Origin of the sequence: Dyella marensis, from assembly GCF_900112865.1 — a bacterium.
Taxonomy (GTDB): Bacteria; Pseudomonadota; Gammaproteobacteria; order Xanthomonadales; family Rhodanobacteraceae; genus Dyella_D; species Dyella_D marensis_A.
This window is the reverse complement of the sequence record NZ_FONH01000007.1, coordinates 1-115343: the sequence shown is the minus strand read 5'-3', so window position 1 is coordinate 115343 and position 115343 is coordinate 1. Positions and strand designations below refer to the sequence as shown.

Annotated in this window: 83 protein-coding genes and 7 tRNA genes (1 of these 90 running past the window's edge); 41 read left to right on the top strand and 49 right to left on the bottom strand. The window is 67.8% G+C overall.

The window, feature by feature from the left end:
• Positions 1-270, top strand: the 3' end of a protein-coding gene (ppsA, locus tag BM172_RS12175) for a phosphoenolpyruvate synthase (RefSeq protein ID WP_026633253.1). Its footprint begins 2118 nt before the window's first position; the window shows 270 of its 2388 coding nt (coding positions 2119-2388); its start codon lies beyond the left edge, outside the window; its stop codon occupies positions 268-270.
• Positions 271-406: 136 nt separating this feature from the next.
• Positions 407-1081, top strand: a complete 675-nt coding sequence (gene lepB, locus BM172_RS12170) for a signal peptidase I (RefSeq protein ID WP_051548286.1) — start codon at positions 407-409, stop codon at positions 1079-1081.
• Positions 1082-1371: 290 nt separating this feature from the next.
• On the opposite strand, the gene BM172_RS12165 is transcribed toward lepB, so the two are convergent.
• Positions 1372-1461: transfer RNA gene (locus BM172_RS12165), tRNA-Ser, on the bottom strand.
• A 112-nt stretch (positions 1462-1573) separates the two neighbouring features.
• Between BM172_RS12165 and BM172_RS12160 the strand changes: the two genes are divergently transcribed.
• Entirely contained in the window at positions 1574-2275 is a 702-nt protein-coding gene (locus tag BM172_RS12160) for a PP2C family protein-serine/threonine phosphatase (protein ID WP_026633255.1), read from the top strand.
• Positions 2276-2305: 30 nt separating this feature from the next.
• On the opposite strand, the gene dnaQ is transcribed toward BM172_RS12160, so the two are convergent.
• The 3 genes from dnaQ to BM172_RS12145 are packed head-to-tail and all read right to left on the bottom strand — an operon-like array spanning position 2306 to position 4201.
• Complete coding sequence (gene dnaQ, locus BM172_RS12155) at positions 2306-3046, bottom strand: DNA polymerase III subunit epsilon (protein ID WP_026633256.1); 741 nt, start codon at positions 3044-3046, stop codon at positions 2306-2308.
• A complete protein-coding gene (gene rnhA, locus BM172_RS12150; protein WP_026633257.1) occupies positions 3043-3486 on the bottom strand; it encodes a ribonuclease HI in 444 nt (147 codons plus the stop codon). Before rnhA ends, dnaQ begins: the two co-directional genes overlap by 4 nt.
• Positions 3487-3508: 22 nt before the next feature.
• Positions 3509-4201 carry a class I SAM-dependent methyltransferase gene (locus BM172_RS12145; RefSeq protein WP_026633258.1) on the bottom strand — a complete coding sequence of 231 codons (693 nt, stop codon included), beginning with the start codon at positions 4199-4201 and terminating at the stop codon, positions 3509-3511.
• A gap of 211 nt (positions 4202-4412) precedes the next feature.
• Between BM172_RS12145 and gloB the strand changes: the two genes are divergently transcribed.
• The 3 genes from gloB (at position 4413) to BM172_RS12130 (ending at position 7295) form a co-directional block, all read left to right on the top strand.
• Positions 4413-5177 carry a hydroxyacylglutathione hydrolase gene (gene gloB / locus BM172_RS12140; RefSeq protein WP_026633259.1) on the top strand — a complete coding sequence of 255 codons (765 nt, stop codon included), beginning with the start codon at positions 4413-4415 and terminating at the stop codon, positions 5175-5177.
• On the top strand, positions 5174-6421 hold the full coding sequence (locus tag BM172_RS12135; RefSeq protein ID WP_331279760.1) for a LysM peptidoglycan-binding domain-containing protein: 1248 nt from the start codon (positions 5174-5176) through the stop codon (positions 6419-6421). Before gloB ends, BM172_RS12135 begins: the two co-directional genes overlap by 4 nt.
• 91 nt (positions 6422-6512) lie before the next feature.
• Positions 6513-7295 carry an enoyl-ACP reductase FabI gene (locus BM172_RS12130; RefSeq protein WP_026633261.1) on the top strand — a complete coding sequence of 261 codons (783 nt, stop codon included), beginning with the start codon at positions 6513-6515 and terminating at the stop codon, positions 7293-7295.
• A gap of 263 nt (positions 7296-7558) precedes the next feature.
• Here the strand turns inward: BM172_RS12130 and BM172_RS12125 are convergent, their stop codons facing one another.
• The 10 genes from BM172_RS12125 to BM172_RS12080 all read right to left on the bottom strand — a co-directional run bounded on the left by BM172_RS12125 (position 7559) and on the right by BM172_RS12080 (position 18950).
• The gene (locus tag BM172_RS12125; protein WP_026633262.1) at positions 7559-9463 is read right to left on the bottom strand and encodes a SurA N-terminal domain-containing protein; all 1905 of its coding nucleotides are present in this window, start codon (positions 9461-9463) and stop codon (positions 7559-7561) included.
• Between the two features lie 89 nt (positions 9464-9552).
• A tRNA-Asp gene (locus tag BM172_RS12120) sits at positions 9553-9629 on the bottom strand.
• 9 nt (positions 9630-9638) lie between these two features.
• Positions 9639-9713, bottom strand: a tRNA-Val gene (locus BM172_RS12115).
• A 20-nt stretch (positions 9714-9733) separates the two neighbouring features.
• Positions 9734-10006 (bottom strand): HU family DNA-binding protein, encoded by a 273-nt coding sequence (locus tag BM172_RS12110; RefSeq protein ID WP_019465590.1) that lies wholly within the window; start codon positions 10004-10006, stop codon positions 9734-9736.
• A 342-nt stretch (positions 10007-10348) separates the two neighbouring features.
• Positions 10349-12856, bottom strand: coding sequence for an endopeptidase La (gene lon / locus BM172_RS12105; protein WP_026633263.1), 2508 nt, complete (start codon positions 12854-12856; stop codon positions 10349-10351).
• Positions 12857-13059: 203 nt separating this feature from the next.
• The gene (gene clpX / locus BM172_RS12100) at positions 13060-14355 is read right to left on the bottom strand and encodes an ATP-dependent Clp protease ATP-binding subunit ClpX (protein WP_026633264.1); all 1296 of its coding nucleotides are present in this window, start codon (positions 14353-14355) and stop codon (positions 13060-13062) included.
• 104 nt (positions 14356-14459) lie between these two features.
• Positions 14460-15089, bottom strand: a complete 630-nt coding sequence (clpP, locus tag BM172_RS12095; protein WP_026633265.1) for an ATP-dependent Clp endopeptidase proteolytic subunit ClpP — start codon at positions 15087-15089, stop codon at positions 14460-14462.
• Positions 15090-15283: 194 nt separating this feature from the next.
• Positions 15284-16576 carry a trigger factor gene (gene tig, locus BM172_RS12090; RefSeq protein ID WP_026633266.1) on the bottom strand — a complete coding sequence of 431 codons (1293 nt, stop codon included), beginning with the start codon at positions 16574-16576 and terminating at the stop codon, positions 15284-15286.
• A gap of 86 nt (positions 16577-16662) precedes the next feature.
• Positions 16663-16747: transfer RNA gene (locus BM172_RS12085), tRNA-Leu, on the bottom strand.
• Positions 16748-16997: 250 nt separating this feature from the next.
• Positions 16998-18950 (bottom strand): formylglycine-generating enzyme family protein, encoded by a 1953-nt coding sequence (locus tag BM172_RS12080; RefSeq protein ID WP_026633267.1) that lies wholly within the window; start codon positions 18948-18950, stop codon positions 16998-17000.
• Positions 18951-19058: 108 nt separating this feature from the next.
• Between BM172_RS12080 and rnd the strand changes: the two genes are divergently transcribed.
• Positions 19059-20174, top strand: coding sequence for a ribonuclease D (gene rnd / locus BM172_RS12075; RefSeq protein WP_026633268.1), 1116 nt, complete (start codon positions 19059-19061; stop codon positions 20172-20174).
• 63 nt (positions 20175-20237) lie between these two features.
• Positions 20238-20313 (top strand) — tRNA-Ala (locus BM172_RS12070).
• Positions 20314-20510: 197 nt separating this feature from the next.
• Here the strand turns inward: BM172_RS12070 and BM172_RS12065 are convergent.
• Positions 20511-21440 carry a LysR family transcriptional regulator gene (locus BM172_RS12065; RefSeq protein ID WP_051548297.1) on the bottom strand — a complete coding sequence of 310 codons (930 nt, stop codon included), beginning with the start codon at positions 21438-21440 and terminating at the stop codon, positions 20511-20513.
• 129 nt (positions 21441-21569) lie between these two features.
• Here BM172_RS12065 and BM172_RS12060 point away from each other — a divergent pair, with 129 nt between their 5' ends.
• Positions 21570-23015, top strand: a complete 1446-nt coding sequence (locus BM172_RS12060; RefSeq protein WP_026633269.1) for an MFS transporter — start codon at positions 21570-21572, stop codon at positions 23013-23015.
• A gap of 204 nt (positions 23016-23219) precedes the next feature.
• Here the strand turns inward: BM172_RS12060 and BM172_RS12055 are convergent, their stop codons facing one another.
• The 4 genes from BM172_RS12055 to BM172_RS22685 all read right to left on the bottom strand — a co-directional run bounded on the left by BM172_RS12055 (position 23220) and on the right by BM172_RS22685 (position 30979).
• A complete protein-coding gene (locus BM172_RS12055; RefSeq protein WP_051548287.1) occupies positions 23220-23813 on the bottom strand; it encodes a DUF899 family protein in 594 nt (197 codons plus the stop codon).
• Between the two features lie 18 nt (positions 23814-23831).
• Positions 23832-24419 (bottom strand): DUF899 domain-containing protein, encoded by a 588-nt coding sequence (locus tag BM172_RS12050; protein ID WP_428844765.1) that lies wholly within the window; start codon positions 24417-24419, stop codon positions 23832-23834.
• A gap of 182 nt (positions 24420-24601) precedes the next feature.
• A complete protein-coding gene (locus BM172_RS12045) occupies positions 24602-25045 on the bottom strand; it encodes an ArsR/SmtB family transcription factor (protein ID WP_177218815.1) in 444 nt (147 codons plus the stop codon).
• A gap of 135 nt (positions 25046-25180) precedes the next feature.
• The gene (locus BM172_RS22685) at positions 25181-30979 is read right to left on the bottom strand and encodes an autotransporter-associated beta strand repeat-containing protein (protein ID WP_051548288.1); all 5799 of its coding nucleotides are present in this window, start codon (positions 30977-30979) and stop codon (positions 25181-25183) included.
• Between the two features lie 510 nt (positions 30980-31489).
• Here BM172_RS22685 and BM172_RS12035 point away from each other — a divergent pair.
• From BM172_RS12035 to BM172_RS12010, 6 genes are all read left to right on the top strand, one after another.
• The gene (locus BM172_RS12035; protein WP_197022820.1) at positions 31490-31963 is read left to right on the top strand and encodes a RidA family protein; all 474 of its coding nucleotides are present in this window, start codon (positions 31490-31492) and stop codon (positions 31961-31963) included.
• A gap of 255 nt (positions 31964-32218) precedes the next feature.
• Complete coding sequence (locus BM172_RS12030) at positions 32219-34447, top strand: TonB-dependent siderophore receptor (RefSeq protein ID WP_231504092.1); 2229 nt, start codon at positions 32219-32221, stop codon at positions 34445-34447.
• Positions 34448-34450: 3 nt separating this feature from the next.
• Complete coding sequence (locus BM172_RS12025; RefSeq protein WP_026633272.1) at positions 34451-34711, top strand: hypothetical protein; 261 nt, start codon at positions 34451-34453, stop codon at positions 34709-34711.
• A complete protein-coding gene (locus BM172_RS12020) occupies positions 34708-34968 on the top strand; it encodes a hypothetical protein (RefSeq protein WP_026633273.1) in 261 nt (86 codons plus the stop codon). The genes BM172_RS12025 and BM172_RS12020 overlap by 4 nt, the downstream gene beginning before the upstream one ends.
• A 7-nt stretch (positions 34969-34975) precedes the next feature.
• The gene (locus tag BM172_RS12015) at positions 34976-36574 is read left to right on the top strand and encodes a PepSY-associated TM helix domain-containing protein (protein WP_051548289.1); all 1599 of its coding nucleotides are present in this window, start codon (positions 34976-34978) and stop codon (positions 36572-36574) included.
• Between the two features lie 193 nt (positions 36575-36767).
• Entirely contained in the window at positions 36768-38183 is a 1416-nt protein-coding gene (locus BM172_RS12010; RefSeq protein ID WP_026633274.1) for a cytochrome b6, read from the top strand.
• 88 nt (positions 38184-38271) lie between these two features.
• On the opposite strand, the gene BM172_RS12005 is transcribed toward BM172_RS12010, so the two are convergent.
• Complete coding sequence (locus BM172_RS12005; protein WP_026633275.1) at positions 38272-40722, bottom strand: membrane-bound PQQ-dependent dehydrogenase, glucose/quinate/shikimate family; 2451 nt, start codon at positions 40720-40722, stop codon at positions 38272-38274.
• Between the two features lie 229 nt (positions 40723-40951).
• Between BM172_RS12005 and BM172_RS12000 the strand changes: the two genes are divergently transcribed.
• Positions 40952-41028 (top strand) — tRNA-Arg (locus BM172_RS12000).
• Between the two features lie 105 nt (positions 41029-41133).
• Here the strand turns inward: BM172_RS12000 and BM172_RS22180 are convergent.
• Positions 41134-41457: a hypothetical protein gene (locus BM172_RS22180; protein ID WP_143096513.1), complete on the bottom strand. Its 324-nt coding sequence runs from the start codon at positions 41455-41457 to the stop codon at positions 41134-41136.
• 259 nt (positions 41458-41716) lie between these two features.
• On the opposite strand from BM172_RS22180, the gene BM172_RS11990 reads away from it, so the two are divergent.
• The 6 genes from BM172_RS11990 (at position 41717) to BM172_RS11965 (ending at position 47251) form a co-directional block, all read left to right on the top strand.
• The gene (locus BM172_RS11990; protein ID WP_143096512.1) at positions 41717-42112 is read left to right on the top strand and encodes a hypothetical protein; all 396 of its coding nucleotides are present in this window, start codon (positions 41717-41719) and stop codon (positions 42110-42112) included.
• A gap of 197 nt (positions 42113-42309) precedes the next feature.
• Positions 42310-43845 carry an L-piperidine-6-carboxylate dehydrogenase gene (amaB, locus tag BM172_RS11985; protein WP_026633278.1) on the top strand — a complete coding sequence of 512 codons (1536 nt, stop codon included), beginning with the start codon at positions 42310-42312 and terminating at the stop codon, positions 43843-43845.
• A 73-nt stretch (positions 43846-43918) separates the two neighbouring features.
• Positions 43919-44686, top strand: a complete 768-nt coding sequence (locus BM172_RS11980) for a class I SAM-dependent methyltransferase (protein ID WP_026633279.1) — start codon at positions 43919-43921, stop codon at positions 44684-44686.
• A gap of 2 nt (positions 44687-44688) precedes the next feature.
• Positions 44689-45726 carry a quinone-dependent dihydroorotate dehydrogenase gene (locus BM172_RS11975; protein ID WP_026633280.1) on the top strand — a complete coding sequence of 346 codons (1038 nt, stop codon included), beginning with the start codon at positions 44689-44691 and terminating at the stop codon, positions 45724-45726.
• 31 nt (positions 45727-45757) lie between these two features.
• Positions 45758-46786 carry a UDP-N-acetylmuramate dehydrogenase gene (gene murB, locus BM172_RS11970; RefSeq protein ID WP_026633281.1) on the top strand — a complete coding sequence of 343 codons (1029 nt, stop codon included), beginning with the start codon at positions 45758-45760 and terminating at the stop codon, positions 46784-46786.
• Between the two features lie 3 nt (positions 46787-46789).
• Positions 46790-47251 carry a hypothetical protein gene (locus BM172_RS11965; protein ID WP_026633282.1) on the top strand — a complete coding sequence of 154 codons (462 nt, stop codon included), beginning with the start codon at positions 46790-46792 and terminating at the stop codon, positions 47249-47251.
• Positions 47252-47303: 52 nt separating this feature from the next.
• Here the strand turns inward: BM172_RS11965 and BM172_RS11960 are convergent, their stop codons facing one another.
• Complete coding sequence (locus BM172_RS11960) at positions 47304-48062, bottom strand: Bax inhibitor-1/YccA family protein (protein WP_026633283.1); 759 nt, start codon at positions 48060-48062, stop codon at positions 47304-47306.
• Positions 48063-48160: 98 nt separating this feature from the next.
• Positions 48161-49417, bottom strand: coding sequence for an MFS transporter (locus BM172_RS11955; protein WP_026633284.1), 1257 nt, complete (start codon positions 49415-49417; stop codon positions 48161-48163).
• A gap of 130 nt (positions 49418-49547) precedes the next feature.
• On the opposite strand from BM172_RS11955, the gene BM172_RS11950 reads away from it, so the two are divergent.
• Complete coding sequence (locus tag BM172_RS11950) at positions 49548-50348, top strand: AraC family transcriptional regulator (protein ID WP_026633285.1); 801 nt, start codon at positions 49548-49550, stop codon at positions 50346-50348.
• Between the two features lie 132 nt (positions 50349-50480).
• On the opposite strand, the gene BM172_RS11945 is transcribed toward BM172_RS11950, so the two are convergent.
• Complete coding sequence (locus tag BM172_RS11945; RefSeq protein ID WP_026633286.1) at positions 50481-51440, bottom strand: NAD-dependent epimerase/dehydratase family protein; 960 nt, start codon at positions 51438-51440, stop codon at positions 50481-50483.
• Between the two features lie 90 nt (positions 51441-51530).
• Here BM172_RS11945 and BM172_RS11940 point away from each other — a divergent pair, with 90 nt between their 5' ends.
• From BM172_RS11940 to BM172_RS11930, 4 genes are all read left to right on the top strand, one after another.
• Positions 51531-52424, top strand: a complete 894-nt coding sequence (locus BM172_RS11940; RefSeq protein WP_026633287.1) for a LysR family transcriptional regulator — start codon at positions 51531-51533, stop codon at positions 52422-52424.
• A 150-nt stretch (positions 52425-52574) separates the two neighbouring features.
• Complete coding sequence (gene ppk1, locus BM172_RS11935) at positions 52575-54740, top strand: polyphosphate kinase 1 (RefSeq protein WP_026633288.1); 2166 nt, start codon at positions 52575-52577, stop codon at positions 54738-54740.
• Positions 54741-54861: 121 nt separating this feature from the next.
• Positions 54862-55035: a hypothetical protein gene (locus BM172_RS22535; RefSeq protein ID WP_155964679.1), complete on the top strand. Its 174-nt coding sequence runs from the start codon at positions 54862-54864 to the stop codon at positions 55033-55035.
• Positions 55036-55164: 129 nt separating this feature from the next.
• Entirely contained in the window at positions 55165-56733 is a 1569-nt protein-coding gene (locus BM172_RS11930) for a hypothetical protein (protein ID WP_026633289.1), read from the top strand.
• Positions 56734-56947: 214 nt separating this feature from the next.
• Here the strand turns inward: BM172_RS11930 and BM172_RS11925 are convergent, their stop codons facing one another.
• Positions 56948-57496, bottom strand: coding sequence for an NADPH-dependent FMN reductase (locus BM172_RS11925; RefSeq protein ID WP_026633290.1), 549 nt, complete (start codon positions 57494-57496; stop codon positions 56948-56950).
• Between the two features lie 282 nt (positions 57497-57778).
• Here BM172_RS11925 and BM172_RS11920 point away from each other — a divergent pair, with 282 nt between their 5' ends.
• Positions 57779-59458 carry a sensor domain-containing diguanylate cyclase gene (locus tag BM172_RS11920; RefSeq protein WP_231504093.1) on the top strand — a complete coding sequence of 560 codons (1680 nt, stop codon included), beginning with the start codon at positions 57779-57781 and terminating at the stop codon, positions 59456-59458.
• 9 nt (positions 59459-59467) lie between these two features.
• On the opposite strand, the gene BM172_RS11915 is transcribed toward BM172_RS11920, so the two are convergent.
• From BM172_RS11915 to BM172_RS11895, 5 genes are all read right to left on the bottom strand, one after another.
• A complete protein-coding gene (locus BM172_RS11915; RefSeq protein WP_051548291.1) occupies positions 59468-60022 on the bottom strand; it encodes an Ivy family c-type lysozyme inhibitor in 555 nt (184 codons plus the stop codon).
• A 222-nt stretch (positions 60023-60244) separates the two neighbouring features.
• Entirely contained in the window at positions 60245-62512 is a 2268-nt protein-coding gene (locus BM172_RS11910; protein WP_026633291.1) for a thiamine pyrophosphate-dependent enzyme, read from the bottom strand.
• Positions 62513-62558: 46 nt separating this feature from the next.
• Positions 62559-63035 (bottom strand): nucleotidyltransferase family protein, encoded by a 477-nt coding sequence (locus BM172_RS11905; RefSeq protein WP_035322191.1) that lies wholly within the window; start codon positions 63033-63035, stop codon positions 62559-62561.
• A gap of 8 nt (positions 63036-63043) precedes the next feature.
• Positions 63044-63604, bottom strand: a complete 561-nt coding sequence (locus BM172_RS11900; RefSeq protein ID WP_051548292.1) for a GNAT family N-acetyltransferase — start codon at positions 63602-63604, stop codon at positions 63044-63046.
• 5 nt (positions 63605-63609) lie between these two features.
• The gene (locus BM172_RS11895; RefSeq protein WP_026633294.1) at positions 63610-64779 is read right to left on the bottom strand and encodes an acyl-CoA dehydrogenase family protein; all 1170 of its coding nucleotides are present in this window, start codon (positions 64777-64779) and stop codon (positions 63610-63612) included.
• Positions 64780-64950: 171 nt separating this feature from the next.
• Here BM172_RS11895 and BM172_RS11890 point away from each other — a divergent pair, with 171 nt between their 5' ends.
• Positions 64951-65826 (top strand): DMT family transporter, encoded by an 876-nt coding sequence (locus BM172_RS11890; protein ID WP_026633295.1) that lies wholly within the window; start codon positions 64951-64953, stop codon positions 65824-65826.
• Between the two features lie 3 nt (positions 65827-65829).
• On the opposite strand, the gene BM172_RS11885 is transcribed toward BM172_RS11890, so the two are convergent.
• Together BM172_RS11885 and BM172_RS11880 are read right to left on the bottom strand one after the other, a co-directional pair.
• Entirely contained in the window at positions 65830-66759 is a 930-nt protein-coding gene (locus BM172_RS11885) for a 5'-nucleotidase (RefSeq protein WP_026633296.1), read from the bottom strand.
• A 48-nt stretch (positions 66760-66807) separates the two neighbouring features.
• Entirely contained in the window at positions 66808-67569 is a 762-nt protein-coding gene (locus BM172_RS11880; RefSeq protein ID WP_026633297.1) for an NAD kinase, read from the bottom strand.
• A gap of 281 nt (positions 67570-67850) precedes the next feature.
• Here BM172_RS11880 and BM172_RS11875 point away from each other — a divergent pair, with 281 nt between their 5' ends.
• A complete protein-coding gene (locus BM172_RS11875) occupies positions 67851-69530 on the top strand; it encodes an ESPR-type extended signal peptide-containing protein (RefSeq protein ID WP_081804983.1) in 1680 nt (559 codons plus the stop codon).
• A gap of 281 nt (positions 69531-69811) precedes the next feature.
• Here the strand turns inward: BM172_RS11875 and BM172_RS11870 are convergent, their stop codons facing one another.
• Complete coding sequence (locus tag BM172_RS11870) at positions 69812-74746, bottom strand: NAD-glutamate dehydrogenase (RefSeq protein ID WP_026633298.1); 4935 nt, start codon at positions 74744-74746, stop codon at positions 69812-69814.
• Positions 74747-75447: 701 nt separating this feature from the next.
• Between BM172_RS11870 and BM172_RS11865 the strand changes: the two genes are divergently transcribed.
• Complete coding sequence (locus BM172_RS11865; RefSeq protein ID WP_026633299.1) at positions 75448-76659, top strand: efflux RND transporter periplasmic adaptor subunit; 1212 nt, start codon at positions 75448-75450, stop codon at positions 76657-76659.
• A gap of 15 nt (positions 76660-76674) precedes the next feature.
• Positions 76675-79872 carry an efflux RND transporter permease subunit gene (locus BM172_RS11860; RefSeq protein ID WP_026633300.1) on the top strand — a complete coding sequence of 1066 codons (3198 nt, stop codon included), beginning with the start codon at positions 76675-76677 and terminating at the stop codon, positions 79870-79872.
• A gap of 177 nt (positions 79873-80049) precedes the next feature.
• Here the strand turns inward: BM172_RS11860 and BM172_RS11855 are convergent, their stop codons facing one another.
• A complete protein-coding gene (locus tag BM172_RS11855; protein ID WP_026633301.1) occupies positions 80050-81210 on the bottom strand; it encodes an acyl-CoA dehydrogenase family protein in 1161 nt (386 codons plus the stop codon).
• Positions 81211-81411: 201 nt separating this feature from the next.
• Here BM172_RS11855 and BM172_RS11850 point away from each other — a divergent pair, with 201 nt between their 5' ends.
• The 3 genes from BM172_RS11850 to metH are packed head-to-tail and all read left to right on the top strand — an operon-like array spanning position 81412 to position 86126.
• The gene (locus BM172_RS11850) at positions 81412-82338 is read left to right on the top strand and encodes an ArsR/SmtB family transcription factor (protein ID WP_026633302.1); all 927 of its coding nucleotides are present in this window, start codon (positions 81412-81414) and stop codon (positions 82336-82338) included.
• 10 nt (positions 82339-82348) lie between these two features.
• Complete coding sequence (locus BM172_RS11845; protein ID WP_026633303.1) at positions 82349-83434, top strand: homocysteine S-methyltransferase family protein; 1086 nt, start codon at positions 82349-82351, stop codon at positions 83432-83434.
• Positions 83435-83438: 4 nt separating this feature from the next.
• Positions 83439-86126, top strand: a complete 2688-nt coding sequence (gene metH, locus BM172_RS11840) for a methionine synthase (RefSeq protein ID WP_026633304.1) — start codon at positions 83439-83441, stop codon at positions 86124-86126.
• A 199-nt stretch (positions 86127-86325) separates the two neighbouring features.
• On the opposite strand, the gene BM172_RS11835 is transcribed toward metH, so the two are convergent.
• The 7 genes from BM172_RS11835 to cyoA form a co-directional block, all read right to left on the bottom strand.
• On the bottom strand, positions 86326-86655 hold the full coding sequence (locus tag BM172_RS11835) for a lipid-A-disaccharide synthase N-terminal domain-containing protein (protein WP_026633305.1): 330 nt from the start codon (positions 86653-86655) through the stop codon (positions 86326-86328).
• Positions 86656-86781: 126 nt separating this feature from the next.
• Positions 86782-86856 (bottom strand) — tRNA-Val (locus BM172_RS11830).
• Positions 86857-86932: 76 nt separating this feature from the next.
• Positions 86933-87706 (bottom strand): SURF1 family protein, encoded by a 774-nt coding sequence (locus tag BM172_RS11825; RefSeq protein ID WP_026633306.1) that lies wholly within the window; start codon positions 87704-87706, stop codon positions 86933-86935.
• Between the two features lie 19 nt (positions 87707-87725).
• On the bottom strand, positions 87726-88139 hold the full coding sequence (gene cyoD / locus BM172_RS11820; RefSeq protein WP_026633307.1) for a cytochrome o ubiquinol oxidase subunit IV: 414 nt from the start codon (positions 88137-88139) through the stop codon (positions 87726-87728).
• Positions 88136-88771, bottom strand: coding sequence for a cytochrome o ubiquinol oxidase subunit III (gene cyoC / locus BM172_RS11815; protein ID WP_026633308.1), 636 nt, complete (start codon positions 88769-88771; stop codon positions 88136-88138). Before cyoC ends, cyoD begins: the two co-directional genes overlap by 4 nt.
• A complete protein-coding gene (gene cyoB / locus BM172_RS11810) occupies positions 88764-90767 on the bottom strand; it encodes a cytochrome o ubiquinol oxidase subunit I (RefSeq protein ID WP_026633309.1) in 2004 nt (667 codons plus the stop codon). Before cyoB ends, cyoC begins: the two co-directional genes overlap by 8 nt.
• 51 nt (positions 90768-90818) lie before the next feature.
• A complete protein-coding gene (cyoA, locus tag BM172_RS11805; RefSeq protein ID WP_051548294.1) occupies positions 90819-91775 on the bottom strand; it encodes a ubiquinol oxidase subunit II in 957 nt (318 codons plus the stop codon).
• A 153-nt stretch (positions 91776-91928) separates the two neighbouring features.
• On the opposite strand from cyoA, the gene BM172_RS11800 reads away from it, so the two are divergent.
• Entirely contained in the window at positions 91929-93266 is a 1338-nt protein-coding gene (locus BM172_RS11800; protein ID WP_197022821.1) for an MFS transporter, read from the top strand.
• Between the two features lie 66 nt (positions 93267-93332).
• On the opposite strand, the gene BM172_RS11795 is transcribed toward BM172_RS11800, so the two are convergent.
• The 3 genes from BM172_RS11795 to BM172_RS11785 all read right to left on the bottom strand — a co-directional run bounded on the left by BM172_RS11795 (position 93333) and on the right by BM172_RS11785 (position 96304).
• On the bottom strand, positions 93333-93884 hold the full coding sequence (locus tag BM172_RS11795; RefSeq protein ID WP_177218814.1) for a GNAT family N-acetyltransferase: 552 nt from the start codon (positions 93882-93884) through the stop codon (positions 93333-93335).
• Between the two features lie 245 nt (positions 93885-94129).
• Positions 94130-95722 (bottom strand): SulP family inorganic anion transporter, encoded by a 1593-nt coding sequence (locus BM172_RS11790; protein WP_026633312.1) that lies wholly within the window; start codon positions 95720-95722, stop codon positions 94130-94132.
• 129 nt (positions 95723-95851) lie between these two features.
• A complete protein-coding gene (locus BM172_RS11785; RefSeq protein ID WP_026633313.1) occupies positions 95852-96304 on the bottom strand; it encodes a DUF3574 domain-containing protein in 453 nt (150 codons plus the stop codon).
• Positions 96305-96509: 205 nt separating this feature from the next.
• On the opposite strand from BM172_RS11785, the gene BM172_RS11780 reads away from it, so the two are divergent.
• The 5 genes from BM172_RS11780 to recD all read left to right on the top strand — a co-directional run bounded on the left by BM172_RS11780 (position 96510) and on the right by recD (position 111225).
• Positions 96510-98987, top strand: a complete 2478-nt coding sequence (locus BM172_RS11780) for a TonB-dependent receptor plug domain-containing protein (protein WP_026633314.1) — start codon at positions 96510-96512, stop codon at positions 98985-98987.
• A gap of 352 nt (positions 98988-99339) precedes the next feature.
• Positions 99340-101793, top strand: coding sequence for a TonB-dependent receptor plug domain-containing protein (locus tag BM172_RS11775; RefSeq protein WP_026633315.1), 2454 nt, complete (start codon positions 99340-99342; stop codon positions 101791-101793).
• A gap of 339 nt (positions 101794-102132) precedes the next feature.
• Positions 102133-105621, top strand: a complete 3489-nt coding sequence (recC, locus tag BM172_RS11770) for an exodeoxyribonuclease V subunit gamma (RefSeq protein ID WP_026633316.1) — start codon at positions 102133-102135, stop codon at positions 105619-105621.
• Positions 105618-109289, top strand: coding sequence for an exodeoxyribonuclease V subunit beta (gene recB, locus BM172_RS11765; protein ID WP_026633317.1), 3672 nt, complete (start codon positions 105618-105620; stop codon positions 109287-109289). The genes recC and recB overlap by 4 nt, the downstream gene beginning before the upstream one ends.
• Positions 109279-111225 (top strand): exodeoxyribonuclease V subunit alpha, encoded by a 1947-nt coding sequence (gene recD, locus BM172_RS11760; RefSeq protein WP_026633318.1) that lies wholly within the window; start codon positions 109279-109281, stop codon positions 111223-111225. The genes recB and recD overlap by 11 nt, the downstream gene beginning before the upstream one ends.
• Before the next feature lie 707 nt (positions 111226-111932).
• On the opposite strand, the gene BM172_RS11755 is transcribed toward recD, so the two are convergent.
• The 5 genes from BM172_RS11755 to BM172_RS22530 all read right to left on the bottom strand — a co-directional run bounded on the left by BM172_RS11755 (position 111933) and on the right by BM172_RS22530 (position 115135).
• Entirely contained in the window at positions 111933-112352 is a 420-nt protein-coding gene (locus BM172_RS11755; RefSeq protein ID WP_143096516.1) for a type IV pilin protein, read from the bottom strand.
• 4 nt (positions 112353-112356) lie between these two features.
• Entirely contained in the window at positions 112357-112938 is a 582-nt protein-coding gene (locus tag BM172_RS11750) for a PilX N-terminal domain-containing pilus assembly protein (RefSeq protein ID WP_177218813.1), read from the bottom strand.
• A gap of 57 nt (positions 112939-112995) precedes the next feature.
• Complete coding sequence (locus BM172_RS11745) at positions 112996-114243, bottom strand: PilW family protein (protein WP_081804985.1); 1248 nt, start codon at positions 114241-114243, stop codon at positions 112996-112998.
• Positions 114240-114746, bottom strand: coding sequence for a type IV pilus modification protein PilV (pilV, locus tag BM172_RS11740; protein ID WP_051548296.1), 507 nt, complete (start codon positions 114744-114746; stop codon positions 114240-114242). The genes BM172_RS11745 and pilV overlap by 4 nt, the downstream gene beginning before the upstream one ends.
• Before the next feature lie 113 nt (positions 114747-114859).
• Positions 114860-115135: a hypothetical protein gene (locus tag BM172_RS22530; protein WP_026633320.1), complete on the bottom strand. Its 276-nt coding sequence runs from the start codon at positions 115133-115135 to the stop codon at positions 114860-114862.
• Between the last annotated feature and the right edge of the window lie 208 nt (positions 115136-115343).

The window sequence follows — 115343 nt, the reverse complement described above, 5'->3', positions numbered from 1 at the left end:
CTCACCCAGCTGACCCTGGGCCTGGACCGCGATTCGAGCATCGTCGCCAGCCTGTTCGACGAACGCGACCCGGCGGTGAAGAAGCTGCTGGCGATGGCGATCAAGACCGCGCGCGACAAGGGCAAGTACGTCGGCATCTGCGGCCAGGGCCCGTCGGATCACCCGGACCTGGCCGAATGGCTGATGGACCAGGGCATCGAGTCGGTGTCGCTGAATCCGGACACGGTGGTCGACACCTGGCTGCGCCTGGCCAAGAAAAAGGCCGGCTGAAGCTTTTGCGGCAGGACCTTGAAAGGGGCGGTGGCGATCACCGCCCCTTTTTTTGCCTGGCGCCCGGCCGGAACTTCACCGGCATCCGCCGGTCTTCCCGCATGGGCCGCTGAGGCCTCATGCCAGGGGAACGATCATGCGCCGGTTCAAGGAATTCCTGCTCAGGAATCGCGGCTTCTTCGCCTTCATGTTCTGCATGCTGGTGTTCCGCAGCGCGGTGGCCGATTGGAACGTGGTGCCGACCGGCTCGATGCAGCCGACCATCCGCATCGGCGATCGCATCGTGGTGGACAAGGCGGCGTATGACATCCGGCTGCCGTTTACGCATGTGTCGTTGCTGCATCGCGCGGATCCTGCGCGTGGCGACATCGTGGTGCTGGAGTCGGAGAAGGCGGGCGAGCGGCTGGTGAAGCGGGTGGTCGGTGTGCCGGGGGATGTGGTCGCGTTGCGCGGCAATCGGCTTTACGTCAATGGGCGGTTTGCGGATTACCGGGCGATGCATGTCGATGGGATTGCTGACGATGCGTGGGATCCTGCCGTCTATGTCAGCGAGAAGGTCGACGGGCGCAGTCATGCGGTGCGGTGGTCGGAATACAACGCCAGTGCGGATCGCAACTTCGGACCGGTGACGGTGCCGCCTGGTCGGTATTTGATGATGGGCGACAATCGGGATAACAGTCGGGATTCGCGGTATTACGGGTTTTTTCCGCGTGATGAGATCACGGGGCGGGCGATAAGGGTGGCGATTTCGTTGGATCCGGATCGGCACTATTTGCCGCGGAGTGGGCGGTATTGGACCAGGTTGGAATAAGCAATTCGCTGCTGCGTGGCCAGATACGCAAGGGGTTCTGAAAAGAGCGTTTGTCTGCTGGCTTCGGTGTAAGGCGCGCTTCGCCATGGCGGGTGGGATTGTTCGGCCCATCCATGGGCCTCCCCCCTCCGCGCTTGCGCGCTCCGGGGCCAGCCTGCGGCTGTCCAAATTCGCTCCCGGCGAATTTGTCGAACCGGTTACTCGGCGCTGTGCGCCGAGTAACCGGTTCTCTCTGCCCACCCTCTCCGCCAGATACGCAAAAGGCCCCCGGTGGGGGCCTTTTGCGTATCTGGCGGAGAGGGTGGGATTCGAACCCACGGTACGCTTACACGTACGCCTGATTTCGAGTCAGGTACATTCGACCACTCTGCCACCTCTCCAAAGGGGTCACACGGTGGTCCGCGCGAGCCGGCGATTGTACGCGAGGCGGTTCATCGTGACAACCATCGGGGCATGGGGCATGCTCCGCGCAGACCTTTCTCCCGGATGCCCATGATCGAGTTCGGACACGGCACCCACGTCGGCCTGCGGCGTGCGCGCAACGAGGACACCTATTACGCCGATGCCGGGCTGGGCCTGTTCCTGGTCGCCGACGGCATGGGCGGTCATCAGCATGGCGAGGTGGCCTCGGCCCTGGTGCGCGATGCGGTGGCGGATCTGGTGACTCGCGGGCACAGCCTGGTCGAGGCGATCAAGGGAGCGGACGAGCGCCTGATGGCGCAGGCGCGCGGCTACGGCGACGCGCTGCCGATGGGCACCACCATCGCCGCGCTGCGGCTGGGGCCGGGCAGCTACGAAGTGGCGTGGGTCGGCGACAGCCGCATCTATCTGTGGAAGGACGGCCTCAAGCAGATCAGCCACGACCATTCGCTGGTGCAGGAGCTGGTTGCGGCCGGCACGCTGGATCCGGCCCAGGCCGCGCACCATCCGCACCGCAACGTGATCACCCAGGCGCTGGGCATCACCGCGGTGGATCAGCTGCGCATCGGCCTGGCGCGCGGCCGGCTCGAACCGGGCATGGCCTTCCTGCTGTGCAGCGACGGACTGACCGAGGAAGTGAGCGATGCGGCGATCGCCGGCATCGTCGAGCGCCGCGACCTGGCCACGCAGGAATGCGTCGACCACCTGCTGCTCGCCGCGCTCGAGGGCGGCGGCAGCGACAATATCAGCGTGATTCTCGCGCGGACCCGCTGAGGCTCGCCGCGGGGCTTTGCACAGCGCAGCTCAGCCAGCCGCCGCCACTTCACCCGCCGGCGCTTCTTCCTTGCGCCAGATGCTTACGCCGCCGGCACTCTTGTCCAACGCATCCAGCCGCTTTTCATGCGCCGCCAGCTCGTCGGTGCTGGCATGCAGCACCTTCGGCCGCCGGCTCAGCACCGCCGGCATGACCACCTGCGCGGAACCCTTCTGTTCCGGTGCGCTCTCGAACGCCAGGTCGAGCGCGACCTGGCCCGAGGTCATGTACAGATAGACCTCGGCCAGCAGCTGCGAGTCGATCAGGCCGCCGTGCAGGTCGCGCGCGGAGTTGTCCACGCCCAGACGCTTGCACAGCGCGTCGAGGCTGTTGCGCTGGCCGGGGAAACGCTCGCGCGCCATCACCAGGGTATCGATCACCGTGCAGCGGTCGGCGATGCGGCCATAGTTGCCGTCCAGGCGCGCCAGTTCGGCATCGAGGAAGCCGATGTCGAAGGTCGCGTTATGGATGATCAGCTCGGCGCCGTCGATGAAGGCGAGGAACTCGTGCACCACGTCGGCGAAGCGCGGCTTGTCGAGCAGGAATTCGTCCTCGATGCCGGTGACCTGCTTGGCGCCTTCGTCGATCAGGCGATCCGGATTCAGATAGGTCTGGTAATGCCGGCCGGTCGGGCGCCGCTCGATCATCTCGATGCAGGCGATTTCGATCAGGCGGTGGCCCTGGCGGACTTCCAGGCCGGTGGTTTCGGTATCGAGGACGATCTGCCTCATCGGGTGCTCCTGTACTGCTCGGCCTGTTCGCGCGCGGCCACGTCGACGCGCTCGTTCTCCACATGGCCATTATGGCCACGCACCCACTGCCAGCGCAGCTGATGCGTCGCCGTGGCGGCGGACAGGCGCTGCCACAGGTCCTGGTTCTTCACCGGCTTCTTGTCGGCGGTCTTCCAGCCGTTGGCGCGCCACTTCGGCACCCATTCCTCGATGCCTTGCATCACATAGCGCGAGTCGGTGGTCAGCGTGACCTTGCACGGGCGCGTGAGTGCTTCCAGCGCAGCGATCGCCGCCATCAGCTCCATGCGATTGTTGGTGGTATCCGGCTCACCGCCTGAGATCAGGCGTTCCGTCCCCTTGGCGCGCAACAGGGCGGCCCAGCCGCCCGGCCCCGGATTGCCGAGGCATGCGCCGTCGGTAAAAGCTTCCACTTCGGTCATCGTTACCTGCGTCGTTCGAGAGTCATGCATCGGCCGAGGTACCGCGCCTCGCCCCGGGTGCCAGTTTCACATTGACCGGCGCGGGCACCAGCGCCGGCTTGAGCTTGGGCAGCACCGCCACGCGGCGGTTCTTGCGCGCGATCAGCAGGTAGGCGCCGCCCAGCGGATGCGCGCCGCGGGCCTTCGCCCCGGCATTCGGCCAGACGTGCCCCACCCGCTCGACCCGCTCGATGTCCAGCTCCCCTGCCCGCACCCAGCGCTCCAGCGTGAGCGGCGAGGTCAGCGCCGGCATGAAGCTGTGGCGGCGCTGCCAGTAGACCCAGGGCAGCCACGCGCTGAGCGGATGCAGGCCGGTGACGGCCAGCACGCCGCCCGGCGCCAGCACGCGGCAGGCTTCCTGCAGCAGCGCCTGCGGCACCGGCGCCACTTCCACCGCGTGGCGCAGCAGGACCAGGCCGAAGGCGTCGTCGGCAAACGGCAGCGGCTCGTCCGCGCGGGCCCTCACGTCGCCCTGGTAGCGGCTGCCGAGCAGGCGCATGCGCGTCCAGAAGCCCAGCAGGGGCAGCACCGGCGGGTGATCGTGCGACAGCGCCGACAGCAGCAGCGCGTGCGAGCCCGCGCAGCGCTGCAGCAGCGGCGCCATCGCGGCCGCTTCCTCGGCCAGCAGGTGGCGGAGGTGCGCACTGGCGTAGATGTCAGGATCGCGCTGCGGCATGGGGTTGGGATCGGGGGCCAACGGTCAGGCGGAGAGTGTAAACGCTGCCCCTGCTCACATGGGTGCCGCCGACTGCGCCACAAGACTGAACAGGGCCGGCCCGATTAACGACCTGCTAACGAGCAGCCTTCCGGCCCGTTTTATAGTCCCGCACTTCGCGCAAGCCCGGATGCCTGCGCCAGTCGATACGAAACCGCAGTGGAGTCACCCCTTGCACGTCGTACCGGTACCGGCGCTCGCCGACAATTACATCTGGCTGCTGTACGACGATGCCGGCGACGCGATCGTGGTCGACCCTGGCGAAGCCGCACCGATCGAAGCCGCGCTGGACCGGCGCGGACTGCGGCTGCGCGCGATCCTGCTCACGCATCACCATAACGACCATATCGGCGGCGTCGCCGACTTGCTCGCGCACGGGCCGGTGCCGGTGTACGCGCCGCGCGACGAGCGCATCGGGCATGTCACGCAGGCGGTCGCCGACGGCGACGAGGTGACCATCGCGCAGCCCTCGGCGCGGTTCCGCGTGCTGGAGATTCCCGGCCACACCCGCAGCCACATCGCCTATGTCGGCGCCGGCATGCTGCTGTGCGGCGACACGCTGTTCAGCATGGGCTGCGGCCGCCTGTTCGAAGGCACGCCGCAGCAGATGCTCGCCTCGCTCGACCGCCTGGCCGACCTGCCCGGCGAACTGAAAGTCTGCTGCGCCCACGAATACACCGCCGCCAACGGACGCTTCGCGCAGACGGTGGAACCGGCCAATGCCGCGCTGGCGCAGCGCGTCGAACAGGTGCGCGCACTGCGCGAACAGGCGCAGCCGACGCTGCCGGTGGCGCTCGCCACCGAGCGGGCGACCAATCCCTTCCTGCGTGTCGACAACCACGACGTGGCGCAATGGTGCACGCGCCACGGTGCCGCTGCCGACCGCGTTTCCCGCTTCGCCGCCCTGCGCGCCGCCAAGGATGAGTTCCGCGCATGAAACCTCACGCCTCATTACGCCTGCTTTCCGCCACGCTTGCGCTATGCCTCGCCGCCTGCGCCGGGACACCGCCCCCGCAGAACGGCACGGCCGCTGTGCCGCGCGTGGTCAAGCCCTCCTCGCCCAAGCCGGCGGTCGGCAATGTCGCCAGCCATGTGGACGCGCCGGCGATGCCGCAGCCCAGCGGCGACGTATGGGCGCAGTTGCGCGGCAGTTTCCAGATGGCCGATTGCGATGCCGACCCGGCGATCATGGATTGGGCCAGGCGCTATACGCAGAATCCTTCGGCATTCGAAGCGCAGATGCGCGACGTGATGCCGCGGCTGATGTACGTGCAGCAGATCGCCGCCAAGCACGACGTGGCGGGCGAATTCGCCCTGCTGCCGTGGGTGGAGAGCCATTACCGACCCGTGCCGGGGGTGAAAGGCAATCCCGCCGGCATGTGGCAGATCATGCCGGTGACGGCGAACGCGCTGGGCATGCGCGTGGACAAGAACTTCGACGGGCGCCTGGACATGCCGGCCGCGACCGACGCGATCATGGCCCTGCTCAAGCGCTATCACGACGATCTCGGCGATTGGCGCATGGCGGACTACGCCTTCAATGCCGGCGAATTCGCCGTGCGCGGCATGATCGGCCGCTACGGCACGCCGGCCCAGGAGCCGGCGATCCCGAAGATGCCGGTCAAGCGCGTGACGCGCGAACACCTGGCCAAGCTGCTGGCGATCTCCTGCGTGGTGCGCGAGCCGCAGCGCTTCAAGGTCGAGCTGCCGCAGATCGCGCCGGAACAACAGCTGGTGTCGGTCGACGTCGACCGCTCGATGCCGATCGCACAGGCCGCCAACCACGCCGGCATGTCGGTGGACGAGCTCAAGAGCCTCAATGCCGGTTTCCGCAACGGCTATGTCGACAAGCGCGCGGCCTCGTACCTGGTGATGCCCAGCGGCCGCGTCGAGCAGTTCCGCAATTCGCTGCTGCAGAACGGCGGCAACGTCGCCGACGCCGATACGAACGACAACCGCCTGGTGGCATCGGCCAAAGGTCCGTCGGCCGCGGGTCCGTCGGCCGCGCCGGACGACGCCGCCGGCGCGAGTTCGCGCACGCATACGGTCAAGGCCGGCGAGACGCTGTGGAACATCGCGCGCCACTATTCGCTGGACGTCAACCAGATCAAGCGCTGGAACGGCCTGCAGGGCTCCCATCTGCGCCTGGGCCAGGTGCTGAAGCTCAGCGCGCAGGGCTGAGGCGCGGCGCGCTGCCGCCACCGCGCTGCCTCCACCAAGCTAGACTCGCCGCGACGCGCCGCCGTGCGCGTCGCCGCATCGGGGAAGACGCATGGGATTCCTGCATGGCAAGCGCGCACTGATCGTCGGCATCGCCAGCCAGCGCTCGATCGCCTGGGGCATCGCTAATGCGATGTACCGCGAAGGCGCGCAGCTGGCCTTCACCTATCAGAACGAGCGGCTGAAGGATCGCGTCGACGAGGCCGCCAATGCGTTCGGCTCCAACCTCGCCCTGCCCTGCGACGTGGCCGACGATGCGCAGATCCGGCAGTTGTTCGATCGGCTGGGCGAGCATTGGGACGGCCTCGACATCCTGGTGCACTCGGTCGGCTATGCACCACGCGAAGCGCTGCAGGGCGAGTTCCTCGACCAGTTGACGCGCGAGAACTTCGCCATCGCGCATGACATCTCCAGCTACAGCCTCGCCGCGCTCGCCAAGGCCGCGCGCCCACTGATGGGCGGCCGCGGCGGCGCCATCCTCACCCTCAGCTATCTGGGCGCGGAGCGCGCGCTGGCCAACTACAACGTGATGGGGCTGGCCAAGGCCAGCCTGCAAGCGAACGTGCGCTATCTCGCCTACAACCTGGGGCCGGAAGGCACGCGCGTGAACGCCATCTCGGCGGGGCCGATCAAGACGCTGGCCGCCTCCGGCATCGCCAATTTCCGCAGCATGCTCGATCACGTGGAAGAACACGCGCCGCTGCGCCGCAGCGTGACGATCGACGAGGTGGGCAATGTCGCGGCCTTCCTGTGCTCGGACTTCGCCTCCGGCATCACGGGCGAGATCACCTATGTCGATGCCGGGTACAACATCCTCGGCATGACCGGGGCCTGACGGCCCGGTGTGCCGGGGCGACCGGACTGACCTCAGCCTTGCAAGGAACCGTCATTCCGGCGCAGGCCGGAATCCAGTGACGTCATGGTCCGGTTGTCGCGATATCGTCCCGGGTTTCGTCCTGCGATGAGGCCATAGCGTGGCGCTATCGTCACTGGATTCCGGCCTGCGCCGGAATGACGGCCAATGAGTGCGATGGCTTGAACGGCGACAAAAAAAAGGCGGCCATGCGGCCGCCTTTCTCGAAGTCCATACCATGCTGATTACATGCGGTCCGCGGCGATCTTGATCTCGGTCTTCGCCTTCAGCGCGTCGATGAATTCGCGCATGGCCGAGTCGCCATACACGCGCGCCATCTGCTGGCGCAACATGTCGCGCTGCTGGGCCGGCAGCTTGGAGAGATCGGCGTCCTGCACCTTGTCCAGCGCCAGCAGGTCGAAGGAACCGTCCTGCTGCGGCACGCTGGCGTATTGCGGCTTGCCCTGCGCCGGATGCGGCAGCTTGAAGGCGGCGTCGAGCAGGTCCGGCGAGACGTCGGCGAGGCCGCGGGTCGCTTCGCTGGCGGTCTTCACCGGGGCGCCGACCGAGGCGGCCACGGCGGCCATGTCCTCGCCCTTCTGCAGGCGGGCCAGCAGCTCGTCGGCCTTGGCCTTGGCGGCGGCGGCGACGCGCTCGTCGAGAATCTTCTGGCGCACGGTGTCGCGCACCTCGGCCAGCGGCTTGGCCGCGGCGGAGACGTGCTTGTCGACGTGGATCACCACCGCGTGGTCGTTGCCCAGGTCGATCAGGCCGGAGTTGTTGCCCTGCGCCAGCACGTCGTCGGCGAATGCGGCCTGCGCCACCTTCGGGTTGGCGGCGATGCCCGCGCCGCCCTGGCGCGAGAACATCTCGGACGTCTTGATCGGCAGGCCCAGCGCCTGCGCGGCCGGCTCCAGCGAGCCCGGGTTCTGGTAGGCGCTGTCGGTGAGCTTGCCGGCGATCTCGTTGTACTTGCGATCGCGGTCGCCGGTCATGGCTTCCTTGACCAGCTGGTCGCGCACTTCGGCGAACGGCTTGGCCTGGCCGCTGCGCACGTCGCGCAGGAACAGCACGTGGTAGCCCTCGTCGGACAGCACCGGCTTGGAAATCTGGCCCTTCTGCAGCGCGAACAGCGCCTCGTCGAAGGCCGGATTGGCCACGCCCTTCTCCAGCCAGCCCAGGTCGCCGCCCGTGCGCTTGGAGCCCAGGTCGTCCGAGGACTGCTCGGCCAGCTTGGCGAAGTTGTCCTCCTTGGCTTGGCCGGCGAGCTGCTCGGCCTTGGCCAGCGCGGCCTTCTGCTGGTCCGGCGTGGCGTTCTTCGGCACGTTGACCAGGATGTGCGAGACCAGGCGCTGCTCCGGCATCACGAAGCGCTGCTTGCCTTCCTCATAACGCTTCTTCAGGTCGTCCTCGCTGGGCTGGACGTCCAGCTTCAGGTCGTCGGCACTGACTTCGACGTACTTCACCGAGACCTGCTCGGGATTCATGAAATCGGCCTGGTGCGACTTGTAGTACGCGTCGATCTGCGCGTCGTCGACCTTGCTGTCGGTCAGCGCCGGACGCGGCAGCGCGAAATAGCGCAGGTCGCGGCGCTGCATGCTCAGGTTGAGGTAGCGGTCGATGTCGGCGTCGGTGATCAGCGTCGACGCATTGAAGGCGTCGGGCAGCTGCGAGACGTTCAGTTCGTTGCGCACTTCGGCCTCGAACTGGCCGGGCGTCTTGCCCATGCCGGCGAGGAAGGCGCGGTACAGGCCGGCGTCGAACTTGCCGTTCTGCTGCAGGCCCGGCAGGTTGACGATGGTGTCGCGCAGCTGCTGGTCGGAGATGCGCATGCCCATCTTCTCGGCGGCATCCACCAGCAGCTGCTGGTCGACCATCGCGTTGAGCACGCGCAGCTTGTTCTCGGGGCGCTCGAACGCGGCGCCGTCGAACTGCTCGCCCTGCTGCTGGACCATCTGCTGGCGCAGGCTGTTCATGCGCTGCTGGAAGTCCTGCTGGGAGATCTCATGCTTCCCGACCTTCGCCACGAAGGTATCGTTGCGCGACACGATGTAAGACTCGATGCCGAAGAACGAGATGGCGAAGACACAGATGCCGAGGATGATGATCGACGGCCAACCGTGCATCTTGGTACGTAGTGCCTGCAACATGAGAATCTTCCCGTCAGGGTTGATCAATGCGCCCGACCCGGCGCGGTCCATAAAAAGCAAGGGCGCCACGCGGGCGCCCTTGCAAACTGTGGCGGAGCGGACGGGACTCGAACCCGCGACCTCCGGCGTGACAGGCCAGCATTCTAACCGACTGAACTACCGCTCCGCAGTTTTCTGGTGGGTGCTGTAGGGATCGAACCTACGACCATCGCCTTGTAAGGGCGGTGCTCTACCGCTGAGCTAAGCACCCGAAACCAAGCGGCGAGCCGCTTAGTTTAGGGCATCCTTGAGGGTCTTGCCAGCCTTGAAAGCCGGAACCTTCGAGGCCTTGATCTTGATCGTCTCGTTGGTGCGCGGGTTGCGACCGGTACGGGCGGCGCGCTTGCGCACGGTGAAGGTGCCAAAGCCCACGACCGACACGTCGTCACCCTTCTTCAGCGCCTTCTGCACGGTCTCGAAGAAAGCCTCGAGCGCGCGGCCGGCGTCGGCCTTGGTGAGTTCGGCCTTCTCGGCAATGGCATTGATCAGATCGGTTTTATTCATTGAGACACTCCCTTAAACGTTGTGCGGCCCGCGTGGTCAGTCTGGGACGAGACGACGCCGACTTGGATGAATTGGCGACTGGTGGGCGCCGCCCCGCGACCCCGCATCGAAGCGCTCCGACGTCGAGCGTGGATTGCGGTGCCGCTCTTTATACCAGTGCCCCCTAGGGTCCGCAATACAAGCAATACCAAGGCTTTCAGGGATTTTTAGATACCGCGGCAGCACTTGCCGGACACGCCGGGAAGCGTTAGCGAAGCCGCATCGAATGCCGCATTAGCGCAACAAAAAAGTGGCATGCCAGAGGCATGCCACTCGATGTCGAAGCGACGCCGCGCGCTTCGCTCAGTGCGGGCGGGCCGGCGTCTCCGCGGAGTCCTCGTTCCCGTCCACCTTGGTCTCGACCTTGGTGGCGGCGGCCTCTTCGCTCGCCTGCCGCGGCTGCAACGGACGCTCCAGCGCGATGTCGAGCACCTCGTCAATCCAGCGCACGGCGTGGATCTCCAGCTGGCCGGTGATGTTCGCCGGGATGTCGGCGAGATCCTTCTTGTTTTCTTCCGGAATGATCACCGTGGTAATGCCGCCGCGATGCGCCGCCAGCAACTTCTCCTTCAAGCCGCCGATCGGCAGCACGCGTCCGCGCAGGGTGATCTCGCCGGTCATCGCCACTTCGGAGCGCACCGGCACCTTGGTCAGCGCCGACACCAGCGCCGTGCACATGGCGATGCCCGCGCTCGGACCGTCCTTCGGCGTGGCGCCTTCCGGCACGTGGATGTGGATGTCGAGGTTCTGGTGGAACTCCGGATCGATGCCGAAGCGGTCGGCGCGCGCACGCACCACCGACAGCGCCGCCTGGATCGATTCCTTCATCACGTCGCCCAGCTGGCCGGTATGCACCAGCCGGCCCTTGCCCGGCACGATGGAGGCTTCGATGCTGAGCAGGTCGCCGCCCACCTGGGTCCAGGCCAGGCCGGTAACCAGACCGACTTCGTTCTGCAGTTCCTTGCGGCCGAAATCGAAGCGGCGCACGCCCAGGTAATGCTCGAGGTTGTCCGAAGTGACCTTGATGCCCGACAGCTTCTTGACCTTGCCAGCCTTCGCGGTCTCGACCTTCGCCTTGCTCTTGGCCGCCTTCTTCGCCTCGCCCAGAGTCAGCTCCTTCACCACCTTGCGGCAGATCTTGGACACCTCGCGCTCGAGGTTGCGCACACCGGATTCGCGCGTGTAGTAGCGCACGATGTCGCGGATGGCTTCGCCGTCGACGCTCAGCTCGCCTTCCTTCAGGCCGTTCGCCTTCAGCTGCTTGGGCAGCAGGTATTTCTGCGCGATCCCCAGCTTCTCATCCTCGGTGTAGCCGGGAATGCGGATGACTTCCATGCGGTCCAGCAGCGGGCCGGGGATGTTGAGCGAGTTGGCGGTGGCGATCCACATCACCTCGGACAGGTCGAGGTCGACCTCCAGGTAATGATCGTTGAAGGTGTGGTTCTGCTCCGGATCGAGCACTTCCAGCAGCGCCGAGGACGGATCGCCGCGGAAGTCCATCGACATCTTGTCGATCTCGTCCAGCACGAACAGCGGATTCTTGGTGCCGACCTTGTTCAAGTTCTGCACGATGCGGCCCGGCATCGAGCCGATGTAGGTGCGGCGATGGCCGCGGATCTCGGCCTCGTCGCGCACGCCGCCCAGGCTCATGCGGACGAACTTGCGGTTGGTCGCCTTGGCGATCGACTGGCCGAGCGAGGTCTTGCCTACGCCGGGCGGACCGACCAGGCACAGGATCGGGCCCTTCATGGTGTTCACGCGCTGCTGCACGGCGAGGTATTCGAGGATGCGCTCCTTGACCTTCTCCAGGCCGAAGTGGTCGGCATCGAGCACGTCCTGCGCCAGCTGCAGGTCCTTGCGCACCTTGCTGCGCTTCTTCCACGGCACGCCGACCAGCCAGTCCAGGTAATTGCGCACCACCGTGGCCTCGGCCGACATCGGCGACATCTGGCGCAGCTTGCTGAATTCCTGGCGCGCCTTGGCCAGCACCGGCTTGGGCATGCCGGCGTTGTCGATCTTCTTCTGCAGTTCCTCGACTTCGTTCGGGCCTTCCTCGCTCTCGCCGAGCTCCTTCTGGATGGCCTTCATCTGTTCGTTGAGGTAGTACTCGCGCTGGCTCTTCTCCATCTGCGACTTCACGCGGCCGCGGATGCGCTTTTCCACCTGCTGCAGGTCCATCTCGCCGTCGACCAGGCCGATCAGCAGCTCCAGGCGCTGGCCGACGTCGGCGGTTTCCAGCACCTTCTGCTTGTCGGCCATGCGCACGGACAGGTGCGCGGCGATGGAATCGGCGAGCCGCGACGGGTCGTCGATGCCGGACAGCGTGGCCAGCACTTCGGGCGGCAGCTTGCGGCTCTGCTTCACCAGTTGCTCGAACAGCGACACCAGCGTGCGCGAGACCACGTCGAGCTCGCGCTCCTTGGCGCTGTACTGCGGCTCGATGATGCGCGAGGTGGCCATCAGCATGCCGCCATCTTCCTCGTACTTCTCGACGGACACGCGCGCCTGCCCCTCCACCAGCACCTTCACGGTGCCATCGGGCAGCTTCAGCAGCTGCAGCACGCCGGCGAGCGTGCCGATCTGGTGCAGGTCGGCGACGGCCGGGTCGTCGATATCGGGACTCTTCTGCGCCACCAGCAGGATCTGGCGCTCGCCTTCCATGGCGCGCTCGAGCGCGCGCATCGACTTGTCGCGGCCGACGAACAGCGGGATGACCATGTGGGGATAGACCACCACGTCGCGCAGCGGCAGGACCGGAAGCGCGTCCAGCGCGGCACCGGTGGCGACGGGAAGGGGGGCATTTTTTGCCATGTCGGATGGTTCCCTCGGGGGACTGAAACGAGTACGCCCCGACACTGCGCCGGAGGCATCTGATCGTCAAGTGGAGGCCGGCGCCGCCCCATACAAGTGCGCGCACGGCAAGGAAAACGAAAACGGCCTCGAGCTGAAGCCGACGATAAAAAAAGGCCCCGGGGCTGCCGGGGCCTTTCGTTCGACCGGGATGGACAGACTGTTCAGGCGGCGTCGCCGCTCTCGCCCGCCACGCGCTGCTGCTGCAGGTTGCCGCGATAGATCAGGTAGGGCTCGGCCTGGCCGTCGATGACGGCGTCGTCCACGACCACCTTGCTCACGTGCTCCAGCGAGGGCAGCTCGTACATGGTGTCCAGCAGCACCTGCTCCAGGATGGTGCGCAGACCGCGCGCGCCGGTCTTGCGCTTGAGCGCCTTGCGGGCGATCGCCTGCAGGGCCTCCGGACGGAATTCCAGCTCCACGCCTTCCATCTCGAACAGCTTCTTGAACTGCTTGGTGACGGCGTTGCGCGGCTCGGTGAGGATCTTGACCAGGGCGGGTTCGTCCAGCTCGTCCAGGGTCGCCACCACCGGCAGGCGGCCGACGAATTCCGGGATCAGGCCGAAACGGACCAGGTCCGCCGGCTCCACGTCGGCCAGCACCTTGCCGAGGTTCTCGGTGCGCTCCTTGCTGCGCACTTCGGCGGAGAAGCCGATGCCGGTGGTCTCGGAACGCTGCTGGATCACCTTCTCCAGGCCGGCGAACGCGCCGCCGCAGATGAAGAGGATGTTCTTGGTGTCCACCTGCAGGAATTCCTGCTGCGGATGCTTGCGGCCGCCCTGCGGCGGCACCGAGGCCAGGGTGCCCTCGATCAGCTTCAGCAGCGCCTGCTGCACGCCTTCGCCCGACACGTCACGGGTGATCGACGGGTTCTCGCTCTTGCGCGAGATCTTGTCGATCTCGTCGATGTAGACGATGCCCGACTGCGCCTTGTCGACGTCGTAGTCGCACTTCTGCAGGAGCTTCTGGATGATGTTCTCGACGTCCTCGCCCACGTAGCCGGCTTCGGTCAGCGTGGTGGCGTCGGCGATGGTGAACGGCACATTGAGCAGGCGCGCCAGCGTCTCGGCGAGCAGCGTCTTGCCGGAGCCGGTGGGGCCGATCAGCAGGATGTTGGACTTGCCCAGCTCGACGTCGTCGCTCTTCTGGCGCGACTCCATGCGCTTGTAGTGGTTGTACACCGCCACGGCGAGCGCTTTCTTCGCACGGGTCTGGCCGACCACGTACTGGTCGAGCGTCTCCATGATCTCGCGCGGCTTGGGCAGCTGGCTGCGCCCGGAGGCGGCCTTCTCTTCCAGCTCTTCGCGGATGATGTCGTTGCAGAGCTCCACGCACTCGTCGCAGATGAACACGGAGGGACCCGCGATCAGCTTGCGCACTTCGTGCTGGCTCTTGCCGCAGAAGGAGCAGTAGAGAATCTTGCCGCTGTCGTTGGAACGGCCCTGCCGCTCGTCAGTCATGCTGTAACCCTGCTGTAAATCGGTTGCGACGCGAGAATAGCACAGGGTTCCGCGTCCGATTCCAGACGCAGAACCCGGCCCTCACGCACTGTAACGGCCGTGGATCAGGCCGACTTGACCGTTTCGCCGGCGCGGCGGTCCAGCACCTGGTCGATCAGGCCGTATTCGCGGGCGGCCTCGGCGCTCATGAAGCGGTCGCGCTCCATGTCGCGCTCGATCTTGTCCAGCGGCTGGCCGGTGTGCTGCACATAAATATCGTTAAGACGGCGACGCAGGTACAGGATTTCCTGGGCCTGGATCTCGATGTCCGTCGCCTGGCCGCGGGCGCCGCCCGACGGCTGGTGGATCATCACGCGCGAATTGGGCAGCGAATAGCGCTTGCCTTTGGCGCCGGCCATCAGCAGCAGCGAGGCGGCGCTGCAGGCCTGGCCCACGCACATGGTGCTGACGTCGGGCTTGATGAACTGCATGGTGTCGTAGATCGCCAGGCCGGCGGTGACCGCACCGCCCGGGCTGTTGATATACAGATGAATGTCCTTGTCCGGGTTCTCGGACTCCAGGAACAGCATCTGCGCGACCAGCAGGTTGGCGACCTGGTCGTTCACTTCGCCGACGAGAAAGATCACGCGCTCTTTCAGCAGGCGCGAATAGATGTCGTACGAACGTTCGCCGCGAGCCGTCTGCTCGACGACGATGGGGACCAGGTTGAGGTTCTGGATCGGATCCATGGCCATGCTTGTCGCTCTCCGGGTTGATACGCCTAAGTCTTGCAGGTAAATCGTGCTGGAAACCGCGCAAAACCGCCATCCGGGCGGAATCACGCTTCCTGGACACGTCTTCATCGCCACCCGCCGCGCGGCCGGGCCCTCAGGGCCGGCCGCGACGATTCCTTATCTAAGAATCGGGCGGGTAACTCGCGATACCTGCCTCAGGCGCTGACCGGGCGCATCACCTCGTCGAAGCTCAGGTTCTCGTCGGTGGTCTTGGCGTTGTCCGCCACCCACACCGCGACCTGGTCTTCCATCACGCGGTTCTGCAGCCCCGACATCAATTGGGGGTCGGAGTTGTACAGTTCAATGACCTTTTCAGGCTCTTCGTAGGTCGAGGCGATCGCCGCCAGCTGCTCGGCCAGGCGGGTGCGGTCCAGCTTCAGCTCCTGCTTGCGGGCGATCTCGCTCATCAGCAGGCCGGCGATCACGCGCTTGCGGGCCATCGGGGTAGCGGCCTCGACCAGCTGCGGCGGCGGCTGCTGGCCGCGCGGCACGCTGCCGGCGGCGAGGTTATGGGCCTCGGACTGCACCATGATCTTCGGCACGTCGAGACCGTCGTTGGCATCGGCCAGCTTCTCGGCGACCTGGGACTTCAGGCGGGCCATCAGGGTGGCCTTCAGCTCGCGCTCGAGGTTGTTGCGCACTTCCTTGCGGAACTGCTCGAGGTCGCCGTCGACGATGCCGAACAGCTTGGCGAACTCGGCGTCCACGGTCGGCAGCCTGGGCTCCTGCACCTTCACGATCTTGAACGCGACCTTGGCGGTCTTGCCGGCCAGGCTCTCGTTGCGGAAATCGGCCGGGAAGTCCACGTCCGTCTCGAACTCGTCGCCGGCCGAGCGGCCGGTCAGGGCCTCGTCCAACGCCTTGAACAGGGTGCCCGAGCCGATCACGCTGCCGGCGCGCTCCAGGCCCTCGGCCGGGAAGCGGTAGTCGCCGGCCACGGCGCTGTATTCGAACATCACGAAATCGCCCTCGGCCGAGGCACGGGCGACGTCGTCGAAGCTGCGGCGCTGGGCGCGCAGGGTCTCGATCATCTTCTCGATGTCGGCGTCGGTCACTTCGGCCACCGGGCGCTTGATCTCCAGCGCGGCGACGTCGACGTCCGGGAACTCCGGCATGATCTCGAAGGTGGCGGTGTAGGTGATCTCGCCGTTTTCCGGCTGGCCGGTGGTGTCCACCGACGGGTTGGCGACCGGACGCAGGTTCTCCTGGTTCACGGCCTCGCGCAGGGTGGAACCGATCAGGTCGGACAGCACCTCGCCGCGCACCTGCGCGCCGAAACGCTGCTGGATCACCGTGGTCGGCACCTTGCCCGGACGGAAGCCCTTCAGGCGCACCGTGCGGCCCATCTCGGCGATGCGCGCGCTGACCTGCGATTCGAAGCGCTCCGCGGGGAACTTCACCGTGAGCTTGCGCTCGAGCTTGCCAACGTTTTCAACCGAAACCTGCATGACGTCTCCTGAATACCCGAAAGTGCGCGCCGACCGCGCCCGGCGGTCGTGCCGCCCGCAAAGAAACCCACCAATTCGATAAGGGATGGTGCGAAAGGAGGGACTCGAACCCTCACGGGGTTAACCGCTGGAACCTAAATCCAGTGCGTCTACCAATTCCGCCACTTTCGCATCGGACCGACCGGAGAGACGCCCGTAAGCTGCGGATAGCATGAGGAATTCACGCAGGCGCGCGGCCTGCCCCGTCCCCCATCCGTACCCGGGCCCCTCGCCCTAAGTCGATGATTCCCTTACACGAAAGCGGGCCATTTTACGGTTGCGCGCGGCGGCAAGACAAGCCGATGGCGACCTGTCCGCGCTTCCATATAAAGATGCCGCCCGCTCAAGGGCTTGCGCGCCACCCTGGAGCGCGCGCCCGTTCTCAGAGCTCGCGCAGGACCCGGAAACCGACGCGGCCGCTGCGCACGCTGCCGTCCGCGCCCTGCCGGTAGGCCGAGCGCACCTGGTCGGGCGAGCTGCCCCAGGAGCCGCCGCGCACCACCCGGGTCGAGCAGCCGGGATTGACCCAGGCGCTGCCGTCGGCCGGCGCCCGCACGTAGCTGTCGTGCCAGCAGTCCAGCACCCACTCGGAGACATTGCCGTCGATGTCGAACAGGCCGTACGGATTGGCCTCGAAGCTCATCACCGGCGCCGGGCCCCAGTAGCCGTCGCGGTACTTCTCGAACGCGTTGCTCCAGCGCCGCCCGCTCTGCGAGCGGTCGCCCGAACCGGTGAGGTTCTCCACCTTGCGCGTCGGCGCGCCATTGCCCCACCAGTATCTGGTGGTGGTGCCGCCGCGCAGCGCGTATTCGAATTCCGCCTCGCTCGGCAGCCGGTAGCGCTTGCCGGTGCGCTGGCCGAGCCAGTCGACGTAGGCCTTGGCATCGTTCCAGGAGATGTTCACCACCGGCAGGCGCTCGTCGGTGGCGGCGCGACCGGCGTAGTCGCTCTGCCAGGTGGCGTCCGGATCGTCGCGCAGCGCGCCGCCGCGTTCGTCGTAGACGCTGGCGCCGCCGAGCTTGACCGAGTCCGGCTGGTAGCCGCTGGCGCGCACGAATTCGCGGAACTGGCCGATGGTGATCTCCGCGCGCGACAGCGCGAAGCCCTTGCCGATGGTTACCTGGTGCTGCGGCGTCTCCGCCCCGGCGCGGCCCTCCTCGCTGTCCGGCGCGCCCATATCGAAGCTGCCGGTGGGGACAACCACCATCGACGGCGTCTGGCCCGGCAGGTCGACGTAGCGGTCGGTGAAGACCTGGCCCGGCTTGTAGCTGGCGTACAGGCGCGCATTGGTCATCCGCTCCTGGATATCGCCGAGGCCGGGGAGATCCGGCGCCAGGTCCTTGGCCTGTTCGGCCAATTGCTGGGCCAGGGCCTGGTCGCCGCCATCCAGCGCCGAGCGCGCCTGCGCCAGCAGGTTGGCGGCGCGCTGGTGGCGGATGCCGTCGACGCGGCCCTGCACGTCCTGCAGCGCGGGCGAACCGGGCAGGATGGTGGCCGCTTCGGTCAACGCATCGCCCGCGCCCTTGAAATCGTTGCTCGCCACCGCGGCGAGCGCGCGATCCAGCACCGCGCGCTGCACTTGCGCGATGCCCTGCGCCGCCACCGCGTTTTCCGGATCCTGCTGCTGTACCTGGCGGTACAGGTCCAAGGCGTTGTCGCCCTTGGGCGCATCGACCTTGCCCTGCTGCAGCAGGGTCGCCGCCTGGGCCAGCATCGGGCGCACCTGCGCCAGGGTCTTGAGCCGGGCCTCGGCCTGCGCCACGTCGTCCTTGCTGTCGGGCACGGACTTCAGCGCTTCGAGCAGATCCTTGGCCGAGTCCTCGTCGCCGACCAGGATGTCCTGGCCGATCTCCGCCACCAGGCGCGCGCGCACTTCGTACAGGCCCTGCGCGGCGCGGCGGCTGTCCGGCTTCATCTTCAGCGCCTCGGCGAACAGCGCCGCGGCGCCGTCCTTGTTGCCGGCCAGCCGGCCGTTACGGAGCGCCTTGGTAGCCTTGTCCAGCAGCGCTTCGACTTCGGGCGTGTCGGCGCTCTTCTGCTCGGGCAGGTTCTCGTTCTTCTTGCTCATGCGGGCCACGATCACGTCGGTCGGCGCCAGCGTCAGCGGCGGGCCGGCGTCGAGTTCGGCCTGCACATTGCTGGCGGCCGGCGCGCGGCCGGCGCCGAGCGGCGCGGCGGCCGGACCGAGATTCATCGCGCGCTGCGTCTGCACCCGCTCCGGATCCACATGGAAGACGCGCGGAAAGAAGTGATAGACCAGCGCCATCCCGAGCACGACCACGCCAAGCGCTCCGCCCAGGGCGCGTTGGCGTCGTACGGTTTCCTTGCTCGGCATGGTGGGCGTCCTTGGGGCGGCCTGCTAAGGTGCGCCGCTAACCATAGGCACAAACCCCTGACAGGACAATGAGCGATGCATGTCCGTCAGGCTGCGAAGGAAGCATCGATGCAACTTCCCGTCACTCCGGCGGCAGACTGGATCACCAGCCGCGCTGCGCTCGAGCAATGGCTCGCCGCACTGCCCGCCGATGCCGCGCTCGATCTCGACACCGAGTTCATGCGCCGCAATACCTTCTATCCGCAGCTGGCGCTGCTGCAGCTGGGCTGGGACAAGCGCTACGCGCTGGTCGATCCGCTCGCCTTCGAGATCGGCGACGCGCTGCGTCCGCTGCTCGGCAACGGCCAGTCGCTCACCGTCATGCACAGCGGCAGCGAAGATCTGGAAGCACTCGCCCCCTTGCTGCCCGGTGGCCCGGCGCGGTTGTTCGATACGCAGATCGCGGCGGCTTTCGTCGGCATGGGCCTGGGCATCAGCTATCGCGCGCTGGTCGCCGAACTGGTCGGCGCCGAACTCGACAAGGGCGAGACCCGCTCCGACTGGATGCAGCGCCCGCTCACCGATTCGCAGCGCGCCTACGCCACCCTCGACGTGGTCTATCTCGAACCGGTGCACGAACAGCTGGCCGCGCGTCTGGAACAGCGCGGCCGCACCGCCTGGCATGCCGAGGACTGCGAGCGCCTGAAGCGCCGCGCCTGCGTGCGCGAAGGCGATCCGCAACCGCAGGAAAACTTCCGCGGCGCCGCCGAATGGCATCCCGCGCAGCAGGCGCGCCTGCGCCGCATCCTGCTGTGGCGCGATGTCACCGCGCGCCAGCAGGACCGCCCGCGCCCCTGGCTGCTGGAAGACGCCCAGGCGATGAACCTGGCCCAGCTGCCGCCGCAGACCGCGGGCGAACTCGACGAGCGCACCCGCGGCCAGCGCGCGCTGCGCAGCCCGCAGCGCGCCGAGCTGTTCGCCCTGCTGCAGCAACCGGTCACCGAACCAGACATCGCCGCCACCGCGCCCATCCCCGGCACGCCCCAGGGCGAGGCCAAGAAGGCGCTCGCGGCGATGAAGGACGCGGTCGACCGCACCGCCCAGGAAATGGACCTGCCGCCCGGCCTGCTGTGCCCGCGCAAGGTGCTGGAAACCTATGTGGTCACCCGCGACTGGCCGGAATTCCTCGAAGGCTGGCGCCGCGAACACCTGCACGACCGCCTCACCGGCCTGCTGCCCGGCTGATGCGGGATCGGGCAAGGGGGCTTGGCGGTCCCCGGCGCCGCTGCTAATATTCGCGGCTCGCGTGGGGCGGTAGCTCAGCTGGGAGAGCGCTGCGTTCGCAATGCAGAGGTCGGGAGTTCGATCCTCCTCCGCTCCACCAATTCATTCCAGACGAAAAGCCCCGAAACCTGTTTCGGGGCTTTTTTTTGCGCCGACGGACGCTGCGCCCCACCGCGCGAGCAATCCAGCGTAGGCGCATTCAATCGCGGAGCGGAAACGGCAAGCCATGCGCTAGCAGCACGCGGCTTTACTCAACCAGGAATTCCCGCGGCCGATCGCCCCCCTACCATCGCGTCATTACGCAGTGCGCCCGCCCTGCTTCGCCGCCTTGCCATTCTTCCGCCCGCAAATCTCCCGAACACATTCCCGCAGCCACTGATGCACCGGATCGGCCTGCAACCGCGGATGCCACAGCATCGAGATGGTGAAAGCCGGCGTCGCCACCGGCAGCGTAAAGCTGTGCATGCCGTCGCGCAGGTTGCCGGTGTGGCGCTCGGGCACGCTGGCGATCAGGTCGGATTGCCGCGCCAGCGACAGCGCGGTGGCGAAGCCGCCGACGATGGTGACCACCTGGCGTGACAAATGGTGCGCAGCCAGAGCCTCGTCGATGGCGCCCTTTTCGCGCCCGCGCCGCGACACGCTGATATGGCGGCTGCCGGCATAGCGGGCCGCGGTAATCCTGCTCCGGCTGAGCGGATGCCCGCGGCGCACCACGCCGATATAGCGGTCGCGGAACAGCGCCTGCACGCGCATCTCGGGGCCGGCATGTTCGTCGACCACGCCGGTTTCCAGGTCGATGATGCCGTCGCGCAGCGGCGCGCTGTCCTTGTCCACTTTCTGCATGAAGCGCAGGCGGATGCCCGGGGCCTCAGCGGCGACGCGCGCGATGAGGGCGGGACCGAAGTTCTCGACGAAGCCCTCGCTGGTGCGCAGCGTGAACGTGCGCACTAGTTGCTCGAGCCGCGGCCGCACGGCGGGACGCAGCACTGCTTCCGCCCCGTGCACCAGCCCGGCGACCTGATCGCGCAGCTCCAGCGCGCGCGGCGTCGGCACCAGGCCGCGGCCGGCGCGAACCAGCAGCGGATCGCCGGTGGCCTCGCGCAGGCGGGCGAGCGCGCGGCTCATCGCCGAAGGGCTGAGCCGCAGCCGCCGTGCGGCACGCGCGACGCTGCCTTCGGCCAGCAGCACGTTGAGGGTGACCAGCAGGTTGAGATCGGGCATGGACATGCACGCCACCATGGCACCGGCGATACATGGCGTCAAACGCACGGATAAAGTGCAAATGCTGCGCCTTCCGCCATGCCATCGCAGGCACTACTTTTCCGGCCATCCAAGACGTGCGGAGTCGCCGGTTCCATGTCCAAGCCACTCGTCGCTGCCAACGGCGAATCCACCACAGAAGCCGAAGCGCATCTTCCGGCCACCCGCTGGGCGCTCGCTGGCCTGGCACTGTCGATGCTGCTGCCCTCGCTGGATACCAGCATCGCCAACACCAGCCTGCCGATCCTGGCCAAGGCGTTCGGCGCCTCGTTCCAGCAGGTGCAATGGGTGGTGCTGGCCTATCTGTTGGCCATCACCACCCTGATCGTCGGCGCCGGCCGGCTGGGCGATCTGATGGGGCGCCGCCGCTTGCTGCTGGTGGGCATCTCCTGCTTCACCTTTGCGTCGGCGCTGTGCGGCCTGAGCGGTAACCTTTGGGTCCTGATCGTGGCGCGCGCAGAGCAAGGGCTGGGCGCGGCGATCATGCTGGCGCTCACCATCGCCGGCGTCAGCGAGGCGGTACCGCAAACACGGATCGGACGCGCGATGGGCCTGCTCGGCACGATGTCGGCGATCGGCACGGCACTGGGGCCTGCGGCCGGCGGGATATTGGCGGCGACGTTCGGCTGGCCGGCGATCTTCCTGGTCAACGTGCCGCTCGGGATCGTGGCGTTCCTGCTGGTGCTGCGCCATATGCCGAAGGAGCGGCCGGATGCGAAGCCCTTGCATGGGGGATTCGATCCCCTCGGCACCGTGCTGCTGGCGCTGACTCTCGCCGCGTATGCGCTGGCCATGACGCTCGGGCGCGGGGAGTTCGGCGCGCTGAACATCGCGTTGCTGCTCGGCGCCGTCATCGGTGCCGGGCTGTTCGTTCATGCGGAGAAGCGCGCGGCATCGCCACTGATCCGCCTGGCCATGCTGCGCGATGTCAATCTGAGCGCCGGCCTGGCGATGAGCGCGCTGGTGTCCGCGGTGATGATGACGACGCTGGTGGTCGGCCCGTTCTACCTGTCGCGCACGCTTGGCCTCGCGCCGGCATGGGTCGGCGTGGTGCTGTCCTCGGGTCCGTGCGTCACTGTGCTGAGCAGCGTGCCGGCCGGCCGCCTGGTGGATCGTTTCGGCGCGTGGCGAACGACAGTGCTCGGCTTGTCCGGCATCGCCATCGGCACCTCGGTGTTGTCGGCGCTGACCCTCGCGCCATCGTCGTTCGGCGTGGCCGGCTATGTCGGCCCTATCGTCGTCACCACCCTGGGCTATGCGCTGTTCCAGGCCTCCAACAACACCGCGATGATGACCGGCGTGGCGTCGGACCGGCGCGGCGTGGTGTCGGGCATGCTCAGTCTGTCGCGCAACCTGGGCCTGGTGACAGGGGCGTCGGCGATGGCGGGGTTGTTTGCGTGGGCGGTGGGAATGAGCAATGCGGCGAATGCCGATCCCACGGCAGTAGCGTTCGGCGTGCGCGTGACGTTCGGCGTGGCAGCGGCGTCGATGGTGTTGGCGATCGCCATCGCGCGCCGGCGCAGCCGGCGTAGGTTGGGGTGAGCGTCAGCGAACCCAACGGTGCGCAACCTGCCACGCCTGTTGGGGTTCGCTGTCGCTCACCCCAACCTACGCGGTTTCAGGCCGCGCCGGCGACGCTTCGCTACCGAACGCCAGGCCACGGTAGCCACGCCACCTGCCGAACTCACGCCGCCCGCGATCAACCAGGCGGTACCGATGCATAGAGGACACATGGTGAGCCTCCTCTCAGCCGCCCGAACAACAGGACGGCACCGCGGCCGTCACCCCGGGCCACGCGCCAACGCCACCCGGCAGCATGTCGAAGAAATGCCACAGCACGCAGAAGTCGTCGCCGGGACTGAAACCCGTATCCGACACGCGCAGGATGGTGTCGCCGTCGCGGCGGAATACCGACAGCCCCGGCATCCAGCCGCCCTTGTCGGAGACATAGCCCATGTCCCTGGCGAAACTGCTGCCTTGATGGCTGACCATCGGGAACTTCCAGCCGCGCATGTCCGCCATGCGCTTCTGCACCGATGGCCGATCCGGGCTGGACACGGCGAAGCCCGCGCGCGTCACCACATGCTGGTGGATGCCGTTGTAGCCATCCGCCCATAGCGTGCAGTACGAACAGGCCACGCCCATGTTGTGCACGACGATCAGGTCCTCGTGCTCGCCGAACAGATCGGACAGGTGCAGCTTGCCCTCGGTGTCGGTGAACTCGTAATCCTGTACCGGCTGCGGTTCGACACCGGCCAGCGTCTCGCGCATCTGCTCGCGGATCGCCGCGATCTGGCGGCGGTAGTCGGCAAGCTTGCCGTTGACGTCGGTGTATCTCATGGCGATGCCTCCCTTCGCTCAGCTGCCGTAGGCGATGCGGTGCTTTACCCAGGCCATCGGGTACGACAGGCTTTCCTCGTTGCGGCCGAGCGGCGAGGCATCCAGATACTGATAAGCGGCGTTGAACATATCGATGCCGCGCGAGTAGGCGGAATAGGTGTGGTAGACCTTGCCGTCGTCGTCCTTGAAGAACGCACTGACGCCGGGATAGTCGGTGCCGCTGACCTTGATGGTGCCGTAGTTGTAATAGGCTCCGTCGCGCTCCAGCACGTCAGGCGAGAACGACACCTGGTAGTCGTAGTTGAAATCGTCCAACGACGACACCCAAGGGAAATCCCAGCCGAACTCACGCGCCTGCTTCTGCAGCTTGGCCAGCGGCGCGCGCGAGATCGCCGCGAAGGCGACGCCGTGCTGGGCCAGGTGCGGCACGATGCCGTTGAAGTTGTCGGCCCAGAACGCGCAGCTCTTGCAGCTGATCTCCCACTCCGGCGCATACATCAAGTGATAGACCATCAACTGGTTGTTCTCACCGAACAGCTCGGCCAGCGTGGCCCTGCCCTGGTCGGTATCGAAGGCGTAGTGCTTTTCCACGCGTTCCCACGGCAGCTCCTGGCGCTGCCGGCTGAGTTCGTCGCGCAGGTGGGTGAATTCCTTCTCCTTTGGCGAGAAAGCGCTTGCGCGCCTGCAGCCATTCTTCGTGACTGACGATGCGATGCTGAGCCATGACCGTTACCTCGGGATAAGGGGGAGTTGCGGCTTGCACTACCGGCGCGCCATCGCGGCGCGGCTTATTTCCTGCCTGGCCGGCGCTTCTTCGCTGCTTTGCGCGCAGGCTTCGACGGCGACGCGGCGCGCCGCTCGTCGATGTCGGCCAGGGTGACGGCGAGCAGGTCGAACTGCTGCTGCCAGTACTTGCTGTAGCGGTTTATCCACACCGCCGCTTCCAGCATGGGGCCGGCATCCAGGCTGCAGCGGCTGATCCGTCCGGTACGTTCCTGCTGGATCAGGCCGGTGCGCACCAGCACCTGGATATGGCGCGAGACCGCCTGCAGCGAGATGTCGAATGCTGCCGCCAGCTCGGACACGAGCAGCACCTGCCCGTCCAGGCGTTCCAGGATGTCCCGGCGCACCGGATCGGAGAGCGCGAAGAAGACCTGGTTGAGGCGCTCCTGGGCGAGCTCCGGGTTCTGGCCGGTCTCGTCCACGAGGTGCAGGAGGTGTTGGATATTCATCATGGCGTATGAATATCAACACATAAGTTGATTGTCAACAAATATGTTGATTATTTCATCAGCCATACCCTGCCGGATCTTCCTCGAATCGGCTGGGGTGGTTTGCAGTGCGGCCTCATCCAGGCCGCCATCCACTCAGAACCGATAACTGAACGTCACCGATGCCGCCTGCGCCGACGCATGTCCCACGTTGAGCAGTGCGTCATAGCGCAGCGCCAACGTCGAAGCCTTGGTCGGGTGCATGGCCAGGCTCGCGCCCAGCGTGGCGTACGAGCGCGGCAGGTCCGTGCCGGGTGCGGCGAACAAGGTGCCGTCCTGTGCGGCCACCGTCACGCCGCGATGGCGGCCGGCGGTTTCGGTGGCGTAGCCTGCGCGCAACTGCAGGTCGAGCGGCTTGCCGTCGTGGTCGAAGGACCGGTCGAAGGCGAGTCCCACATAAGGCTGCAGACTGCGCGCGCTGTCGACGCCGACGCGCAGGTTCTGTCCGCGCGCGCCGTCCTCGCCAAACGCATTGCCGTGGAAATAGGCATAGCGCGCGCCGATGCTCGGCGTCAGCGTGCCGCCACCGACCGCGACCGGCATCGCCGCCTGCAGGGCGGCGGTGAATTCGTGGCCCACATGATCGCCCTCGGCCACACCGATGCCTGCAAAGTTGCGCTTCTGCGAGAGGTCGTCGAAGGCATACCCGACCGTGCCGGACAGGCGCAGCGCACCGAGCGGCTGCATGCCGTACAGGGCCAGGCGCACGGTATCGGTCTGCGCGGTATCGCCGGTGACGTTCTCGCGCAGGTTGCTGTGCGAGAAACCCGCGGCCACGCCCACGGTGGCGTCGCCCACCGGACGATCCGCACCCATCATCAGGCCGTACTGGTCCATGTGGAAACCGGGTTGGCCGTTGCGGCTCTGGATATCGGTGCCCGCGCCGGCGGCCGTGACCCACAGGCCATCGCCCCTGGAGGATCTGTCATCCAGCAGCGTGCGCTCCATCAGCGACGCATTGGCGGACTGCGCACGCAGCAGCGCCGCCGTGCCCAGCGCCGCGTAGTTGGAGGTCTGCGTGGGCGCGATCACCGTCGGTCCACTCGGCGTGCCGGGGCCGCTTGGCGTTGCCAGGGTCAGGCCGACCTGGTTCGCGCTGTACGTGACCGACGGCGTGAGCGTGCCCAGCGTGGCGCCATTGGCATATGTGTTGGTGACGTTGCCGAACGTCCCGCTGACCGTGCCGCCCGCGGTGAGAATGGTGTACTGGTGCGCGCTGTAAGTGCCCGGGTCGTAGATCAATGCCAGCGTGCCGCCCAGGCTGGCATTGCCGCCTACCTTGAGCAGCGAGGCATCGGTGGGGCTGACTTCGATGGAGAGCGTGGCCGTCGCCGTCTGCGCATAGTTGCCGGCGACGGTCAGCGTGCCGATCGATCCGCCCGGCGCCACCGTGCCGTCGTTGATGATGTTGCCGCCGATGCTGCCATGACCCTGCAGCCTGGCTTGCGGGTCCACCGCGACGTTGCCGCCCAGCACCGCGCCCGGCGAATTCGCATCGCCCACCGCGAGCGTGCCCGCCATGACAATGGTCTGGCCGGCGAAGGCGCTGCTGTCGCCGTTGACGGTGAACACGGTGGCGCCCTGCTTGTACAAGATGCCGGTGCCGGCGAAGCCGCCTGCAAAGGTGCCGCCATCGAGGTTCAAGCTGTTGGCGCCGAGCGCCACACGACTGCCGACGACGCCGTCCAGCGTAGCGATGGTCTGCGTGCCCGCCGCGGAGATATCGAAGGTGGCGCCGCTGCCGTTCAGGGCAATCGCCGCGCCCGGCGCCAGCGTGCCGCCGCCGGCCATGGCGAGCGTGCCGCCGTTGATGGTGGTCACACCGGTATAGGTGTTGGAACCGGTCAGCGCCTGCGTGCCACCGTTCAATATGAGTCCGCCCGTACCGATGATCGCGCCGCCGAACGAATCATTGGCGTGGGTGAGAGTCAACGACTGGCCGCCGATGGTCACGCCGCCGACGCCGGCGAGGCTGGAAATCGAAGCGCCGGCGTTGATGGCGGAGACATCGAGGAAGCCGTTGGCCAGCAGCACGCGACTGGAGGCGGCCACGCTGCCGTTGCCCTGCAGCACGAGCGTGCCGCCGACGAGGGTGGCGCCGGTGTAGGCCTGCGCGCCCGTGAGGGTCAACGAGCCGCCGGAGATCGACAGGGTGCCGCCTGCGCCCGAGAGCACGCCGTCATAGGTGCCGGCGGCGTTGGTGATGGTGAGTCTCTGTGCCCCGAGGTTCACCGCTCCGTTGCCCGACAAGGTCTTGATGCTGGCGCCCGCCGTCGTACCCGCAATATCGAACACGCCGGCGTTCGCCACGCCACCCGACGCCGCGATGCTGCCGGCTCCCGCCAAGGCAAGCGTGGCGCCCTGCTGGATGGTGGTCGTGCCGGTATAGGTGTTGTTGCCGCTGAGCGTCTGCGTGCCATGGGCGACCACCAGGTTGCCGGAGCCGGTCATCGTGCCCCCGAAGTCGCCTGCGGCTTGCGTCAGCGTGAGCGTGCGCGCGCCGAGATTGACCTGGCTGTTGCCACCGCTGCCGCTGAGACTGGCGATGGACGCGCCGCCGGTGGCGCTGGCAATGTCGAACAAACCGTTGGCCACGACGCCGCTGGACGCGGCCACGCTGCCGTTGCCGGACAAGGCGAGCGAGCCGCCTGCGTCGACCGTGGTCAGCCCGGTATACGTGTTGACGTTGCTGAGGAATTGCGTGCCGCCACCGACGGTGAATCCGCCGGTGCCGGCGAGCACACCGCCGAACGAACTGGCGGCATTGAGCACAGCGAGCGTGCGTGTCCCGAGCTGGACCGTGCCGCTGCCCGACAGCTGCTGGATGCCGACATTGCCGGCCGCGCCGGAGATATCGAAGCTGCCGTTGTTCGACAAGGCGCTCGACAGGGCGATGCTACCGCTGCCGGTGAGCGCGAGCGTGGCGCCGCTGTCGATGCGGGTGGCGCCGGTGTAGGTGTTGCTGCCGCCGAGCGTCTGCGTACCGGCGCCGATCTCTACGCCACCCGTGCCACCGATGGAACCACTGAAGCTGCCGCTGGCCTGGGTCAGCGTCAGGTCCTGCGCACCGAGGTAGACCGTACCGCTGCCGGTCAGCGCACGGATGCTGGCGCCATTGCTGGTGGCGGAAATGTCGAGCATGCCGTCGTTCGCCACGCCGCTGGAGGCGGCGATGCTGCCCAGGCCAGCCAGTGCGAGAGTGCCGCCATTGCCGATGCTGGTGGCGCCGGTATAGGCCTGTACGCCGGCCAGGGTCTGTGCGCCGCCGGTGACCGTCAATCCACCAGTGCCGCTCAGCACACCGAAATACGTGCCGTTGCCGTTGGTCAGCGTGAGCGTTTCGGCACCGAGGGTGACATTGCCGTTGCCGGCCAGCAGGCGCACCGAAGCGCCATTGCTGGTGCCGGCGATGTCCAGCGTGCCGCCGTTCAACAGCACGCCGGCGGAGCTGGCGATGCTGCCGCTACCGGTGAGCGCCAGCGTGGCGCCGTTGGAGACGGTGGTCTGGCCGATGTAGGCGTTGGCGCCGCTCAGCGTCTGCGTGCCGCCGTCGATGGTGAGGCCGCCGTTGCCCGCGATATCGCCTGCAAACGTGCCGGTGGCGTTGGTGATGCTGAGGTACTTCGCACCGAGCAGCACCGAGCCGCTGCCGGTCAATGCACTGATGGCCGCGCTGCCAGTGGTGCCGGAGATGTCGAACGTGCCGTTGTTCACCAGGCCGCTGGAGTCGGCGATGCTGCCGGAGCCGGTCAGCGAAAGCGTGGCGCCGCTGTCGATTCGGGTTTGCCCGGTGTAGGTGTTGACGCCAGACAGGGTCTGCGAGCCGCCCGCAAAGGTGACATTGCCCGAGCCTGAAATAACGCCGGCGAACAGCGAATTGGCCTGGGTCAAGGTCAAATCCTTGGTGCCCAGCACGACCGAGCCGGCACCGGCCAGCGACTGGATACTGCTGCCGGAGGCGGTGCCCGAAACATCGAAAGTGCCGTCAGCCGTCACGACCTGCGACGAGGCGATGCTGCCGGCGCCGATGAGCGCGAGCGTCGCGCCGGCGCTGATGCCGGTGGCGCCGGTATAGGCCTGCGCGGCGGTCAGGGTCTGCGAACCGCCGGCGATCGACAAGCCGCCGCTGCCGCTGAGCAGGCCATCGAAACTGCCGCTGGCGTTGCTCAAGGTAAGCGTCTTGCTGCCGAGCAGGATATTGCCCGCGCCGCTGATCGCCTGCACCGAAGCGCCGCTGTTGGTGCCGCTGATATCGAACGTGCCGTTCACCGCCACGCCGCTGGAAGCGGCGATGCTGCCGGCGCCGCTGAGGGCCAATGTTCCGGTGTTGATCGTGGTGGATCCGGTATACGTGTTGACGCCCGACAGCACCAGCGTGCCGCTGCCGTTCTGCTCCAGGTCGCCGCTGCCGTCGATGACGCCGCCCAGCGACACGGTGTCGATGCGATCGAAGGCGAGCGTGCCCTGGTTGTGCACGTTGCCGACGATCGAACCGGTGGTGCCGCCGTCGCCGATCTGCAAGGTGGCGCCGCTGTCGATGCTCGTGCCGCCGGTATAGGTATTGGTGCCGCTGAGCGTCAGCGTGCCGCTGCCGGTCACGCTCAAGGCGCCGTTGCCGGAAATGGGACCGGAGAACTGCAGGCCGTCTGCGCCATCCATGTCGCCGGTGAGAACGGAACCGGTGCCGAGCGTGATCGCATTGTCGAGCGTGATGTCCAGGTCCTGCGCGAACACGCGCGCCTGCGCGCCGGCCGCCAGGTCGATGCCGCCGGTGATGTCACTGCCGGCGAACATGGTCAGCGCATTGCCGGTGCCGTTGAACTGGATCGCCAGCGCGGTGCTGCCGTCGGCATTGAGTCCGCCGCTGATGCTGCCGCCGATGCCGTTGACGATGGTGTTGCCGCCCCAGGTCACCACGCCGGTGCCGCCCTGCCCGCCGACCGCGGCCGTGCCGCCGGTGATGTTGCCGTCGTTCTGCAGCGTGGCGAACTGGCCGACCAGGTTGATGCCCGCGCCGCCGCTGCCGCCGTGCGCGGAGTTGTCGAAGGTGGCGGTACCCGCCACCCCGCCGGCGCCGCCGATGACGACGCCGCTGTTGGTGGTCGAGGTGTTCTGGCCCAGCACCAGCACGCCATCGCCGCCCGCGCCGCCGCCGCCGTTGTTGCCGCCATTGCCGCCCGCGCCACCGGCGCCGCCGGCGACCTGGCCATTGATCTGCAGGTCGGCATCGTCCGACGTCGCCAGCACGCCCGCACCGCCGCCACCGCCGCCGGCTCCATTACTCTGGTCGCCGCTGGTGCCGCTGCCGCCGGCGCCGCCCGCACCGCCCACGGCGATCGCATTGAGCTGCACGTTGAGCTGGATACCGGAGAAGCTCACGCCCGCGCCGCCGCCACCGCCACCGCTGGAGAAGTTGAAGCCGTTCGCCCCGCCAGAGCCTGCGCCGCCCGCACTGGTCGCGGTGATATCGAGCACGCCGCCACCGGACGTGCCGACACTGCCGCCCGCACCGCCGGCGCTTTCGCCCGCCGCGCCGGCACCGCCGGTGCCATTCGCCGCGGCCGGTGCACCGACCACCGTATCCGTGTTGCCGGTACCGCCATTGAACACGCTCGCACCGCCGCCGCTGCCGTTACCCGCGCCGCCGCTTCCGGTGCGCTGCACAATGCCCGCACCGCCGGGCGCACTGCACGAAGGCACGTCGCTCGAACTGCACGCGCCCCACGCCGGCGAAGAAACCATCGCCAATCCGACGGCCAGCGCCAGCGGGCGCAACGCAGGCACAAGGCGCGCCACACCTGTCGCGGAGGCGCCGCTGCGCGAATGCGCCAATTCGGAGGCCACCTGCGGCACGCGCAGCGAACGGTTCCAGACAAGCCGGTAAATGCGGTTCATGACGGTACCCCTGTTTATGGATGCTCGAATGCATCGATCGGGTGCGCGCGGCACAGGCAGCGGCCGCGCTTGCGCAACCATGGCAAGCACTGGCGGATGACATAGGCCGATCGTTCGGGTGCGCAGCTGCCATTGCCGCCCGGCGTGCGGGCGGAACCGGCCTGCGTTTCAGGCGAAGCTACGCGTCACGCGATGGAAGCGAATCCATCGGCGTTCCCCAACGACTGTGCCATGCATCCCCATGTTTTCGACTTGCGCCGCGCCTTCCGCCGGGTGGAAGAGCGTCGCCCCCTTGTCGAGCCGCGGACCTGGTTGCCGCCATCCATGACGGCCAGGCGCCGACTCGCGTCGCGTATGGTGCACGCGCGTATGCGGCGCGGCAATGCGCCTTCTGGCCGGGGTCCCAGCGTGGGTACGGACATGCCACAGTAACCGGCGGCGTGCACCATGGCCGCGCGCGCGGCGTCCTGGTTATGATCCGGCGTTCCCCACCCGCATCAGGAGTGTGCCGTGTCCCGACGTCCCGCCTGCTGTCTCGCCCTTGCCGTGTTCCTCTTCGCCGGACTCGTGCATGCCGCCGACCCGCCGGCCGGCGTGCGCTTTCTCGATCCGACCGGCCTGTCCAAGCCCAATGGCTACACCCACGTGGTCGAAGTGCCGGCCGGCGCGCGCACGCTGTACCTGTCCGGCCAGATCGCACTCGATGCGAACGGCAAGCTCGTCGGCGCTGGCGATTTCGCCGCGCAGGCCGAGCAGGTGTTCGCCAATCTCAAGACGGCGCTGGCCGCCTCCGGCGCGAGTTTCCGCAACGTGGTCAAGCTCGACATGTACGTCACCGACATGACGCAGCTGAAGGCATTGCGTGCGGCGCGCGACAAGTACATCGACCCGCAGCACCCGCCGGCGAGCACGCTGGTAGAGGTGCGGAGGTTGGCGCGGGAGGATTTGATGCTGGAGATCGAGGCGACGGCGGTCGTGCCTTAGCGTCTCATCGCCCCGCGCAACCGCGCGTAGCGCGTAGGTTGGGGTGAGCGCCAGCGAACCCCAACGTTGCGGAACCTCGAAGGTGCCGATGTTGGGGTTCGCTGGCGCTCCCCCAACCTGCGCGTGGCCGGATGGTTGCCGCGCCCATATAAGAATCATTATCATTTGCGGGATAGACAATCCGCAGCAAGCCACGTCGCTCCGCCGACCCAGCCGCTCCTTATCCATCCATCGGTGCTCCCGTGCGGAGCCACCGTGCTCAAGGACGCTTCCGTGGCCGGCAACATCCCCGTGGTTTTCCTCTCCTCCCCTGCCCTGCGCCGTGGCCCTATCGCCCTCGCCTGCCTGCTCGCGCTCGCCGCGCCGGTGCTGGCCACGGAGCAACCGGCCGCCGCCGCGACGGACGATGCCAACGACAAGTTGCCGAAGGAGCAGCGCCGCGTCACCAATCTGGAAGGCGTCAGCACGACGGCCAACGTCGGCGGCGACACCAGTAAGGCCTACACGGTCCCCGCCGCCAGCGGCGCCACGCGCCTGCCGCTGTCGCTGCGCGAGACGCCGCAGTCGGTCAGCGTGATCACCCGCGCGCAGATGGACGACTTCGGCATGAACAACATCAACGACGTGCTCGGCCGCACCACCGGCATCAACGTCGAGAAGATCGAGACCGACCGCACCTACTACGGCGCGCGCGGTTTCGACATCACCAATTTCCTCACCGACGGGCTGGGCATGCCGTTCGCCAACGGCGGCCAGGAAGGCGATATCGACACCGCCATCTACGACCATATCGAAGTGCTGCGCGGCGCCAACGGCTTGCTGTCGTTCACCGGCAATCCCTCGGCCACCATCAACTTCGTGCGCAAGCGTCCTACCGCCGATCTGCAGGGCAGCGTGGGCGCCACGGCGGGGAGCTGGAACAACCGTCGCCTGGATGGCGACCTCTCCGGCGCGCTCAATGCCTCCAGGAGCGTGCGTGGCCGGGTGGTGCTGGCCGACCAGCAGACCGACAGCTATCTCGACCGTTACTCGATGCACAAGAAGATCGCCGCCGGCATGCTGGAAGCCGACCTGGGCCCCAATACCCTGCTCTCGGCCGGTATCACCTGGCAGAAGAATTCGCCGGAAAGCCCGATGTGGGGCGCGCTGCCGCTGTACAACAGCGACGGCACGCCGACCGACTACCGGCGCTCCACCAGCACCGCCGCGGACTGGTCGCGCTGGGACATGAGCAATACGCAGTCCTACCTGAGCCTCGCGCACGACTTCGCCAACGGCTGGAGCGTGAAGGCTGCGCTCAACTACCGCCGGCTGGTCGGCGCGAGCGAACTGTTCTACGTCTACGGCACGCCGGACGCCGCCACCGGCCTGGGCCTCTACAGCTATCCCTCGCAGTACGACAGCACCGAGAAGCAGTACTACGCCGACGTCTATGCCAGCGGCCCGTTTTCGCTGGGCGGCCGCGGGCACGAGCTGGTGCTGGGCGTGAACGCCGGCAAGAGCGACGTGGACCAGCTGTCCGGCTACTCCGCCGATATCGGCACGGCATTGCCGCCGCTGTGGGCCTGGGATGGCCGCTATCCGAAGCCCGCCTTCGACGCGTACTACAACAGCGCACAGTTCCACGTGCGCCGCCGCAGTGCCTACGCCACCGCGCGCTGGAACCTGGCCGACTCGCTCAAGCTGATCACCGGCGCAACGCTGACCCGCATCAGCAGCACCGGCCAGAACTACGGCGTGCCGCATGCCTATGAGAAAACCAAGGCCACGCCATTCGTGGGTGCGGTGTACGACCTGGACGCCAACTACTCGGTGTATGCCAGCTACGCCAAGCTGTTCAATCCGCAGACCGAAGTGGACATCGACAACCGCGTGCTCGCCCCGGTCACCGGCGACAACCTCGAGGCTGGCCTCAAGGGTGCGTGGATGGACAATCGCCTGAACGCGTCCTTCGCCGTGTTCCGCTCGCGCCAGAACAACTACGCCGAGTCGGTGGGCATCAACCCGGCCACCGCGCAGAGTTATTACCGCGGCATCAACGCCATCTCCACCGGCTACGAATTCGACCTCGCCGGCAGCCTCACGCCGGACTGGGAAGCCAGCGCGGGCATCACCCAGCTCGGCATCGTGGACGACCAGGACCGCAACGTGCGCACTTATGTGCCGCGCCGCGTGCTGCGCATCAACACCACCTATCGCCTGCCGTGGATTCCCGGCCTGAAGGTCGGCGGCTCGCTGCGCTGGCAGGATCGCATCGTGCGCGACCAGCTGGCGCTGGACACGCAGGGCCGCGAGATCTACACCACCCAGGGCAGCTATGCGCTGCTGGGCATGATGGCGCGCTACGACTTCGATCCGTCCTGGAGCGCCACGCTGAACGTGGACAACCTCACCAACCGCAAGTACATCGCCAGCCTGTACTGGGCGCAGGGTTACTACGGCGCGCCCACCAACTGGCAGTTGAACGTGAGCTACCGGTTCTGAGCCATGGTGCCGGCGGCCCTCCTGCTCTGTTTCGCCAGCGCGCTGCTGTTCTACCTGGCCAGCCCGCGGCAGCGCCTGCGCACCAGGCCGCTGCCGGCATGGATGCGTCTTGTCGCGCTGGCCTTCGCTGCAAGCGGCGCAGGCGCATGGATCGATGTGCTTGGCGTCGGCGCGGGGCTGTTCACCGCGCTTACCGCGCTGATGCTCGGCTGGGTCGGCCTGCCCTATGCGGCCTGGTATGCCGGGCGCGAGGAGCGGCGATGATCGCGCGCTGCCTTGCCGGCACGGTGCTGGGCTTTCCGCTGGCGGGCATGCTGCTGGCGCTGGGCCTGTTCTGGCTGCCTGGCCACGGGCAGGACTGGCTGATTCCCGTGCTGCTGCTGTTCTTCCCGCTGTGGCTGGGCGTGATGGCGGGCAGCTATATGTTCCGCAGCGGCGCGCGCGCCTGGCTGGCGCTGGGCGCGGCCAACGGCGCGGCGTTCGTCCTGCTGTGGCTGTCGCGCCAGCTGGCCGGCGGCTGAGGTTCGCATGAAGTCTTCCACGATCCGCACCTTCCAGACGGTCCATACCTGGACCGGCCTGCTCGCCGGCTTCGCGCTGTTCATCGCGTTCTATGCCGGCGCGCTGACCGTGTTCCATCACGACATCGCCTTGTGGCAGAGCCCGCCGTGGCGCAGCCAAGCCGCGCGCGACGTATCCGTACAGACGATGATCGATTGCCTGCTGCTGCAGCACCCGCAGGCCGCCAAGGACTTCGGCATCGTGCTGGCGCCGCCGGGCACTTCGCAGGGCCCCTACGCGTACTGGAACGACGGCGAGGAACACTTCGCCACCGCCGACAGGCTCGACCGCCCCACCGACGACGAGGGAGCCACGCGCGGCAACCTCGCCGATTTCGTCTATGCCCTGCACGATTCGCTCGGCATCCCGGTGGTCGGCCTGTACCTGATGGGCATCGTCAGCGTGATCTACGGCCTGGCGCTGATCTCCGGCCTGCTGATCCACCTGCCGCAGCTGCTGGGCGATCTGTTCGCGCTGCGCCCGGGGCGCAACCTCAAGCGGCTGTGGCAGGACGCGCACAACGCGATCGGCGTGCTGAGCCTGCCGTTCCACATCATCTTCGCGGTAACCGGCGCGCTGATGTGCCTGTTCGTGCCGCTGTTCGCCGCGCTCAACCTGATCGCCTTCGACGGCAAGCTGGGCGATGCCTTCGCCAGGGCGATCAGCACCGCGCCCACGGTGCAGGCGAGCGGACACGCCGCGCCGATGCTTGCCGCCGGCGAACTGATCGAGCGCGCGCGCACGGCGGCGCTGGCCACCGGCGTCACCGCGTTCGAGCCGGACTATGTGCACTACGACCATTACGGCGACGCCAACGCGCTGGTGCAGGTGCGCGGTGTCTCGCAGCGCACGCTGGGAACCTACGGCACCATCGCGCTCAACGGCGCCACCGGCGCGGTGCTGGAGCGGCACGTGGGCGATACGCACAGCGTCAACGGCCTGACCAACTCTTCGATCTACGCGTTGCATTTCGGCAACTTCGGCGGGCGCGCGGTGCAGTGGCTGTATTTCCTGCTAGGCCTGGCGGGCGCGTTCCTGTTCTATTCCGGCAACCTGCTGTGGATCGAATCGCGCCGCAAGCGGCGCCACGCCGCACAACCGCGCAAGACGTGGGTCATGGCGCGGGCCACGCTGGGCGTGTGTCTCGGAACTTGCGCAGGCATCGCCGCGGCGTTCGCGGCGACCATGCTCGCGCAGGCCGCCGGCATCGATCCGGCGGTGCCGCAGCAGGCGGCTTGCTATGGCGTGGTGGCGCTCGCGGTGGCGTATGCATGCCTGCGTCCGGTAGCGCGCGCGGCGGTCGAGCTGTTGGCGGTCACGGCGCTTGCCTACCTCGCCGTGGCGATTGCCGACCTCATGCGCAACGCGCACACCTGGAGCCAGCCATGGACGCCGCCGTCGATGGCCGTGCTGGGCGTCGACCTCACCGGCATCGCCCTGGGCATCGGCTTCGCCTGGCTCGCACGCGCGAGCTGGAAGCGTGCCGCGCGGGGCGATGCAAACAGCGTGTGGGCGCAAGCGCCGGCCGCCGATGCACTGCATGTCGAGGCAGAAGATCCGCGCTGAACGTCAGTTGCACCGAATCTGCGTGCGTGCTCACGGTTTCACCTGAGTTCGACGCGCATAGGCAGCGCCGATCGGAACGATCCGAACAATCAATTTTCCAGCCCTCCCGCACAGGCATAGGCTCGCCTGTGGCGACCCCGCGACAAAGGGGACGCGTTCGGCCGCCAGGTATCTCAAACCTAGGGAGGGCCCCATGAAACGCGCAACCGTGAAACACGCCAGGCAAGCTGCGCTGGCGATCGCCGTGATGCTCGCCGTCGCCGGATCGGCGCAGAGCCAGCAAGCCGATGCTTCGCGCAAGCCGCCACCGAGCAGCTACATGCCGGTGGTCGAGCCGGACTTCGCCACCACCATGCAACGCATGTCGAAGGCCAAGCCCGGCGTCATGCAGCGGCAGAAGAACCTGCTGCAGGAACGCTACGACCTCGCCGACAAGCCGGCCAAGGGCGTCACCATGTCACGCGGCAAGCCGGTGCAGGAAGGCGTGCGCGTGAAGCTCAAGTCCGGCACCAGCTGGGAGCAGCTCGCCGGCATGTCGCCGGACGACATCAAGAGCAAGGATCTGTTTCCGTCCGGCTTCCTGCCCCTGCCCCATCCCAATCATCCCGAAGGCGGCATGCTGTTTCCGCACTTCGAGATCGAGCGGGTGAAGCAGCAGGACAACCGCGATCTCACGCGCTTCGACCTGGATTTCGACTTGCCGGATCACATCCTGCCGGAGTTCCCGCAGGCGATCTTCCTCAGCACGCGTCCGGACCTGGGCGATGTCTCCAAAGGCAAGCTGGTCACGCTGGACAACTACTACGAGCTGTTCAACGGCATCCTCAACCCCAAGCAGCTGGAAGGCCTGCGCCTGCTGGTGACGCCGTTCCCGCAGCAGCAGTTCAACGCCACCGGCGACCGCCGCTCGGCGCGACCCAGCCTGGGCGTGGCCTGCTTCGATTGCCATGCCAACGGCAGCACCAATGGCGCCACCCACCTCGTGGGTGACATCCGGCCGCAGGAGTTCCGCCATCGCATCGAGACGCCGACGCTGCGCGGCGTGAATATCCAGCGGCTGTTCGGCTCGCAGCGTGCGTTGAAGACGGTGGAGGATTTCACCGAGTTCGAGCAGCGCGCGGCTTATTTCGACGGCGATCCGGTGATCGCCACCAAGAAGGGCGTGAATATCCTCGAGCGCGGCAGCCAGGTGCATTTCATGGCGGAGTTCCAGGAGATCCTGGATTTCCCGCCCGCGCCGAAACTGGCCGTGGACGGCAAGCTCGATCCGGCCAGGGCCAGCGAGCAGGAACTGCGCGGACAGGCAGTGTTCTTCGGCAAGGGACAATGCGGCAGCTGCCATACGCCGCCCTACTACACCGACAACACCATGCATAACCTGCAGGCGGAGCGGTTCTTCAAGCCGCGCATGATCAACGGGATGATGGCCAGCGCCGATGGGGCGATCAAGACCTTCCCGTTGCGGGGGATCAAGGACACGCCGCCGTATCTGCACGATGGGCGACTGCTGACGCTGGATGACACGGTGGAGTACTTCAACCTCGTGCTGGGTACGAAGTTGAACGAGCAGGAGAAGCAGGATCTGGTGGCGTTCATGCGGGTGCTCTGACCGCACGCGCAGGTTGGGGTGAGCCGAAGGCGAACCCCAACGTCACGCCGCGCTAGGGATGCCGCCGCGTTGGGGTTGTCACCCCAACCTACGGCTTTGGCAACGCGTAGGCGATCAGCGCATCACCCATCTTCGTCCCCAGCGAACCATGGCCACCGGCCATGATCACTACGTACTGCCTGCCCGTCTGATCCGACACATAGCTCATCGGCGTCGCCTGCCCGCCCGCCGGCAGGCGCGCTTCCCACAACTGCTTGCCGTTGCGCACGTCATAAGCGCGCAGGTAGTAGTCCAGCGAAGCGCTCATGAAGGCCACGCCGCCGCCGGTGGTGATCATGCCGCCGAGACTGGGCACCCCCAGCGGCAACGGAATCGGCAACGGCGCGCTGTCCACCACCGTGCCGTTGCGATGCATCCACAGCTTGCGCATGGTGCGCAGGTCAACCGCCGCCACATAGCCCCACGGCGGCGCCTGGCAGGGAATGCCCAGCGGCGACAGCAGCGGGCGCAGGTCGACCGCGAACGGCGTGCCCTGCATCGGCTGCAGGCCGTGCTCGATGCCGGTGGAACCCTTGGCGCTCCTGGCTTCTTCCGTTTCGCGGGTGATCAGGCGCGACATGAAGGCCATGTAGTTCGGATTGCCGATCAGCAACTGCCGTTGCGGATCGACCGTGACGCCACCCCAGTCGAACACGCCATAGTTGCCTGGATACACCAGCGAGCCCTGCTCCGACGGCGGCGTAAAGATGCCGTCGTAGCGCAGGCGCCTGAACTTGATGCGGCATACCAGCTGGTCGTAGGGATTGGTGCCCCACATATCGGCTTCGCGCAACGGGTGTTCCGGCGCGAAGCTCAGCGCGGAGAACGGCTGCGTGGGCGAAGTGCGGTCGCCGGTCGCCGCGCCCTGCGGCACCGGTCGTTCCGGCGCCGGCACGACCGGCTTGCCGTCGCGCCGGTCGAGCACGTAGATGTCGCCGCGCTTGGTCGAAGCCACCAGCGCGGGTACTTTGCCCTGCGGCGTATCGAGATCGACCAGGCTGGGCTGTCCGCCGATGTCCATGTCCCACAGATCGTGGTGCACGGTCTGGTAGACCCAGCGCAACTTGCCGGTGGCGATGTCCAGCGCCACGATCGCGCTGTTGAAACGCTCGCCTTCCGGATAGCGCTCGCCGCCCCACATGTCCGGCGTCTGGTTGCCCATCGGGATGTAGACCAGGCCCAGCTTCTCGTCGACGCTGGACACGCTCCACGAATTGGGCGAGTTGCGCTTGTAGTGCTGCCCGGCCGGCAGCGGTGCGGTGCTGTCCGGCGCCGCCGCGTCCCAGTTCCACAACAGCTGGCCGGTGGTGACGTCGTAGCCGCGGATCACGCCGGAGGGTTCGTCGGTCGATTCGTTGTCGGTGACGCTGGCCGACACGATCAGCACGTTGCGCGTGACCGTCGGCGGTGACGTCGGATTGAGAAAACCGCGCCGTTTCATCGCCATGCCCTGGTACAGGCCGATCACCCCGTGGTCGCCGAAGTCCGTGCAGGGCTGCCCGTTGTCGGCGTTGAGCGCGACGACGGTGGCATCCGCGGTGGGTGCGAAGATGCGGCGCGGACAGCTGTCGAAATGGATCGCCTCGGCCGCCACCGCGCCCTTCGGCGTCGGCGGCGGCGCGGCGGGCGCCACGCCTGCCGTCGCGGCCTGCGCGGCGTATGCGCCGGAATCGTGATAAGCCACGCCACGGCAGATCATGTGCTGATAGCCCTTGGCGTCGCGGTTGATCTTGGGGTCGTAGCGCCAGCGCTCCTTGCCGGTGTCCGGATCCAGCGCGATCACGATGTCGTGCGGCGTGCACAGGTACAGCATGCCGTTCGCCTTCAGCGGCGTGACTTCGTTGGCGATCTCGGTGGGATCGCCCGGCCCCTTGAAATCGCCGGTATGGAAGGTCCACGCCACCTGCAGTTTCGCGACATTGGCCGGGGTGATCTGCGCGGCCGGCGCATGGCGGTCGCCATGGCCGGAGCGGCCATAGGCGATCCAGTCATTGGGCGGCGTACCCGTGGCGTCGGCCGGCGGCGCGCCGGCTTCCGGCGCTTCGCCGGCCAGCGTGTAGTAGTCGGTGAAGTACGCCACCGCACCCAGCGCCACGCTCGCTGCCAGCACCAGCCACAAGGGCAGCGTGCCGGTGGCCCAGCGCAAGGTCGGCTCGGGGTCCGGCTCCAGACGCCGCGACACCCACGGCAGCAGCAGCCATACGCCGAGTACAAACCACACGGCGACGCGCGGCACCAGCTGCCACCAGTCGAAGCGCACCTCGTAGATCGCCCACAGCAAGGTGGCCAGCAGCAACAGCGCATGCAGTCCCAGCGCCAGGCCGCTGCCGCGCCATGCCAACCAGCCGGTAGCGATGAGCATCGCACCGGCCAGCACGTAGTACGGCGAGCCGCCCAGCACCAGCAGCCATGCACCGCCGGCAAGCAGGCCCAGGCCGAGGAATACGAACAGCGCGGCAGTGATCCACAGCGCAACGCCCGGTCGAGACTTCGTCTCCATTCGCTCTTCCCTTGTCGCTATCGAATGGCGAATCAACCCGCTCATGGTTGACGAGCCGCCGTTGGGGTTTCGTGATGCCAGCGGATGCCCGCCGGGCCGCCCGACTATGCCGCATGCCGCTGAACGCATACCGAGCCGGAGCGGCGGACGTGCCGATGACACGAACAGGCGCCACGCTCCGGAGCGCTTTTTCGCGCGGGGCCGTGTTCCTCTATACTTGCCGCCCGCTGCCCCCGTAGCTCAGTTGGATAGAGCGTCCCCCTCCTAAGGGGAAGGTCGTACGTTCGAATCGTATCGGGGGCACCATTTTTCAAGCACTTGCACGATCGATGCCGCGCGCTTGCCCGGCATGTCCTGCCGGCGTTCGGCGGGCGCATGCAGATCGCCGAACGCATGGTCTCAAGCGACCGCTCAGTCAACCTGGGGCGGCTGCCCGATGACCTCCAGATAGACGACGTTGGATCGCTCGATCCGGTCCGCGTAGCGGCGCTCGAGGAAAATAGGCTTTTCCCCAGGGGAGGCCAGAATCCATGGGTCGACCCGTGCGCTGGCTCCATTGCCAGCGGAGTTGCTGAGCAGGCGATGCCCATCCATCACCACGACGGTGCCATCCGCCAGGGGGCTGCCTTCCGTGCTGATCCAGACGGCGGAATCGCCATTGGGTTGCGGATTGATCGGCTCTCCGACCCGGCTCTCTGTCGGTCCGAATTTTGCGATACGGGCCGGCATCGACACGACGAATGTGCATCGCGCAACACCTGGCCGCCCCGATGCAGCTGCGTGGTCTCGCGAACCGGACCTTCGACCATGCGCGACGCATGTAGCAGTTCAAAGGCGGCCTCCCCGTAGGCCTGATCCCAATTCGCAACAGGACAATCGCCAAACCGCTGCATGAGTTGATCTAATGACCGTGATATGCCGTAGCGATTGACATGCAGATCATGCTGCGCCGGCTCGCCGAGCATCCGCCCAAGGAAGAGGAGGAACAGCCCCGATGTCCGCCATCCATATCCCCTGGTCGCGCATCCCCGCATCCGGCGATACCGGAGGAGTTGTTCCGCCCGGACAACCGTCCGATGATGGCGACATGGCAAGCCGCCTGACCGCGCTCGAAACCACCTTGCCCACCCTGGCAACGAAGGGTGACCTGCATTCGCTCGATGCAAGCATCAAGACCTGGATGATCGCCACGGTGATCGGTCTTTTCCTCGGCTTTGCCGGCTTGTTCTTCGCCATGAACAACGCGGCCAGGCCGGCGCTTGCACCATCGGTGGCCCAGGCTCCGATCGTCATCCAGGTCCCGGCCTACGCACCGCTCCAGCAAGAAGCTTCCTCGCCGGCCAGGGCACAAGCCCTATCGAGACCTTCAGCGCAAGGATCGAGGCAGTAACCCCAAGCCCGGCACCGGCTGATCCGCCCGTGGCAAAGGATGCCCCGCGCTGGCATCGCATGGCGCAACGCACCATCGCCCTTCCCCGCCGCACCTCTCGGGCTCCCCGGCCCCTGCCTGCTAGAATTACGCCTTTCCACCCATCCCATTCCCACTCACCCCAGCGCGCCGCGAGGCGCCACGGTCCAGGAGCACGCATGTCCCACGAAATCCTCAAGGCGCTCGGCATCGGCGCGGAGCATTCCGGCACTTATCTCGGCCAGGGCGAATGGTCCCGCACCTCGGACGCCGGCGCGCTGCAGCCGGTGAATCCGGCCACCGGCGAGGTGATCGGCACCGTGCACGCCTCCAGCGCCGCGGACTACGAGACCATCGTCAAGCGCGCCCAGGAAGCCTTCAAGACCTGGCGCACCACGCCCGCCCCGCGCCGCGGCGAAGCGGTGCGCCTGTGCGGCGAGGCGCTGCGCAAGCACAAGGACGCGCTGGGTTCGCTGGTCGCGCTGGAGATGGGCAAGATCAAGCCGGAGGGCGACGGCGAAGTGCAGGAGATGATCGACATCGCCGACTTCGCGGTGGGCCAGAGCCGCATGCTCTACGGCTACACCATGCATTCGGAGCGCCCCGGCCACCGCATGTACGAGCAGTACCACCCGCTGGGCCTGGTCGGCATCATCAGCGCGTTCAACTTCCCCGTGGCGGTGTGGGCTTGGAACGCCTTCCTCGCCGCGATCTGCGGCGACATCTGCATCTGGAAGCCGTCGCCGAAGACCCCGCTGTCGGCGATCGCCACCATGAAGATCTGCAACGAGGCGCTGAAGGCCGGCGGCTTCCCGGACATCTTCTTCCTGTTCAACGACGCCGGCACGGATCTCTCGCAGGGTTTCGTCGACGACAAGCGCATCCCGCTGATCAGCTTCACCGGCTCGACCAAGGTCGGCCGCATGGTCGGCGAGCGCGTGGCGCGCCGCATGGGCCGCTCGCTGCTGGAATTGGGCGGCAACAACGCGATCATCCTGGACGCGAGCGCCGACCTTAAGCTGGCCATTCCCGCCATCGTGTTCGGTGCGGTCGGCACCGCCGGCCAGCGCTGCACCACCACGCGCCGCCTGTTCGTGCACGAGTCGATCGTCGGCGAAGTGACCGACAAGCTGGTCGCCGCCTACAAGCAGGTGGAAGGCAAGATCGGCGACCCGACCCTGGCCACCACCCTGATGGGCCCGCTGAACAGCCAGGACGCCGTGCAGGCCTACCTGGGCGCGGTGGAAAAGGCCAAGGCCAGCGGCGGCAAGGTGCTGACCGGCGGCGCCGCGCTCAGCGACCGCAAGGGCAACTTCGTGCTGCCGACCATCGTCACCGGCGTCAAGAACAGCGACGAGGTGGTGCAGACCGAGACCTTCGCGCCGATCCTCTACATCATGCCGTTCAAGTCGCTGGACGAAGCGATCGAGCTGCAGAACGACGTGCCGCAGGGCCTGTCCTCGGCGATCTTCACCCGCGACCTGAAGGCGGCGGAGCAGTACCTGTCCTCGGCCGGCTCGGACTGCGGCATCGCCAACGTCAACATCGGCACCTCCGGCGCCGAGATCGGCGGCGCCTTCGGCGGCGAGAAGGAGACCGGCGGCGGTCGCGAGTCCGGTTCGGATGCGTGGAAGGTGTACATGCGCCGCCAGACCAACACCAGCAACTATTCGGACTCCCTGCCGCTGGCCCAGGGCATCAAGTTCGACCTGTAAGCACGACGGCGCCCGGCCCCGCGCCGGGCGCCATTCGCGGTGGCTGCCGAGCTTTTCCCAAAGGACGAGTGCCATGAACGACCTGCGCGCCACGGAACGATTCAGCAACCGCGTCGAGGATTACGTCCGCTACCGTCCCGACTATCCCAGGGCGATGCTGGACTGGCTGCAGCGCGAGCATGGCGTCACGCCGCAATGGCTGGTCGCCGACGTCGGCGCCGGCACCGGCATCTCCAGCAAGCTGTTCCTTGACGCCGACTACCGCGTGATCGCGGTGGAACCCAATGCCGCCATGCGCGGCGCGGCGGAGAAATGGCTGGGCCTGGACGAGCACTTCCGCGCGCTCGACGGCCGCGCCGACAAGACCGGCCTGGCCGCGCACAGCGTGGACCTGGTCTCGGTGGCGCAGGCCTTCCACTGGTTCGACCAGGACGCCACACGCCACGAGTTCGCCCGCATCCTGCGCCCGCACGGCCTGGCCGCGATCTACTGGAACAGCCGCCGCCTGGTCGGCACGCCGTTCCTGGAAGGCTACGAGGCACTGCTGCAGCGCTACGGCACCGACTACACCAGCGTGGCCGAGCGCTACGCCGACGAGCCGCGCATGCGCGCCTGGTTCGGCGAGGGCTATCGCGGCACCGGCAGCTTCGAGCATCGCCAGCAGCTGGATTTCGACAGCCTGCGCGGCCGGCTGATGTCGTCCTCGTATGCGCCGAAGGAAGACCACCCGCAGCACGCGCCGATGATGCAGGCGCTGCGCGAGCTGTTCGACGCGACGGCGACGAACGGCAAGATCAGTTTCGACTACGACACCCGCGTCTACGTGGGCCACCCAGGCTGAGTATGTATTCCCTCATTCGCCCCCTGCTGTTCGCGCTCGACGCCGAAACGGCGCACCGCTTCACCCTGTATGGCCTGGACGTGGCCCATCGCAGCAACTTTCTGCACGTGGTGGCCAAGCCGCCGGCGGAACTGCCGGTCAGCGTGTTCGGCATCGATTTTCCCAATCCGGTGGGCCTGGCCGCCGGCCTGGACAAGAACGCCGATCACCTCGACGCGCTGGGCGCGCTCGGTTTCGGCTTCGTCGAAGTGGGCACCACCACGCCGCGGCCGCAGCCGGGCAACGACAAGCCGCGCATGTTCCGCCTGCCGCGCCACGAGGCGGTGATCAACCGCCTGGGCTTCAACAACGCCGGCGTCGACGCGCTGGTGCGCAACGTGCAGAGCTCAAGCTACCGCGGCGTGCTGGGCATCAATATCGGCAAGAACAAGGACACGCCCAACGACAAGGCGGTAGAGGATTACCTCTTCTGCCTGGAGCGCGTCTATGCGCACGCCAGCTACATCACGGTGAACATCTCCTCGCCGAACACCCAGGGCCTGCGCGACCTGCAGGAAGAGGCCACCCTGCGCCGCTTCATCGACACCCTGCGCGAGGCGCAGGAACGCCTGGGCTCGCAGGCCGGCAAGCGCAAGCCGATGCTGCTGAAGATCGCGCCGGACCTGGCCGAGGCGGAACTGGACGGCATCGCCGAGGTGCTGCTGGCCACCGGCATCGACGGCCTGATCTGCACCAACACCACCATCGAGCGCGGCGCGGTGGAAAGCGATCCGCACGGCAGGGAAACCGGCGGCCTGTCCGGGCGCCCGCTGTACGCGCGCTCCACCGAAGTGCTGCGCGGCATGCGCCGCCGCCTGGGCGAGCGCGTGCCGATCGTCGGCGTGGGCGGCATCCTGGAAGGCGACGATGCCGCCGGCAAGATCGCGGCCGGCGCGTCGCTGGTGCAGCTGTATTCGGGCATGGTCTATCGCGGCCCGGCGTTGATCGCCGAATGCGTGGACGAAATCCGTCGCCAGAGCGAGGACGCCCATGCCGGCTGATCCGTACGCATTGCCGGTGCAGCGCATCGACATGGGCGGCTACGCGCTGATCGAGAACGCCCCGCTGGGCCAGCGCAACACGCTGCGCGTGAACGCGCGCGCGCGCCTGCTGGCCGAAGTCACCGACGCGGCGAAGCTGCCCGAACTGCTCGACTTCCCCGGCGTGCGCAGCGGCCCGCTGCTGGTGCTGGGCGAAGGCAGCAACCTGCTGCTGGCCGACGACCTCGACGGCACCGTGGTGGCGATGGCCAATCGCGGCGTGCACGTGGAGCAGGAAGGCGAGCTCACCCGCATCGCGGTGGCTGCGGGCGAGCGCTGGGACGACTTCGTGCGCTGGACCCTGGGCCAGGGCTTCGCCGGCCTGGAAAACCTGATCCTGATCCCCGGCACGGTCGGCGCCGCGCCGATCCAGAACATCGGCGCCTATGGCACCGAAGTGGCCGAGTTCATCGAAAGCGTGGAAGCCTGGGATACGCGCGAGCGCCGCGTGGCCGTGCTCGACCGCGCGGACTGCGCCTTCGCCTACCGCGACTCGCTGTTCAAGCGCGAACCGGGCCGCTACATCGTCACTGCCGTGCGCTTCGCCCTGCCCCGCACGCACGGGCTGCGCCTGGACTATGCCGGCATCCGCGAGGAGCTGGCGCGCATGGGCGTGGACAAGCCGGCGCCTTTCCATGTCGCCGAAGCCGTGGTGCACCTGCGCACGCGCAAGCTGCCGGACCCCGCGGTGATCGGCAATGCGGGCAGCTTCTTCAAGAATCCCGTGGTCGATGCGGCGGTCGGCGAGGCGCTCAGGCGCGACTACCCGGAGCTGGCCGCCTGGCCCGGCGCCGACGGCCGCTGGAAGCTCTCCGCCGCCTGGCTGATCGAGGCGGCCGGCTTCAAGGGCCAGCGCGAGGGCGACGCCGGCATCTCCAACCGCCATGCCCTGGTGCTGGTCAACCACGGCCAGGCCAGCGGCGCCCAGCTGTGGGCCTTCGCCCAGAAGGTGATCGCCGGTGTGCACGGCAAGTTCGCAGTGACGTTAGAACCCGAACCTGTGGTGATCGGCAAGGGATAAGCGATGAGGCTGGCCGGGAAGATCGCACTGCATCTGCTGCTGGTCTTCGCGGTGCTGCTGATCCCGCCGCTGGCCTATGACCAGGTCGCCAGGCACGTCCACGGCGAATCGCCGTGGCTGTTCGTCGGCGGCCTGACCTACCCGCTCTACCTGGGCTGGTGGATCACCCGCATCGGCCACCCGCGCATCCGCGCCATCCTGCTGCACCTGCTCGGCTTCGCCACGCTGCTGTCGGCGCTGGTGCTGCTGCTCAACCAGCACACGGCGAGCCTGGCGCCGTTCCTGCCGACGGCCGCGATGCTGCCCTGCCTCGCCCTGGTGCTGCTGCGCGCGGCGCAGGAGCGGGACGACGACATGCGCACGCATCTCTACGCGCTGCTGCTGCTGATTCCGTTCGCGCTGTTCCTCACCGCGCTGATCGTGATCGGCATGTCGCTGACGGCGATGCAGGGCATGCGCTGGTAAGCGGGCAAAAAAAGGCCGGCGTCGAGCCGGCCTCTCCGTCATGTCGACAAGCTCAGCGGCGCGCTTTCGACAGCAGCCGCAGCAGCTCCAGGTACAGCCACACCAGCGTCACCATCAGGCCGAAGGCGCCGTACCACTCCATGTACTTGGGCGCACCCTGCTCCACGCCGCTCTCGATCAGGTCGAAGTCCAGCAGCAGGTTGAACGCCGCCAGGCCCACCACCAGCAGGCTGAAGCCGATGCCCAGCACGCCGGATTCGTGGATGAAAGGCACCTGGATGCTGGTGAACATGCGCAGGCCCATGTCCACCAGGTACAGCAGCGCGATGCCGCCGGTGGCCGCCACCACACCCATGCGCAACTTGTCGGTGACCCGGATGATGCGCGAGCGGTACAGCATCAGCATCACCGCCATCACGCCCGCGGTCAGCATCACCGCCTGCAGCACGATGCCGGGGAAACGCACTTCGAACAGCGCGGACACGCCACCCAGGGCAAAGCCTTCGGCGATCGCATAGGCCGGCGCGGTGATGCCCGCCCAGTTGGCCTTGAACGCGGTCACCAGCGCCAGCACGAAGCCGACCAGGAAACCGCCCCACATGAACGGCGCGATCGCCGTCAGCCCGGCGGCGACGTTGCCGCCCTCCGCGGCCGCATGGCTGAAGCGCAGCCAGGTCCAGCCGCCGGTGACCACCGCCAGGAACAGCAGCAGGCCGGTCTTGCCCACCGTGCCGTTGAGGGTCATGCGTTCGCCTTCGGCGAACAGGCCCTGGAAGGTGCTATCGCGTAAAACCGGATTGCCCGAACGCATCGCCGACTCCTCTCGTACCGCGCGCCATCGCGCGGCCATGCCCGCCATGCTAGCGCGTCGCGGGCATGGCGGAGCGGCGGCGGCTCAAGCCGGACGGCTCAACTTTCCTTGGCAGCCAGCCGCTTGGGTCCGTCCAGGTTCGGCAGCAGCACGGTGATCACGCCCAACAACGGCAGGTAGGCGCAGATGCCGTAGACGAAGTCGATGCCCTGCGCATCCGCCACCTTGCCCAGCACCGCCGCGCCGATGCCGCCCATGCCGAAGGCGAAGCCGAAGAACAGGCCGGAAATCATGCCCACGCGGCCGGGAATCAGCTCCTGCGCATAGACCAGGATGGCCGAGAACGCCGAAGACAGGATCAATCCGATCACCACGGTCAGCACACCGGTCCACAGCAGGTTCGCGTGCGGCAGCAGCAGGGTGAACGGCGCCACGCCCAGGATCGAAGCCCAGATCACCCACTTGCGTCCGATGCGGTCACCCACCGGGCCGCCGATCAGCGAACCGGCCGCCACCGCGAACAGGAACACGAACAGGTGCGTCTGCGCGTTCTGCACCGACACGCCGAACTTGTGGATCAGATAGAACGTGTAATAGCTGGTGATGCTGGCGATGTAGAAATACTTGGAGAAGATCAGCAAGCCCAGGATCGCCACCGCGCCGATCACCCGGCCGCGGGTCAGCGTCACCGCCGCATGGCGTGCCTTGGCCTTGCCGCGCACGGCGTGATGGTCGCGATACCACGCGCTCACCTGCAGCAGCACCACGATCGCCAGCAAGGCGGCCAGCGCGAACCAGGCCACGCTGCCGCGGCCGTGCGGCACGATGATCCAGGCCGCCAGCAGCGGTCCCAGCGAGGCGCCGGTATTGCCGCCCACCTGGAACAGCGACTGCGCCAGGCCATGCCGCCCGCCCGAGGCCATCCGCGCCACGCGCGAGGATTCCGGATGGAACACCGACGAACCGGTGCCGACCAGCGCGGCGGCCACCAGCAGCAGCGCGAAGTTCGGCGCGTTCGCCAGCAGCAGCAGGCCGCACAGCGTGAAGCCCATGCCCACCGGCAGCGAGAACGGCATCGGCTTGCGGTCGGTGATCATGCCCACCATCGGCTGCAGCAGCGAGGCGGTGACCTGATAGGTCAGCGTGATCAGGCCGACCTGGGCGAAGCTCAGGTGAAAGCCTTCCTTGAGGATGGGATAGATGGCCAGGATCAACGACTGGATCATGTCGTTGAGCAGGTGCGCGAAGCTGATCGCGCCGATGATGCCGAAGTCGGTGCGTGGCTCGGCCTTGGCGTGGGTCTGGGTCTGGGTCTGCGCGGCCGGCAGGGGGAGATCTTCGACGCGGGTCTGCATGGGGGCGGCGGTCTGTGCGGGGGGACGGTGGGGCGCGGCATCTTGCCGCGCCCAGGCCAGCACCTTAGATTGGGCGGCGCCGGCCCGCTCACGCCAGCGGGTCAATATCCATCGAATCCGGGCCATCCCCATGCGCCAGACCCGCGTCAACCACTACGAGGACATTCCTCGCGCCATCGTCGCCACCGGCAACGACTACCCCGCGCGCTTCGTGCTGCCGTCCCACGCGCACAAGCGCCACCAGCTGCTGTACGCGGCCACCGGCGTGGTCAAGACCATCACCCCCGAAGGCAGCTGGATCGTGCCGCCGCGTCGCGCGCTGTGGATTCCCGCCGGCGTGATGCACGAGGTGCACATGGACGGCGAAGTGAGCACGCGCAGCGCCTACCTGCAGCCCGACGCGGCGCGGGATCTGTGGCGGCACTGCCAGGTCATCGCCGTCTCGCCCCTGCTGCACGAACTGCTCGAGGCTGCCGTCGACCTGCCCGCCGAGTACGCGCTGGACAGCCGCGACGGCCGGCTCATGGCGTTGCTGCTGGACGAGATCCGCGCCATGCCCACGCTCGCCCTCAACACCCCGCTGCCGGCCGAGCCGCGCCTGTACAAACTGTGCCGCGCGATGCTGGATGCGCCGGCGCTGGACCTGGATATCGATGCGATGGCGGCGAAGGCGGGCATGAGCCGTCGCCATTTCACGCGCACGTTCCGGCAGCAGACCGGAATGAGTTATGCGGCGTGGCGGCAGCAGGCGTGCCTGTTGGCGGCGCTGACGCGGTTGGGGCGAGGGCAGTCGATTACCGATGTCGCGGTCGAGCTCGGGTATGGCAGTGCAAGTGCATTCACTGCGGCGTTCCGGCGGGTGCTGGGAGAGCCGCCGAGCCGGTACATGGCAGGAGAACAACGGCCGCGCGCCAAGGGTGCACCCATCTGAAAAAACGTCCAACGTAGGTTGGGGTGAGCGCAGCGAACCCCAACACACCTTCCGCCTTCTCGCATCCATGTAACGCCCGTTGGGGTTCGCTGCGCTCACCCCAACCTACGCCTGCGCCGTTATGCCGGCTCGTCAGAGGCATCCGGCGCCCACCAACGCGCTGCGCACCGCCTCCACCACCGGTGTCCGCGGCACTTCGCCGAGAAAACCGCGCAGCTTCGCATCCTCCAGCCGCGCCTCCGTCTTCCACAGATACCGCATCTTCCACAACTCGCGCAGCGTCTCCACGAACGGCTGCGCCAGCGCCACCATCCACCATGGAAAGCGCGCCGCGCGCACCGACGCATCGCCGGTCGCCGCGCGCACCGCATCGACCATCTGGTGGCCGTCCAGCCAATAGCCGCCGAAGTGGAACGAAGCGAACGGCTCCAGCTCATCCGCACGATCGAGCAGGCGTGCCAGCGTCTCCGCCACGTCCGGCAGATACGCCCAGGCGTGCCCCAGCTCCGGCGGCCCCGGATAGTTCACCGCACGCACCTTCGTGCCGGCCTTCACCAGCCCCTGCGAGAACCAGCTGTTGCCGGTGTTGCGCGGGCCGATGAAGTCGCCGCAGCGCAGGATCAGCACCGACGTGCCTTCGCGCGCGGCTTGCGCCAGGCGCTGCTCCATCGCCACGCGCAGCTCGCCCTTGCGACTGACCGGATGCTGGGGCGCAGCCTCGGTCAGCACGGGAAACGCATCGAAGCCGTAGTTGTAGATCGTGCCGGGCAGCACGATGCGCGCGCCCGTCGCCTTCGCCGCCGCGATGGTGTTTTCCAGCATCGGCAGCACCAGCCGCTCCCAGCCGCGATAGCCGGGCGGGTTCACCGCATGCACGATCACGTCCACGCCGGCGGCGGCGCGCGCCACATCGGCGGCCACCATCGCATCGCCCCTGATCCATTCAATGCCGCTCCACTCGATGCCTTCCACGCTGCCGGGCCGGCGCGCCAGCGCGCGCACCCGCCAGCCATGGCGCAGCAGCGCCACGCAGGCCTCGCCGCCCACGCCGCCGTTGGCGCCCACCACCAGTACCGTCTTCGTCCGCTTCATGGCTAGTCCTCCGTTGGGATGGGCACAGCTTGGGCCCGCGCCACCCATTAGAAAATCCACCAAGTACTAACATCTGCTATACAAATATGCATGACCAAGCCCGAACCCTCCTGGGACCTGTACCGCTCCTTCCTCGCCGTGATGCGCGAAGGCAGCCTGTCCGGCGCGGCGCGGGCGCTGGCGATGACCCAGCCGAGCCTGGGCCGGCACATCCGCGAACTGGAAGCGGCACTGGACGCTGCCCTGTTCACCCGCTCGCCGCAGGGCCTGTTGCCGACCGGGCTGGCGGTGCGCCTGGTGCCGCATGCGGAAGCGATGGCCTCGGCCACCGCGGCGCTGCGGCGCGCGATCAGCACCGGCGAGGATGTCGCGCGCGGCGTAGTGCGCGTCACCGCCAGCGAGGTGATCGGCACCGAAGTGCTGCCGCCGATGCTGGCCGAGTTCCGCCACGCCCATCCTGGCGTGACGATCGAACTGGTGGTCACCGACCGCTCGCAGGACCTGCTGCGCAAGGATGCGGACCTGGCCATCCGCATGACCCGCCCCACCCAGCAGGCACTGGTGGCGCGCCAGCTGGGACGGATCGAACTGGGGCTGTTCGCGCATCCGCGCTATCTGCGCCGGCACGGCACACCGGCTTCGCTGGACGAACTGCGCGGGCATAGCCTGATCGGTTTCGATCATGAGGCGCCCTACATGCGCTCGCTGCGGCCAAAGCACCTGCCGTGGAGCCGCGAGCAATTCACCTTGCGCACCGATCACCAGCTGGCGGCGCTGGCAGCGATGCGCGCCGGCTACGGCATCGGCATCTGCCAGGCGCCGCTGGCCGCGCGCGCGCCGAAGCTGGTGCGGCTGCTGCCGCAGGAGCTGGCGATCCCGATGGAGTGCTGGGTGGTGATGCACGAGGACCTGCGCCGCCAGACCGCCGTGCGCAAGCTGTTCGATCACCTCGCCGAGGCCTTGAATGCCTATGCGCGCCGTTGAGCGCCGTCACCGCGCCGTCAAATTTCCGCAGCAATATGACGATTTGCGCAACCGGCCCGGAACGACCGGCGGGCTGTCGGCGTGGCTACCGCGCGAACGGGGTAGCATGCCCATTCCCACACCCCGCTTGACGGGGACAGGACCAAGAAGATGTCCAGCAGCGAAAACCGCCCCAGCGTGACGGTCGAAGAAACTCCCGCCGCGGCGGCGCCCGCCGCCGAAATCCAGGGCGGCACGCAAGACCTCAACGACAGCAGCCTGTACATCCACCGCGAGCTCTCGCAGCTGCAGTTCAACATCCGCGTGCTGGACCAGGCACTGGATGAGCGCAAGCCGATCCTCGAGCGCCTGAAGTTCCTGCTGATCTTCTCCAGCAACCTGGACGAGTTCTTCGAGATCCGCGTGGCCGGACTGAAGAGCCAGATCGCCTTCGACCACGAGATCGTCGGCCCCGACGCGATCGCGCCGCGGCGTGCGCTGACCGAGATCAGCGAGATCGCGCACAAGCAGATCGAGCGGCAATACACCATCCTCAACGAACACGTGCTGCCGGAGCTGTCCCGCCACGGCATCCGCATCGTCCGCCGCAACGAGTGGTCGCACAAACAGAAGCTGTGGGTGCGCCGCTATTTCCGCCACGAGGTGGCGCCGCTGGTCACGCCGATCGGCCTGGACCCGACCCATCCGTTCCCGCTGCTGGTCAACAAGAGCCTCAACTTCATCGTGCAGCTGGAAGGCGTCGATGCCTTCGGCCGCGATTCCGGCCTGGCCGTGGTGCCGGCACCGCGCGTGCTGCCGCGCCTGATCCGCCTGCCGGACGAAGTCTGCGAGGGCGGCGAGAACTTCGTGCTGCTGTCCTCGATCATCCACGCGCATACCGAGGAACTGTTCCCCGGCATGTCGGTGCGCGGCTGCTATCAGTTCCGCCTGACCCGCAATGCCGACCTCACCATCGATCCCGAGGACGTGGAGGATCTCGCCCGCGCGCTGCGCGGCGAGCTGTATTCGCGCCGCTTCGGCGATGCGGTGCGGCTGGAGGTGGCCGACAACTGCCCGAAGGAACTGACCGACTACCTGCTCAAGCAGTTCGGCCTCACCGCCGCCGAGATGTACGAGGTCAATGGCCCGGTCAACCTCACCCGCCTGATGGGCCTGGCCAACAAGTCGCACGCGCCGCAGCTGCTCTATCCGCCGTTCACGCCGGCGATCCCTAAGGCACTGAAGAAAGAGGAAGACCTGTTCCAGGTGGTCGGCAAGCAGGACGTGCTGCTGCTGCATCCGTTCGAATCGTTCATGCCGGTGGTCGACCTGTTGCACCAGGCCGCGAAGGATCCCAACGTGCTGGCGATCAAGCAGACGCTGTACCGCAGCGGCGCCAACTCGGAGATCGTCGACGCGCTAGTGGACGCCGCGCGCGCGGGCAAGGAAGTCACCGTGGTGGTCGAGCTGCGCGCGCGCTTCGACGAGGAATCCAACCTCACCCTCGCCTCGCGCCTGCAGCAGGCCGGCGCGATGGTGATCTATGGCGTGGTCGGCGTGAAGACGCATGCCAAGCTGATGCTGATCCAGCGCCGCGAAGGCGACGAGCTGGTGCGCTATGCGCACCTTGGCACCGGCAACTACCACACCGGCAACGCGCGCCTGTACACCGACTACAGCCTGCTTACCTCCGACCAGGCGCTGTGCGAGGACGTGCATAAACTCTTCAGCCAGCTCACCGGCATGGGCAAGGTGCTGCGCATGAAGAAGCTGCTGCATGCGCCGTTCACCCTCAAGAAGACCCTGCTGGAGCTGATCGCCCGCGAGACCGCGCATGCGCAGGCCGGCCGCGCCGCGCAGATCATCGCCAAGGTCAATGCGCTGACCGATCCGAAGGTGATCCGCGCGCTGTACAAGGCCAGCATGGCCGGGGTGAAGATCGACCTGATCGTGCGCGGCATGTGCTGCCTGCGTCCGGGCGTGCCCGGCGTGTCGCACAACATCCGCGTGCGCTCCATCGTCGACCGTTTCCTCGAGCACAGCCGCGCGTACTGGTTCGCCAACAACGGCGACGAGGAACTGTTCCTGGCCAGCGCCGACCTGATGGAACGCAATCTCGACCGGCGCGTGGAAACCGGCTTCCCGATCGAGAGCAAGAAGCTGCAGCAGCGCGTGAAGAAGGAACTGGAGCTGTACCTGGCCGACAACAGCAGCGCCTCCCTGCTGCACGCCGACGGCCACTACCATCGCCTCTCGCCCGGCGGCCAGACCGTGCGCAATGCGCAGGCGCAACTGCTGGAGCGCATCTGCGGCGTCGGCGCCAATCCCGTCGAATAAGCCTTGATGTGCAGGTCTTGTGAAGGGCCGAACGGGCGTGATGGAGTTCTGGTTTGACGCGATAACCCGGTGCTAGTCTCGGCCGGCCGCATTGTCGCGGCTCATAGCAAAGGGCATTCACATGGAACTTCAGGAACTCACCGTGCGTGAAGAAGGCGTGATTGCAGCTAACGCGTTCGGCGTGCCGATGTCCGCGCCGATGCAGAAACAGGCCCCCATGCAGAAGCACGCGCCGAAGACCATCTGGGATGGCGATATCGGCACCTTCGGCGGCCGCGGCGGCGGCGACGGTTAATCCGCCACCGCACGCGACCATCCCCGCTCGCGGGCGATGGCAAAGCCGCCCCGTCACGCGGGGCGGCTTTTTCATGGACCGATTTTTAATGGCCCCGATTTTCATGGACCCGCTTTTCATGGACCGACCATGCTCAAGGCCTCCATCGCGCTAACCGATCTTGCCTTCGATCCGCACTGGGATGGCAGCGCCGTCTGCTTCGGCGACAGCCGCATCGCCCCGTTCGCGCATCCCGCACTGGAAACCCTGCTGGTGCGCACCGACGGGCAATGGTTCATGGCCGTGCGCGAGCGCCGCGCCGATGGCGGTGCGCCGGTGCGGCGCCTGGATGTCGACGCCGCTGAGTTCGAACAGCGCCACCGCGAATGCCTGCTGTGGCCGCTCGATTACCTGATGGTGGAGGCGGCGCAGGCGGGCTGTCGCGTGAAAATACGCGCGGGCGTGTTCGGCGTCTTGCCGGTCTACGCGCGTACTGGCGATGATCGGCTGGAGCTGTCGTGGGATGCCGGCGACCTGACCCGCGTGCCGACGGCTCTCGATATCGAGATCGCCAGCCATCGCCTCGCGCTGCACACGATGTATTCGGCGCGCCAGCTTGCGGTGGGCATCGTGATGCTGACCGAGCGCGCCTCGCTGTCGTTGGAACCCGGCAAGGCCAGCCATCACTATCCCCCACCCGCATCGGACACGCAGCCCGCACCGCCGCGCGCAGCGGATGCGTGGCTGGCGGAATTCGCCGCCCACCTGCGCGAGGCGATCGATGCACGTCCCTTCATCGCGGACCGCGCGGCAATCGAACTCAGCGGCGGCATGGACTCCGCCACCGTCGCCTGCGGACTCGCCGCGATCAAGCGCCCGCACGCCAGCCTCGGCATCCTGCTCGAGGGCGAGACGCGAGTGCCGCAGTTGCGCCGGCGCGGCGCTATCGTGGAGCGGCTCGGCCTGCACGACCACAACGTGGAAATCGCCGCCCTGCCGCCCAGCCTCGACCTGCGTCCGGTGCCTGGACGGCCGCTGGGCTTCAACCAGGAGTACTACCTCGAAGCCTGCGCCGCGCTGTGGGACCAGGCCGCGGCGCTGGGCTGCGACCGGCTCTATACCGGCGTCGGCGGCGACGAACTGTTCCCCGATTACCGGCACGAACTGTCGAGCGAGGGCGAAGCCTTCGATGTCCAGCGCGAGCGCGCCCATCGGACGGCGGTGGACCGGCTGCTGACGCCACGCGCGCGCGAAGCCGCCCGCAGCCTGCATTGCTTCGGCGCGCCGGCCAGCCCGGTGCCGGCGACGTCGCTGGCCGCGCAGGCGTGCCGCGCGGCGGATATCGCGCGGCGCGGCTTGTGGCCGGTCAATCCGCTGAGCGATCCCTACCTGGTCCGGTTCTGCCATCAGCTGCCGGTGGAGCAGCGCCGCGGGCGTGCGCTGATGCAGCGGTATCTGCAGGCGAAGCTGGGAGAGGACACGTTTCCCGCGGGTTACCGGAAGGAGACGTTCGAGCAGGTGTTTCCGGATTTGATCGCCGCGAACGCGGCGATGCTGGCCGGGCAGTTGCGCGAATGCGCGCTGGCCGACCTGGGCTTGGTCGATGTGCGTGGCGTTATGGATTTGCTCGATGCGGTGGCGACGCGGCGCGAGCGTGTGCCGACGGCGGTGCTGGTGTCGTTTCTGTGGTTGGAGCGCCTGGCCAGGCAGTTGGGCTGACGTAGGTTGGGGTGAGCCGGCGGCGAACCCCAACGGACCTCACACGCGGTCGCCTCATGCGTCATCCCGGCGCAGGCCGGGATCCAGTGGCGAATACCTGTCGCCAGTGCGAATCGCTATCCATCGCCCGAACGCATCGCGACCATCGGGCGTGATCGTTACTGGATCCCGGCCTGCGCCGGGATGACGTTCCAGTCGAATGGCCGAACCAGTTTCAGCGAAAGCGCTTCACCCACTCCACGTACTTATCCACGAACCCCTGCAAGAACTTCCGCGTATCGTCGTTCGAGATCTTCCCATCCCCATCGATCAACCCGTCCTTGAACGCAATGAACACCTCCGGCTGTGCCAGCACCGGCACGTCCACATAGGTCAGCACATTGCGCAGGTGCTGCTGCGAGAGCGCCGAGCCGGTCGCGCCGATCGACGCGCCGATCGCCGCACCGGGCTTGCCCGCGAAGGAATTGGTCCCCCACGGCCGCGACGCGATATCGATCGCGTTCTTCAGCACGCCGGGAATCGAACGGTTGTACTCGGGCGTGACGAACAGCAGCGCGTCGGCCGCCTCGACCGACTGCTTGAGCTGCCGGCACGCGGCCGGATAGTCGCCGTCGAAATCCTGGTTGTAGAGCGGCAGGCCGGCGATCGGCACGTGCTCGAACGAAAAATCCTTCGGTGCCAGCCGCTCCACCGCAAGGGCGAGCTTGCGGTTGATCGAGTCCTGGCGAAGGCTGCCCACGAATACGGCGACCTTGATGCTCATCTGCGGTGCTCCGTCGGGGAAAGGGGTGTTCAAGCTTGCGGAGCCGCGGTCAAGGCAAGGTGACGCCATGGCCTTCACGGGGCATGGCACGCTCCCTGCTTTCCTTCCTAGGCCATTCGACCGAATGGGTCTGCCGCGGCAAGTCGGCCAGAATCCAAGGCCAAACCGCACGGCAGCGCCGGGCCAGGATGGCCGCGGACGCCGGGCGGGCCGGCAGGGGGTACCGTGGTCGCAGGCTGGATACCAGGAACGCACAGGTGGTGGCGGCTGCTCGTCCTCGGCTTGCTGCTGTTCCTGCCGTGGCGCGCCATGCCGCAGTCCGCGGGGCAGTTGGAGGCGGCGTGGACCGCGGCGCGTCCCGGCGACACCCCGGCCGGCGTGCTGGCCGCGTTCGACCGCGGCGAGCTGCACGCGTTCGATCCCGCCTCGATGACGCGCATCCTCGATCCCGGCCAGGCCGCCTGGGTGGTGCTGCGCCCTTTGCCGTCGCCACTGGCCGAGGAGCGCGCACTCACCATCGAGCCGCCGCCGCTGACGCCGGTGACGCTGTACGAACGCGGTGAATCGCCGCGCCGGCTGGCCCTGGACGATTTCGACGCCCCCTTGCACGGGCATGGCCGGCTGGCCTGGCGCATTCCCGCCGAGGCCGCGCCGTCGGCGCCGATCCTGCTGCGCTTCGAGGCGGATGCCGCCGGCACCGCGCCGCTGCGCTTCGAACTGCGCCCCTGGAGCGATTACCTGCGCGCCGATGCGAGCTGGCTGATGTTCTCCAGCGCCTGCTTCGCGGTGATGCTGGCGATGGCCGCGTTCGCGCTGTGCCTGGCGCTGATGCTGCGCGACGCCACCTTCGCCTGGTACGCCGGCTACGTGTTCTGCTATGGCGCGATCCAGGGCATCCACACCGGCTATGTGTTCCATCCGATGGAGTGGGCCTGGCTGGCCGGCACCGCGCAGTTGGCCGCACCCAGCGCGGCGCTGCTGTCGCTGGCCTTCGCCGCGGTGTTCGTCGCGCGCTTCTGCGATCTGCAGCGTTTCGCCCCGGCCCTGCACGCGGCGACGCTCGCGCTCGCGCTGGGCGCGCCGCCGCTGGTGCTGATGCGCAGCAGCCATGTCGACGCGCTGATCGCGCCGGCGCGCGCGCTGCACTACCCGATGCTGCTGATCGGCGCCGTACTGCTGCTGTGCGCAGGCGTGGTCGCTGCCGTGCGCGGTTCGCGCAGCGCGCGCTATTTCCTGCTCGGCTTCACGCCGCTGCTGGCGCTGACCGTGCTGGACAGCGCGCAGGCCAACGGCGCCCTGCCCGGCATGGACTGGCTGGACGATGCCGCGCTCGCGGCCGGCGCGGTGCAGGCCATCGTGCTCTCGCTGGGCCTGGCCGACCGTGCGCTGGCGATGCGCCACGACACCGACGTGGTGCGCGAACTGGCCGACGTGGACGCGCTCACCCGCGTGCTCAACCGCCGCGCGCTCGGCGAGAACCTGCAGGCGGCGATGGCCTGCCACGGCGAGCCGATCGCCCTGCTGTTCCTGGACCTGGATTGCTTCAAGACGCTCAACGACAGCCTGGGCCACCAGGCCGGCGACGCCGCGCTGGCGGCAGTGGCCGCAGCGCTGAGCCATGAACTGCGCCCGCAGGATCTGCTGGGACGCCACGGCGGCGAGGAATTCCTCGCCGTGCTGCGCGGGGCGGAACTGCCGCAGGCGATCCACGTCGCCACGCGCCTGTGCCGGCGCGTGCACCGGCTGGAAATTCCCGTGGACGGTCGACAGCAGTTGCTGACGGTCAGCATCGGCGTGACCATGCGCCGCTCCGACGACACGGTGGAAACACTGATCGAGCGCGCCGACCACGCGATGTATCGCGCCAAGCTGGAAGGACGCAATCGCGTACGGGTGGACGAGAAGCTGGTGTGCCGCGCGCGCGAACGCACGGCGGTGCGTTCGGTGCGGGAAGAATCGTAAAGCGCCGCGTTATTCCGGGTAATAGAGCTTCTTTTTCAGCGCATCTTTCAGCTTGTCGTCCGGCTCGCCCAGCCAGCTCAGCTGATCGTTGCTGTCATCGCTGACGTCGGTCGGCGCTTCGCCCTGGCGCCGCGCGAACACGCCCCACATCGAATGGGTCTTCTCGTCGTACAGCAGCACGATGCGCTCGGTGGGGCAGTCGTGCGGCTTGCAGCCGGCGGCTTCGAGCAAGCTCTTGCCGTCCGCCGTGACTTTCTGCGCCGGCGTGGAAGTACCTCCTTGATGTGTCCACTCGGGCAGCTCCTTGGCGCCGCTCAGCGCATGGAAAGCGGCGGCGAAATCCGACTGCTGCAACAGGTCGAACAGATAAGGGCCAGCGGCGACCGAAGCGGCCGCGGCCGCGCTGCTGTCGGGCGCGGGAGCGTCATTGCTCGCCGCGGCGGTGGCGGTGGTGGATATCGCAGGGGTCTGCGCCGAGGTCACCGGATTGTCCGTGTCGTCCTGCGTGCACGCGGCGACGGCGAGGACCGCGGCGATCACGAGCGCGTGAACGGCATGTTTCATGGTTGTTTTCCTTCTTCGTTATCCGATCGAAGGACTTCGACCATACGGCGCGAGGGCTGAATCGCCACCCTTGTTGTGCCATGCCGTGAGCTGGATCACGCGATAGCGCACATCTGCGTAGGTCGAGTGGTCGAAGACGAACGCCAACATCGCCATCTTCACGCGTGACGCCATGTTGGGGTTCGCCTGGGGCTCACCCCAACCTACGCTGCGCGGTGTGCGTTACAGCATGCGTTCGGCTGCGGCGACGATCTCCGCCTCGCCAGGCAACACCAGCAAGGCCGCACCGGCCAGTGGCGTGTACGTATCGGCGCCCACCACGCGCTGCAGCGGCGTCGCGCCGCAGCCTCCTTCGACGATGGCGGTGATGATGCCCTCGCCCACGCCGGCGCTGCGGCGGCCCTCGTCGAGCACCAGGATGCGCCTGGCGTTGCGCGCCTGCCCGGCGATGAACTTGTCGTTGAGCGGCGCCAGCCAGCGCAGATCCACCACGCGCGTACGCCAGCCGTGCTTCTTTTCGATCTCGCGCGCGGCGCGCAGCGCCATCGGCACGCCGTTGCCGAAGGTGAACACCACCAGGTCGTCGGCATCTTGTTCGTATACGCGACCCTCGCCCAGCGGCAGCGCCTCGCCCGGCGCGGGATAGGCGAACTGCCACTGGCCGTCGCCGGCTTCGTACAGGTCCTTGGTCATGTACAGCGCGATCGGCTCCAGGAAGGCGCATACGCGTCCGTCCACCTTGGCCAGCGCCATCAGCGTGCGCAGCATCGCCGCCGCATCGTCGCCGCGGCTGGGGCAGCCGACCACCAGGCCGGGGATATCGCGCAGCGCGGCGATCGAGTTGTCGTTGTGGAAGTGGCCGCCGAAGCCCTTCTGGTAACCCAGCGCGGCCACGCGCATCACCAGCGGGTTGCGGTACTGGTCGTTGGAGAAGAACTGCAGGCTGCAGGCCTCGCCGCGGATCTGGTCGCAGGCATTGTGGAAATACGCCAGGTACTGGATTTCCGGCATGGGCAGCATGCCCATGTTGGCGTAGCCCTGGGCCAGGCCGAGGATCACCGTCTCGTCCAGCAGCGTGTTGAACACGCGATTGCCCTTGAAGGTCTTGAACAGGCCCTTGGTGACGGTATACACACCGCCCTTCAGCGCCACGTCCTCGCCGAACAGCAGCGACTCGGGATACTTGGCCATCACCTCGTGCAGCGCCTGGCCGATCTGGATCGCCAGGTGGCGCGGCGCCTGCTTCTCCGGCAGCTTGTCCTCGCCGCCGAACACCTCGGCGCGGCGCGCGGCGTAGTCGGCGCGCTCGGCTTCGGCCTTCACCGCGGCCGGCGTGTACGGCGCCAGCGGCTTCATCACCTCGGCCAGGGTGCCCAGGCGCGGGCGGCGGTCGGCTTCCTCGGCGGCGGCGAAGCACTGCTTGCGGGTGGCTTCGTACAGCGCCAGCAGCGATTCGCGCGTGTACAGGCCGGAGGCCAGGGCGATCTCCGCCGAGCGCAGCAGCGGATCGGTCGCTTCCAGCGCGAACAGTTCGTCCACGCTGCGCCACTCGATCTCGAAATCGGTGCCGGCATGGCCCATCACGCGCGTGGTGCGCAGATGCAGGAAGGTCGGGCGGCGCGTGCGGCGGCAGTGCTCCACCGCTTCACGCACCTGGCCGTAGCCTTCGGCGAGATCCAGGCCGTCGGCGTGGAAATAATCGAGATCGGGACGCTGCCGGAAATTATTGGCGATCCAGCCGCTGGGCGTCTTCACCGAGATGCCGATGCCGTTGTCCTCGCATACGAACAGCACCGGCGCCGGCAGCTTCTGGTAGGCCGTCCACGCCGCCGCGTTGAACGCGGTCTGCGCCGTGGCGTGATTGGACGAAGCGTCGCCGAACGAGCAGATCGCGATGCTGTCCTGCGGCACCGGCAGCGGGTGGCCGATGCGGCGCGCCTGCTCGATCGCCACCGCGGTGCCGAACGCTTTCGGCAGATGCGAGGCGATGGTCGACGTCTGCGGCAGTACCCACAGCGGCTTGCTGCCCCACACCTTGTGTCGGCCGCCGGAGGCGGGATCTTCCATGCTGGCGGCGAAGGACAGCGCCGAATCCATCACCGGATCCATGCCCGGCAGCTTGCGGAAGCGCTCGGCCATGAAGCCGCCGGAACGGTAGTGCAGGAAGGCCGGATCGGTATGGCGGGTGAGCCGCGCCACCATCGCATTGCCTTCGTGGCCGCTGGAGCCGATGGTGTAGAACACCTTGTTCTGCACGCGCAGCACGCGCGCCATCAAGTCCAGATGGCGCGAGATCAACTGGGATTCGAGCAGATCGCGAAAGCCTTGCGCATCCAGCGCGCTGCCCGGCAGCACGGCCTCGCCGTCGCGCGGCGCGGCCCGCGCATGGCCCTGCCACAGCTGTACGAACTCGATGAAGTTCTGGTCGACGATCTCGGCGCGGTTGAAGCCTTTGTGGCGGGCACTCAGGGAGAACGGAAGCGCGGTCATGGCGTGGTCGATCCGGTCGGAGAAGAAAGGGAATGGGTGGGCAATATCAAGCGGCGCCGGCGCCGTCCAGCGCGCGCAGCAGCGCAGCGCGGTGCAGGTCTTTCGGGCGGCCGAAGCGTTCCAGGATGCGGATCTGTTCGGGCACGCTCGGGATGGGGACGTCCAGGCCGGCGACGCGTACGAGCAATACCTCGTTCACCGTCACCGGTTCCCAGCCGTATCCGTCGTTGAGCTCCAGCGCGCCCATCGCCTCCACCGGCATGGCGTCGAAGCGGAAGCGTGCGAAGGTCGAGCGGAAGCGTTCGGCGGCGGCGGGTTCATAGGCCGTATCGAGGCGATCGCGCCAAGCCTGGGCCAGGCGCGTGGCGTCGGCGGCGCTGGTCAGCACGTCCAGGTCGGCCACGCTGACCTCCGCGCCGGCCAGGCAGGCCGCGGCGCTGCCGATCAGCTGCCAGGGATCGCGGCAATGCCTGTGCAACTCCGGCACGGCCTCGGCGATGACCTGCTCCAATGCGTCGCGCATGCGGCTCCTCAGGCGCGCCGGCGGCGACGCCACTCCTCGCGGGTCTGGCCCCAGATCTCGATCGGCACGTCCTGGAACGGCTCCGGCAGGCGGCCCGGGCCGCGGTTGCGCGAGCCCAGCCGGACGGCCAGCGCCTGCGAGGCGGTGTTGTCGCGGTCGATGCTGTGGATCACGTCGGTCCAGCCCAGGCGGTCGAAGGCCCAGTCCATCGCGGCGGTCGCGCCTTCCAGCGCATAGCCCCTGCCCCACGCTTCCCGCGCCAGGCCCCAGCCCACTTCGGGACCGGGCCAGCCCTCCGGCTGCCAGGGGCCGAGCCGGCCGATCCAGCGGCCGCTGGCCTTCTCGATCAGCGAGAACATGCCGTAGCCCTGGATCGACCACGCGCCGACCATGGTGAGGAAGCCGCGCCAGGCCACCGCGCGCGGCTGCTGCCCGCCGATGTAGCGGGCCGATTCCGCGTCGGCCATGTTGGCCGCCCAGCCGTCGAAATCCTCCGCCCGCGGCGGACGCAGCAGCAGGCGCGCGGTCTCGATGCGCAGGTCGACCCAGCTGGTATCCGGCGCCCCCATCGGCGTCAGAACGCGTTGATGCCGGTCAGCTCGCGGCCCACCACCAGCTGGTGCACGGTTTCCGTGCCCTCGTAGGTGATCACCGACTCCAGGTTCAGCGCGTGGCGGATCGCCACGTGCTCGGTAGTGATGCCGGCGCCGCCGAGGATGTCGCGGCATTCGCGCGCGATGTCGATGGCGATGCGGCAGTTGTTCCACTTCGCCAGCGAGACCTGGGTCGGCTGCATGTTGCCGGCGTCCTTCAGGCGGCCCAGCTGCAGCGAGAGCAGCTGCGCCATGGTGATGCGCCGGGCCATCTCGGCCAGCTTGAGCTGGATCGCCTGGTTGGAGGCCAGCGGGCGGCCGAACAGCACGCGCTCCTGGGTGTAGTCCAGCACTTCCTTGAGACAGGCCTGGGCGGCGCCGATCGGGCCCCAGGTGATGCCGTAGCGGGCCTGGGTGAGGCAGCCGAGCGGACCCTTCAGGCCCTTCACGTTGGGCAGGCGGTTGGCTTCGGGCACGCGCACGCTGTCGAAGAACAGCGCCGAGGTGACCGAGGCGCGCAGGCTCATCTTCTTGTGCACTTCCTGCGCGGTGAAACCCTGGCTGTCGGTCGGCACGATGAAGCCCTGAATGCCGTCCTCGGTCTGCGCCCACACGATGGCGATATGCGCGAGGTTGCCGTTGGTGATCCACATCTTGGCGCCGTTGATGATCCAGTCGCCGCCATCCTTCCTGGCATTCGTCTTCATGTTGGCCGGGTCCGAGCCGCCATGCGGCTCGGTCAGGCCGAAGCAGCCGATGATCTCGCCGGCGGCCATCTTCGGCAGGTAGTGCAGCTTCTGCTCCTCGGTGCCGTAGGCGTAGATCGGATACATGCACAGCGAGCTCTGCACCGAGGCGAAGCTGCGCAGGCCCGAATCGCCGCGCTCCAGCTCCTGGCAGATCAGGCCGTAGCTGACGCCGTTCATGCCGGCGCAGCCGTATTGCTCCGGAAGGGTGGCGCCGAGCAGGCCCAGGCCGGCGATCTCCGGGATCAGTTCCTTGGGGAAACGCCCTTGATCGAACGCATCGCCGATGATCGGCAGCACCCGTTCATCGACGAAACGGCCCACGGTGTCTTGCACCATGCGCTCCTCGTCGGTGAGCAGCGAGCGGACGTCGTACAGGTCGAGCGGATTCAGGCGGGCGGACATGCGGATGTTCCGTGCGGTCGGTGGGAAGCCCCTGATTCTAGCGGGGCGCGTCCATCGGGGTCATGACGAGGTGCAGCACCGGAAGCCCCTCCCGCGGCGGCCTTGCGGGTGTCATTCATCCTGCCGGCTGTGGGACCATGGGCCGCTCCCGCCGCAAATCCCCGATCCCCCATGTTCAAAGGCGTCCTCCTGGGCTTCGCCTGCTACGCGGCCTACGCGATCAGCGATGCCTTCGTGAAATCCCTGCACGGCAGCCTGCCGGCCTACGAGGCGGTGTTCTTCGGCGCCGTGCTGATGCTCAGCGCCCTACCCTTCATCCGGCGGCCGGGGGACCGCTGGATCGAGGTGTTCCAGGCACGCAAGCCGTCACTGTGGTGGATCCGGGCGATTTCCGGCGCGATCTGCAATATCGCCGCGGTGATCGCCTTCACCGCGCTGCCGATGGCCGAGGCCTTCGCGCTGATCTTCCTGCTGCCGATCTTCGTGACCCTGCTGTCGGTGCTGTTCCTGAAGGAGCACGTGGGCTGGCGGCGCTGGTCGGCGGTGGTGGCCGGTTTTCTCGGCGTGCTGGTGGTGCTGCGGCCGGGGTTTCGCGCGCTGGGCGTCGGGCATCTGGCGGCGATGGTGTGCGGGCTGTCCGGCGCGGTGTCGGTGGTCGCCCTGCGCATGGCCGGCGCGCATGAGAAGCGCATCAGCCTCTACGGTGCCGGAGTGATCGGCCCGCTGGTAGCCGGCGGGTTGCTGATGCTGCCCGATTTCATCTGGCCCGATGCCCGCCAATGGGCGCTGCTGGCCGGCTATGGCCTGCTCGCCGGATTCGCCGGCGTGCTGCTGATGCTGGCCACCCAGCACGCGCCGGCCAACCGCGTGGCGCCCGCCCAGTACAGCCAGATGCTGTGGGCGATCGGTTTCGGCTACTGGCTGTTCGGCGACCGGCTGGACTGGCCGATGCTGATCGGCATCGCGCTGATCCTGGGCTCGGGGCTGTTCACCCTGATGCGCGAGGGCCAAGTGACGCCGTGGTGGCGGCGCACCAGGCTGGTCTAGCGCTCAGCTGTTGCTGACCCCGTGCGGCACATGCCCGGCGGCCACGTACTTGCGCGCGGACTCCACATTGGCCGGCGAATCGTCGAAGAAAATGTCGGCGCCGAACGCTTCCAGGAACGGCCCCTTGTCGCGCCCGCCCAGGAACAGCGCCTCATCGATGCGCACGCCCCAGCGGCGCAGGGTGAGGATCACCCGCTTGTGCGCGGGCGCCGAGCGCGCGGTGACCAGGGCCGTGCGAATCGGCGAGGTCTCGGCCGGGAACGCCGCCTGCAGCCGGTGCACCGCGGTGAGAAAACCGCGGAACGGCCCGACCGACAGCGACTCCTCCGCCCGCTCGCGCTCGTTGCGATGAAACGCCTCCAGCCCTTCCTCGCGCGAAACGCGCTCGCCTTCGTCGCCGAACAGCACCGCGTCGCCGTCGAAGGCGATGCGCAGCTGCTCGGTCGCGCGCGGCGGCGCCACCGACGGCAGGATGGTGGCGGCGGCCACGCCGGCGGCGAGCGCGCGGCCCACGTCCTCGGCGTTGGCGGACAGGAACAGGTCGGTCTTGAACGGCGCGATGTAGTCGGAAGTCGGCGCGCCGCTGGTAAAGGCCGCGCGGCTGATATCCAGGCCGTAGTGCTGGATCGCATTGAAGATGCGCAACCCCGTGTCGCCGGAATTGCGCGACAGCAGGATCACCTCCACCGGCGGCACATCGCCGGCCAGCTTGTTCAGGCCCAGCAGCTTCTGCACCAGCGGGAAGGCCACGCCGGGCTTGAGGATCTCGTTCTCGTGATCGATCTGGAAGGCGCGGTAGGCATCCAGTCCGTCGCGCTCGAACAGCGCGTGGCTGTCACCCAGGTCGAACAGTGCGCGCGAGGAAATCGCCACCACCAGGCGGTTGTCGCCGGCCGAGGCGGGATCGTGGGCGTCGTGCAGCGTGGTGGTCATGGCGTGGCCGTGCGGGCGAATAGCGGAATCTAGCATTCCCCAGGGTGCTCAGTCCGGCGCGAACTGCTCGTCGAGGATGCGCTGCTCCAGATTGTGCTCCGGATCGAACAGCAGGCGCACGCCCGGCCCTCCCGACTGCTTCACCGTCACCTCGCGCACGTCGCGCACTTCATGGAAGTCCGCGGTGGCGCTGACCGGCCGCTTGTTCGGATCGAGCACGCGCAGGCTGACCTGGGTGCGATGCGGCAGGATCGCACCGCGCCAGCGGCGCGGGCGGAACGGGCTGATCGGGGTGAGCGCCAGCACGTTGGCATCCAGCGGCAGGATCGGCCCATGCGCGGAAAGGTTGTACGCGGTGGAACCGGCCGGCGTGGAGACCAGGATGCCGTCGCAGACCAGCGCGTCGAGCTTAACCGTTTCGTTGAGCTTGATCTCCAGGTGCGCGGCCTGGTTGCTCTGGCGCAGCAGCGACACTTCGTTGAAGGCCAGCGCGTGGTGCTTCTCGCCCTTGGCGCAAACCACGTCCATCTCCAGCGGATACAGCACCGCGGCATGCGCGCGGGCGATGCGCCCGGGCAGATCGTCGATGCGATGCTTGTTCATCAGGAAGCCGACGCGGCCGAGCTTCATGCCATAGACCGGAATGGCCAGCGGCAGATGCGCATGCAAGGTGCGCAGCATAAAGCCATCACCCCCTAAGGCCACGATCGCCTGTGCCTGCTCCGGCGGCACCTCCCCGTAACGCTCCACCAGTTTGCGCCGGGCCTGCTGGGCGACCGAGGTTTCGCTGGCGACGAAGGCGTAGGCCATGGGGGCTTGGTGGCGGCGGATGGGCGGCCAGTTGAGCGTAGATGGACGGTGGGTGCAAGGGTTGGCTGGATCGGCCGCCAGCGCCAGTCCGTGGACACCCTGCCCCAGCCGACACTGGCATCTCTGGTTTTTTCCGGTTCATCGCATCTCAGTCGATTCCTACGATGCGCATCCCTCTCCGCACCTCGTGTGTGCGAGATCCCCCGATGCCACCTATCGCCAAGCCTGGCGATAAGCGTTGGCGTGTGCACGCACATTCAAATCAAGTGGAGATGCTTTAAGTGAATACGATTTACAGAATCGTCCGGAATACCTCTACCGGAAAGTGGGTAGTGACTTCGGAATTGGCTAAGGGAAGCAAAAAGAAGGCTGTCGCCATTGCAACCGTCTTGCTCATGATGAGTGGCGGATTCGCTACGCCCGCATTTGCTGGACAGCTAATTGTCAATGACGGAGTTGATGGCGGATGTGCACAGCACGTAGAAGGCGCGCCCGTTCAGATAACTGATGCTCTATGCAATGTGTCGAGCATTGGTGGCCTAAGCTCAAGCCCCGTCGGCACCCTTGTATTGAACGGCTACGGTGGCTTTCTGAAAGGCAATCTTACGATCGATGGCGTCTTCGACCTGAACTCGCACAAGATCACTTCGCTCTCGGCCGGCACAGCTTCCACCGATGCCGTGAACGTCGGTCAGTTATCACCATTGGTGAATTCGCTAGGCGGTGGCGCCAAGATCGACCCCACGACCGGTGCGGTTACTGGCCCCACCTATAACCTCACCAATGGCGGCACGCAAACCACAGTCGGCGGCGCGCTGACGGCGCTGGACAACGCCCTGACCACGGCCAACACCAATATCAGCACCAACGCCACCAATATCAGCTCGCTGCAAACCAAGGTCGATAACGGCTCCGTGGGCTTGGTGAAGCAGGATGCCACCACCCAGGCCATCACCGTGGCCAGCGCCACCGGCGGTACCAGCATCAACTTCGCTGGCACTGCTGGCGGCCGCGTGCTGAGCGGTGTGGCCAATGGTGTCGCCGACAGCGATGCGGTGACCATTGCGCAGTTGAAGGCAGCAGGCCTGATCAGCCCAACCGGCAAGCCGTTGCTGTCGCTTGTGTACGACGACCTCACCATGGGCAGCGCCATGCTCGGTGGCACCAAGGGCACCGTGCTGCGCAATCTCGCCAACGGTTCGATCGCTCACGGAAGCATGGAAGCGATCAACGGCGGCCAGCTGTTCGATTTCCAGCAGGACGTGCAGAACCAGCTCAATGCGCTGAACAACCAGGTGAACCAGATTACGCAGGGCCTCAATGACGGCTCGCTGGGCGGCGCTGGCGGCGCGGGCACCGGTACCAACAGCGCGGCCCTGGGCGAAGGCGCCAACGCCTCCGGCAGCGGCAGCACCGCCAGCGGCGCCAACTCGGTCGCCTCCGGCAACAACAGCACCGCCAACGGCAGCGGCGCGCAGGCCACCGGCAACAACAGCACCGCGCTGGGCTCCAACGCCACGGCCAGCGCCAACAACTCCGTGGCACTGGGTGGCGGTTCGGTGGCCGATCGCGACAACACCGTGTCGGTCGGTTCGGTCGGCGCCGAGCGCCAGATCACCAACGTCGCTGCGGGTACCGAGCGCACCGATGCGGCCAACTGGGGCCAGGTGCAGGATGCGGTGCAGGGGGCGAAGGACTGGGCCAGCCGCAAGTTCGAACAGGTCGACGGCCGTATCGATCGCATGGGCGCGATGAGCGCCGCCTATTCGCAGATGGCCTTCAGTGCGCAAGGTGTGAATACGCCCAACCGCGTTGGCGTTGGCGTCGGCATGCAGGGCGGCAAGTCGGCGGTGGCAGTGGGTGTCTCGCACCAGTTCTCGCCGAACTTCAACGTGTCCTTCGGCGGCTCGGCGTCCGGCAAGGAGGCGTCGGTGGGCGCGGGCATGGCGTTCGGCTGGTAAGCCATCGGCAAGCGGTACTGCAGCAGGCCGGCATCTTCGGGTGCCGGCTTTTTCATTGCGCATGAAAAAAGCTCCCGCGTTACCGTGGGAGCTTTTTTGTCAAACGGACGGCGCAGGCTGGAGTGAGCGCAGCGACTGCGAAGGCAGGATGCCATAGCGAACATCCGCGCAGCGGATGGCCCGAAGGGCGGGCTGCCGATGCAGCCCGTAACCCCAACGTCGACGGCTTCACGCGTCCCGCATCGTTGGGGTTCGCCGGTGGCTCACCCCAACCTACGTGGTTACGCGTTCACCGGCACCGCTGCCAGCTGCGCCAGCCGGCGCACGGCCACCGAGGCGATCGGATAGTCCGCGTTCTGCGTGAGGATCTCCGCCAGCATGTTGCGCGTGTACTTCAGCGTCGCATCGTCGCGCTGCAGCCATGCCTGTACCGGCGAGGTGCCCTTGCTGCCGCCGGCCAGGGCCAGCACCTGCAGGGCCAGCGCGCGGTGCTGGTGGTTGAGCTCATCCAGCAGCGAACCGCGGGCCTGGGCATGCCAGTGGCCTTCCACCGGCAGCGCCTCGATCTGGCTGCGCAGCCATTCCAGGTCCAGCGCCTCGCCCAGCTCGTAGAACACGCCGGCCACCTGGTCGACCGGCTGGCCGCTCTGCTGTGCCACCTCGAGCATGTCCAGCATGGCGCGCAGTTCGGGGATGCGGGCCATGCGCACGGACAGCTCGGTGGGCAGACCCAGGCCTTCCCACTTCTCCTGGCTGGTGGAGAAGTCGGCCTTGCCGGTGGGCGTCAGCGTGTCGGGGACCGCCTCGTACAGCGCGGCGACGCCGGCCTGGTAGCGATCGACATTCGCGGCGATCTCCAGCGTGCCGCCCGGACGGCTGAGCAGCCAGCGGGTGAGATGACGCAGCAGCGACCAGATCTGCATGATCGCGTCGAGCTGGGTCTCCTCGGCCACCTTGCTGTCCAGCGCCTCGATCTCCGCCCACAGCTCGCGCGCGCCGAGGATCTCGCGGGCGGCGGTGTAGGCCTTGGCGATCGCCGCCGGACCGTGACCGGTATCTTCTTGCATGCGCATCATGAAGGTGGCGCCCATGCGGTTGATGGTCGAGTTGGTCACCGCGGTGGCGATGATCTCGCGCTTCAGGCGATGGCGCTGCATGTGCTCGGCGTACTTCTCGTGCAGCGGCTCGGGGAAGTAGCGCACCAGTTCCTTCGACAGGTACGGGTCTTCCGGCACGTCCGAGTCGAGCAGCTGCTGGTACAGCTTGATCTTGTCGTACGACAGCAGCACCGACAGTTCCGGACGGGTCATGCCTTGGCCGCGCGTCTTGCGCTCGGTCAGCTCCGTTTCGCTCGGCAGGTTCTCGACCTGGCGGTCGAGCAGGCCTTCGCCCTCGAGGATGCGGATGAAGTGGGCCATCGAGCCCAGGCGGCGCACCGACTGGCGCTCCATCAGGGTGATCGCCTGGTTCTGGCGGTAGTTGTCCCACAGCACCAGCTGCCCGACCTCGTCGGTCATCGCGGCGAGCTGGCGGTTGCGCGCGTCGGTGTCCAGCTCGCCGCGCTGCACGGCGTCGTCGAGCAGGATCTTGATGTTCACCTCATGGTCGGAGGTGTCCACGCCGGCGGAGTTGTCGATGAAGTCGGTGTTGAGCAGCACGCCGTGCTGCGCGGCCTCGATGCGGCCCTTCTGGGTGAAGCCCAGGTTGCCGCCCTCGCCCACCATCTTGCAGCGCAGCTCCGCGCCGTTGGCGCGCAGTGCGTTGTTGGCGCGGTCGCCGGCGTCGGCGTGGCTTTCGCTGGCCGCCTTCACGTAGGTGCCGATGCCGCCGTTCCACAGCAGGTCCACCGGCGCCTTCAGGATGGCGTTGAGCAGCTCGTTCGGCGCCATCTGGGTGGCGTCGCCCTTGATGCCCAGCGCGGCGCGCACTTCCGGCGACACCGGGATCGCCTTGAGCGTGCGCGGATACACGCCGCCGCCGGCGGAGATCAGCGACTTGTCGTAGTCGTCCCAGCTCGAGCGCGGCAGCTTGAACATGCGCTCGCGCTCGACGAAGGAGCGCTCCGCGTCCGGGTTCGGGTCCAGGAAGATATGGCGGTGGTCGAACGCGGCCAGCAGGCGGATATGCCGCGACAGCAGCATGCCGTTGCCGAACACGTCGCCGGACATGTCGCCGATGCCCACGCAGGTGAAGTCCTGGGTCTGGCTGTCGCGGCCCAGCGCGCGGAAGTGGCGCTTGACCGATTCCCACGCGCCTTTGGCGGTGATGCCCATGCCCTTGTGATCGTAGCCGTTGGAGCCGCCGGAGGCGAACGCGTCGCCCAGCCAGAAGCCGTGCTCCAGCGAGATGGCGTTGGCGATGTCGGAGAACGTCGCCGTGCCCTTGTCGGCCGCCACCACCAGGTAGGGATCGTCGGCGTCATGGCGCACCACGTCGTGCGGCGGCACCACCTTGCCCTCGACCAGGTTGTCGGTGATGTCGAGCAGGCCGTTGATGAACATGCGGTAGCAGGCGATGCCCTCGGCCAGCTGCGCGTCGCGGTCGCCACCGAGCGGCGGACGCTTCACCACGAAGCCGCCCTTCGAGCCTACCGGCACGATCACCGTGTTCTTCACCATCTGCGCCTTGACCAGGCCCAGCACTTCGGTGCGGAAGTCTTCGCGGCGGTCGGACCAGCGCAGGCCGCCTCGCGCCACCGCACCGAAGCGCAGGTGGATGCCTTCCACGCGCGGCGCCGACACGAAGATCTCGCGGTACGGCACCGGCTTGGGCAGATCGGGCACGCGGTGCGAGTCGAACTTGAAGCTGATGTAGCCGCGGTAGGCGCCCTCCCACTGCTGGAAGAAGCTGGTGCGCAGGGTGCCGCGGATCAGCGCCACGAAGCTGCGCAGGATGCGGTCGTCGTCCAGGCTGGAGACGTTCTCCAGCAGCACGCCGATGGCTTCCTCGATGGCCTTGATCTGCTCGGCGCGCGGCTGCTCCAGCGCGGCGACCAGGCCATCGATCAGGGCCGGATGCGCCTGGCGCACGCTTTCCGGGATCAGCGCCTGCATCTCGCCGGCCAGCGCGGCGCGCGCATTCTTCAGCTCGACCGCGCCGAGTTCTTCGCGGCGCGGGTCGAACTTGGCCAGGAACAGCTCCACCAGCAGCCCGGCGATGGCCGGATAGCGGTTGAAGGCGTCTTCCATGTAGTTCTGCGAGAAGGCCACGCCGGTCTGCAGCAGGTACTTGCAGTAGCCGCGCAGCATGGCGACCTGGCGCCAGCTCAGCTTGGCGCCGAGCACCAGGCGGTTGAAGCCGTCGTTCTCGGCGTTGACGCGCCAGATCTGCTCGAAGGCGTCCTCGAACAAGGAGCCGACCTGCTCCACCGAGAACGTGAGATTGCCGACCGGCTGCACCTCGAAGTCCTGGATGAACAGCGGCGTGCCGCCGGTCTTCACGTCGTACACGTGCTCGGTGAGCACGCGCAGGCCCAGGTTCTCCAGCTGCGGCAGCACTTCGGACAGCGCGATGTCGGCGCCACTGCGGTAGACCTTGAAGCGCAGTTCTTCCGGACGCTGTTCCGGATGGTAGAACGACATCCGCACCGCGTCGTCGCCCCTGAGCAGGGCGAGCTGGCGCACGTCCTCGGCGGCGGCGGCGGGCAGCACGTCTTCCACGTAGCCGGCCGGCAGCGCCTTGCCGTAGCGGTTGGCCAGCACCACGCCGTCGTGGTCGCCCATCAGCTTGACCAGGGCGTCGCGCAGGTCGTCGTGCCAGTTGCGCACGATCGCGGCCACGCTCTGCTCCAGCGCCGCGGCGTCGTAGCTCACGTGGTCGCCGATCCTCGGGCGCACCACGATGTGCAGGCGGGCCAGTGCGGCCTCGCCCATCAGCACGGAGGAATCGATCTGTTCGCCGTGCAGCGCGTCGCGCAGCATGTTCTCGATGCGCTCGCGCACCGAGGTGTTGAAGCGCTCGCGCGGCACGAACACCAGGCAGGTGAAGAAGCGGCCGTAGCGGTCGCGGCGCACGAACAGGCGGGTGCGCGCGCGCTGGCGCAGCTCCAGGATGCCGATGGCGGTGGCGTAGAGCTCGTCCTCGTTGCTCTGGAACAGCTCGTCGCGCGGCAGCGTCTCCAGGATGTGGCGCAGCGACTTGCCCGAATACGAATCGCGCTTCAGGCCCGAGCGGGCCATCACCGCCTCCACGCGCTGGCGCACCAGCGGCACGTCCTGCGGGCGCGCCATGTAGGCATTGGAGGAAAACAGGCCCAGGAAGCGCTGCTCGGCGACCGGCTTGCCATGGGCGTCGAAGCGCAGCACGCCGACGTAGTCCATGTGGCCCTGGCGGTGCACGTGCGAGCGCGCATTGGTCTTGGTCAGGATGATCGCGTCGGTCGAGCCCGACTGCGGCAGCTCGCTGGCCGCCATGCTGCGCAACGAGCGCGGCGCCATCGAGCGCTCCTGCTTGTGCAGGATGCCGAGGCCCGAGCCTTCGAGCGAACGCAGCACTTCGTCGCCGTCGGCCTGGGTGACTTCGTATTCGCGATAGCCGAGGAAGGTGAAGTTGTCGTCGGCCAGCCAGCGCATGAACTCGACCGCTTCCTGCATCGAATCCTTGTTCAGCGGCAGCTGGCGGTTCGGCAGGTCGGCGGCGATGGCCAGGGCCTGGTCGCGCATGCGGCTCCAGTCGTTGACCGAGGCGCGCACGTCGTCGAGCGAGCTCTCGATCTGCGTCTTGAGCTGCGCCATCTCGGCCTCGTCGGCGAGGCGGTCGATCTCGAAGTGCATCACCGATTCGGGCGCGCCGTCGTCGGCGCCCAGGCGCTGCAGGCGGCCGGAAGCGTCGCGCACGGCCTTCACCACCGGGTGGATCACCGCGTGGATCTGCAAGCGCGTGGACACGATCATGCTCACCGTGTCGACCAGGAACGGCATGTCGTCGGTGGCGATCTGCACCACGCTACGGCCGGCGTGGCCCGCCTGCGGGTTGAACACGCGCACCGCGGCGCGGCCCGGCTGGCGCTGCTGCACGAAGTCGAGCAGGCCGGCGATCAGCCCCGCCCATTCCGACGCGGTGTGCAGCTCGAGGTCGCCGGCGGCGACGCGAGAGAAGAAAGCGCTGATAAAAAATTGCGCCTCATCAAGGCGCTGGGTGGGGAAACCGCTTTTTTTCAGTTCATCCAGAACTTCAGCCTGGATCGATGTTTCGCTGGCCGCACGAATTGCGTTCATGGCATCTATGTTGGCAGTGACGGAGATGGGGCAGAAAAGCCGCAAAAGGATACGCTCGCACTACTGCGATAGCCACCTGCATTGCGGCAATCACTTCAGCGTGCGGTTCGACAGACGATCGTTTCGCGCATGGCGCCGCATCGATGGCGCAGCGCATGACGTGCGCGGCCATGCATGGCGCGTGGCGATGGCGATGCAGGCGTGTTCGCGGCGAACGCGGAAACCGGCAGCGCGCATGGCTGTGTCGCCGCGTTGCCGGCAAGGCTTTGGTGCGTGCGCCGCTGCGGCGCAACATGCGACGTTTGCGCGAGCAGCTTTTGATGGGGGTAAAAAGGCCAGGCTATCCGCATGGAGCCGGGTCCCCGGACGGGAATCCCTCTGAATGACGATTCCATCCGGATGAGTCCGCGAACCATGCGGCCCCGCACGGTCCCTGTCACACCCCGTCACGCCCCCTTCGCGGCGAAAACACGAAGAATTCAGGGCTAGACCATTTGTCAAAGCAAATTGTAAACTGGCCGGTATAGTCAAGCCCGCCGCCCGTCCGGGGCACTGCATGCGTTGTTCACAGCCACCGCTCCGCCGCAACACGGACGAGCGGCACTAGGCAGGCATGCTGCGCCACGGAAAGCTACGCGCCTGGCGCGCCGATCCGGGGATCGGCAACACCCGCACACCCGATACCTATAAATGGAGTCCCCATGAAGTCCTCGTCATTGCGCACACCCCTGCTGTGCCTTGGCCTGCTGGCGCTGGCCGCCTGCGGAGGCAAGAAGGAACAAGGCCCGCCGCAGATGCCCACCCCTGAGGTCGGCGTCGTCAAGGCGCAGCCGGTTTCCGCCCCGCTCAACAAGGACCTGGTGGGACGCCTTTCGGCCTTCCGCAGCGCCGACGTGCGCGCCCGTGTCTCCGGCGTGCTGCTCAAGCGCGTGTACGAGGAAGGCACCGATGTGAAGAAGGGCCAGGTGCTGTTCGAGATCGATCCGTCGATCTACCAGGCCAATCTCAACTCGGCCCAGGCCAACCTCGCCTCGGCCCAGGCCACCTACGCCAACGCGCACAAGGCCGCCGAGCGCGCCCGCCAGCTGCGTCCGCAGGGCTACGTCTCGCAGTCCGACCTGGACAGCGCCGAAGCCAGCGAGCGCAGCTCCGCCGCCGCGGTGAAACAGTCCCAGGCCGCGGTGGAAAGCTCGCGCATCAGCCTCGGCTTCACCCGCGTCACCGCGCCGATCGACGGCCGCGCCGGCCAGCAGCAGGTGACCGAAGGCGCCATCGTGGGCAACGGCAACGCCGATGCCGGCGCCAGCTCGACCCTGCTGACCACGGTCGACCAGCTCGATCCGCTGTACATCAACTTCACCGTCGGCGCCGGCGACCTGGACCGCCTGCGCCGCGCGCAGAGCGCCGGCCACGTCAGCCTCAACGACCCGACCAAGACCACCGTGCAGGTGGTGCTGCCGGACGGCAGCACCTACGACCAGCAGGGCACGCTCGACTTCTCCGGCGCCACGGTCGACCCGACCACCGGCACGGTCAACCTGCGCGCGCAGCTGGCCAACCCGGACAAGCGCCTGCTGCCGGGCACCTACGTCACGGTCAAGGCCAACCTGGGCCAGCAGAACAACGTGTTCCTGGTGCCACAGCAGGGCGTGGCGCGCGACGTCGCCGGCGCCTACGTGCTGGTGGTGAACCAGGAAGGCAAGGTCCAGCGCAAGGACATCACCGCCAACGACCTGAGCAACGGCAACTGGATCGTCACCGGCGGCCTCGCCGCGGGCGACCAGGTGATCGTGTCGGGCCTCCAGTCCGTCCAGCCGGGCGCCCCCGCCAAGGCCTCGCCGTGGCAGCCGGGCAAGGACGCCGGTCCGCCGAACGGCGCGCCGGGCGGCCAGCCCGCGGCCGGCAAGCACTGACGGGAGTCGACCGACATGCCCAGTTTTTTCATTGACCGCCCGATTTTCGCGTGGGTGGTAGCGATCCTCATCACCATGGTCGGCACGATTGCGATGCTGAACATGGGTATCGAGTCCTACCCCAACATCGCGCCGCCGCAGGTAGTGGTGTCGGCGACCTTCCCCGGCGCCAACGCGGACACGGTGGAGAAGAACGTCACCCAGGTGATCGAGCAGCAGCTCACCGGCATCGACCACCTGCTGTACTTCTCCTCCTCCTCCAACGCCAACGGCTCGGCCTCCATCACCCTCACCTTCGAGACCGGCACCAACCCGGACATCGCCCAGGTGCAGGTGCAGAACAAGGTCTCGCTGGCCCAGCCGCGCCTGCCCACCGCCGTGACCCAGCAGGGCGTGGTGGTGGCGAAGAACAATCCTGACTTCCTGATGTTCGTGTCGCTGGTGTCCACCAACCCGGCGATCGACGGCAACCGCCTGGCCGACATCATCGCCTCGCAGGTGGCCGACCAGGTCGGCCGTATTCCCGGCGTGGGCAGCACCCGCGTGATCGGCGCCGAGTACGCGGTGCGCATCTGGCTGAACCCGGACAAGCTGCAGGGCTACGGCCTCTCGGCCAGCGCCGTGCGCGACGCCGTGTCCACCCAGAACGTGCAGTTCGCCGCCGGTTCGCTGGGCGCCGATCCGGCCCCGGCCGACCAGGGCTTCACCGCCACGGTGTCGGCGGAAGGCCGCTTCTCCTCGCCCGAGGAGTTCGGCAACATCATTCTGCGCGCCAACAGCGACGGCACCGTGGTGCGCCTGAGCGACGTGGCCCGCGTGTCGTTCGGCCCGCAGACCTACGGCCTGGTCTCCACCTGGAACGGCCAGCCGGTCGGCGGCCTCGGCGTGCAGCTGCTGCCGGGCGCCAACGCGCTCGACGTGGCCACCGCCGTGCGCGCCAAGATGGACGAGCTGGCGAAGGACTTCCCGCAGGGCGTGACCTGGTTCGCGCCGTACGACACCACCCCGTTCGTGAAGGTGTCGATCAACGAAGTGGTGCACACCCTGGTCGAGGCGATCATCCTCGTGTTCCTGGTGATGCTGATCTTCCTGCAGAACATCCGCGCCACCATCATCCCCACCCTGGTGATCCCGGTCGCGCTGCTGGGCACCTTCATCGGCCTGATCGGACTGGGCTTCACCATCAACCAGCTGACCCTGTTCGGCATGGTGCTGGCGATCGGTATCGTGGTGGACGACGCGATCGTGGTGATCGAGAACGTCGAACGCATCATGACCGAGGAGCACCTCCCGCCGAAGGAGGCCACCCGCAAGGCCATGGGCCAGATCACCGGCGCGGTGGTGGCGATCACCGTGGTGCTGGCGGCGGTGTTCGTGCCGTCGGCGCTGCAGGCCGGCGCCTCGGGCGTGATCTACAAGCAGTTCGCGCTGACCATCGCGGTGTCGATGGGCTTCTCGGCCTTCCTCGCGCTGTCGTTCACCCCGGCGCTGTGCGCCACCATGCTGAAGCCGACCCACGACCAGAAGAAGAACGTCGTGTACCGCGGCTTCAACAAGATGTTCGACTGGGTCACCCACACCTACAGCGGCCATATCTCCAGCGCCGCGCGGCATGCGCCGCGGTGGATGATCCTGTTCGCGCTGATCTGCGCGCTGGCCGGCTTCCTGTACACCAAGCTGCCCACCAGCTTCGTGCCCAGCGAAGACCAGGGCTTCGCGCTGGCCATCGTCAACCTGCCGCCGGGCGCCACCATCAAGCGCACCGAGCAGGTGATGGCCGAGATGCGCGAGCGCATCAAGCAGAGCCCGCTGAACGATTCCATCGTCGGCATGTACCAGATCAGCGGCTTCAGCTTCGTCGGCCAGAGCGAAAGCGCGGGCATGGCCTTCATCAAGCTCAAGGACTGGAGCGAGCGCAAGATCACCGCTGACGAACTGATCATGCAGGCCAACGGCGTGCTGCATGGCATCCGCGACGCGCAGATCTTCGTGGTGAACCTGCCGACCATCCGCGGCCTGAGCCAGTTCGGCGGCATCGACATGTACCTGCAGGCGCGCGCGGGCCAGAGCCACGGCGAGCTGATGCAGGCCATGGGCATGGTGCTGGGCAAGTCGCAGGGCAACCCGGCGCTGCTGGGCACCCGCCCGAACTCCCTGCCCGATGCTCCGCTGTGGGACATCAAGGTGGACCGCGTGCAGGCGGAATCGATGGGCCTGTCGGTCAGCGACGTGTACACCGCGATCCAGCTCACGCTGGCGCCGATCTACGTCAACGACTTCGTCTACGGCGGCCGCGTCAAGCGCGTCTACCTGCAGGCGGACCAGCCGTTCCGCATGGGTCCGGACGCGCTCAGCCACGTGTTCACCCCCAGCGCGCTGGCCGGCACCGGCAGCACGACGACGACGCGCTCGACCACCAACCCGTACAACATGATCCCCATCTCCAGCGTGGTGCATACCAACTGGGGCACGGGCTCGCCGGCGCTGACCCGCTACAACGGCTATGCCGCGGTGGAAATCGTCGCCAGCGAAGGCAAGGGCTACTCCACCGGCCAAGCCATGGGCGCGCTGCAGAACATCGTGGACACCGGCCTGCCCAAGGGCTTCGGCGCCGACTGGACCGGCCAGTCCTACCAGGAAATCCTGGCGGGCAACTCGGCCACCCTGCTGCTGGTGCTGTCGATCGTGATCGTGTTCCTCTGCCTCGCGGCGCTGTACGAGAGCTGGTCGATCCCGGTCGCGGTGCTGCTGGTGGTGCCGCTGGGCCTGCTCGGCACGGTGGTGTTCTCCATGCTGCGCAGCCTGCCGAACGACATGTACTTCAAGATCGGCATGATCACGGTGATCGGCCTCGCCGCGAAGAACGCGATCCTGATCGTGGAATTCGCGGTCGAACAGCAGCAGCAGGGCAAGTCGTTGTTCGACGCGGTGGTCACGGCTTCCCGCCTGCGACTGCGCCCGATCCTGATGACCTCGATGGCCTTCATCCTGGGCGTGTTCCCGCTGGCGGTCTCCACCGGCGCCGGCGCGAACTCCCGTCACGCCATCGGCACCGGCGTGATCGGCGGCATGCTGTTCGCCACCTTCCTGGGCCTGCTGCTGATCCCGGTGTTCTACGTGGTGGTGCGCCGCGCCCTGGGCGACAAGCTGGACGAGTCCTCGCACAAGATCCGCCAGGCGCATGGCGGCGGTGACGCGCAGTCCGGCCACTGACTACCTGGTCCCTGAAACAAGCAAAAGCCCCGGCATGCCGGGGCTTTTGTTTTATGCAAACGTAGCGACGCAGGTTGGGGCGAGCGCCGGCGAACCCCAGCAGGCGCCGCACAAGTGGAGTCCCGTTGGGGTTCGCTCGCGCTCACCCCAACCTACGCCGGTGGCGTAGCGAACGGATCAGCGCAAACCCGTCTCCGCCCGCGCGATCACCAACCGCTGGATCTCGCTGGTGCCCTCGTAGATCTCGGTGATCTTGGCATCGCGGAAATACCGCTCCAGCGGCATCTCCTTCGAATAGCCCATGCCGCCGTGGATCTGCACGGCCTGGTGGGCGATCCACATGGCCGCCTCGGAGGCGACCAGCTTGGCCACCGAGGCCTCGGTGCCGAAGCGGCCGCCGTTCTTCTCGGCCTGGCCCTTGGTCCATGCGGCGCGCAGGGTCAGCAGGGTGGCGGCGTCGAGCTTGCACTTCATGTCGGCGATCTTGGCCTGGGTCATCTGGAAGCTGCCGATCGCCTGGCCGAAGGCCTTGCGGTCGCGCGACCACTGCAGCGTGGCCTCATAGGCCGCGCGGGCGATGCCCACCGACTGCGAGGCGATGCCGATGCGGCCGGCGTCGAGCACGCCCATGGCGATGGAGAAGCCCTTGCCCTCCTCGCCCAGCAGGTTTTCCTTCGGGCAGACGTAGTCGCTGAATTCGATCTCGCAGGTGGCCGAGGCGCGGATGCCGAGCTTGGGTTCGGTCTTGCCGGCGGCGAAGCCCGGCAACTGGGTGTCGATGATGAAGGCCGACACGCCCCTGGCGCCGATGCCCGGCGTGGAGATGGCGAACAGCACGATGTAGCGCGCCACCGGGCCGGAGGTGATCCAGCTCTTCTTGCCGTTGATCACCCAGTCGCCGTCGGCGTTCTTGGTGGCGCGGGTATGCATGGCCGAGGCGTCGGAGCCGGACTGCGGCTCGGTCAGCGCATAGGCGCCGATCGCCTCGCCCTGGGCGATGGCGCGCACATATTTCTGCTTCTGCTCCTCGTTGCCGTGCTTGAGGATGCCGTTGCAGAACAGCGAATTGTTCACCGACATCACGGTCGAGGTGGCCGCATCCGCGGCGGCGATCTCGATCATCGCCAGCACATAGGCGATCGGATCCATGCCCGCGCCGCCGTATTCGTGCGGCACTTCGATGCCCATCAGGCCGAGCTGGCCCATCTCGCGGATGTTCTCCAGCGGGAATTCACCCTTCGCATCCAGTTCGGCGGCGACCGGCACGATGCGCTTCTGGGCGAAATCGCGGGCGATGGACTGAATCGAAAGCTGGTCTTCGGTAAAGCTGAAATCCATGGGGGACTCCGGGAGGGCAATGGAATAAAGCGAGCCCGATATTTTAGCCGGCGCCGCAAAAAGCCCCGTGTGCGGTGCAGCAGAAGGCCTTCCGGCCGCGCCGCGCCGCCGTCGCCGGCGCGCGCCGGAATTTGTCCCTTGACGCCCTCCCGGTCCCGTCCTAGCCTTTCACATCTTTCCATCGCGATATAAGGATGCGGCATGGATCTAGCCACCGCTTCCAGCGTTCTGCGCTTGCTGGCCGACCCCACCCGGGTGCGCCTGCTGGCCTTGCTCGAGCGCGAAGAACTCACCGTCGCCGAGCTGGCCGCCGTACTGCGCCTGGCCCAGCCGCGCGTGTCCACCCACCTGGCCAAGCTGAAAGAAGCCGAGCTGGTGCGCGACCGCCGCGCCGGCGTGTCGGCTTACTACCGCGCCAACCGCGAAGGTGACGAGCGCCAGCACGACCTGATCCGCTCGCTGCGCGACAGCATCGACGACGCCCTGCTGCGCGAGGACGCCGCCCGCCTGCCCGCCGTGCTCGCCCAGCGCGCCAGCGAAGCCGGCTGGGCCGACACCGTGGCCGGCGACATGGAACGCCATTACTCGCCCGGCCGCACCTGGGAAACCCTGGCTCGCTCGCTGCTGCAGCTGCTGGAAACCGGCGACGTGCTGGACATCGCCTCCGGCGACGGCATCACCGCCGAGCTGCTGGCGCCGCATGCGCGCTCGATCGTCTGCGTGGATTCCAGCGAGCGCGTCGCCGAGGCCGCCGCGCAGCGGCTGCAGCCGTTCGCCCATGTCGAGGTGCGCCAGGGCGACATGCATGCGCTGGAACTGGGCGAGCGCCGCTTCGACCTGGTGTTGATGCTGCACGCCCTCACTTATGCCGAGCAGCCGGCCAAGGCCGTGGCCGAGGCCTCGCGCCTGCTGCGCCCCGGCGGCCGCCTGCTGGCGGTGACCCTGGGCAAGCACGACCACCGCGCCGTGGTGGAGCCGTTCGACCACCGCAACCTGGGCTTTGCCCAGGAGGAACTCTCCGGTTACGCGCGCCGCGCGGGCCTGGAAGACATCAGCTGTACCCGCCTGAGCCGCGAGCGCAAGGCCCCTCATTTCGAGGTGATCAGCCTGCTCGCGCGCAAGCCGTAAGGAGATCCGCATGAGCGCCCTGCCCTGGCTCCACCCCGACCGCGTCGCCCTGCTCGAAGCCGCGCTGCGCGAACGCATCCTGATCCTCGACGGCGGCATGGGCACCATGCTGCAGGGCCACCGGCTGGAAGAAGAAGGCTTCCGCGGCGAGCGTTTCGTCGAAGGCCGCGACCATGCGCACGAGGCGCACCACGACCACCCCGGCTGCGACCTCAAGGGCAACAACGACCTGCTCACGCTGACCCAGCCGGCGATCATCCGCGGCGTGCACGAGGCCTATCTCGAAGCCGGCGCCGACCTGGTCGAGACCAATACCTTCAACAGCACCCGCATCAGCCAGGCCGACTACCACCTGGAGCACCTGGCGCACGAACTGAACCTCGAAGGCGCCCGCCTCGCCCGCGCCGCCTGCGACGCGTGGACCGCGAAGACCCCGGAGCAACCGCGCTTTGTGATCGGCGTGCTCGGCCCCACCAGCCGCACCGCCTCGCTGTCGCCGGACGTCAACGACCCGGGCTTCCGCAACGTCACCTTCGAGGAACTGGCCGCCAACTACACCGAGGCCGCCGCCGGCCTGGTCGACGGCGGCGCCGACCTGATCATGGTCGAGACCATCTTCGACACGCTCAACGCCAAGGCCGCGCTGTTCGCCATCAGCGAACTGTTCCGCGAACGCGGCGCGCGCCTGCCGGTGATGATCTCCGGCACCATCACCGACCGCTCCGGCCGCACCCTCTCGGGGCAGACGGCCGAGGCGTTCTACTACTCCGTCGCGCATGCCCGCCCGCTCAGCGTGGGCCTGAACTGCGCGCTCGGCGCCGCGGACCTGCGCCCGCATGTGCAGACCCTGGCCCAGGTCGCCGGCTGCTTCGTCAGCACCCATCCGAACGCCGGCCTGCCGAACGCGTTCGGCGAATACGACGAGACGCCCGAGCAGATGGCCGCGGTGATCGGCGGCTTCGCCCGCGACGGCCTGCTCAACCTGGTCGGCGGCTGCTGCGGCACCACGCCGGCGCATATCAAGGCGATCGCCGAAGCCGTGCGCGACTGCGCGCCGCGTGCCCTCCCCTCCCTCGACGACGCCGAAGCCGCCTGATCCGATGAGCACACGCCATACCCGATTGTCCGGCCTGGAGCCGCTGGTCATCACGCCGGACCTGCTGTTCGTCAACGTCGGCGAGCGCACCAACGTCACCGGCTCCGCGCAGTTCCGCAAGCTGATCAAGGAAGACCGCTACGAGGAGGCCGTCGACGTGGCGCGCCAGCAGGTCGCCAGCGGCGCGCAGATCATCGACGTCAACATGGACGAGGGCCTGATCGATTCGGAAGCGGCGATGACCCGCTTCCTCAACCTGATCGCCGCCGAACCCGACATCGCCCGCGTGCCGGTGATGGTCGACTCCTCCAAGTGGACCGTGCTCGAGGCCGGCCTGCGCTGCCTGCAGGGCAAGGGCATCGTCAACTCGATCTCGATGAAGGAAGGCGAGGAGCTGTTCCTCGAACACGCGCGCAAGGTGCAGCAGTACGGCGCCGCCGTGGTGGTGATGGCCTTCGACGAGCAGGGCCAGGCCGACACCTGCGAGCGCAAGGTGGAAATCTGTTCGCGCGCCTATGCGTTGCTCACCGAACAGCTCGACTTCCCGCCGGAAGACATCGTCTTCGACCCCAATATCTTTGCCATCGCCACCGGCATCGAGGAGCACAACAACTATGCGGTGGACTTCATCGAAGCCACCCGCGAGCTGAAGCGGCGCTTCCCGCTCAGCCATATTTCCGGCGGCGTCTCCAACGTGTCGTTCTCGTTCCGCGGCAACAACACCGTGCGCGAGGCGATCCACTCGGTATTCCTGTACCACGCCATCAAGGCCGGCATGGACATGGGCATCGTCAACGCCGGCGCACTGATGATCTACGACGACGTGCCGGCCGAGCTGCGCGAGCGCGTCGAGGACGTGGTGCTCAATCGCCGCCCCGACGCCACCGAGCGCCTGCTGGAGATCGCCGACAACTATAAGGCCAGGAAGGGCGAAGTCGTCGTCGAGAACCTGGCCTGGCGCGAGAAGCCCGTGCGCGAGCGCCTCAGCCACGCCCTGGTGCACGGCATCGACGCTTTCGTCGACGCCGATACCGAAGAGGCGCGCCAGCTCGCCACGCGTCCGCTGGACGTGATCGAAGGCCCGCTGATGGACGGCATGAACGTGGTCGGCGACCTGTTCGGCGCCGGCAAGATGTTCCTGCCGCAGGTGGTCAAGTCGGCCCGCGTGATGAAGAAGGCGGTGGCCTACCTGCTGCCGTATATCGAGGAAGAAAAAGCGCGCACCGGCGACGTCGGCAAGAACAACGGCACCATCGTGATGGCCACGGTGAAGGGCGACGTGCACGACATCGGCAAGAACATCGTCGGCGTGGTACTCCGCTGCAACAACTTCGACGTGATCGACCTGGGCGTGATGGTGCCGGCACAGAAGATCCTGGATGCCGCGCGCGAGCACAACGCCGACCTGATCGGCCTGTCCGGCCTGATCACGCCTTCGCTGGAAGAGATGAGCCATGTCGCGCGCGAGATGCAGCGGCAGGAGTTCAGCATTCCCCTGCTGATCGGCGGCGCCACCACCTCGCGCGCGCATACCGCGCTGAAGATCGATCCGCATTACAAGGCGCCGACCGTGTGGGTGAAAGACGCCTCGCGTGCCGTCGGCGTGGCGCAGTCGCTGGTCAGCAAGGACCTGGTCGACGCCTTCATGGCCAAGGTACGCGCCGACTACGAGGAAGTGCGCGAGCGCCATCGCAACCGCGGCCCCGGCAAGAGCCTGGTGCCGCTGGAGAAGGCTCGCGCGCAGCGCTACACCTGCGACTGGGCCGGCTACGCGCCGCCGCAGCCGCGCCAGCCCGGCGTCACTGTGTTCGACGCCTACGACCTGGCCGAGCTGCGCGAGTACATCGACTGGACGCCGTTCTTCCAGGCCTGGGAACTGGCGGGGCGCTATCCGGCCATCCTCAAGGACGAGATCGTCGGCACCCAGGCCAGCGAACTGTTCCGCGATGCGCAGGCCATGCTCGACCGCATCGTCGCCGAGCGTTGGCTGACCGCGCGCGCGGTGATCGGCTTCTGGCGCGCGGCGCAGGTGGGCGACGACACCGAGGTCTACGGCGAGGACGGCCGCAAGCTCGCCGTGCTGCGCCACCTGCGCCAGCAGGCCGACAAGCCGGCGGACCGGCCGGATTTCTCGCTGGGCGATTTCATCGCGCCGAAGGAAGCCGGCAAGCAGGACTGGGTGGGCGCGTTCGCCGTCACCGCGGGCATCGGCATCGAGGAACACGTGGCGCGCTTCGAAGCGGCGCACGACGACTACTCGTCGATCCTGCTCAAGGCCTTGGCCGACCGCCTCGCCGAAGCCTTCGCCGAACGCATGCACCAGCGCGTGCGCCGCGAGTTCTGGGGCTATGCGCCGGACGAGGCGCTGGACAACGAAGCGCTGATCGACGAGAAATACCGCGGCATCCGCCCCGCCCCCGGCTATCCGGCCTGCCCGGACCACACCGAGAAGAGCACGCTGTTCAAGCTGCTGGACGCCACCGCCAACGCGGGCATCGAGCTGACCGAGGGCTACGCCATGTATCCCACCGCGGCGGTGTCCGGCTGGTACTTCTCGCACCCGGACAGCCAGTACTTCGTAGTGGGACGGTTGACCCGCGAACAGGTCGAGGATTACGCCAAGCGCAAGGGCTGGACGCGCGAGGAAGCGGAACGGTGGCTGGCGCCGAACCTGGATTACGACCCGGATTGAGGGGAAGAACTAGCCGGATGGCGCGGATTTACCCCGACGTCATCCCGGCGCAGGCCGGGATCCAGTGACGACCACGCAACCTCTTTGCATGGCCAAAAGCTGCTTCTGAAGCGCTCGACGACAACCGGATATTGCCGCCACTGGATCCCGGCCTGCGCCGGGATGACGCCGTCGTGAGGTTGACGGAACCTGGGTTTGCTCAGGTCTCTTCCGGCCCGCCCGGCCGCACCGTCTCCGGCTTGTGCTGGCGCAGGTGCGAGAACACGTTGTAGATCGACACCAGCATCGGGAAGGCCGTCTGGATGATGCCGACCGAATCGTTCTTGCCCCAGATGAAATAGGCCAGGGTCAGCACGCTGCCGGCGACCGACAGGTACCAGAACGACATCGGCACCACTACTTTCTTCTGCTTCTTGGTGGCGTAGAACTGCACGAACCAGCGTGCGGTGAACAGCAGCGTGCCGAGCAGGCCGATGACTTTCCATGGCGTCAGCGTGATCAGGTGCAGATTGGCGAGAGCTTCGTGCATGGCGGTCATCCCTACGGGTCAGCCGGGGCATTGTAAGCGCAGCCTCTTCCCATGCCCTTTCGTCGGCAGGGTGGCGGCGCGAAAACAAGAAGGCCACCGCGGGGGTGGCCTTCTTTTCGATCGGGATGGTGGGCGGTACAAGGATCGAACTTGTGACACCTGCCGTGTGAAGGCAGTGCTCTACCGCTGAGCTAACCGCCCGCCGGAAGCGCGAAACTATACGGGGACTCCGCCAACAGGTCAATGCCCGCCGGCAAAGATTTCCGGCCCCCGGGCCCTATCCGGCCCGCCGCCTGCGCCGCAGCCGGTATTCGTGGCGGCCCACGTAAAACGCCGCCGCCAGCACCATCAACGCCAGCACGTACCAGGTGATCAGGTAGCTCAGGTGGCTGTTGGGAAAGCGGGTGACGGTCAGGCCGCCGCGCGGCCAGGCGTCCGCATGCTGCGGATCGGCATCCGCGTCGACGAAGAACGGCGCCACCGTGCCCAGGCCGTGCGCGGCGGCGATCGCCTGCACATCGCGCGCATACCAGCGCGCGTGCGCCGGATCGTTGTGGCGCAGGAACACTTTCGTCTCGGGCGTGCGCAGCAGGCCGGTGATCATTGTTTCGCCGGAAGGCCCAAGCACGCAGGGACCGTCGCGCCCGCAGGTCTGGGCCGGCACGAAGCCGCGGTTGACCAGCACGATCGAACCGTCCGCCTGGCGCAAGGGCGTCATCACCCAGTAGCCGCTGCCCAGCGCGGTGCTCGCCGTGACCAGGACCTGCTGCTCGTAAAGGAAACTGCCGGCGAGGCGCACGTGACGATATTCGTGGCTGGTCGCCGTCACCGCAGGCCATTCGGACGGCGCGGGCGCGGGCGTGGCCGGTGCATGCACGCGCTGCTCGACGCGGGCGATCAGGTCGCGCTTCCAGGCCAGGCGATGCACCTGCCAGGTGCCCAGCGCGACGAAGCCGGCGAATGCCGCCAGCGCGAGCAGCGCCAGCAGGGATAAAGCGAGCGGCCCGCGCGGGCCGCGTTCGACCGCGTCGGCGGCGCCTAGCCGAGGCATGGCACCGCCGGGAGAGAGGTCACGGCAGGTTCCGCGGGTCCATCAGGGCCGGCATCATGTTGTGATTGAGGTGGTACATCACCCAGATCGAACCGCTCAAGGTGATCAGCACCAGCACCGCGGTGAAGATCAGGGCCAGCATGTTCCAGCCGCCCTCCGACTTCGCGTTCATGTGCAGGAAGTACACCATGTGCACCACGATCTGCACGGCGGCGAAGCCCAGGATCACCAGCGCGGTAGTGCCGGAATCCTTCAGGCCACCGCTCATCACCAGCGCGAACGGCACTGCGGTGAGCAGCACCGCCAGCACGAAGCCGATCATGTAGCCCTTCAGCGAGACGTGGCCGATGCCGTCGTCGTGATGCTCGTCATGCGGGTCGTGGTGATGATCGTGGCCGTCGTGCGCGGCATGGACGTCGGTATGCGCGCTCACGGCAGCACTCCCATCAGATAGACAAAGCTGAAGACGCCGATCCACACCACGTCCAGGAAATGCCAGAACATCGACAGGCACCACAGGCGGCGCTTGTTCGGGCCGATCAGGCCCTTGCGCTTGACCTGCACCATCAAGGTGATCAGCCAGATGATGCCGCAGCTCACGTGCAGGCCGTGCGTGCCGACCAGGGTGAAGAACGAAGACAGGAAGGCGCTGCGCTGCGGGCCGTTGCCCTCGGCGATCAGGTTGCCGAACTCGTACAGCTCGATGCCGATGAAGCCCGCGCCCAGCAGGCCGGTGACGGCCAGCCACACCAGCGTGCCGTTCACGCGGTTGCGCTGCATCTCAAGCATGGCGAAGCCATAGGTGATCGACGACAGCAGCAGCAGCGAGGTATTGAGCGCCACCAGCGGCAGCTCGAAGATCTCCGCGCCGGTGGGACCGCCCGCATAGCTGCGGCCCAGCACGCCGTACACCGCGAACAGGCAGGCGAAGATCAGGCAGTCGCTCATCAGGTACAGCCAGAAGCCGAGCAGCGTGCCGTTCTCCGGATGGTGCTCGGTTTCCTGGTGGAACCTCAGCGGCGCAGCGGCCGTGTTGTAGGTGTCGTAGGACTTCGCGTCAGACATGGCTGGCCAGCTGCTCGGTGCGCGCCGCCTCCACCCGGGCCACGTCGGCGGCCTGGATGTAGTACTCGCGGTTGTAGTTGAAGGTATGCCCGATCGCCACGGCCAGCAGGGAGACGAAGGCCAGCGCGGCGAGCAGCCACATCTGCCAGATCATGGCGAAGCCCAGCACCGTGCTGATGCCGGCCAGGATGATGCCGGCCCCGGTGTTCTTCGGCATGTGGATGTCGATGAACCCGGCCAGCGGACGTTGCCAGCCCAGCCGCTTCATCTGCCACCAGGCATCGCCGTCGTGCACCACCGGGGTGAAGGCGAAGTTGTAGGCCGGCGGCGGCGAGGAGGTGGACCACTCCAGCGTGCGGCCGCCCCAGGGATCGCCGGTGACGTCGCGCAGCTGCTCGCGGCGCAGGAAACTCACCACGAACTGGATCAGCATCGCGCCGATGCCCAGTGCGATCAGCACCGCGCCGAAGGCGGCGATCTGGAACCAGATCTGCAGCGAAGGATCCTCGAAGTGGCTGATGCGGCGGGTCACGCCCATCAGGCCCAGCACGTACAGCGGCATGAAGGCGAAGTAGAAGCCCACCACCCACAGCCAGAACGAGCACTTGCCCCAGAACGGATCGAGCCTGAAGCCGAACGCCTTCGGGAACCAGAAGTTGATCGCCGCGAACGCGCCGAACAGCACGCCGCCGATGATCACGTTGTGGAAGTGCGCGATCAGGAACAGGCTGTTGTGCAGCGAGAAGTCCGCCGGCGGCACCGCCAGCAGCACGCCGGTCATGCCGCCGATCACGAAGGTCACCATGAAGGCCACCACCCACATCATCGGCAGCTCGAAGCGGATGCGGCCGCGGTACATGGTGAACAGCCAGTTGAAGATCTTCGCGCCCGTGGGGATCGAGATGATCATCGTGGTGATGCCGAAGAACGAGTTCACGCTCGCGCCCGAGCCCATCGTGAAGAAGTGGTGCAGCCAGACCAGGTAGGACAGCACGGTGATCACGATCGTCGCGTACACCATCGAGGTGTAGCCGAACAGGCGCTTGCCGGCAAAAGTCGACACCACTTCGGAGAACACGCCGAACATCGGCAGGATCAGGATGTAGACCTCCGGATGGCCCCAGATCCAGATCAGGTTCACGTACATCATGGCGTTGCCGCCAAGCTCGTTGGTGAACATGTGGGTGCCCAGGTACCGGTCCATCGACAGCAGCGCCAGCACCGCGGTCAGCACCGGGAAGGCGGCGATGATCAGCACGTTGGTGCACAGCGCGGTCCAGGTGAACACCGGCATCTGCATCAGCTTCATGCCCGGCGCGCGCATCTTGATGATGGTGACCAGCAGGTTGACGCCCGACAGCAGCGTTCCCACGCCGGCTATCTGCAGGGACCATATGTAGTAGTCCACGCCCACGTCCGGACTGGCCAGGATGCCCGACAGCGGCGGATACGCCAGCCAGCCGGTGCGCGCGAACTCGCCCACGAACAGCGAGGCCATCACCAGCACGGCGCCGCTGGTGGTCATCCAGAAGCTGAAGTTGTTGAGGAACGGGAAGGCCACGTCGCGCGCGCCGATCTGCAGCGGCACGATGTAGTTCATCAGGCCGGTCACGATCGGCATCGCCACGAAGAAGATCATGATCACGCCATGGGCGGTAAAGACCTGGTCGTAGTGATGCGGCGGCAGGTAGCCGAGGTTGTCGCCGAAGGAGATCGCCTGCTGCAGGCGCATCATGATGGCGTCGGCGAAGCCGCGCAGCAGCATCACCAGGCCCAGCACCATATACATGATGCCGATCTTCTTGTGATCGATGCTGGTGAACCACTCGTGCCAGAGATAGCCCCACAGGCGGTACTTGGTGATCAGGCCGAGCAGCACCAGGCCGCCGACGAGGACGGCGGCGAAGGTGGCCAGCAGGATCGGCTCGTGGAACGGGATGGCGTCCCAGCTGAGACGGCCGAAGATCAGTTTGGTCAGATCGGGATGGTCAGACATCTTGGACACCCGGCAAGGCGTAATGCATAAGGCGAATCGGACGGCGCACGGTCAGTGCTCCATGTGTTCCATGTGCGACATGTCGTGCTCGCCCGCAGGCTTGCCTGCGCGGGCGGCGTCTTTCGCCATGGTCTCGTGCATGCAGGGCGTGCCTGGCGCAACGCACAGATTGACGATGGCCGGATACAGGTCGGGCACGACGCTGGCGTAGCGGCGCACGGGCTCGTTCTCGCTGGGCTTCTCCAGCTGCAGGTAGCTCTCGCGCGTCAGCGCGCCGCCATCCTTCGCCTTGGCCACCCACTGCTCGAACTCGCCTTCGCTCAGGCCCAGGAACTTGAAGTGCATGCCCGAGAAGCCGGCGCCGCTGTAGTTCGCCGAGATGCCTTCATAAGTGCCCGCCTTGTTGATCACGGCGTGCAGCTTGGTCTCCATGCCCGGCATGGCATAGATCTGGCCGGCCAGCGAGGGGATGAAGAAAGAGTTCATCACGGTCGAGGCGGTGATCTTGAACTGGATCGGGCGATCGACCGGCGCGGCCAGTTCGTTCACCGTGGCGATGCCCTGCTCCGGATAGATGAACAGCCATTTCCAGTCGAGCGCGACCACGTCCACTTCCAGCGGCTTGACCCCGGCCGGGATCTCACGGCCATGCGAGATACGCTCCAGCGGACGGAACGGGTCCAGCTTGTGCGTGCTCACCCAGGTCAGCGCGCCCAGCGCGATGATGATCAGCAGCGGGGCCGACCAGATCAGCAGCTCCAGCACGGTGGAGTGGTCCCAGTCCGGCTTGTAGGTGGCTTTCTGGTTGGAGGCCCGGTAGCGCCAGGCGAAGAACAGCGTGAGGCCGATCACCGGCACCACGATGAGCAGCATCAGCACCAGCGAGATAAGGATGATGTCGCGCTGCTGCACGGCCAGGTCGCCGGAGGGCGACATGAGCACGGTCTGGCAGCCCGACAGCAACAGGACGGCAGGAAGCAGCAGTCCGCGGAGAACCTTGGAGGACATGGGCCGGAAAGGGACCAGAAGCATGGGGGGAGACCTGAAAAGTTAACCTACGCGTGCTGCATCGCGGAATAGGACACTTTGTCTCATGGCGGTTCGACGCCACCGGTGCGATCCTTACGCGAACTACCCCGGTTCTCAAGTTCAAGCATGGCGATGTCGAGCACTTTTGATCAGCACGGATCCGACCAGCACGGCTCCCCGCACGCGGCGCCGGATACGCCCGCCCCCGGCCATTCGCAGGTCGCGCCCAGCGAGATCGCGGTCGGCGTGGTGATCGGCCGCGCCTCCGAATACTTCGACTTCTTCGTCTTCGGCATCGCCTCGGTGCTGGTGTTCCCGTCGGTGTTCTTCCCGTTCCGCGACCGCCTGCACGGGCTGCTGCTGTCCTTCGTGGTGTTCGCCCTGGCCTTCGTGGCGCGCCCGTTCGGCACCGCCCTGTTCATGACCATCCAGCGCCGCTGGAGCCGCGGCACCAAGCTGACCGCGGCGCTGTTCCTGCTCGGCAGCGCCACCGTCGGCATGGCCTTCCTGCCCGGCTACGAGTCTTTGGGCTGGCGCGCCATCGCGCTGCTGGCGTTCTTCCGCCTGCTGCAGGGCATCGCCTTCGGCGGCTCCTGGGACGGCCTGCCCTCGTTGCTGGCGCTCAATACGCCGAAGGGCCGCCGCGGCTGGTACGCCATGCTCGGCCAGCTCGGCGCGCCGATCGGCTTCATGCTGGCCAGCGCGCTGTTCCTGTTCCTGCACAGCCAGCTGTCCGGCGAGGACTTCCTGGGCTGGGGCTGGCGCTATCCGTTCTTCGTGGCCTTCGCCATCAACGTGGTGGCGCTGTTCGCCCGCCTGCGCCTGGTGGTGACCGAGGAATACACCCAGGCGATGGAAGAGCGCGAGCTCGAACCCATCGGCATCTTCGAGATGCTGCGCAAGCAGGACTACAACATCTTCCTGGGCGCCTTCGCGGCCCTGGCCAGCTATGCGCTGTTCCACCTGGTCACGGTGTTCCCGCTGTCGTGGATCACCCTGGGCTCGACCCAGACGGTCAACCAGGTGCTGCTGATCCAGGTGATCGGCGCGGGCGTGGGCATCCTGGGCACCATCGCCTCGGGCCTCGTCGCCGACCGCATCGGCCGCCGCACCACCCTGGGCACGCTGGCCGCCCTGATCGGCATCTTCAGTTTCTTCGCGCCCTGGCTGCTCGGCGGCAGCCGCGCCGCGCAGGACGCCTTCATCCTGATCGGCTTCGCCCTGCTCGGCCTGTCCTACGGCCAGTCCGCCGGCACGGTGACCTCGAACTTCCCGATCCGCTTCCGCTACACCGGCGCGGCCCTCACCACCGACGTGGCCTGGCTGATCGGCGCCGCCTTCGCGCCGCTGGTGGCGCTGGGGCTGTCGAGCAAGTTCGGGCTGGGCGCGGTGACGGTGTATCTGCTGTCGGGCGCGATCTGCACGCTGGGCGCGCTGCGCCTGAACCGGGCGCTGGAAGCGCGCGACTGAGGGTGCACTCCATCGGTCAAAGAAAAGGGCCCGGCATGCCGGGCCCTTTTTTCTTGCGCAACAGCGTTACGGCCGCCAGAGCCAGCGCGACGGCACCGACAGCCGGTCGTCCGCGGCGACCTGGATTTCCCTGGCCCGGTGCGTGCGCATGAAGCCCTGGCGCTTGAGCAGCCGCTGCATCCCGCGCGACGCCTCGGTGCAGTAGCTCTCCACGCCGCCGGCCGGTGCATGCCGCTTCGCATATTCCACCAGCTGCCTGCCGATGCCGGCACGGCGGGCAGCCGCCGCCACGACCATGTATTCGATCAGCAGGATGGGCGAACCGTCCTTGAGCTGCTGCGGCTCCAGCAACATGGCGCCGAGCACTTCGTCCCCTCGGCGAATCGCGATGAAGCGTGGCGCGGCATGCTTTCGCCAGCCCAGCCGCCTGGCCAGCATGGCCCTGGCGCAGGCCAGGCCCAGCTTGCGCAGCACATAGGCCAGCGAGCGGTGCGCGTCGTTGAAATGCCCCTTGCCCGCGCCCGCTACCACTTCCGAAACGAAGAAGAAAACCTCCCACGGCTCACCCGGCCCGAGGACAATACGGTCCTCCACCAGTGCGCCGGCGTTGTTGAGCAACATCGATGGTCCCCTTTCAAGACACCTGACTGGACTGCCGAACTTTCCCGTCCTTCGCCTTGCGGCGCAGCGATCCATGCCGGGAACGCCCAACGTTGCGTTCCGGCGTACAGGCTACCCAAAACGCGACGAAATGAGTTGCGCCGTACCTGCTCAAATTCATACGCCATTCGTGCACGCGTCGCAGAACGCAAAGAAAAAGCCCGGCCATGCCGGGCTCGTTCAAACGGCCTATATCGTCAGGCCTAGGTCGAAGTCGCCGCTGGCTTCCCGCGCTGCACGCTGAGCAACAGCAGCACCACCGCAAGCACGCCGTAAGCCCCGGCGAACTGCCACACCAGCGCACGCGCCTGCGCATCCAGCAGCCAAGGCAGATACACGCCGCCCGCCGGATCCACCGAATGGATCAGGCCGAACAGCGTCAGCGCACCGCCCAGCAGCAGGATCAAGGCCGCGCGCCCGGTCTTGCCGTCGATCAGCGCCACCACGAAGCTGGCCCACACCATCGAAGTAATGATGAAGCCATTGCCCAGGATGGTGATCACCGCCAGCTCCGCCACGCCATGCCCATGCTGGCCGAACAGCTCGGCGAAATGCGCGGGCGCTACATAGGTCGGATCGCTCAGCTTGATCGTCACCATGCGCGCGATCGCCGGGAAGAAGCTGAATACCACCGCCGCCGCATAGCGCATCGGCGTGGCCTCGAACGCCTGCACGGTGATGCCGATCGCCACGAACACCAGGATCGGCGCCAGCACCGACAGCGGCACCAGCTCCACCAGGTTGGACAGATAGCCGAACACGCCGCCCAGTCCGATCACGATGCCGGTCAGCAGGGTATAGCCGCTGCGCGCGCCCATCGCCTTGTACGAAGGCTGGCCGATATACGGCGTGGTCTGCGCCACGCCGCCGCAGAAACCGGCGACCAGGGTCGCCAGCGCTTCCACCAGCAGGATGTCGCGGGTGCGGTATTCATCGCCGGCAGCGCGCGCGCTTTCGGTGACATTGATGCCGCCGACCACCATCAGCAAGCCGAACGGCAGGATCAGCGGCAGATACGGCACGGTGTAGGCGATGCCGTCGATCCACCTGAGAGTGGGCAGCGGCAGCGCGAAACGCCAGGTCCATCCGGCCGGCGCGTGATAGCCGCTGCCCAGCCAGCCCAGCGGCCCCAGCACGTAGTACAGCGCCGCACCGATCGCCACCGCCGCCAGCACGCCCGGCACGCCGAACGGCAGGCGCCCCTTCGCCACCAGCGCGTACAGCACCACGCCCAGGCCGGCAAAGCCGACCAGCGGCACCTTCATGATCTCCACCAGCGGCAGGAAACCCATCAGCACCAGGGCGATGCCGGCGATCGAACCGAGCAGCCCCGCGCGCGGCACATGCCGCTGCACCGCGCCGCCGAAGAACGACAGCACGAACTTCAGCACGCCCATCACCACCAGCGAGGCCATGCCCAGTTCCCAGGTGGCCTGCGCGGCGGCCGCCTCGTCCATGCCGCCCTGCTTGAAATGCACAAAGGCCGGGCCGAGCACCAGCAGCGCCATGCCGATGCTGGTCGGCGCATCCAGGCCCAGCGGCATCGCGGTCACGTCGTCGCGGCCCACGCGCGCGGCCAGCCGGCGCGCCATCGCGGTGTAGGCGAGATTGCCCAGCAGCACACCCAGCGCGGTGCCGGGAAACATGCGCAGGAACACGATGTCGGCGGGGAAGCCGAACAGGCCGATCAAGGCGGTGGCGATGAAGGCCATGATGGACAGGTTGTCCACCACCAGGCCGAGGAAGCCGTTGAGGTCGCCGGGTGTGAGCCAGCGGCGTGCGCTTGTGTTGTTCAAAAGTAAGTTCCTTCAAAGCCCGTCATGCCGGCGCAGGCCGCAATCCGGTAACGAAAAGCGCGTGAAAGCGATCGCACCGCCCCTGCTCTTCCGCCGCTGGATTCCGGCCTGCGCCGGCATGACGAAAAGTCAGAACGATACATCCACCGGCTGCGTCACCCGCAATACCGACTGGTCGCCCGTGCGCTGCTTCCATGCCGCGCGGATGGCCTCGATCTTCGCGCGGCTCTCCGGCGAATCCGGATAGTCGACCACCAGCTGCTTGGAGCGCAGCCGCTCGGGCGCGGCCTGCTGCTTGCCCTGCCACTGCCCGTACACGTCGATCACGCTGAGCCCGTCGGGAAAGCGCGGCGTCACCTCCTGGTCGAGGAAAGTACGCCAGGCCTGCTCGCTCACGCCGCCGTCGGGCTGGTCGACCAGGCCGAGGCCGAAATACAGCCGCGTCTCCACCCAGCCGCGCGTCGCCGCCGGATGCGCGGCGTCGCCCTGCAGGGTCGAAGCGCCCGGCGCGGTGGCCTGCGAGGCGCACCCTGTCGCCAGCCCGAGCAGCAGAACCATCGGCAGCCTGCGTAGAAAGATCATGGTCGGTTCCTTTGTGTGGCCCATGCAACGTCCATTCGGATATCCATGGCAGGCGGCGGGGCATTGACAAGAGCCGGTCGACCGGCCATCGCCGTTTGGACGTCCAAATGGATAGAAAGAGCGGCAAGCAAAGCATTGTCGCGAGCTTTTCGCAATGAACAAATGCGGCTGCGGCGGATTTCGCCGCGCCACACGGAAGCGAAGCATGCCCGCTCTTCACCGCAAGTACCGCCTCGCCCGCCTGCCCGCCGCGATCGCCCTGGCCACCCTCGTTGCCCAGGCGCAGGCCTGGGAGGTCGCCGCAGACGAGCAGGTGCACCAGTTGGAAAAGATCGTGGTGATCGGCGTGCGCGCCAGCGGACGCACCGCCACCGCGCTGCCGGCTCCGGTCGATGTATTGAGCCGGAACGACCTGCGCACTGCCGGCGCCATCAACGGCGAACTGGGCCAGGCGCTGGCCAACCTGCTGCCTTCGTTCAACTTCCCGCGCCAATCCAATTCCGGCGGCTCGGATCACGTGCGCGCGGCGCAGCTGCGCGGACTGTCGCCGGACCAGGTGCTGGTGCTGGTCAACGGCAAGCGCTTCCACACCTCGGCCCTGGTCAACACCGACACCAAGATCGGGCGCGGCACCACGCCGGTGGACTTCAACGCGATCCCGATCAGCGCGATCAAGCGGGTGGAAGTGCTGCGCGATGGTGCCGGCGCGCAGTACGGCTCGGACGCCATCGCCGGCGTGATCAACATCGTCCTCGACGACGCGGCCGACGGCGGCGAGGTCGTGCGCACTTTAGGCGCGCATCGCACCGATGTCCCGGCGACCCGCCAGCGCATCACCGACGGCAACGGCGGCCATACCTATGCCAGGTTCGGCACGCGCCTGCCCGGCGACGGCTTTCTCAATGCGGGCGTGGAAACCGGCCGGCGCAAGGCCACCAACCGTGCCGGCAGCGACACCGTGCCCGACTGGCTGGCCGACCCCACGCCCGCCAACCTGGCCCTGCGCGGCAAGCGCAACTACGCGGCGGGCGATCCGCAATCGGAGAACTACAGCGGCTGGCTCAATGGCGAACTCCCGCTGGACGCGAATGCACGCCTCTACCTGCTCGGCATGTATGCCCGGCGACGCACCATCGGCGCCAATTACTTCCGCTATCCGGACAGCAGCGCCAACGTGCCGGCCATCTATCCCGACGGCTACCGTCCCGAATCGGTCGGCCGCAACCGCGACATGCAGTTCATGCTCGGCATCCGCGGCCAGGTGGCGGGCTGGGATCTCGACGGCAGCTTCAACGTGGGCGGCAACGTCTTCGACTATGACCTGCGCCGCTCGCTCAATGCCTCGCTGGGGCCGGCCAGCCCGACCGCCTTTCGTCTCGGCGGCTATCGCTTCGCGCTGGAGAGCGCCAATCTGGACGGCAAGCGCGGCCTGGCGGTAGGCGATGCCTATCTCAACCTGGCCGTGGGCGGCGAATTCCGCCGCGAGCGTTTCCGCACCCGGCCCGGCGACCCGGCTTCGTACGCAGCCGGCACCTATGCCGCTGCGCCGATCGGCGCCCAGGCCGGAGGCGGTCTGCAGCCGCAGGATGCCGCGCGGATCGCGCGCCGCGTCGGCGCCGTCTACGCAGAAGTCTCCAGCGATCTCACCGAACGGGTCTTCATCGACCTGGCGGCGCGCTACGAACACTACGGCGACTTCGGCGGCAACCGCAGCGGCAAGCTCAGCGCGCGCTGGGAGTTCGTGCCGGGCTTCGCGCTGCGCGGCACGGTGTCCGACAACTTCCGCGCACCCGCGCTCAGCCAGATCGGCTTCGAATCCACCACCAGCGGTTACGGCGCCGACGGCAGGCTGCTCAGCGGCCGCATTCTTTCGGTGAACAACCCCATCGCGCGCGGCCTGGGCGCACGGGCGCTCAAGCCGGAGACCTCGCGCAATCTCAGCCTGGGTCTCACCGGCAAGCTCGGCGACTATCTTGATTTCAGCCTGGACGTTTATCGGATCAGCGTCGCCGATCGCGTCACGCTGTCCGAGACCATCCGCAGCCCCGGCCTGGAGAGCCATATCCAGCGACGCTTCGGCGTCCCCGGCGTGCAGAGCGTGGCGTTCTTCACCAACGCAGTCGACACGCGCACGCGCGGCGCCGAGTTCGTCGGCAACTACCGTGCGCCACTGGCCGGCGGCAAGCTGCTGCTCACGCTGGCCTACAGCTACAACCGCACCGACATCCGCCGCGTGCGGCCCACGCCGTCGCAACTGACCGCCATCGGCGCCCGCAACCTGCTGTTCGGCGCCGAGGAGCGCAACACCCTCACCGACGCCGCCCCGCGCGAGCGCGGCTCGTTCACCGCCAGCTGGAACGATCGGCGCTGGTCACTGCTCGGCCGGGCCACGCGGCAGGGCTCGACGGTGCGCGTGTTCGACTTCGGCGACGGCCACCAGCCACGCCAGCGTCATGCCGCGCGCTGGCAGTTCGACGCCGAAGCCGAGCTGCGCCTCAGCCCGCGTTTCAGCCTGGCGGTGGGCGGCTACAACCTCACCGATCGCTACCCCACCCGTTCCCGCAGCGATATCGACTACGGCGGAAACTTTCCCTACGACGTGATCTCGCCGGTCGGCATCAACGGCCGGTATGTATATGCGCGCGTGCGCTACAGCTTCGGGTCCGGCGGCGTGGAGGGATAGAAGCGGCCGCGTCGCGCGACACTCCTTTCATTTGGACGTCCAGACGGATAGGCCCTCGGACGCCCGCACGAACCGTAACGAAGTATTGACACGAGCCTTGCGCAATGCAACAAATGCCGAACGGCGCGCTTGCGCAGCCGACTCCACCGCTCTTCCACCTGCTCGCGTCCCCGCACCGTGCCCATCTCGCCCGACGGACAACCCAGCCTCTCGCGCACCGTGCGAATGCGGCGATGTTGCCGTTGCCGCTGAGCCGCCGCGCCGGGCGCTGAGCCCCGCGCCACCTTTCGATCGACCTCGACGCCGCGCACCGCGCGGCGCGATCCGCTGCCGCCGCCTGCAAGGAATCCGCATGTCCGCCCCATCCCGGAAGTACCGCCGCACCCGACTGTCCGCCACCCTCGTGCTTGCCCTGGCCGCACTGCAGGCGCAGGCCCAGCAGGCCGCCGACCAGCAAGCGCGCACCCTGGACCAGGTCGTGGTGACCGGCGTGCGCGCCAGCAGCCGCACCGCGCTGGAATCGCCGGTGCCGGTGGACGTGCTGAGCCAGGACGACCTGCGCGCCGCCGGCGCGGTCAACGGCGAACTGGGCCAGGCGCTGGCCAACCTGCTGCCTTCGTTCAACTTCCCGCGCCAATCCAATTCCGGCGGCTCGGATCACGTGCGCGCGGCGCAGCTGCGCGGACTGTCGCCGGACCAGGTGCTGGTGCTGGTCAACGGCAAGCGCTTCCACACCTCGGCCCTGGTCAACACCGACACCAAGATCGGGCGCGGCACCACGCCGGTGGATTTCAATGCGATCCCGATCAGCGCGATCAAGCGGGTGGAAGTGCTGCGCGATGGTGCCGGCGCGCAGTACGGCTCGGACGCCATCGCCGGCGTGGTCAACATCATCCTGGACGACGCGCCGGACGGCGGCGAGGTGGTGGGCAGCTATGGCGCCAACCACACCCGCTTCGGCCCCGCCGACCGCACCATCACCGACGGCAACAGCAGCTATGGCGCCGCCAAGTTCGGCACGCGGCTGGCCGGCAGCGGTTTCTTCCGCGCCGGCATCGAGGCCGGCCATCACGATGCCACCAACCGCGCCGGCATCGACACCGTGCCCGACTGGCTGGCCGATCCCACGCCCGCCAACCTGGCCTTGCGCGGCAAGCGCAACTACGCCGCGGGCGACCCCAAGTCGGAGAACTACAGCGGCTGGCTCAACAGCGAACTGCCGCTGGGCGATACCGCGCGGCTGTACTGGTTCGGCACGTATACGCAGCGCCATACCATCGGCGACAACTACTTCCGCTATCCGGACAGCAGCGCCAACGTGCCGGCCATCTATCCCGACGGTTACCGTCCCGAATCCGTCGGCAGCAACCGCGACGTGCAGACCGCCGCCGGCATCCGCGGCAAGCTCGCCGAGTGGAACCTCGACGGCAGCCTCAACTGGGGCAGCAATGCCTTCGACTACGACCTGCGCAATTCGCTCAACGCCTCGCTGGGTGCGGCCAGCCCGACCGCCTTCCATATCGGCAGCTACCGCTTCGACCAGGGCAGCGCCAACCTCGACGGCAACCGCGAATTCGCCGCCGGCAGCCGCTACGTCACGCTGGCGCTCGGCGCCGAATACCGCCACGAACGGTTCCGCACCCTGCCGGGCGACCCGGCCTCGTATGCCGCCGGCCCCTATCTCGATGCGCCGGTCGGCGCGCAGGCCGGCGGCGGCCTGCAGCCGCAGGATGCCGCGCGGCTGTCGCGCAACGTCGGCGCCGCTTACGCGGAGCTGTCCAGCGACATCACGGATCATTTCTTTGCCGATGCCGCGGCGCGCTACGAGCACTACAGCGATTTCGGCGGCAACTGGAGCGGCAAGCTCAGCGCACGCTGGGAGTTCGCGCCGGGCTTCGCGCTGCGCGGCGCCGCCTCCAACAATTTCCGCGCGCCCTCGCTCAGCCAGATCGGCTTCGAATCCACCACCAGCGGCTACGGTGCCGACGGCAAGCTGGTCACCGGACGCATTCTGTCCGTGCGCAACCCGATCGCGCGCGGCCTGGGCGCGCAGGCGCTGAAGCCGGAGAAGTCGCGCAATTTCAGCTTAGGGTTGACCGGCCAGGTCGGCGAGCACTTCGATTTCAGCCTGGACGCCTACCAGATCAGCATCGACGACCGCGTCACCCTGTCCGAGACCATCGACAGCGCCGGACTCGAGGATTACATCCTGCAGCACTTCGGTGTCCCCGGCGTGCAGAGCGTGGCCTTCTTCACCAATGCGGTGGATACCCGCACGCGCGGCGCCGAGCTGGTCGGCAACTACCGCACGCCCTGGGCCGGCGGCAACTTGCTGCTGACCCTCGCCTACAGCCGCAACCACACCGATATCCGCGCCGTGCGCGCCACGCCGCCGGAACTGGCCGCCACCGGCGCCGGCAACGTGCTGTTCGGCGACGAGGAGCGCAACACGCTCACCGACGCCGCGCCGCGCCAGCGCGGCTCGTTCAGCGCCAGCTGGAACAACCGCCGCTGGTCCCTGCTCGGCCGCGTCACGCGGCAGGGTTCGACCGTGCGCGTGTTCGACTTCGGCGGCGGCTTCGAACCGCGCCAGGTCTATGCCGCGCGCTGGCAGCTCGACGCCGAGGCCGAACTGCATCTGACGTCGCGCTTCAGCCTGGCGCTGGGCGGCTACAACCTCACCAACCAATACCCGACCCGTTCCAACAGCGACATCAACTATGCCGGCAATTTTCCGTATGACGTGATCTCGCCGATCGGCGTCAACGGCGCGTATTGGTATGGCCGCGCGCGCTACACATTCTGATCATGAAAACAGTCGCCGACCTCGACGCATGCGTCGCATGACGACGCCTCGCCGGCGTCGATCGTCATCCGCATCGATCACCGCCGCCGCGTTCGGGCAGACACAAAAGTATTGACACCGACCACATACGTTGGCGCACAATGCGTCACCCGCGCACAAACATGCGTGGCCCACTGCCAAGCTTCACCCGCAACACCCATCGCCGCATGCCTCACCGCATGCGGCGATGTTCGTTTCAGGGTCCGCTCGCTGCGGGTGCGCAGCAACACCGGCACGCGTGGCGTGCCACGCCGATGTCCGCCACAATTCCCGCATGACCACCTCTTCGCGCCGCCGGCCGTGACCGCCACCCTGGCCCTGCCCCTCGACGTGCCGATCGAACCGGGCCTGATGGTCATCCATGGCAACCGCCTGGAGGATCTGCGCGACCTGCTCACCGCCTGGATCCAGCGCACGCCGCTGCGCCCGCTGGAAGACGAGCTGATGCTGGTGCAGAGCAACGGCATCGCGCAGTGGCTGAAGCTGGCCCTGGCGCGGCCGCCGGAAGCAGGCGGCCTGGGCATAAGCGCCGCGGTGCAGGTGCAGTTGCCCGGCCGCTTCCTGTGGGACGCCTATCGCGCGGTGCTCGGCCGCGATGCGGTGCCGCCGACCTCGCCGTTCGACAAATCGCGCCTGGCCTGGCGGTTGCTGCGGCTGATCCCGCGCCACCTGGACGACGCCGACTTCCGCCCGCTGCGCGACTTCCTCGGCGAGCAGCCCGACTGGCGCAAGCGCTACCAGCTCGCCGCGCGCATCGCCGACCTGTTCGACCAGTACCAGGTCTATCGCGCGCACTGGCTGGCCGACTGGGAACGCGGCGTCGACGAGCTGGCCGACGACTGGCGCGGCCGGCGAGCGCCGCTGCCTTCGGGACAGCGCTGGCAGGCACAGCTGTGGCGACTGCTGCTGGACGATGTCGGTCCCGCCTTCCGCGACAGCCATCGCGCCGCGGTCCACGCCGCCTTCGTCGAGCGCGCGCAGGCGATGGCCGAACGGCCGGCGCGGCTGCCGCGGCGCATCGTGGTGTTCGGCATCTCCTCGCTGCCGCTGCAGACGCTGGAAGCGCTCACCGCATTGGCCCGGCACAGCCAGGTGCTGCTGATGGTGGCCAATCCCTGCCGCCACTACTGGGCCGACATCATCGAGGACCGCGAGCTGCTGCGCGGCGAACGCCGGCGCCAGCCCGGCAAGCCCGGCCTGCCCGAGCAGCCGCGCTACGAAGAGCTGCACCTGCACGCCAACCCGCTGCTGGCGGCGTGGGGCAAGCAGGGGCGCGACTACATCCGCCTGCTCGACAGCTTCGACCAGCCGGAGCGTTATCGCCGCCGCTTCAGCGCCTGGGGTTCGAGCATCGACCTGTTCGCCGATCCCGGTCGCGATACCTTGCTGCACCAGGTGCAGCAGGCCGTGCTCGATCTCGAGCCGCTGCCCGGCGATCCGGCGCAACGTCGCGCCTGGCGCGAGGACGACGACTCGCTGAGCTTCCACGTCGCCCACAACGCGCAGCGCGAGGTGGAGATCCTGCACGACCGCCTGCTCGCGCTGTTCGAGCAGGCCCAGCGCGAAGGCCGTCCGCTGGCGCCGCGCGATGTGATCGTGATGGTGCCGGACATCCAGGGCTACGCGCCGCATGTGCAGGCGGTGTTCGGCCGCATTCCGCCCGGCGATCCGCGCCACCTGCCCTACGCCGTCGCCGACCAGCCGGACCGCGGCGCCGCGCCGCTGCTGGTGGCGCTGGAACACCTGCTGTCGCTGCCGGAATCGCGCTTCACCGTCAGCGACATCCTCGACCTGCTCGACGTGCCCGCGCTGCGCGACCGGTTCGATATCGACGAGACCGGCCTGCCCACGTTGCGGCGCTGGATCGAGGGCGCCGGCATTCGCTGGGGCCTGGACGGCGCGCAGAAGGAAAGCCTCGGGCTGCCGCCGCAGGCGCAGAACAGCTGGGCCTTCGGCCTGCGCCGGCTGCTGCTCGGCTATGCGGTCGGCCCTGGCGAGACCTGGCAGGACACCGCGCCCTACGGCGAAGTCGGCGGCCTCGACGCCAGCCTGCTCGGCCCGCTCAGCCGCCTGCTCGACCAGTTGGAACTGCATTGGCATGCGCTGCGCGCGCCCGCCGCGCCGATGGTCTGGGCGACGCGGCTGCGCGACCTGCTCGCCGCGTTCTTCGACAGCGGGGACGGCACCGACGGCGACCGCCTGCGCCGCCTCGACGAAAGCCTGGACGCCTGGCTCGACGCCTGCGCGGAAGCGGCGCTGGACGAGCCGCTGCCGCTGGAGATCGTGCGCGAGCACTGGCTCGAAAGCATCGACGCCAGCCGCCTGTCGCAGCGCTTCATGGGCGGCGCGGTGAGCTTCGGCACGCTGATGCCGATGCGCGCCATTCCGTTCCGCGTGGTCTGCCTGCTCGGCATGAACGACGGCGACTATCCCCGTCAACAAACCCCTGCCGATTTCGACCTGATGGCGCAGCCGGGCCAGGCCCTGCCGGGCGACCGCTCGCGCCGCGAGGACGACCGCTATCTGTTCCTGGAAGCGCTGCTGTCCGCGCGCGACACCCTGCATGTGAGCTGGGTCGGCCGCAGCGTGCGCGACAACACGGTGCTGCCGCCGTCGGTGCTGGTCGGCCAGTTGCGCGACTATCTCGCCGCGGGCTGGCGCCCGGCGCAGGACGCGGACGACCTGCCCGGCGAGCTCACCACCGAATACCCGCTGCAGCCTTTCAGCCGGCGCTACTTCGGCGCCGACGACGCCCCCCGCCTCTTTACCTATGCGCACGAATGGCAGCGCGCACACGCGGCCGACGCACGCGGCACGGCCGCCGAACCGCTGGCGCCCTGGCAGCCGGAAGCGCCGCTCGCGCTGGATGCGCTGCAAAGCTTTCTGGCGCGGCCGGTGCGCCACTTCTTCAACCAGCGCCTGAAGGTCTATTTCGGCGGCGAGGAAGCCGACACGCTGGACGACGAGCCGTTCGCGCTGGACGGACTGGAGCGCTACCAGGCGATCCAGGGCGTGCTGCAGGCGGCGCTGGCCGGCGATGGCGGCGCCGCATCGCGCGCGGTCGTCGACGCCGTCCAGCGGCTGGGCGCACAAGGCCTGCTGCCGACAGGCGGCTTCGGCGAGCTGTGGCAGGAGAGCATCGCGCGCGAAGCCGGCACCCTCGCGGCGCACTGGCATGCCGCCGACGGGCGCTGGCCACGCGTCGACGACAAGTACGAACTGCGCCACGAAGCCGATGGCCTGCCGCTGGAAGACTGGCTGTCGGACCTGCGCCGGCCCGATCCCGCGCAGGCCGGTATCGACTACGTGCGCCTGGAACTGATCCAGGGCCCGCTGCTGGCGCGCCCGCGCGGACGCCGGCTGGACAAGCTGGTCGCCGCCTGGGTCGCGCACCTGTTCGCGCATGCTGGCGGACTGCGGGTGCAGACGCGGGTGATCGCGATGGATGCGCAGCCGTACTTTCCCGCGCTCGATCCGGCGCAGGCGCGCGCCCTGCTGGACGAACTGCTCGACGCGCTGCGCCACGGCATGCGCGCGCCGCTGCCGCTCGCGCGCAAGACCGCCTTCGCCTGGCTGCAGGCCGAGCACGACGGCCGCGATGCGGCCGCCGCGGCGCGCCAGTGCTACGACCGCGACGACAGCGGCCAGCGCCACGCCGAAGTGGACGAGGATACGTACCTGCAACGCGCCTGGCCCACGCTGCAGGCCATGCTCGACGCCGGCTTCGAGCGCTGGCTGCCGCTCTACCGCGCCCTCGCGCAGAACGTGCGCTGGGAGGACGGCACATGAGTGCGCAGCCGCTGGATCCGCTACAGCTGCCGCTGCATGGCGTGCGCCTGATCGAAGCCAGCGCCGGCACGGGCAAGACCTGGACCATCGCCGCGCTGTACCTGCGCCTGGTGCTCGGCCATGGCAGCGGCACGCCGCTGCTGCCGGCGCAGATCCTGGTGCTGACCTTCACCAAGGCGGCCACCGCGGAGTTGCGCGACCGCATCCGCGCACGCCTCACCGAGGGCGCCACCGTGTTCCGCGGACAGCCGGCCCCGGACGATTTCCTCGCCGCGCTGCTCGCCGAATACCCGCATCCGGATGCACGCGCCGCCGCCGCGCGCCAGCTGGAACTGGCCGCGCAATGGATGGACGAGGCCGCGGTGCACACCATCCACGGCTGGGCACAGCGCATGCTCGCCCAGCACGCGTTCGACAGCGGCCATCCCTTCGTGCAGGACATCCAGACCGACGACGGCGAACTGCTGGCCGAAGCGGTGCGCGACTACTGGCGCCTGCAGTGCCTGCCGCTGGGGCGCGATGCGGCGGCGCTGCTGGCGCGCTGGTGGGGCAGCCCGCGCGAGCTGCAGCTGGCGCTGCGGCCGCTGCTGCGCCAGAACGTCGCTGACCTGCGCCTGCACGGCCAGCCGTTGCCGCGGGCGGCGGATGTGCAGGCGATCCTGGAGGCGCCGCTGCTGCGCTTCCAGCACGCGACGACGCACGCACGCACGCTGTGGCTGGCCGACCGCGAAACCATCGAACGCCGACTGGAAGATGCGCTGCGCGACAAGGCACTGAATGGCCGCAGCTACCCCGCCGAACGCCTGCCGCAGGACCTGGCCGCGCTGCGCGCCTGGGCCGAAGGCGGCGAGGCCGACGACAAGCTGCTGGCCCGCTACGCGCAGTCGCGCCTGGACGGCGCGGTCAACAAGAACCGCAGCGCGCCCGCACACGCCGCGTTCGCGGCCATCGACGAAGCGATCGCCAGCGCCGCCGAACTCGACCTGGCCCAGCCGCTGGTCCTCGCCCACGCCACGCCCTGGGTCGCCGCGCGGGTCGACCTGGCCAAGCGCCAGCGCGCCCTGCTCGGCTTCGACGACATGCTGCGCCGCCTGGACGAAGCGCTGCACGGTCCCGCCGGCGCGCGCCTGGCCGACACCATCGCCGCGCAGTATCCGGTCGCGCTGATCGACGAATTCCAGGACACCGACCCGCTGCAGTGGCGCATTTTCCATCGCCTGTATGCCGCGCGTGCGGAACTTGGCCTGCTGCTGATCGGCGATCCCAAGCAGGCGATCTATGCCTTCCGCGGCGCCGACATCCACACCTACCTGCAGGCGCGCGAGACTGCGGCGCCACCGGTGTGGACGCTGGGCACCAACCATCGTTCCACCGCGGCGCTGGTGCGCGCGGTCAATCGCGTGTTCGAGCACGCCGATCGCCACGCCGACGGTGCCTTCGCGTTCGGCCGCGGCGAGCGCGGCCTGCCGTTCCATCCGGTCGCCGCGCGCGGCCGCCCGGCCGAGCTGGTGCTCGACGGCGCGCCGGTGCCCGCGCTGCAGCTGGCGGTGCTGGACGAAGGCCAGTGCGTCGGCAGCACCGCCTATCGCCAGCGCATGGCCGCGCAGGCGACGGCGTGGCTGGCCGGCCTGCTGGCTGCGGCGCGCGAGCGGCGCTGCGGCTTCGCCACGCCCGACGGCATGCTGGTGCCGCTGGCGCCGGGCGACATCGCGATCCTGGTGCGCAGCGGCCGCGAGGCGGCGCTGGTGCGCACCGCGCTGCGCGAAGCGGGGCTGCGCAGCGTGTACCTGTCCGATCGCGATTCGGTGTTCTGCGCGCCCGAGGCGGCGGATCTGCTGCTGTGGCTGAAGGCCTGCGCCGAGCCCGGCTCCGACCGCGCCATGCGCGCCGCGCTGGCCACCCGCAGCCTCGACCGCGACGACGCCGAACTGGATCGCCTCAATACCGACGAGCGCGGCTGGGAAGCCTGCGGCGAACGCTTCCGCGCCTTCCAGCAGACCTGGCGCCGCCACGGCGTACTGGCCATGCTGCATGACCTGCTGCATGCCTTCGACCTGCCGGCGCGGCTGCTGGCACGCGACGGCGGCGAACGCGCGCTGACGAATCTGTTGCACCTGGCCGAGCTGCTGCAGCAGGCGGCCGCCGCGATCGATGGCGAGCACGCGCTGATCCGCCACCTGGCCGAGCAGGTCGCCGACGCGCGCGAAGGCCAGGCCGAGGCGGCCGAGGAACAGATCGTGCGCCTCGAAAGCGAAGCCGAGCTGGTCAAGGTGGTGACGGTGCACAAGTCCAAGGGCCTGGAATATCCCCTGGTGCTGCTGCCGTTCGCCTGCGCGGCGCGCGAAGTGAGGCGCGACGACCTGTTCGTATGGCATGACGACGCCGGCCGGCCGCACCTGGACCTGGAGCCGGACGACCAGGCCTGGGCCCAGGCCGAGCGCGAACGCCTGCAGGAAGACCTGCGCCTGCTCTATGTCGCGTTGACCCGCGCACGCTATGCCTGCTGGGTCGGCGTGGCCTGCGTGAACGTCGGCAATGCCAAGGCCTCGGCGCTGCACAAGTCCGCGTTCGGCTATTTGCTGTCAGGCGGGGCGGCGATCGAGCCTTCCGCGCTGCTGCCCGCGCTGCTGGCGATGCGCGGCGGCGAAACCGCCATTGCCGTCGAAGGCCTGCCGGAAACGCCGGCACCGCATGTATTCCATCCGATCGCACACGACGGCGCCGATACCCGGCCCGCCCGCAGCTATGCCGGCCGCCCCGGCGAGCGCTGGTGGATCGCCAGCTACAGTGCGCTGAAGTACGACGAAGAGGCGCAGCTCACCGGCGCCGCTCCCGCCGCCCCGGAAACGCCGGCGCAGGACGTACTGGCCGAAGCCGGCACGGAAAAGCCGGTGCCCGTCGCCGCCGCCGAAGGCAGCGGCATCCATGCCTTCCCGCGCGGCGCGGTGGCCGGCACCTTCCTGCACGACCTGCTGGAATGGGCGGCCGAGCAAGGCTTTGCCGACGTCGCCGCGGATCCCGCACCACTCGCCGAACTGATCGCGCGCCGCGTGCAACGGCACGGCTGGCAGGCGCAGGCCGCGCTGCTGGCGCAGTGGGTGCCGGCGCTGCTGCGCACGCCGCTGCCGCTGGGCAACGGGCGCTCGCTGGCCCTGGCGGAGCTGTCCGACCTGGCGCGCTACCGTGCCGAGCTGGAGTTCTGGTTCGCCGTCAACGAAGTGGACACGCTGGCGCTGGACCGCCTGGTCACCGCGCATACGCTCGATGGACGCCCGCGCCTGCCGCTGCTGCACGACATGCTCAACGGCATGCTCAAGGGTTTCGTCGACCTGCTGTTCGAGCACGGCGGCCGCTATTACGTGGTCGACTACAAGTCCAACTGGCTGGGTGCGGATGCGGGCGCCTATACCGCCGAGGCGGTGCGCGACTCGGTGCTGCGCGAGCGCTACGACCTGCAGTACGCGATCTACACCCTGGCCCTGCACCGCCAGCTGCGCGCGCGCTTGCCGGACTACGACTACGAGCGGCATGTCGGCGGCGTGCTGTACCTGTATCTGCGCGGCATCGACGGTGCGGGCCATGGCGTGCATCACGAACGCCTGCCGCTGGCCCTGGTCGAGGCGATGGACCGCCTGTTCGCCGAGGGAGGCCGCGCCGATGCCGCCTGATCATCGCCTGCTTGCGCTGTTCGCCGCCGAAGAGCAGCAGCGCCTGCGCCCGCTGGACGTCGCCTTCGCGCGCTTCCTGGCCGAGCAGGATGCCGCGGCCGATGGCGCGTGGCTGCTGCTGGCGGCGCTGCTCAGCCGGCGCGTGGCGGATGGCCATCTGTGCCTCGACCTGGCGCTATGGGAAGCGCTGGCCGAAGAACAGGCCTGGCCGGCGCCATGGCGCGAAGCGATCGCGCGCGTCCTGGCTGAAGCCGGCGCGCCGGCATGGATCGGCGCCGGCGACGATGCCACGCCGCTGGTGCTGGATGGCACGCGGCTGTACCTGCGTCGCTACTGGAACCACGAGCGGCAGGTTGCCGAGGCGATTCGTGCGCGCCTCGCGCAGCCCCATGCCGCACCGGCGCATCTGCGCGCCGAACTGGCCCGGCTGTTTTCCAACGACGCCACACCGGACTGGCCGCGCATCGCCTGCGCGCTGGCCGCGCGCGGCGCCTTCACCGTGATCACCGGCGGCCCCGGCACCGGCAAGACCACTACCGTAGTGCGCCTGCTCGGCCTGCTGCAGACGCTGCGCCTGCGCGCCGGCGAGCGGCCGCTGCGTATCCGCCTGGCCGCGCCGACGGGCAAGGCCGCGGCGCGCCTGCAGGCCTCGATCCAGGGCCAGCTGGCGCAACTGGACGTGGACGACGCGGCGCGCGCGGCGATTCCTGCGCAGGTCGATACGCTGCATCGCCTGCTCGGCGCGCGTCCGGATACGCGCCGCTTCCGCCACGACGCCACGCGCCCGCTGCCGCTGGACGTGCTGGTGATCGACGAAGCGTCGATGGTGGACCTGGAGATGATGTCCGCTGTGCTCGCTGCGTTGCCGCCCGGCGCGCGGCTGGTGCTGCTGGGCGACAAGGACCAGCTGTCATCGGTGGAGGCCGGCGCGGTGCTTGGCGACCTGTGCCGGCGCGCGGAAGCCGGCCATTACGACGGCGACACCGCCGCGTGGCTGCGCGAGGTGTCCGGCGACGACGTCGAGCCATGGACTGCCGCCGATGCGCAGGCGCTGGACCAGCAGGTGGTGATGCTGCGGCACAGCCATCGCTTCGGCGCGGACAGCGGCATCGGATGGCTGGCGCAGGCGGTGAACGCTGGCGACCTGCCTGGACTGCGGAAGTTGTTCGCCACGCCCAGCGCCGATATCGCGTGGATCGCGCATGCCGCGGATCAGGCTGACCTGGCTGACCTGGTGCTGCGCGGCGGCGGCGGGCGCTTCACCGCCGAGGGCGAGGCGCTGCAGGGTTATCGCCATTACCTGGAACTGCTCCGGCACGAGCGCCCCGCGCCCGGCTCGGGCGATGCCGCGCACGAGGCCTGGGCGCACCGCGTGCTCGATGCGTTCGGCCGTTTCCAGGTGCTGTGCGCGCTGCGCCGCGGCGACTACGGCACCGAGGGACTCAACCGCCAGATCGAGGACACCCTCGGGCGCGCGCGCCTGATCGACGCCAGCCACCTCTGGTACGAGGGCCGCCCGGTGCTGGTCACGCGCAATGACTACAACCTCGGCCTGATGAACGGCGACGTGGGCGTGGCGTTGCTGGTGCCTGGCGAGGATGGCGTGCCGCGCCTGCGCGTGGCATTCGTCGCCGCGGGGCCGTCGGCGGGCCCGGACGGCACGCGCATCCGCTTCGTGCTGCCGTCGCGGCTGGGCGAGCTGGAGACGGTCTACGCGATGACCGTGCACAAGTCGCAGGGTTCGGAGTTCGATGCCACGGCGCTGGTATTGCCGGCGCAGGACAGCGGGATTCTGACGCGCGAGCTTTTGTATACCGGCATCACCCGGGCGCGGCGACGCTTCATCCTGGTCGGCGGCGAGCACGTGGTGGATATCGCCACGCAGCGGTTGACGCTGCGGCATTCGGGGTTGCGGGAGCGCCTGTTGCAGCCATAACGCTGTTCTCTCTTCCCTTCGGGCGGCCCGGAGGTAGTCCCTGCGCTAGAGAGGGTTGGGGTGAGGGACCGGGACTCGCCCCAATGCTTCTGCTTTAGCCATGCAGTCGGCGCCTTTGCTCGTCATCCCGGCGTAGGCCGGACGAGCGCGTAGCGCGAAGAACGCCCGAAGGGCGGCCCCGAAGGGGCGAGTGAAGCGAGTCATCCAGTAGCGGTGCGCATGGTTGTCGCGTTATCGCTTGCCTTGTCTCGCCTATGGCGAGTGGTTTCGTGCCGCTGCCGCGGCCCGAGTTACTTTCTCTTGCTTGCCCAAGAGAAAGTAACCAAAGAGAAGGGCACCCTGCACGGCGCCCTCCGCAGCTTCGCTGCTGCGGGTACGTGAGGGCTGGCCGGGCTTTTTGACGGGACATCCGTGTCCCGTCAAAAAGGCGAGGACTCCTGTCCTCGCCCCCTTCGGGGCCTGATCGTCCAGCCCTCACCGCCGCGCCAAGGGGGTTGAAGATCAAGAGCCAGAGCAAAAGCGCACAAGCGGAACGCCGCGGGCTGCGCCGCGTGCTCTCGTTGGATCTTCGCGAGTGCCTGCATCCCCCTCTCCCCGCCGGGGAGAGGGTTGGGGTGAGGGGCCGGGCGGAGCGCGACCCTGAATCTCGCGGCGAGCTCAAAAGGCTCTTCTCCTCGCCAAGCTTCGACACCGCAACGACCCATGCACTACCAACAAGCCCCACCGCCGGCAGCATCACCCGACCCCGCCGCCTCCTTCCTCCCCGTATCGTCGACACTCAACACCCCGCACGCATCGCCCGTCTGCGCCGCTGATGGCCAGGCCACTGCCACGAAGCTCTGCGGACTATCCCCCGCCCCCAACCGCAACGTCGCCCTATAGAACCCTTGCTCCGACCACGCCGGTTCGGCAAAGCCAAGGTCAGCCAGATCGCCATAACGGTTATAGGTCGCGTAATGGCGCTCCTGCGCATGAGCGATGCGCAACAGCAGCTCCTTGCCCTCGACACGCCGCGCGCGATAGGCATGACGCCGGTACGCCGGCAGCGCCACCGCTGCGAGCACGGCGACGATAGCCAGCGCCGCCAGCAGTTCGACCAGGGAGAAGCCACGCTCGCCACCGCGCATGGGCTCAGTCCCCGCCACCCTCGCCGCCAGCGGCGAACACGCTTTCCCGGACCTGCACGACGTTCGGGCGGCCGCCGGTGGCGCGTGCGGTGATGCGGTAGATGCGCCGCCCCGTACCTGCCGTGGTGCCCGAGTTTGCCGGCCCCAGATCCTCGATGACGTAAACCGGATTTCTCGCCAGCACGGCCGTCCTGCGCGCTTCGGCGTCCAAGCCGCTGCCCGGCAGCATGGTGAAGTCGCGGCTGCCGTTGCTACCCCGGTATTCGGTTGCGCCCTCGGTTATCCATCCGGATGCGTGGCGGAAAGCTTCTATCGATGCATTCGGATGCGCCGGATCGTCGATATGGCAATCGGCGACCGGCGCCTCGCCGCAATGCAGCGCCCCTGCGGCAGCGCCGCTCCAAAGCCGCCACTGCGCGCCGCGCAATGCGGCTTCGGCGGCGAACGCGGCCTGCTGCGCATTGCGCTGCGCGCCGGCCATGCGCTCCTGCAGCAGGGCCTGTCCCACGGCTCCGCTTGCAAGCAGCGTCAAGAGCAGCAGGAAGATCAAGGCCAGCAACAGCACGATGCCGCGTTGTGGCGCCATGCGGTCCAGCGGGCGCGGGCAGGAAATTCGATGCATGCCGGGTTCCTCGCGCCGTCGTTATCGGCTGTCATGGCGCACGGCCACGAACGCGCTGAACTCGCGCCGCAGCATGCGCGGATCGAAGCCCTGTTCGGAGGGGCGCACGGCACGGGTGGCGGCGTCCGGCGGCGCGGGCTTGAGGTCGCCGTCGATGCTGTAGGCATAGCGCATGGCAACGGCATCGAGCGCTCCATGCACCTGCTGGCCGTCCATCAGGACATGAACTTCGATGGATCGCACCGTCCGCCATAGGCAACCGTAGTCATTGTCATCCGCGGGACAAGCAATGCTGCCGCCGCCGCGATCGTCGACTCGCGCCGCCGTGAGATGGCGGACTGCGCCCGCGGCATCTTCTACGCCATAGCTGAAATCCATCCGCTCCACGCCGCGCACCACCTCGTTGGCCAGACCATTCTCGCGGCGCATCAACGCGCCGGTAGCGGCGCCATCGCCGGCGTCCACCACCTGCAGGTAATAGGTGACGGTGCGGAAATCGCGGTTGAAGTCGAACAGGCGCAGCGCGGCGAAGGACGGAGGCAGCGCAGGCGAAGCGATGTTGCGGCCGGTTTCGACCGCATCGGGATAGAACGTGTTGCCGCCTTGCAGATTCGCCGAAAAGATCTGCGCGGACGCACAGCCGGCCAGCATCAGCAGATCGCCCGGCTGGAAGACATCGGCGATTGCCTGATCCTGCGCACCGGCGTGGATGGCGACATGGTGGATCGTGCCCTGCGCAGTACCGACGACCGCGCCGGCACCTGCGGACCATCCGCCACCCATGTCCAGATAGCGCAGCGTCAGCACGTCGGCACCCACGACGCGCTGGCCCACGGCGCGGCCCATCGCAGGCAGGCTCGCCGGTGTTTCCGGCACGCAACTCTTCTTGCCGCATTGATAACCACGCATCCACAGAAAGGACGGAAAGCGGTACGGCGATGAAGGGAACGCCGGATAAGGCGCATGCCCCCATCGCGCCGTCACGTCGTGCAATGCGCTGTTCAAGCCGGTGGCCTGGACGATGGGAATGGCGCCTTCTTGCGGACAATAGAACGCGTTCGCCATGCGCAGATCCCGCGTCACGCGCGCAATGGCGAAGCGGCCGTTTTCCTGCAGGCGGGCGAACTGGCTCAGCATGCGCTGGCTGGCCGAGACGGCGAGAAGCACAGCGACGAAGCCGCTGGCCACGATCAGGCCGAGCGCCATGGCGACCATCAGCTCGATTAGGGAAACACCTATCGTGCGATAGCGGAAGGTCACGACACTCATGGCTGGAACACCCAGGCCAAGCTGCGCATCGCCGCGGCGCGATGTTGCCGGTTGCCCGCGCCGCGCTCGAGCCAGCGCACCGTCATCGTGCACAAACCGCTGAACGGAGTCGGCGTGCCGGCGGGCGACACAACCATGTGGCGATCGCAATGAATAGTGCCCTTGCCGTTCGGCAGCACCGTCTGCAGCCGTGCCGCCCACATGGCCCGGTCATGCGCCGCGAGAGCGTCCGGCGCGCACGCAGCAGCAATACCACAGGCCGTCGCACCGCCTTGCGCTTCACCCTCGTAAGCATCGGCCCGCACGCCGGCCGGATTGGCGCGCATGCGCTCCACCATGTCGCCGGCGAGGAAGCTTGCCTGGGTGCGCAGGTAGCCGGCGTGGGTGGCGCGTGCCGCAAGCGTCATCCAGCCGCTGAGGCCGATGGCGCCGATGCTGAAGATGGTGAGGGCGACGAGGACTTCGAGGAGCGAGATGCCGCGTGATGATGCGGGGATGGACATCGTTTCCTTCCTTGGGGGAATGGATGTCCAGGTTAGGCAGGTCGGGCATCGGAGAAGATGGAAGCGATGTTTTTCTCGAAGTGCTGAAGAAAGGCGCTTCGGAACGGAAAAAGCTAGATGTCCATCACGTGGGTGACGGGTTGCGCTTCACTGAAATGAACTTGCTGCTCGACGAGAATCGGCCGCTTTTCAGCCTGGTTTGCGCTTGTCGCGATATCCGCCTTGCGCTCCGCCCGGCCCCTCACCCCAACCCTCTCCCCGACGGGGAGAGGGAGACGCAGGCACTCGCGAAGATCCAACGAGAGCACGCGGCGCAGCCCGCGGCGTTCCGCTTGTGCGCTTTTGCTCTGGCTTTTGCTCTGGCTTTTGCTCTGGCTCTTGATCTTCAACCCCCTTGGCGCGGCGGTGAGGGCTGGACGATCAGGCCCCGAAGGGGGCGAGGACAGGAGTCCTCGCCTTTTTGACGGGACACGGATGTCCCGTCAAAAAGCCCGGCCAGCCCTCACGTACCCGCAGCAGCGAAGCTGCGGAGGGCGCCGTGCAGGGTGCCCTTCTCTTTGCCTACTTTCTCTTGGGCAAGCAAGAGAAAGTAGGTCG

Excerpts from the sequence above, each read along its gene's own strand:
- lepB (WP_051548286.1), top strand. The coding sequence starts at position 407 with ATGCGCCGGTTCAAGGAATTCCTGCTCAGGAATCGCGGCTTCTTCGCC.
- BM172_RS12160 (WP_026633255.1), top strand. The coding sequence starts at position 1,574 with ATGATCGAGTTCGGACACGGCACCCACGTCGGCCTGCGGCGTGCGCGC.
- dnaQ (WP_026633256.1), bottom strand. The coding sequence starts at position 3,046 with ATGAGGCAGATCGTCCTCGATACCGAAACCACCGGCCTGGAAGTCCGC.
- rnhA (WP_026633257.1), bottom strand. The coding sequence starts at position 3,486 with ATGACCGAAGTGGAAGCTTTTACCGACGGCGCATGCCTCGGCAATCCG.
- BM172_RS12145 (WP_026633258.1), bottom strand. The coding sequence starts at position 4,201 with ATGCCGCAGCGCGATCCTGACATCTACGCCAGTGCGCACCTCCGCCAC.
- BM172_RS12135 (WP_331279760.1), top strand. The coding sequence starts at position 5,174 with ATGAAACCTCACGCCTCATTACGCCTGCTTTCCGCCACGCTTGCGCTA.
- BM172_RS12130 (WP_026633261.1), top strand. The coding sequence starts at position 6,513 with ATGGGATTCCTGCATGGCAAGCGCGCACTGATCGTCGGCATCGCCAGC.
- BM172_RS12125 (WP_026633262.1), bottom strand. The coding sequence starts at position 9,463 with ATGTTGCAGGCACTACGTACCAAGATGCACGGTTGGCCGTCGATCATC.
- BM172_RS12110 (WP_019465590.1), bottom strand. The coding sequence starts at position 10,006 with ATGAATAAAACCGATCTGATCAATGCCATTGCCGAGAAGGCCGAACTC.
- lon (WP_026633263.1), bottom strand. The coding sequence starts at position 12,856 with ATGGCAAAAAATGCCCCCCTTCCCGTCGCCACCGGTGCCGCGCTGGAC.
- clpX (WP_026633264.1), bottom strand. The coding sequence starts at position 14,355 with ATGACTGACGAGCGGCAGGGCCGTTCCAACGACAGCGGCAAGATTCTC.
- clpP (WP_026633265.1), bottom strand. The coding sequence starts at position 15,089 with ATGGCCATGGATCCGATCCAGAACCTCAACCTGGTCCCCATCGTCGTC.
- tig (WP_026633266.1), bottom strand. The coding sequence starts at position 16,576 with ATGCAGGTTTCGGTTGAAAACGTTGGCAAGCTCGAGCGCAAGCTCACG.
- BM172_RS12080 (WP_026633267.1), bottom strand. The coding sequence starts at position 18,950 with ATGCCGAGCAAGGAAACCGTACGACGCCAACGCGCCCTGGGCGGAGCG.
- rnd (WP_026633268.1), top strand. The coding sequence starts at position 19,059 with ATGCAACTTCCCGTCACTCCGGCGGCAGACTGGATCACCAGCCGCGCT.
- BM172_RS12065 (WP_051548297.1), bottom strand. The coding sequence starts at position 21,440 with ATGTCCATGCCCGATCTCAACCTGCTGGTCACCCTCAACGTGCTGCTG.
- BM172_RS12060 (WP_026633269.1), top strand. The coding sequence starts at position 21,570 with ATGTCCAAGCCACTCGTCGCTGCCAACGGCGAATCCACCACAGAAGCC.
- BM172_RS12055 (WP_051548287.1), bottom strand. The coding sequence starts at position 23,813 with ATGAGATACACCGACGTCAACGGCAAGCTTGCCGACTACCGCCGCCAG.
- BM172_RS12045 (WP_177218815.1), bottom strand. The coding sequence starts at position 25,045 with ATGAATATCCAACACCTCCTGCACCTCGTGGACGAGACCGGCCAGAAC.
- BM172_RS22685 (WP_051548288.1), bottom strand. The coding sequence starts at position 30,979 with ATGAACCGCATTTACCGGCTTGTCTGGAACCGTTCGCTGCGCGTGCCG.
- BM172_RS12025 (WP_026633272.1), top strand. The coding sequence starts at position 34,451 with ATGGTGCCGGCGGCCCTCCTGCTCTGTTTCGCCAGCGCGCTGCTGTTC.
- BM172_RS12020 (WP_026633273.1), top strand. The coding sequence starts at position 34,708 with ATGATCGCGCGCTGCCTTGCCGGCACGGTGCTGGGCTTTCCGCTGGCG.
- BM172_RS12015 (WP_051548289.1), top strand. The coding sequence starts at position 34,976 with ATGAAGTCTTCCACGATCCGCACCTTCCAGACGGTCCATACCTGGACC.
- BM172_RS12010 (WP_026633274.1), top strand. The coding sequence starts at position 36,768 with ATGAAACGCGCAACCGTGAAACACGCCAGGCAAGCTGCGCTGGCGATC.
- BM172_RS12005 (WP_026633275.1), bottom strand. The coding sequence starts at position 40,722 with ATGGAGACGAAGTCTCGACCGGGCGTTGCGCTGTGGATCACTGCCGCG.
- BM172_RS11990 (WP_143096512.1), top strand. The coding sequence starts at position 41,717 with ATGTCCGCCATCCATATCCCCTGGTCGCGCATCCCCGCATCCGGCGAT.
- amaB (WP_026633278.1), top strand. The coding sequence starts at position 42,310 with ATGTCCCACGAAATCCTCAAGGCGCTCGGCATCGGCGCGGAGCATTCC.
- BM172_RS11980 (WP_026633279.1), top strand. The coding sequence starts at position 43,919 with ATGAACGACCTGCGCGCCACGGAACGATTCAGCAACCGCGTCGAGGAT.
- BM172_RS11975 (WP_026633280.1), top strand. The coding sequence starts at position 44,689 with ATGTATTCCCTCATTCGCCCCCTGCTGTTCGCGCTCGACGCCGAAACG.
- murB (WP_026633281.1), top strand. The coding sequence starts at position 45,758 with ATGGGCGGCTACGCGCTGATCGAGAACGCCCCGCTGGGCCAGCGCAAC.
- BM172_RS11965 (WP_026633282.1), top strand. The coding sequence starts at position 46,790 with ATGAGGCTGGCCGGGAAGATCGCACTGCATCTGCTGCTGGTCTTCGCG.
- BM172_RS11960 (WP_026633283.1), bottom strand. The coding sequence starts at position 48,062 with ATGCGTTCGGGCAATCCGGTTTTACGCGATAGCACCTTCCAGGGCCTG.
- BM172_RS11955 (WP_026633284.1), bottom strand. The coding sequence starts at position 49,417 with ATGCAGACCCGCGTCGAAGATCTCCCCCTGCCGGCCGCGCAGACCCAG.
- BM172_RS11950 (WP_026633285.1), top strand. The coding sequence starts at position 49,548 with ATGCGCCAGACCCGCGTCAACCACTACGAGGACATTCCTCGCGCCATC.
- BM172_RS11945 (WP_026633286.1), bottom strand. The coding sequence starts at position 51,440 with ATGAAGCGGACGAAGACGGTACTGGTGGTGGGCGCCAACGGCGGCGTG.
- BM172_RS11940 (WP_026633287.1), top strand. The coding sequence starts at position 51,531 with ATGACCAAGCCCGAACCCTCCTGGGACCTGTACCGCTCCTTCCTCGCC.
- ppk1 (WP_026633288.1), top strand. The coding sequence starts at position 52,575 with ATGTCCAGCAGCGAAAACCGCCCCAGCGTGACGGTCGAAGAAACTCCC.
- BM172_RS22535 (WP_155964679.1), top strand. The coding sequence starts at position 54,862 with ATGGAACTTCAGGAACTCACCGTGCGTGAAGAAGGCGTGATTGCAGCT.
- BM172_RS11930 (WP_026633289.1), top strand. The coding sequence starts at position 55,165 with ATGCTCAAGGCCTCCATCGCGCTAACCGATCTTGCCTTCGATCCGCAC.
- BM172_RS11925 (WP_026633290.1), bottom strand. The coding sequence starts at position 57,496 with ATGAGCATCAAGGTCGCCGTATTCGTGGGCAGCCTTCGCCAGGACTCG.
- BM172_RS11915 (WP_051548291.1), bottom strand. The coding sequence starts at position 60,022 with ATGAAACATGCCGTTCACGCGCTCGTGATCGCCGCGGTCCTCGCCGTC.
- BM172_RS11910 (WP_026633291.1), bottom strand. The coding sequence starts at position 62,512 with ATGACCGCGCTTCCGTTCTCCCTGAGTGCCCGCCACAAAGGCTTCAAC.
- BM172_RS11905 (WP_035322191.1), bottom strand. The coding sequence starts at position 63,035 with ATGCGCGACGCATTGGAGCAGGTCATCGCCGAGGCCGTGCCGGAGTTG.
- BM172_RS11900 (WP_051548292.1), bottom strand. The coding sequence starts at position 63,604 with ATGGGGGCGCCGGATACCAGCTGGGTCGACCTGCGCATCGAGACCGCG.
- BM172_RS11895 (WP_026633294.1), bottom strand. The coding sequence starts at position 64,779 with ATGTCCGCCCGCCTGAATCCGCTCGACCTGTACGACGTCCGCTCGCTG.
- BM172_RS11890 (WP_026633295.1), top strand. The coding sequence starts at position 64,951 with ATGTTCAAAGGCGTCCTCCTGGGCTTCGCCTGCTACGCGGCCTACGCG.
- BM172_RS11885 (WP_026633296.1), bottom strand. The coding sequence starts at position 66,759 with ATGACCACCACGCTGCACGACGCCCACGATCCCGCCTCGGCCGGCGAC.
- BM172_RS11880 (WP_026633297.1), bottom strand. The coding sequence starts at position 67,569 with ATGGCCTACGCCTTCGTCGCCAGCGAAACCTCGGTCGCCCAGCAGGCC.
- BM172_RS11870 (WP_026633298.1), bottom strand. The coding sequence starts at position 74,746 with ATGAACGCAATTCGTGCGGCCAGCGAAACATCGATCCAGGCTGAAGTT.
- BM172_RS11865 (WP_026633299.1), top strand. The coding sequence starts at position 75,448 with ATGAAGTCCTCGTCATTGCGCACACCCCTGCTGTGCCTTGGCCTGCTG.
- BM172_RS11860 (WP_026633300.1), top strand. The coding sequence starts at position 76,675 with ATGCCCAGTTTTTTCATTGACCGCCCGATTTTCGCGTGGGTGGTAGCG.
- BM172_RS11855 (WP_026633301.1), bottom strand. The coding sequence starts at position 81,210 with ATGGATTTCAGCTTTACCGAAGACCAGCTTTCGATTCAGTCCATCGCC.
- BM172_RS11850 (WP_026633302.1), top strand. The coding sequence starts at position 81,412 with ATGGATCTAGCCACCGCTTCCAGCGTTCTGCGCTTGCTGGCCGACCCC.
- BM172_RS11845 (WP_026633303.1), top strand. The coding sequence starts at position 82,349 with ATGAGCGCCCTGCCCTGGCTCCACCCCGACCGCGTCGCCCTGCTCGAA.
- metH (WP_026633304.1), top strand. The coding sequence starts at position 83,439 with ATGAGCACACGCCATACCCGATTGTCCGGCCTGGAGCCGCTGGTCATC.
- BM172_RS11835 (WP_026633305.1), bottom strand. The coding sequence starts at position 86,655 with ATGCACGAAGCTCTCGCCAATCTGCACCTGATCACGCTGACGCCATGG.
- BM172_RS11825 (WP_026633306.1), bottom strand. The coding sequence starts at position 87,706 with ATGCCTCGGCTAGGCGCCGCCGACGCGGTCGAACGCGGCCCGCGCGGG.
- cyoC (WP_026633308.1), bottom strand. The coding sequence starts at position 88,771 with ATGTCTGACGCGAAGTCCTACGACACCTACAACACGGCCGCTGCGCCG.
- cyoB (WP_026633309.1), bottom strand. The coding sequence starts at position 90,767 with ATGTCTGACCATCCCGATCTGACCAAACTGATCTTCGGCCGTCTCAGC.
- cyoA (WP_051548294.1), bottom strand. The coding sequence starts at position 91,775 with ATGTCCTCCAAGGTTCTCCGCGGACTGCTGCTTCCTGCCGTCCTGTTG.
- BM172_RS11800 (WP_197022821.1), top strand. The coding sequence starts at position 91,929 with ATGTCGAGCACTTTTGATCAGCACGGATCCGACCAGCACGGCTCCCCG.
- BM172_RS11785 (WP_026633313.1), bottom strand. The coding sequence starts at position 96,304 with ATGATCTTTCTACGCAGGCTGCCGATGGTTCTGCTGCTCGGGCTGGCG.
- BM172_RS11780 (WP_026633314.1), top strand. The coding sequence starts at position 96,510 with ATGCCCGCTCTTCACCGCAAGTACCGCCTCGCCCGCCTGCCCGCCGCG.
- BM172_RS11775 (WP_026633315.1), top strand. The coding sequence starts at position 99,340 with ATGTCCGCCCCATCCCGGAAGTACCGCCGCACCCGACTGTCCGCCACC.
- recB (WP_026633317.1), top strand. The coding sequence starts at position 105,618 with ATGAGTGCGCAGCCGCTGGATCCGCTACAGCTGCCGCTGCATGGCGTG.
- recD (WP_026633318.1), top strand. The coding sequence starts at position 109,279 with ATGCCGCCTGATCATCGCCTGCTTGCGCTGTTCGCCGCCGAAGAGCAG.
- BM172_RS11755 (WP_143096516.1), bottom strand. The coding sequence starts at position 112,352 with ATGCGCGGTGGCGAGCGTGGCTTCTCCCTGGTCGAACTGCTGGCGGCG.
- BM172_RS11750 (WP_177218813.1), bottom strand. The coding sequence starts at position 112,938 with ATGGCGCCACAACGCGGCATCGTGCTGTTGCTGGCCTTGATCTTCCTG.
- BM172_RS11745 (WP_081804985.1), bottom strand. The coding sequence starts at position 114,243 with ATGAGTGTCGTGACCTTCCGCTATCGCACGATAGGTGTTTCCCTAATC.
- pilV (WP_051548296.1), bottom strand. The coding sequence starts at position 114,746 with ATGTCCATCCCCGCATCATCACGCGGCATCTCGCTCCTCGAAGTCCTC.